The organism is Microbacterium sp. VKM Ac-2870 (assembly GCF_015350795.1).
In the GTDB taxonomy this organism is placed as follows: domain Bacteria; phylum Actinomycetota; class Actinomycetes; order Actinomycetales; family Microbacteriaceae; genus Microbacterium.
Map to the genome: position 1 here is coordinate 1 of NZ_JADKSH010000006.1, position 114,069 is coordinate 114,069.

General features: G+C 67.9%; 107 protein-coding genes, 1 tRNA gene, 2 pseudogenes and 1 other annotated feature (1 of these 111 only partly in view). Of the genes and pseudogenes, 57 read left to right on the forward strand and 53 right to left on the reverse strand.

What is annotated here, in order from left to right; genetic code table 11:
- The first annotated feature begins 118 nt into the window (after positions 1-118).
- From ITJ43_RS13330 to ITJ43_RS13360, 7 genes are all read left to right on the forward strand, one after another.
- Complete coding sequence (locus ITJ43_RS13330; RefSeq protein ID WP_194584345.1) at positions 119-1,045, forward strand: IS3 family transposase; 927 nt, start codon at positions 119-121, stop codon at positions 1,043-1,045.
- Between the two features lie 179 nt (positions 1,046-1,224).
- Positions 1,225-2,292, forward strand: a complete 1,068-nt coding sequence (locus ITJ43_RS13335; protein ID WP_194584346.1) for a hypothetical protein — start codon at positions 1,225-1,227, stop codon at positions 2,290-2,292.
- Positions 2,289-4,997: an ATP-dependent DNA helicase gene (locus ITJ43_RS15370; RefSeq protein ID WP_194584347.1), complete on the forward strand. Its 2,709-nt coding sequence runs from the start codon at positions 2,289-2,291 to the stop codon at positions 4,995-4,997. Before ITJ43_RS13335 ends, ITJ43_RS15370 begins: the two co-directional genes overlap by 4 nt.
- Before the next feature lie 332 nt (positions 4,998-5,329).
- The gene (locus tag ITJ43_RS13345; RefSeq protein ID WP_194584348.1) at positions 5,330-5,914 is read left to right on the forward strand and encodes a TIR domain-containing protein; all 585 of its coding nucleotides are present in this window, start codon (positions 5,330-5,332) and stop codon (positions 5,912-5,914) included.
- Between the two features lie 29 nt (positions 5,915-5,943).
- Positions 5,944-6,798: a DUF4231 domain-containing protein gene (locus tag ITJ43_RS13350; protein ID WP_194584349.1), complete on the forward strand. Its 855-nt coding sequence runs from the start codon at positions 5,944-5,946 to the stop codon at positions 6,796-6,798.
- A gap of 639 nt (positions 6,799-7,437) precedes the next feature.
- On the forward strand, positions 7,438-8,778 hold the full coding sequence (locus ITJ43_RS13355; protein WP_194584350.1) for a hypothetical protein: 1,341 nt from the start codon (positions 7,438-7,440) through the stop codon (positions 8,776-8,778).
- 542 nt (positions 8,779-9,320) lie between these two features.
- Complete coding sequence (locus ITJ43_RS13360) at positions 9,321-10,394, forward strand: hypothetical protein (RefSeq protein WP_194584351.1); 1,074 nt, start codon at positions 9,321-9,323, stop codon at positions 10,392-10,394.
- Positions 10,395-11,159: 765 nt separating this feature from the next.
- On the opposite strand, the gene ITJ43_RS13370 is transcribed toward ITJ43_RS13360, so the two are convergent.
- From ITJ43_RS13370 to ITJ43_RS13405, 9 genes and pseudogenes are all read right to left on the reverse strand, one after another.
- A protein-coding gene (locus ITJ43_RS13370; protein ID WP_228495912.1) for an IS3 family transposase occupies positions 11,160-12,424 on the reverse strand; the annotation gives its coding sequence in 2 pieces (ribosomal slippage) (positions 11,160-12,133 and positions 12,133-12,424; 1,266 coding nt in all).
- Positions 12,012-12,140 (reverse strand) — a sequence feature (AL1L pseudoknot). It overlaps the preceding gene by 129 nt.
- Before the next feature lie 49 nt (positions 12,425-12,473).
- Complete coding sequence (locus ITJ43_RS13375; protein ID WP_194584353.1) at positions 12,474-12,794, reverse strand: hypothetical protein; 321 nt, start codon at positions 12,792-12,794, stop codon at positions 12,474-12,476.
- Complete coding sequence (locus tag ITJ43_RS15445) at positions 12,745-13,281, reverse strand: nuclease-related domain-containing protein (protein ID WP_194584354.1); 537 nt, start codon at positions 13,279-13,281, stop codon at positions 12,745-12,747. Before ITJ43_RS15445 ends, ITJ43_RS13375 begins: the two co-directional genes overlap by 50 nt.
- Before the next feature lie 219 nt (positions 13,282-13,500).
- A complete protein-coding gene (locus ITJ43_RS13385) occupies positions 13,501-14,562 on the reverse strand; it encodes a hypothetical protein (RefSeq protein WP_194584355.1) in 1,062 nt (353 codons plus the stop codon).
- A gap of 651 nt (positions 14,563-15,213) precedes the next feature.
- Positions 15,214-15,510, reverse strand: a pseudogene (locus tag ITJ43_RS15450) (hypothetical protein); the annotation flags it as partial.
- Complete coding sequence (locus ITJ43_RS13390) at positions 15,503-16,342, reverse strand: hypothetical protein (RefSeq protein WP_194584356.1); 840 nt, start codon at positions 16,340-16,342, stop codon at positions 15,503-15,505. The pseudogene ITJ43_RS15450 and the gene ITJ43_RS13390, both read right to left, overlap by 8 nt.
- Positions 16,339-17,391, reverse strand: a complete 1,053-nt coding sequence (locus tag ITJ43_RS13395; RefSeq protein WP_194584357.1) for a TRAFAC clade GTPase domain-containing protein — start codon at positions 17,389-17,391, stop codon at positions 16,339-16,341. Before ITJ43_RS13395 ends, ITJ43_RS13390 begins: the two co-directional genes overlap by 4 nt.
- Positions 17,388-18,368 (reverse strand): GTPase-associated system all-helical protein GASH, encoded by a 981-nt coding sequence (locus ITJ43_RS13400; RefSeq protein ID WP_194584358.1) that lies wholly within the window; start codon positions 18,366-18,368, stop codon positions 17,388-17,390. The genes ITJ43_RS13395 and ITJ43_RS13400 overlap by 4 nt, the downstream gene beginning before the upstream one ends.
- Positions 18,365-19,666 (reverse strand): metallophosphoesterase, encoded by a 1,302-nt coding sequence (locus ITJ43_RS13405; RefSeq protein ID WP_228495913.1) that lies wholly within the window; start codon positions 19,664-19,666, stop codon positions 18,365-18,367. Before ITJ43_RS13405 ends, ITJ43_RS13400 begins: the two co-directional genes overlap by 4 nt.
- A gap of 485 nt (positions 19,667-20,151) precedes the next feature.
- On the opposite strand from ITJ43_RS13405, the gene ITJ43_RS13410 reads away from it, so the two are divergent.
- Positions 20,152-20,418, forward strand: a complete 267-nt coding sequence (locus tag ITJ43_RS13410) for a hypothetical protein (RefSeq protein ID WP_194584360.1) — start codon at positions 20,152-20,154, stop codon at positions 20,416-20,418.
- A 344-nt stretch (positions 20,419-20,762) separates the two neighbouring features.
- Here ITJ43_RS13410 and ITJ43_RS13415 read toward each other — a convergent pair whose 3' ends face one another.
- A complete protein-coding gene (locus tag ITJ43_RS13415) occupies positions 20,763-21,203 on the reverse strand; it encodes a hypothetical protein (protein WP_194584361.1) in 441 nt (146 codons plus the stop codon).
- Between the two features lie 285 nt (positions 21,204-21,488).
- The gene (locus ITJ43_RS13420; RefSeq protein ID WP_194584362.1) at positions 21,489-21,977 is read right to left on the reverse strand and encodes a hypothetical protein; all 489 of its coding nucleotides are present in this window, start codon (positions 21,975-21,977) and stop codon (positions 21,489-21,491) included.
- 42 nt (positions 21,978-22,019) lie between these two features.
- Here ITJ43_RS13420 and ITJ43_RS13425 point away from each other — a divergent pair, with 42 nt between their 5' ends.
- Together ITJ43_RS13425 and ITJ43_RS13430 are read left to right on the forward strand one after the other, a co-directional pair.
- Positions 22,020-22,412, forward strand: a complete 393-nt coding sequence (locus ITJ43_RS13425) for a VOC family protein (protein ID WP_194584363.1) — start codon at positions 22,020-22,022, stop codon at positions 22,410-22,412.
- Positions 22,413-22,442: 30 nt separating this feature from the next.
- Positions 22,443-22,889 (forward strand): SRPBCC family protein, encoded by a 447-nt coding sequence (locus tag ITJ43_RS13430; protein WP_194584364.1) that lies wholly within the window; start codon positions 22,443-22,445, stop codon positions 22,887-22,889.
- A 76-nt stretch (positions 22,890-22,965) separates the two neighbouring features.
- On the opposite strand, the gene ITJ43_RS13435 is transcribed toward ITJ43_RS13430, so the two are convergent.
- From ITJ43_RS13435 to ITJ43_RS13445, 3 genes are all read right to left on the reverse strand, one after another.
- Positions 22,966-23,793, reverse strand: a complete 828-nt coding sequence (locus ITJ43_RS13435) for a MerR family transcriptional regulator (RefSeq protein WP_194584365.1) — start codon at positions 23,791-23,793, stop codon at positions 22,966-22,968.
- A gap of 40 nt (positions 23,794-23,833) precedes the next feature.
- Positions 23,834-24,481 carry a hypothetical protein gene (locus tag ITJ43_RS13440; RefSeq protein WP_194584366.1) on the reverse strand — a complete coding sequence of 216 codons (648 nt, stop codon included), beginning with the start codon at positions 24,479-24,481 and terminating at the stop codon, positions 23,834-23,836.
- Between the two features lie 90 nt (positions 24,482-24,571).
- A complete protein-coding gene (locus tag ITJ43_RS13445; RefSeq protein ID WP_194584498.1) occupies positions 24,572-24,775 on the reverse strand; it encodes a cold-shock protein in 204 nt (67 codons plus the stop codon).
- Positions 24,776-25,305: 530 nt separating this feature from the next.
- Here ITJ43_RS13445 and ITJ43_RS13450 point away from each other — a divergent pair.
- Positions 25,306-26,106, forward strand: a complete 801-nt coding sequence (locus ITJ43_RS13450; protein ID WP_194584367.1) for a hypothetical protein — start codon at positions 25,306-25,308, stop codon at positions 26,104-26,106.
- Between the two features lie 48 nt (positions 26,107-26,154).
- On the opposite strand, the gene ITJ43_RS13455 is transcribed toward ITJ43_RS13450, so the two are convergent.
- Complete coding sequence (locus ITJ43_RS13455) at positions 26,155-27,417, reverse strand: APC family permease (protein ID WP_194584368.1); 1,263 nt, start codon at positions 27,415-27,417, stop codon at positions 26,155-26,157.
- A gap of 115 nt (positions 27,418-27,532) precedes the next feature.
- On the opposite strand from ITJ43_RS13455, the gene ITJ43_RS13460 reads away from it, so the two are divergent.
- Complete coding sequence (locus tag ITJ43_RS13460; RefSeq protein WP_194584369.1) at positions 27,533-27,817, forward strand: hypothetical protein; 285 nt, start codon at positions 27,533-27,535, stop codon at positions 27,815-27,817.
- An 86-nt stretch (positions 27,818-27,903) separates the two neighbouring features.
- Complete coding sequence (locus ITJ43_RS13465) at positions 27,904-28,650, forward strand: YidC/Oxa1 family membrane protein insertase (protein WP_194584370.1); 747 nt, start codon at positions 27,904-27,906, stop codon at positions 28,648-28,650.
- A 64-nt stretch (positions 28,651-28,714) separates the two neighbouring features.
- Here ITJ43_RS13465 and ITJ43_RS13470 read toward each other — a convergent pair.
- Positions 28,715-28,834, reverse strand: a pseudogene (locus ITJ43_RS13470) (Lsr2 dimerization domain-containing protein); the annotation flags it as partial.
- Between the two features lie 43 nt (positions 28,835-28,877).
- Complete coding sequence (locus ITJ43_RS13475; RefSeq protein WP_194584371.1) at positions 28,878-29,726, reverse strand: LuxR C-terminal-related transcriptional regulator; 849 nt, start codon at positions 29,724-29,726, stop codon at positions 28,878-28,880.
- Between the two features lie 128 nt (positions 29,727-29,854).
- Here ITJ43_RS13475 and ITJ43_RS13480 point away from each other — a divergent pair, with 128 nt between their 5' ends.
- Positions 29,855-30,208, forward strand: a complete 354-nt coding sequence (locus tag ITJ43_RS13480; protein WP_194584372.1) for a DUF485 domain-containing protein — start codon at positions 29,855-29,857, stop codon at positions 30,206-30,208.
- Positions 30,208-31,827 carry a cation acetate symporter gene (locus ITJ43_RS13485; protein WP_194584499.1) on the forward strand — a complete coding sequence of 540 codons (1,620 nt, stop codon included), beginning with the start codon at positions 30,208-30,210 and terminating at the stop codon, positions 31,825-31,827. The genes ITJ43_RS13480 and ITJ43_RS13485 overlap by 1 nt, the downstream gene beginning before the upstream one ends.
- Positions 31,828-31,894: 67 nt before the next feature.
- Here ITJ43_RS13485 and ITJ43_RS13490 read toward each other — a convergent pair whose 3' ends face one another.
- Positions 31,895-32,455 (reverse strand): methylated-DNA--[protein]-cysteine S-methyltransferase, encoded by a 561-nt coding sequence (locus ITJ43_RS13490; protein ID WP_194584373.1) that lies wholly within the window; start codon positions 32,453-32,455, stop codon positions 31,895-31,897.
- A gap of 208 nt (positions 32,456-32,663) precedes the next feature.
- Between ITJ43_RS13490 and ITJ43_RS13495 the strand changes: the two genes are divergently transcribed.
- On the forward strand, positions 32,664-36,356 hold the full coding sequence (locus ITJ43_RS13495) for an AAA family ATPase (RefSeq protein WP_416361079.1): 3,693 nt from the start codon (positions 32,664-32,666) through the stop codon (positions 36,354-36,356).
- A gap of 216 nt (positions 36,357-36,572) precedes the next feature.
- On the opposite strand, the gene mscL is transcribed toward ITJ43_RS13495, so the two are convergent.
- The 3 genes from mscL to ITJ43_RS13510 are packed head-to-tail and all read right to left on the reverse strand — an operon-like array spanning position 36,573 to position 37,906.
- A complete protein-coding gene (gene mscL, locus ITJ43_RS13500; protein WP_194584375.1) occupies positions 36,573-36,989 on the reverse strand; it encodes a large conductance mechanosensitive channel protein MscL in 417 nt (138 codons plus the stop codon).
- Positions 36,990-37,020: 31 nt separating this feature from the next.
- On the reverse strand, positions 37,021-37,290 hold the full coding sequence (locus tag ITJ43_RS13505) for an FmdB family zinc ribbon protein (RefSeq protein ID WP_194584376.1): 270 nt from the start codon (positions 37,288-37,290) through the stop codon (positions 37,021-37,023).
- 19 nt (positions 37,291-37,309) lie between these two features.
- Positions 37,310-37,906, reverse strand: a complete 597-nt coding sequence (locus tag ITJ43_RS13510; RefSeq protein WP_194584377.1) for a 5-formyltetrahydrofolate cyclo-ligase — start codon at positions 37,904-37,906, stop codon at positions 37,310-37,312.
- Positions 37,907-37,987: 81 nt separating this feature from the next.
- On the opposite strand from ITJ43_RS13510, the gene galU reads away from it, so the two are divergent.
- From galU to ITJ43_RS13525, 3 genes are all read left to right on the forward strand, one after another.
- Entirely contained in the window at positions 37,988-38,866 is an 879-nt protein-coding gene (galU, locus tag ITJ43_RS13515) for a UTP--glucose-1-phosphate uridylyltransferase GalU (protein WP_194584378.1), read from the forward strand.
- Positions 38,867-38,902: 36 nt separating this feature from the next.
- Complete coding sequence (locus tag ITJ43_RS13520; RefSeq protein WP_194584379.1) at positions 38,903-39,532, forward strand: GNAT family N-acetyltransferase; 630 nt, start codon at positions 38,903-38,905, stop codon at positions 39,530-39,532.
- A 118-nt stretch (positions 39,533-39,650) separates the two neighbouring features.
- On the forward strand, positions 39,651-40,571 hold the full coding sequence (locus tag ITJ43_RS13525) for a large exoprotein (RefSeq protein WP_194584380.1): 921 nt from the start codon (positions 39,651-39,653) through the stop codon (positions 40,569-40,571).
- A 35-nt stretch (positions 40,572-40,606) separates the two neighbouring features.
- Here ITJ43_RS13525 and ITJ43_RS13530 read toward each other — a convergent pair whose 3' ends face one another.
- Entirely contained in the window at positions 40,607-41,809 is a 1,203-nt protein-coding gene (locus ITJ43_RS13530; RefSeq protein WP_194584381.1) for an amidohydrolase family protein, read from the reverse strand.
- 60 nt (positions 41,810-41,869) lie between these two features.
- Between ITJ43_RS13530 and ITJ43_RS13535 the strand changes: the two genes are divergently transcribed.
- Positions 41,870-41,945, forward strand: a tRNA-Ala gene (locus ITJ43_RS13535).
- 389 nt (positions 41,946-42,334) lie between these two features.
- On the opposite strand, the gene ITJ43_RS13540 is transcribed toward ITJ43_RS13535, so the two are convergent.
- Positions 42,335-42,688 carry a histone-like nucleoid-structuring protein Lsr2 gene (locus ITJ43_RS13540; RefSeq protein WP_194584382.1) on the reverse strand — a complete coding sequence of 118 codons (354 nt, stop codon included), beginning with the start codon at positions 42,686-42,688 and terminating at the stop codon, positions 42,335-42,337.
- A 338-nt stretch (positions 42,689-43,026) separates the two neighbouring features.
- On the opposite strand from ITJ43_RS13540, the gene ITJ43_RS13545 reads away from it, so the two are divergent.
- Positions 43,027-43,593 (forward strand): NADPH-dependent FMN reductase, encoded by a 567-nt coding sequence (locus tag ITJ43_RS13545; RefSeq protein ID WP_194584383.1) that lies wholly within the window; start codon positions 43,027-43,029, stop codon positions 43,591-43,593.
- 82 nt (positions 43,594-43,675) lie between these two features.
- Here ITJ43_RS13545 and ITJ43_RS13550 read toward each other — a convergent pair whose 3' ends face one another.
- Entirely contained in the window at positions 43,676-44,056 is a 381-nt protein-coding gene (locus ITJ43_RS13550; RefSeq protein WP_194584384.1) for a UBP-type zinc finger domain-containing protein, read from the reverse strand.
- 227 nt (positions 44,057-44,283) lie between these two features.
- Here ITJ43_RS13550 and ITJ43_RS13555 point away from each other — a divergent pair, with 227 nt between their 5' ends.
- Positions 44,284-45,261 carry a GlxA family transcriptional regulator gene (locus tag ITJ43_RS13555; protein WP_194584385.1) on the forward strand — a complete coding sequence of 326 codons (978 nt, stop codon included), beginning with the start codon at positions 44,284-44,286 and terminating at the stop codon, positions 45,259-45,261.
- On the opposite strand, the gene ITJ43_RS13560 is transcribed toward ITJ43_RS13555, so the two are convergent.
- Complete coding sequence (locus ITJ43_RS13560; protein ID WP_194584386.1) at positions 45,258-46,163, reverse strand: helix-turn-helix transcriptional regulator; 906 nt, start codon at positions 46,161-46,163, stop codon at positions 45,258-45,260. The genes ITJ43_RS13555 and ITJ43_RS13560 overlap by 4 nt on opposite strands.
- Positions 46,164-46,311: 148 nt before the next feature.
- Here ITJ43_RS13560 and ITJ43_RS13565 point away from each other — a divergent pair, with 148 nt between their 5' ends.
- The 4 genes from ITJ43_RS13565 to ITJ43_RS13580 all read left to right on the forward strand — a co-directional run bounded on the left by ITJ43_RS13565 (position 46,312) and on the right by ITJ43_RS13580 (position 48,589).
- Complete coding sequence (locus tag ITJ43_RS13565; protein WP_194584387.1) at positions 46,312-46,893, forward strand: TetR/AcrR family transcriptional regulator; 582 nt, start codon at positions 46,312-46,314, stop codon at positions 46,891-46,893.
- A gap of 63 nt (positions 46,894-46,956) precedes the next feature.
- On the forward strand, positions 46,957-47,550 hold the full coding sequence (locus ITJ43_RS13570; protein ID WP_194584388.1) for a sulfite oxidase-like oxidoreductase: 594 nt from the start codon (positions 46,957-46,959) through the stop codon (positions 47,548-47,550).
- Positions 47,547-48,272 carry an FAD-binding oxidoreductase gene (locus ITJ43_RS13575; protein WP_194584389.1) on the forward strand — a complete coding sequence of 242 codons (726 nt, stop codon included), beginning with the start codon at positions 47,547-47,549 and terminating at the stop codon, positions 48,270-48,272. The genes ITJ43_RS13570 and ITJ43_RS13575 overlap by 4 nt, the downstream gene beginning before the upstream one ends.
- The gene (locus ITJ43_RS13580; RefSeq protein ID WP_194584390.1) at positions 48,269-48,589 is read left to right on the forward strand and encodes a DUF6510 family protein; all 321 of its coding nucleotides are present in this window, start codon (positions 48,269-48,271) and stop codon (positions 48,587-48,589) included. The genes ITJ43_RS13575 and ITJ43_RS13580 overlap by 4 nt, the downstream gene beginning before the upstream one ends.
- A 4-nt stretch (positions 48,590-48,593) precedes the next feature.
- Here the strand turns inward: ITJ43_RS13580 and ITJ43_RS13585 are convergent, their stop codons facing one another.
- From ITJ43_RS13585 to ITJ43_RS13605, 5 genes are all read right to left on the reverse strand, one after another.
- Positions 48,594-49,658: a helix-turn-helix domain-containing protein gene (locus tag ITJ43_RS13585; protein ID WP_194584391.1), complete on the reverse strand. Its 1,065-nt coding sequence runs from the start codon at positions 49,656-49,658 to the stop codon at positions 48,594-48,596.
- Between the two features lie 114 nt (positions 49,659-49,772).
- The gene (locus ITJ43_RS13590) at positions 49,773-50,489 is read right to left on the reverse strand and encodes an alpha/beta fold hydrolase (RefSeq protein WP_194584392.1); all 717 of its coding nucleotides are present in this window, start codon (positions 50,487-50,489) and stop codon (positions 49,773-49,775) included.
- Positions 50,490-50,597: 108 nt separating this feature from the next.
- Positions 50,598-52,187, reverse strand: coding sequence for an AMP-binding protein (locus ITJ43_RS13595; RefSeq protein ID WP_194584393.1), 1,590 nt, complete (start codon positions 52,185-52,187; stop codon positions 50,598-50,600).
- 146 nt (positions 52,188-52,333) lie between these two features.
- Entirely contained in the window at positions 52,334-53,416 is a 1,083-nt protein-coding gene (locus ITJ43_RS13600) for a Glu/Leu/Phe/Val dehydrogenase family protein (protein WP_194584394.1), read from the reverse strand.
- A gap of 68 nt (positions 53,417-53,484) precedes the next feature.
- Positions 53,485-55,410, reverse strand: coding sequence for a heavy metal translocating P-type ATPase (locus tag ITJ43_RS13605; protein ID WP_228495914.1), 1,926 nt, complete (start codon positions 55,408-55,410; stop codon positions 53,485-53,487).
- A gap of 101 nt (positions 55,411-55,511) precedes the next feature.
- On the opposite strand from ITJ43_RS13605, the gene ITJ43_RS13610 reads away from it, so the two are divergent.
- Positions 55,512-55,988, forward strand: a complete 477-nt coding sequence (locus tag ITJ43_RS13610; RefSeq protein ID WP_194584395.1) for a YbaK/EbsC family protein — start codon at positions 55,512-55,514, stop codon at positions 55,986-55,988.
- Positions 55,989-56,018: 30 nt separating this feature from the next.
- On the opposite strand, the gene ITJ43_RS13615 is transcribed toward ITJ43_RS13610, so the two are convergent.
- Positions 56,019-56,810, reverse strand: coding sequence for an IclR family transcriptional regulator (locus tag ITJ43_RS13615; protein ID WP_416361080.1), 792 nt, complete (start codon positions 56,808-56,810; stop codon positions 56,019-56,021).
- Positions 56,811-56,862: 52 nt separating this feature from the next.
- On the opposite strand from ITJ43_RS13615, the gene hutH reads away from it, so the two are divergent.
- Positions 56,863-58,500: a histidine ammonia-lyase gene (gene hutH / locus ITJ43_RS13620; RefSeq protein ID WP_194584397.1), complete on the forward strand. Its 1,638-nt coding sequence runs from the start codon at positions 56,863-56,865 to the stop codon at positions 58,498-58,500.
- A gap of 50 nt (positions 58,501-58,550) precedes the next feature.
- Here hutH and ITJ43_RS13625 read toward each other — a convergent pair whose 3' ends face one another.
- From ITJ43_RS13625 to ITJ43_RS13635, 3 genes are all read right to left on the reverse strand, one after another.
- Positions 58,551-59,018 carry a SixA phosphatase family protein gene (locus ITJ43_RS13625; protein WP_194584398.1) on the reverse strand — a complete coding sequence of 156 codons (468 nt, stop codon included), beginning with the start codon at positions 59,016-59,018 and terminating at the stop codon, positions 58,551-58,553.
- Positions 59,019-59,149: 131 nt separating this feature from the next.
- Positions 59,150-59,494, reverse strand: coding sequence for a gamma-glutamylcyclotransferase family protein (locus ITJ43_RS13630; RefSeq protein WP_194584399.1), 345 nt, complete (start codon positions 59,492-59,494; stop codon positions 59,150-59,152).
- A gap of 97 nt (positions 59,495-59,591) precedes the next feature.
- A complete protein-coding gene (locus tag ITJ43_RS13635) occupies positions 59,592-60,863 on the reverse strand; it encodes a DUF445 domain-containing protein (protein ID WP_194584400.1) in 1,272 nt (423 codons plus the stop codon).
- A 32-nt stretch (positions 60,864-60,895) separates the two neighbouring features.
- Between ITJ43_RS13635 and ITJ43_RS13640 the strand changes: the two genes are divergently transcribed.
- A complete protein-coding gene (locus tag ITJ43_RS13640) occupies positions 60,896-61,168 on the forward strand; it encodes a metal-sensitive transcriptional regulator (protein WP_194584401.1) in 273 nt (90 codons plus the stop codon).
- Between the two features lie 15 nt (positions 61,169-61,183).
- Here the strand turns inward: ITJ43_RS13640 and ITJ43_RS13645 are convergent, their stop codons facing one another.
- Complete coding sequence (locus ITJ43_RS13645; protein WP_194584402.1) at positions 61,184-62,344, reverse strand: acyl-CoA dehydrogenase family protein; 1,161 nt, start codon at positions 62,342-62,344, stop codon at positions 61,184-61,186.
- An 89-nt stretch (positions 62,345-62,433) separates the two neighbouring features.
- Between ITJ43_RS13645 and ITJ43_RS13650 the strand changes: the two genes are divergently transcribed.
- A complete protein-coding gene (locus ITJ43_RS13650; protein WP_194584403.1) occupies positions 62,434-62,838 on the forward strand; it encodes a pilus assembly protein CpaE in 405 nt (134 codons plus the stop codon).
- Between the two features lie 28 nt (positions 62,839-62,866).
- On the opposite strand, the gene ITJ43_RS13655 is transcribed toward ITJ43_RS13650, so the two are convergent.
- A complete protein-coding gene (locus ITJ43_RS13655; protein WP_194584404.1) occupies positions 62,867-63,622 on the reverse strand; it encodes an alpha/beta fold hydrolase in 756 nt (251 codons plus the stop codon).
- Between the two features lie 25 nt (positions 63,623-63,647).
- On the reverse strand, positions 63,648-64,868 hold the full coding sequence (locus tag ITJ43_RS13660; RefSeq protein WP_194584405.1) for an MFS transporter: 1,221 nt from the start codon (positions 64,866-64,868) through the stop codon (positions 63,648-63,650).
- Positions 64,869-65,258: 390 nt separating this feature from the next.
- Here ITJ43_RS13660 and nrdH point away from each other — a divergent pair, with 390 nt between their 5' ends.
- The 6 genes from nrdH (at position 65,259) to ITJ43_RS13690 (ending at position 70,332) form a co-directional block, all read left to right on the forward strand.
- The gene (nrdH, locus tag ITJ43_RS13665) at positions 65,259-65,492 is read left to right on the forward strand and encodes a glutaredoxin-like protein NrdH (protein WP_005052310.1); all 234 of its coding nucleotides are present in this window, start codon (positions 65,259-65,261) and stop codon (positions 65,490-65,492) included.
- A 1-nt stretch (position 65,493) separates the two neighbouring features.
- On the forward strand, positions 65,494-65,925 hold the full coding sequence (nrdI, locus tag ITJ43_RS13670; protein ID WP_194584406.1) for a class Ib ribonucleoside-diphosphate reductase assembly flavoprotein NrdI: 432 nt from the start codon (positions 65,494-65,496) through the stop codon (positions 65,923-65,925).
- On the forward strand, positions 65,907-68,063 hold the full coding sequence (gene nrdE, locus ITJ43_RS13675) for a class 1b ribonucleoside-diphosphate reductase subunit alpha (RefSeq protein ID WP_194584407.1): 2,157 nt from the start codon (positions 65,907-65,909) through the stop codon (positions 68,061-68,063). The genes nrdI and nrdE overlap by 19 nt, the downstream gene beginning before the upstream one ends.
- Positions 68,064-68,093: 30 nt before the next feature.
- On the forward strand, positions 68,094-69,071 hold the full coding sequence (gene nrdF, locus ITJ43_RS13680; protein ID WP_194584408.1) for a class 1b ribonucleoside-diphosphate reductase subunit beta: 978 nt from the start codon (positions 68,094-68,096) through the stop codon (positions 69,069-69,071).
- A gap of 302 nt (positions 69,072-69,373) precedes the next feature.
- A complete protein-coding gene (locus tag ITJ43_RS13685; RefSeq protein ID WP_194584409.1) occupies positions 69,374-69,841 on the forward strand; it encodes a DUF3817 domain-containing protein in 468 nt (155 codons plus the stop codon).
- An 80-nt stretch (positions 69,842-69,921) separates the two neighbouring features.
- Entirely contained in the window at positions 69,922-70,332 is a 411-nt protein-coding gene (locus tag ITJ43_RS13690; RefSeq protein ID WP_194584410.1) for a MarR family winged helix-turn-helix transcriptional regulator, read from the forward strand.
- Between the two features lie 6 nt (positions 70,333-70,338).
- Here the strand turns inward: ITJ43_RS13690 and ITJ43_RS13695 are convergent, their stop codons facing one another.
- Positions 70,339-71,478: a class I SAM-dependent methyltransferase gene (locus tag ITJ43_RS13695; RefSeq protein WP_194584411.1), complete on the reverse strand. Its 1,140-nt coding sequence runs from the start codon at positions 71,476-71,478 to the stop codon at positions 70,339-70,341.
- Entirely contained in the window at positions 71,475-72,770 is a 1,296-nt protein-coding gene (locus ITJ43_RS13700) for a DUF4921 family protein (protein WP_194584412.1), read from the reverse strand. The genes ITJ43_RS13695 and ITJ43_RS13700 overlap by 4 nt, the downstream gene beginning before the upstream one ends.
- Before the next feature lie 69 nt (positions 72,771-72,839).
- Here ITJ43_RS13700 and ITJ43_RS13705 point away from each other — a divergent pair, with 69 nt between their 5' ends.
- Positions 72,840-73,220, forward strand: coding sequence for a hypothetical protein (locus ITJ43_RS13705; protein WP_194584413.1), 381 nt, complete (start codon positions 72,840-72,842; stop codon positions 73,218-73,220).
- Between the two features lie 22 nt (positions 73,221-73,242).
- Here the strand turns inward: ITJ43_RS13705 and ITJ43_RS13710 are convergent, their stop codons facing one another.
- Both ITJ43_RS13710 and ITJ43_RS13715 read right to left on the reverse strand, forming a co-directional pair.
- Positions 73,243-73,899 carry a response regulator gene (locus tag ITJ43_RS13710; RefSeq protein ID WP_194584414.1) on the reverse strand — a complete coding sequence of 219 codons (657 nt, stop codon included), beginning with the start codon at positions 73,897-73,899 and terminating at the stop codon, positions 73,243-73,245.
- Entirely contained in the window at positions 73,896-75,566 is a 1,671-nt protein-coding gene (locus tag ITJ43_RS13715) for a sensor histidine kinase (RefSeq protein ID WP_194584415.1), read from the reverse strand. Before ITJ43_RS13715 ends, ITJ43_RS13710 begins: the two co-directional genes overlap by 4 nt.
- 150 nt (positions 75,567-75,716) lie before the next feature.
- Here ITJ43_RS13715 and ITJ43_RS13720 point away from each other — a divergent pair, with 150 nt between their 5' ends.
- Positions 75,717-77,255, forward strand: a complete 1,539-nt coding sequence (locus ITJ43_RS13720; RefSeq protein ID WP_194584416.1) for a CitMHS family transporter — start codon at positions 75,717-75,719, stop codon at positions 77,253-77,255.
- Positions 77,256-77,297: 42 nt separating this feature from the next.
- Here the strand turns inward: ITJ43_RS13720 and ITJ43_RS13725 are convergent, their stop codons facing one another.
- The gene (locus ITJ43_RS13725) at positions 77,298-78,182 is read right to left on the reverse strand and encodes an NYN domain-containing protein (protein WP_194584417.1); all 885 of its coding nucleotides are present in this window, start codon (positions 78,180-78,182) and stop codon (positions 77,298-77,300) included.
- A gap of 1 nt (position 78,183) precedes the next feature.
- The gene (locus ITJ43_RS13730) at positions 78,184-79,200 is read right to left on the reverse strand and encodes a Gfo/Idh/MocA family protein (protein ID WP_194584418.1); all 1,017 of its coding nucleotides are present in this window, start codon (positions 79,198-79,200) and stop codon (positions 78,184-78,186) included.
- Between the two features lie 36 nt (positions 79,201-79,236).
- Between ITJ43_RS13730 and ITJ43_RS13735 the strand changes: the two genes are divergently transcribed.
- Positions 79,237-80,580 carry a M20/M25/M40 family metallo-hydrolase gene (locus ITJ43_RS13735; protein ID WP_194584419.1) on the forward strand — a complete coding sequence of 448 codons (1,344 nt, stop codon included), beginning with the start codon at positions 79,237-79,239 and terminating at the stop codon, positions 80,578-80,580.
- Between the two features lie 9 nt (positions 80,581-80,589).
- On the opposite strand, the gene ITJ43_RS13740 is transcribed toward ITJ43_RS13735, so the two are convergent.
- On the reverse strand, positions 80,590-80,751 hold the full coding sequence (locus tag ITJ43_RS13740; protein WP_228495915.1) for a hypothetical protein: 162 nt from the start codon (positions 80,749-80,751) through the stop codon (positions 80,590-80,592).
- A 166-nt stretch (positions 80,752-80,917) separates the two neighbouring features.
- Positions 80,918-84,907, reverse strand: a complete 3,990-nt coding sequence (gene hrpA / locus ITJ43_RS13745) for an ATP-dependent RNA helicase HrpA (protein ID WP_194584420.1) — start codon at positions 84,905-84,907, stop codon at positions 80,918-80,920.
- A gap of 55 nt (positions 84,908-84,962) precedes the next feature.
- On the opposite strand from hrpA, the gene ITJ43_RS13750 reads away from it, so the two are divergent.
- The gene (locus tag ITJ43_RS13750) at positions 84,963-85,790 is read left to right on the forward strand and encodes an aldo/keto reductase (protein WP_194584421.1); all 828 of its coding nucleotides are present in this window, start codon (positions 84,963-84,965) and stop codon (positions 85,788-85,790) included.
- Between the two features lie 9 nt (positions 85,791-85,799).
- Here the strand turns inward: ITJ43_RS13750 and ITJ43_RS13755 are convergent, their stop codons facing one another.
- Positions 85,800-86,885 carry a CobW family GTP-binding protein gene (locus ITJ43_RS13755; protein WP_194584422.1) on the reverse strand — a complete coding sequence of 362 codons (1,086 nt, stop codon included), beginning with the start codon at positions 86,883-86,885 and terminating at the stop codon, positions 85,800-85,802.
- Positions 86,886-86,962: 77 nt separating this feature from the next.
- Positions 86,963-88,561 (reverse strand): dolichyl-phosphate-mannose--protein mannosyltransferase, encoded by a 1,599-nt coding sequence (locus ITJ43_RS13760; RefSeq protein ID WP_194584423.1) that lies wholly within the window; start codon positions 88,559-88,561, stop codon positions 86,963-86,965.
- A gap of 23 nt (positions 88,562-88,584) precedes the next feature.
- Here ITJ43_RS13760 and rsmI point away from each other — a divergent pair, with 23 nt between their 5' ends.
- The 3 genes from rsmI (at position 88,585) to ITJ43_RS13775 (ending at position 91,976) form a co-directional block, all read left to right on the forward strand.
- Positions 88,585-89,400, forward strand: coding sequence for a 16S rRNA (cytidine(1402)-2'-O)-methyltransferase (gene rsmI / locus ITJ43_RS13765; RefSeq protein WP_194584424.1), 816 nt, complete (start codon positions 88,585-88,587; stop codon positions 89,398-89,400).
- 71 nt (positions 89,401-89,471) lie between these two features.
- Positions 89,472-91,034, forward strand: a complete 1,563-nt coding sequence (gene metG, locus ITJ43_RS13770; RefSeq protein ID WP_194584425.1) for a methionine--tRNA ligase — start codon at positions 89,472-89,474, stop codon at positions 91,032-91,034.
- Positions 91,035-91,097: 63 nt separating this feature from the next.
- The gene (locus ITJ43_RS13775) at positions 91,098-91,976 is read left to right on the forward strand and encodes a TatD family hydrolase (protein WP_194584426.1); all 879 of its coding nucleotides are present in this window, start codon (positions 91,098-91,100) and stop codon (positions 91,974-91,976) included.
- An 83-nt stretch (positions 91,977-92,059) separates the two neighbouring features.
- On the opposite strand, the gene ITJ43_RS13780 is transcribed toward ITJ43_RS13775, so the two are convergent.
- The 4 genes from ITJ43_RS13780 to ITJ43_RS13795 all read right to left on the reverse strand — a co-directional run bounded on the left by ITJ43_RS13780 (position 92,060) and on the right by ITJ43_RS13795 (position 97,370).
- Positions 92,060-93,604, reverse strand: a complete 1,545-nt coding sequence (locus ITJ43_RS13780) for an HNH endonuclease signature motif containing protein (protein WP_194584427.1) — start codon at positions 93,602-93,604, stop codon at positions 92,060-92,062.
- Positions 93,605-93,666: 62 nt separating this feature from the next.
- Positions 93,667-94,944, reverse strand: coding sequence for an MFS transporter (locus ITJ43_RS13785; RefSeq protein WP_194584428.1), 1,278 nt, complete (start codon positions 94,942-94,944; stop codon positions 93,667-93,669).
- Positions 94,945-95,103: 159 nt separating this feature from the next.
- A complete protein-coding gene (locus ITJ43_RS13790) occupies positions 95,104-96,060 on the reverse strand; it encodes a LacI family DNA-binding transcriptional regulator (RefSeq protein WP_194584429.1) in 957 nt (318 codons plus the stop codon).
- Positions 96,057-97,370, reverse strand: coding sequence for a glutamyl-tRNA reductase (locus tag ITJ43_RS13795; RefSeq protein WP_194584430.1), 1,314 nt, complete (start codon positions 97,368-97,370; stop codon positions 96,057-96,059). Before ITJ43_RS13795 ends, ITJ43_RS13790 begins: the two co-directional genes overlap by 4 nt.
- Positions 97,371-97,531: 161 nt before the next feature.
- Between ITJ43_RS13795 and hemE the strand changes: the two genes are divergently transcribed.
- From hemE to ITJ43_RS13850, 11 genes are all read left to right on the forward strand, one after another.
- Positions 97,532-98,593, forward strand: a complete 1,062-nt coding sequence (gene hemE, locus ITJ43_RS13800) for a uroporphyrinogen decarboxylase (protein ID WP_228495916.1) — start codon at positions 97,532-97,534, stop codon at positions 98,591-98,593.
- Positions 98,590-100,023, forward strand: a complete 1,434-nt coding sequence (locus tag ITJ43_RS13805) for a protoporphyrinogen/coproporphyrinogen oxidase (RefSeq protein WP_323741237.1) — start codon at positions 98,590-98,592, stop codon at positions 100,021-100,023. Before hemE ends, ITJ43_RS13805 begins: the two co-directional genes overlap by 4 nt.
- 9 nt (positions 100,024-100,032) lie before the next feature.
- Positions 100,033-100,722, forward strand: coding sequence for a hydrogen peroxide-dependent heme synthase (gene hemQ / locus ITJ43_RS13810; protein ID WP_194584431.1), 690 nt, complete (start codon positions 100,033-100,035; stop codon positions 100,720-100,722).
- Positions 100,722-101,954 (forward strand): ferrochelatase, encoded by a 1,233-nt coding sequence (locus tag ITJ43_RS13815; protein ID WP_194584432.1) that lies wholly within the window; start codon positions 100,722-100,724, stop codon positions 101,952-101,954. Before hemQ ends, ITJ43_RS13815 begins: the two co-directional genes overlap by 1 nt.
- Entirely contained in the window at positions 101,951-102,943 is a 993-nt protein-coding gene (hemC, locus tag ITJ43_RS13820; protein ID WP_194584433.1) for a hydroxymethylbilane synthase, read from the forward strand. Before ITJ43_RS13815 ends, hemC begins: the two co-directional genes overlap by 4 nt.
- Entirely contained in the window at positions 102,940-103,776 is an 837-nt protein-coding gene (locus ITJ43_RS13825; protein WP_323741238.1) for a uroporphyrinogen-III synthase, read from the forward strand. Before hemC ends, ITJ43_RS13825 begins: the two co-directional genes overlap by 4 nt.
- Entirely contained in the window at positions 103,773-104,768 is a 996-nt protein-coding gene (gene hemB / locus ITJ43_RS13830) for a porphobilinogen synthase (RefSeq protein WP_194584434.1), read from the forward strand. The genes ITJ43_RS13825 and hemB overlap by 4 nt, the downstream gene beginning before the upstream one ends.
- The gene (gene hemL / locus ITJ43_RS13835; protein ID WP_194584435.1) at positions 104,765-106,081 is read left to right on the forward strand and encodes a glutamate-1-semialdehyde 2,1-aminomutase; all 1,317 of its coding nucleotides are present in this window, start codon (positions 104,765-104,767) and stop codon (positions 106,079-106,081) included. Before hemB ends, hemL begins: the two co-directional genes overlap by 4 nt.
- Positions 106,082-106,115: 34 nt before the next feature.
- Positions 106,116-106,694, forward strand: coding sequence for a hypothetical protein (locus ITJ43_RS13840; RefSeq protein WP_194584436.1), 579 nt, complete (start codon positions 106,116-106,118; stop codon positions 106,692-106,694).
- Between the two features lie 75 nt (positions 106,695-106,769).
- Positions 106,770-107,642, forward strand: coding sequence for a 16S rRNA (adenine(1518)-N(6)/adenine(1519)-N(6))-dimethyltransferase RsmA (rsmA, locus tag ITJ43_RS13845; protein ID WP_194584437.1), 873 nt, complete (start codon positions 106,770-106,772; stop codon positions 107,640-107,642).
- Between the two features lie 83 nt (positions 107,643-107,725).
- Positions 107,726-108,649, forward strand: coding sequence for a phosphodiesterase (locus tag ITJ43_RS13850; protein WP_194584438.1), 924 nt, complete (start codon positions 107,726-107,728; stop codon positions 108,647-108,649).
- Here ITJ43_RS13850 and ITJ43_RS13855 read toward each other — a convergent pair.
- Positions 108,585-110,183 carry a stealth conserved region 3 domain-containing protein gene (locus tag ITJ43_RS13855; RefSeq protein WP_194584439.1) on the reverse strand — a complete coding sequence of 533 codons (1,599 nt, stop codon included), beginning with the start codon at positions 110,181-110,183 and terminating at the stop codon, positions 108,585-108,587. The genes ITJ43_RS13850 and ITJ43_RS13855 overlap by 65 nt on opposite strands.
- A gap of 109 nt (positions 110,184-110,292) precedes the next feature.
- Between ITJ43_RS13855 and ITJ43_RS13860 the strand changes: the two genes are divergently transcribed.
- From ITJ43_RS13860 to ITJ43_RS13870, 3 genes are read left to right on the forward strand one after another with little or no spacing between them, the layout of a single operon-like run.
- Entirely contained in the window at positions 110,293-111,357 is a 1,065-nt protein-coding gene (locus ITJ43_RS13860) for an aldo/keto reductase (protein WP_323741239.1), read from the forward strand.
- The gene (locus tag ITJ43_RS13865; protein WP_194584440.1) at positions 111,354-112,295 is read left to right on the forward strand and encodes a 4-(cytidine 5'-diphospho)-2-C-methyl-D-erythritol kinase; all 942 of its coding nucleotides are present in this window, start codon (positions 111,354-111,356) and stop codon (positions 112,293-112,295) included. Before ITJ43_RS13860 ends, ITJ43_RS13865 begins: the two co-directional genes overlap by 4 nt.
- Before the next feature lie 41 nt (positions 112,296-112,336).
- On the forward strand, positions 112,337-113,647 hold the full coding sequence (locus ITJ43_RS13870) for a GNAT family N-acetyltransferase (RefSeq protein ID WP_228495917.1): 1,311 nt from the start codon (positions 112,337-112,339) through the stop codon (positions 113,645-113,647).
- A 59-nt stretch (positions 113,648-113,706) separates the two neighbouring features.
- Here the strand turns inward: ITJ43_RS13870 and ITJ43_RS13875 are convergent, their stop codons facing one another.
- Positions 113,707-114,069, reverse strand: partial view of a hypothetical protein gene (locus ITJ43_RS13875; protein WP_194584441.1) — the 3' portion only. It continues 135 nt past the right edge of the window; the window shows 363 of its 498 coding nt (coding positions 136-498); its start codon lies beyond the right edge, outside the window — the gene reads right to left on this strand; the stop codon is at positions 113,707-113,709.

Consider the following 114,069-nt stretch of genomic DNA (forward strand, 5'->3'; position numbering starts at 1 on the left):
CCCGGTCTCCCGATCTTCGCCACGCCACACCTCCGAGATGATCATCGATGGTGTTGCGCTGACGGGTTGAGTTCACCAGCGTGTTTTTCGCGAAGGAGCTCGACCGCCCCTGACCGTGATGATCCGGTTCATCAACGAACATCGGGATCGTTTCGGGGTCGAGCTCATCTGCCGGGTGTTGCGACCGGCAGTCCAGGGGTTCCTCACCTCCCGCGGCTACCACGCCGCGGTTCGTCGTTCCCCGTCGGCGCGGAAGCTTCGTGACGAGCTGCTCGTGCCGGAGGTCGCGCGATTGCATGCGGAGAACTACGGCGTCTACGGGCGCCGGAAGATGCATGCGCTGATGCGCAGGCAGGGGTGGGAGGTCGGTCGTGACCAAACCGAGAGGCTCATGCGACTCGCTGGGGTGCGAGGCGTCCGTAAGTCGAAGCGGGTGTTCACCACGCGCTCCGACAAGACAACGGCGCTACCCGCCGATCTCGTGAACCGCCGCTTCACGGCGCCCGCACCCCAGCGGCTCTGGGTGTGCGAAGTGACCTACGTCGCGACTTGGTCCGGGTTCGCGTACGTCGCGTTCGTGACCGACGTGTACTCCCGCCGCATCGTCGGCTGGAACGTCGCATCGACGCTGCGATCGGAGATCCTGCCGATGCAGGCGCTCGACATGGCAGCGTGGGGCGCCGGCGGTGATCTCACCGGGCTGATCCATCACGCGGACCACGGGTCGAACTACACCGCGATGGTCTACACCGACCGGATCGTCGAACTCGGCGCCGTGCCCTCCACAGGGACGGCCGGCGACTCGTTCGACAACGCGATGGCCGAGGCGGTCAACAACCTCTACAAGACCGCGCTCATCCGTCAGCGCGGGCCCTGGCGGACCGTGGAGCAAGTCGAACTCGCGACCCTCGAGTGGGTGTGGTGGTGGAACAACTCCCGCCTCCACGGCGAGCTCGACATGCGCACCCCGATCGAGGTCGAAACGGCGTACTACGCTGACCACGAATCGGCCAACCCGGCACCTGACGGGCAAGGCTCCCGATAGGAACGAAAGTCAGGCCGATTCAGTCCAGTGCTCGAGCGGGTAATTGAGCGCGCTAAAAAAGCGGCGCCGAGAGGCCAGCGGTGGTCGTCTGATTCGTCTTAAGTTGTACCGATGCTTCATCGGCGATGAGTATGGCGCGACTAGCTGCGCGACCTTGACCCGGGCGGTAATCTTCGAAGGTGTCCGATATCGACCGCGCCTCAGCTCTCGTCCAGGAGACGATGGACCAGTTTGATGCTCGCGGCTCGACAGTTGCCGCAATTGCGCGACGGTGTCAGCGCATCGCGTCGCTGCGGGGCGATGCTGTGGCGCTCGCCTGGCTATCGCTTGAATCAACGGATATCGCGAACGAATACGAGAATAAGTCGGGAACTATGCGCGAGACCCTCGCGGCTCGCTTGCTCAAGACCTTGCCAAGTCATGAGGCTAACGCGAAGTGGGAGACAGCGTACGGCGATTACATTAGGCGACGTCGGACCCAGCCCGATAAGCAGGAGGCGAACCTTCGCAGCGTTCAGCAGATCGAGGAGCTGGTGCAGATGCTGCGGGAGCAGGAGGCGGCAATGCTCGTTCCGCCCCCACCCCAAATGCATAGTTACGATCTCGGCAAGCATGTATCCGAACAGATGCAGGCTCGTGTGCGTCTGGTCGAATCTCGCGTCGCGTTGGAGTCAGTGCTTGCCCGTATCAGGGACCGCCTGTGGGAGTTCCTGACTGAAACCGAGTACGAGCTCACGTTCGGAGAGGCGACGGCGGAGACGTTCGACCGTCTGCGGACATACGTCGACAGGCAACTGACGACGATCGCGCCTCCGGCCCTCGAACAGTTTCAAGCAGCGTATCGCAGGCTGAAGGACGGGGGCGACGAGGACCGGGCTCATGCGTTGACGTCTTGTCGGCGGGTACTGAAGACTCTCGCGGACCAGCTCTACCCGGCCAGCCAAGAACCCGTCACGGGTCTCGACGGAAGAGCGCGAGTGCTTGACGAGTCGAAGTTCGTGAACCGACTCGTGCAGTACGTCGCGGAGACGGTCGGCAAGCACGAGAACGGCGCCGTCGTTCAGGCCTCGCTCGAAGATGTCGGAGCACGCCTCGGCGCGCTCAACGACCTTGCCAGCAAGGGCGTGCACGCCGAGGTGACGACGTACGAAGTCGACACCTGCGTCGTCCAGACCTACTTGGTGGTCGCGGATGTGTTGCGCATCCGTGAGCGTTCCACCCTTACGGGACGACGGGGCACAGCGTGAGCAGCGTCGAGACACATATACGCAGCATTGACGGCGTGATCTGCAACAACATCACGGCGCTCTCAGCCGATCGAGCGTTGCTGTCGCAGAACATGTTGTCCCAGCTGCGAAACCTGGTCGAAGGTGTCGCCGTGCTATTTCACACGAAGGACGGCTCCACAGAACACGACTACGCCGCGATCGAGGCTGGTCTCGCGTTTCTTAAGACGCAGGGCAAGCTCAGTTTCCTCAGCCGATTTTACCGGCAGCTGCAGCCAAGTACTTCTCACTACACCTTCGACGGTGACGGATCCGAGCGGTTGATGCTCAAGTACTACGAGTACCTCCACCGCGTCCGCGAGCTCCTCGCCGGAACCTTTGGGCTCGACGTATTGCACAACTTGGAGGACTTTCCGGTCGATCTCGACCCTTCGCTCCGGGAATACCACCAGAAGATCGCCGAACGTGTTCAGGACGCGAGTGACGCGCCATCACCGCGCGACCGCTCATCTCGCTACTACGTCCTCAAGACACGGCCATTTTTCACTGGTGGACGGATCTACTACGAGGTCACCTTCGCTACCCCCTCGGACCGACCCAGCATTAGCAAATTCGACCACGTCATCGCGTTCACGGAGCACGACATCTCCGACAAGCACGCCGCAAGCTTGACTCTACGCAATGACGAGATCGAAGTGCTCGGCCAGACCATGCCGATCATTCTCGTCACGGCGTGGGAGGTGTCCATCCGCGGTTGCGAGTTCGAGAACTTCTCCCGCTTCTTCGGACCACGCTCGCGCGTGAGCACGACCAGCAACGAGTACAAGAACCTCATGCGCTACCTCACTCGGACTGGGTCGACGTTGCTCGACGTCATTGACCTCCCGAATGCCGACTACGAACGCATCAAGGCATGGGTATTGACAGACACGAAGACACCGAGCATCTACCCGACGCTCGACGACGCACGCTGCATCATCCAGAACACGCGACCCGGCTACCTGCTCCTGCGCTACTTACTGCTGTCCATGCGCAACGTCGTCATCCGCAAGCAGTACAACCCGAACGTTTGCGGCAAACTATCCAACCTCCATCTCCAATGGGGCTGCATCCCATTCGAACAGATGCCGTTCTGCACCTACCCGATGGGCCATCGAGCACGCTTCTGGGACCTCTTAGAAGCGATCGACCCGACCGACCGCACCCACGAGATGCTCGCCCGGCGCATCAACAACAACGTCGATCGCCGCGGCATGCTCTACACGCCTCTATCCGAACTCGATGACTTCGGTGATGACGTTATCTCGCTCATTGACCAGCACAACGCGCTTCTCTATAACAATCCGCGACATCAGGCCCGCTGGCTGGAAGTCCAGAACGGGCACGTCTTCATCCGAGGCTACGAGAACGACGTCGTCCAGATCGTCGAGAAGCTGCAAAGCCACGCCACCAGCGGCGTGGGGGGATGGGAATCAGCGCTCTCGAAATGGATGAAGGAGCTTCAAACCCCGCTTGATGATCCAACGAAAGCCGCCGCGCTGAAGTCGCTCTACACAGAGTCGCGCGTCGCGCTGGTCTACGGCGCCGCCGGGACAGGCAAGTCGACGATGATCAACTACATCGCCAACTACTTCAACGGCAAGCCATTGTTGTTCCTCGCGAACACGCATCCGGCGGTCGACAACCTTCGCCGACGAGTACAGACCCAACACGCCGAGTTCCGCACTATCGCAAGCCACAACTGGAACTCAGGATCCGCGACCGAGTATGAAGTCCTCGTCATCGACGAATGCAGCACCGTCAGTAATGAGGATCTCCTCGAGGTGCTCGGCAACACCAAATTCAAGCTGTTGCTGCTCGTCGGTGACGTTTACCAGATCGAGTCGATCCAGTTCGGCAACTGGTTCAGCATCATGCGCTCGTTCGTGCCGCCCTCGGCGGTCTCAGAACTCGACAAGCCATGGCGTTCCGACAACCCCCAACTCCTCGCCCTCTGGCAGAAGGTCCGAGGACTCGGCGACGACATCACCGAAACGATGATGCGCGGCCACTACTCAATCCCGCTCAGTCCTGAGCTCTTTGGGCGGCGGCGGGACGACGAAATTATCCTCTGTCTGAACTACGACGGGCTCTACGGCATCAACAACGTCAACCGGTTCCTCCAGAGCAGTAATCCGAACCCGCCGGTGGACTGGGGTCCGGCTACCTTCAAAGTGGGCGACCCCATCGTCTTCAACGACAGCGAGCGCTTCAAAGGACTGATCTACAACAATCTCAAAGGCACCATCCTGGGCATCGACCGGCAACTCGGGTGGATCCGTTTCGAGGTCGAGCTTGCACGCACCGTCACTGAACTCGACGCCTGGGGGCTGGACCTCACCTGGCTGCGCGACTCGGTTGTTGCCTTCGACGTGTACGAACTAGCCAACAGCGACAATGACGATGCCGCCCCGAACACCTCGGTACCGTTCCAGGTCGCCTACGCGGTCTCGATTCACCGCGCTCAAGGTCTCGAGTATGAGTCTGTAAAGATCGTCATCACCGACGCGAACGAAGACTCGATTACTCACAACATCTTCTACACGGCAATCACCCGCGCTCGCGAGTACCTGCAGGTCTTCTGGACGCCGGAGACAGAGAAGGCGATCATCGCGAAGATGGAGCCGAAATCGACAGCCAAAGACGTGAATCTCCTGACCACACGCCGCGGCCTGGTTCGGGCCTAGCGCATTCCGCTGCATTCTCGATTTGCAGGCACACCCCAGCCTGCCTGCAGGCTCTGAATCCTTGGAGGCCGCGTGTCGTGACGGCTGAGGCCCGTGACGCCTCAGCGGTTGCAAGGCCACCCCAGCATCGTTAAGGCAGGTCCGAACAGCCGGATGCTAGCTCCGACCACCAGCGCTGCTGCTCTGGGTCAGTGATCGAGGATCAACGAGTTCGACGTCGTTCGCGCACGCGTGCCACACGCGTTGGAATGGATCGTTCCAGAGGTCGACGGAACCGCCAGGTTTGTGTCATTGTTCTCTCAAGGAGTACACACAGACGTTAGGGATCAGTCATGGGGCATAAGGTCTACATCTCATTCAAGACTGAGGACGCGGCCTATAAGGATGCGATTCAGGCGATGCCGCACCTAGATTATGTGGACAAGTCGCTTAATGAACCGATCAACTCCCAAGACCCTGATTATGTGCTTAGCAGAATCCGCGCTGATTACCTGAATGACTCGACTGTCACGATTTTCTTGATTGGGTCATACTCGGCAGAGAACCTCGGCGCAGCCGAGCAATACTACATAAAGAAGGAGCTTCAAGCGTCCTTGTACAACTCGGCGCAGAGCACGAAAAACGGGATCCTTGGAGTCGTGCTTCCCTCGGCAGAGGAGGCAATATACGGCGGCACGTACACATGTGTCACGTGTGGCGGCAGTCACAATCTCGTGCGCGTGAACGACAGTACCTGCATACGTGAGTTCAGCTACAACTATTACATCCCAAACAGTAAGTGTTCACATGCGGAAGAAGACCGTTACTGCGTGTTGGTGCGATGGGCGGACTTTGCGAAGGAACCAAACTTGTGGATAGAAAAGGCCTTCGACAAGCGAACGGAACCTATCTCTTCGAAGACGAAAGTGCGACCATAGCAGTGTCTGGAATAAATTCAGAACCAGATATGCCAGCACTCTGGAAAGCGGCGGACGATGCCTCCGCCGCGAATCAGAGATTGTTCTTCAATGTCAAAAGATGGGAACTTGTGGGTCTTGTCACGGGAGCTCTCGCCGCCCTGCTACCCACCTCCTGGCTATGGGGCTTCGGTCCGGGTCTTTCCGTTCTTGCGTTTTTGCTTGTAGTTGCGCTACAGGTGGCCAGCATCGGTCCGCGCGCCGAGGCGCGATGGTACGACGCGCGAGCTGCGGCCGAGTCGATCAAGTCCGCATCGTGGCAGTACGCGGTCGGAGGGGAAGCATTCCGGCTAAAGGACGCCGATTCAGACGCGCGTTTCTTCGAGCGGTTGAGGGAGATTCTCAACGCAGTGCCTAAGCTCGATATCGGTCCGGCGTCCGGCGCCACCGCTGGAGTAACATCTGGCATGAGAGCGATACGGGGGAGGCCTAGAGCTGAGCGCATGTCGATTTATCGCGATTTCCGAGTTCAGGACCAGGTGCAATGGTATGCCCGGAAGGCGGACGAAAATCGGGCGAGGGGGCGTCTCTTCAAAGTCATCATCATTGTGGTTGAAAGTGCCGCAGTGATTTACGGCTTGATTCGGTACAAGTTCGAACTTGACACCGATATTCTCGGGGTTCTCGCAGCAACTGGCGCTGGACTGATTGCCTGGGCTCAGGCAAAGAAGTACGCTTTTCTGGCCGAGTCTTATTCGGTCACGAGTCATGAGATTGAGTTGGTTGCTGCGACTCTCGAGTCGGTTGCGTCCGAGGACCAGTGGGCTCAATTGGTCCACGACTCGGAAGCAGCTTTCAGTCGTGAACACACTATGTGGCAGGCCCGTCGTCAAGGTCCGGCGTGATTGTCGATGCTCCCGAGCCTTGCTCAACTCGGAGCGTGATCAGGAGGGTGAATTCGTTCTGTCAGTGTTAGTCCCGAACTGGGCACATGCGCGCGTACAGCGCCGACACTCACCTCTGCGATTGCGATCGTCGGCCCCGGCGAGTCTCCCGAGGTGTGTAGAGCAACCCCGCCCGGATCCGCCGCTGTTTGTCAAGGAGATGTCGCCTTGGAGGTTCTTACTTCGACTCCGACTCTCCACGCGTCGGCCGCTCGACGTCGAAGCATTCGAAGTTCTTGCGGACCTTGTTTTAGCTGGTGTCAACGTAGTTGGCACTGTCTGGTTCACTCCAAGCGCCAAGTTCGCGGAACGTATGGGGACTCATCAACGTGAAGAAGCTCGACAGTGGCGAGTAGCGCACTCTGCTCCCGGGTCGCGCGGAGAGGTGCGACCGCTAAGCGCCCACACGGCAAAGTCGTTGCTGGGGAGTAGGTCGTGACTTCTGTGGATAGGACGATTGGGAGATTCGCGCCGGTATCAGTTCAGATGCCGCGATGGATTTACGGGGGTGACCCTCGCGGCCTAGCCGACTTTTGCGGTTGGAGAGTCGATCTAGAAGATGAGTCAACGTGGCGGTGGAAAGTCCAGACACTTGAAACCGTGGATGGAGAGCGACCAACGCTCATCCGAGCGAGGCACCTGTCCGCTGCCGGAGCGCCGCAGTCCGGTTCGCTTTACGAACCGCTGCTTGATCTTTCATCAAGGGATGCGCTGCAAGTTTCGGAGGTGTGGGAGATTGCCCTGGAGCGGGACGCTCGGTTCGCCGAACACGACGGACGCACGTTCGCGCTGGCCGCCCAGAACATCCGGAGCTTGATCATGGCTGCCCCGGATGCAAGGGCGCTGCGCGACTTCATGCCGCAGCTCTCGCGGGAGCGAGTACAACTAGCCTTCCCGCGCTCGTCGGTATGGCTCATCGACACGCCAAACGACTGGCTCGGCATGCGGTTCAGCTTCGCCAGAGCGCTTCTTCGAGGGGAGGATGTTCTTACCGCAAATGAGCCGATGGGAACGTACTTCCAGAGTTCTCAGGCGCTGTTTAACGATACGACGCTCGGACTCGGGGCCTACCTCACCCCGCTTTTTGCCAGCCTGACGCCGTACGTCTGGGGTTTCACCGCGCTCAGGGCGGGTGGCCTAATCGCTGTCGACTTCGGGCAGCTCCTACACGGGGACCCGCGAGCTACCGATCGCCTCCTTCGGGCGATCTCCACGCGAGTCCGCGAGGGTCACAGTGCAGACGATTCTCCTGTCGTGCGACAGAACGCGTATGGAGCCGCACTCCGATGGTGGTGCGGACGTCTCAATCTGCTATTTGCAGAAGCGACCAATCTTGCGAACTACGCCGACAAGTCGGGCCTGCTTTCGCCCGAGATGCTCGTAGAGAAGTTGCTCAGTCTCGAACAGCTCTTTCGGCACTGCGAGTCACTGGCAGTCGCTCGTGATGATCTCCACTCGAAGCGAGTGATGCTGTTCATGGCTTTGGAGACGCTAGGAGGACTGGCTCCTAGACTCACGTGGCAGGTCACATACGACTACCTCAAGGTGGAAGAGCTGCTGGACAACCTGAAAGCGACGATGCCAGAGGGAGTGCAGACGGTGCTACTTCCGCGAGCCGAGCGTGCAGTGGCCGCCCTTCGTGTCGTCGGCAACGGCTTCTTCATCGCTGATCGCCGCGACCAGTCGGGCCACATCCTGCTGCGGGGTGACGATGGCAATCTGCGGCCCGTAGAGATGAACGTCGCTATCCGTTTGTGGCTACGAGTCCTGCGCAACAGCCAGCACGGATTTGACCGTGACCAGTCTCGCCAGACTCGAGATCTACTCGCGATTCACGACGGCCACTTCCCTGAAGCATTGGCAGATCTGGCCTGGTTCTTCTTGCTGTACCTCTTGGCCTTCCCCGAGTCCATTCGCCGCGCGCGGCCGCTATCGACATGACGCGTGTTCTCAAGTTGGTGTCCTAGCTGGACTCGGAACGTCGGAGGCGAGCGCTCACCAGGGCGAATATCCCGTAGCCTGCTCATATCTGCACGCGTCGAAGGGCGAACTGTGAAAATACCGAATCACCAAGCGACGATCGCCGGCATTCGGTTTGGCGCTTCAGGCGCAGTTCCCGCTTATGTCTCGATGAATCAACATCGCGGTGGAGCGACGGGCACCAGAAACAAGTGGGCCGTTCCGCCGACGCACGAGTACGAGATCTTTCGCACGTCGTATGAAGCGCATTGGGTATGTGGCAACGAACACAACTGGGGGGTCCGCGAAGGGCTCGAGAAACTGGGGGCCAACGACGAGAAGGTTGCGAAGTTCCCACGTCCCTCGAACGATTCTGATGATCGTCACGGGTACCCCGTGTCGGCAGCGGATCCGAAACGCCGCTACGAGCATCGCCCACCCGCGAACGTGACGTCGCAGTGGGTGGCCGCTGGGCTGATAACAGCACTACAGAAGAACCGTATTGACAAGGGCAAGGTCTAGCCGTGCACCACGTGACAGTGCGAATTGAGGATCCGCAGGTAGCGGACGTTTTTGCTTACCGTAGCTGGCTCTTTGCCTTAACCTTCGACGGCCAGGTTCTTGCGTACACAGTTGGCGAGCTCGCGGCCCAGCTGTCGTCGCGCCACGGGGCGGACGGCAGGATTGCAAGCTATGCCCTCTTCTCGTCTAAGGGGATTGGAGCTGACGAAGCACTCAAAAGCGAGTGGCGTCAGTACGACCATGCCCGGAGCATTTCGCTGAGGCTCGGCCCGGGTTCTCATCTGGATCTTGGATTCCGCGCCGAGTCGCTTGCCGTGCTTGACATGCATGTCTACTACAACAAGATCTACGTTGCTACGGACCAAGGCACTTGGATGGCCCTTCTGCAGAAAAGCGGACGTGACGAGGCGGTTATCGGGGAGCCGCACAGAATAACCAACGATGCGACGGAGTCACTCAGCGCGGGAATGGGCGCTGTGGCCGCGTCGCTCGGCCGCAACGGGCTAGCGGTTTTCCTCGACGCCTGGGTAGGTGGTAGCGGCAGACAGCAGCGGATCGAGCGTGAGTCCCTTCGCAGCACGCTTGGATGGGGGAGAGCCATCAACTACCCAACGGACAGTTCCTACCAAACGCTCGACGTAGAACGCCGTCAACACAAGGGCCGACCGGTCTTGGACACGGTGAAGGCTCCCGAAGGTGACCCCGTCGAGCTGTCTGACGGCTCCTATGCACTGTGGGAATCCGGTCGTTTACTTGTCGGGGACGCAGCAGGCACCTCGTCATTGGGGCAGGATCGAGAGTCAAGTCGCTCGAAGGTCATTGCGGAGAGAGCGGACAGAACTGTGACGCGGAGGCCGCTCTGGATCGGTCCGACTGGGAACGGGCTGATCGTCACCGAGACGGCCGAAGCTCTCGAGGCGGGCCGAGGTAGTCGTTTAATGACGATCTATCGGGGCGAGATTGGCTCGGTTCGAACCTTCCCTGGTTCCCAGCGGTATAGGCGGCTTATCGCGGCGACCGTTGAAGGCGGACTGTTGCTAAGCGCGGTGTTTCGCGACGACGATGACAATGACTAAGGTCATTCGCCCGTGCAACGGTCTCATCATTCGTTAGCAAGAGCGGCCTATGTGGGTGGTTCACCTATGTCATGCTCGGACAAGCTGACTGAGAGCGACGTGGCAGACTTCGTGATGCTGCCTAGCGGGCTCCACTTCGTTGTGGGGGAGTGATGCCGGCGGACACAAGTGTGGCGCGGACCGTTTTCGGGTCTCGTCCCACACGCCTGCCGATCTGGTTCATTGACAAGCCCTCGCTGAACAGCTCGAGCATCCGCTGCCGTTCGTTCGGTCGCACCTCGGATCGGAGCACGACGCCGGTATCTGCAAGACGCGCAGACACCGTAGTGTCGTGCATCCCGAACTGATGAGCAACTTCCTCGACCGTTGCACCGGCATGGTACGCCGCGATCAACTGTGCTGTCTCCTCAGTACTGACGCGGCGCGCTCGTCCTGGCACCCGCGCCTCGGGTCTTACATCCCGGGCCAACGCCTTCGCCACCTCGCCCATCTGCGATGCTCGAAGCAGTGCTCCAACGGGGGTCGAATTAAGTGCAAGCACCTCTGTTAGGCGCACCATGTGTGATGAGTCGCCACGTAGGAGACATCTGAGTCGCGTCATAGGAGACATCAAGTGAAGGAGCCCGGCCATCGGCCGGGCTCCTTGTGCGTGTTGCGCCAGTAGGTTTTGTCGGGCTCGATGGTGTTGGTGGCGATGATTTCTCCGGTGTCGGTGTGGACGACGGTGGTGGTGCTGTCGTCGATGAGGATTGAATCGTTCCGGGTTTAGTGGAGGGCGAGTTCTCCCAGGGCCGGCTGGCTCCGGGGGTTGATCTCACGGTAGTACTCGTTCTCCTTCTCGATGGGTGTGCGGTATCCGATCGATGAGTGCAAGCGGTTCTCGTTGAACCAGTGCACCCAGGAGAGCGTCGCGAGCTCGAGCTCATCGACGATCCGGAACGGGCCATCGGTCTTCACGCACTCGGTCTTGTAGAGCCCCACGACCGTCTCCGCGAGGGCGTTATAGTAACGGTCGCCGACGGTTCCGGTGGAGGCGATCGCGCCGACGTCGGCGAGCCGTTCGGCGTAGCGAATCGCGGTGTATTGAGCTCCCGCGTCGGAATGTTGAATGACGCCGGTGTCGTCTTTCCCCGCGCGGTCGAGGACCCAGAGCGCTATCTCGAGCGCGTCCAACGGCAGCTCGGTCGGCATCCGGTTCATCGTTCGCCAGCCCACGATGCGGCGCGAGTACACGTCGGTGACGAACGCGGTGAACGCCATCCCCGACCACGTCGGAACACAGGTGAAGTCGACCACCCAGAGCTCGTTTGGCCGGTCGGCGCGGAAGCAGCGTTGCACGTGATCCGGCGGCCGTGTCGACGAGGAATCGGGACGAGTCGTGACGAACTGCTTGCCGCGGCGGATCCCGCGCAACCCCTGCTGCCGCATGAGCCGCTCGACCGTGCACCGGGCCACGACGATCCCCTCGCGCCTGAGCAGTCGCCAGACTTTCCGGACGCCGCTGATGCCTCGACCCAGCTTCTGATCCCAGAACACCCGCTCGATCTGCACGACCAGATCCGCGTCGGACTCGGCACGCGCGGAGGCGGGGCGGGTCTTGAAGGCGTAGTAACCGGACGGGGCGATCGGCACGGCATGCTCGGTGAGCGCCCGGCAGATCGGCTCGACCCGGAACCGGTCACGATGATCGTCGATGAACTGAACTACCACGGCAGTCGCGGGTCGAGCTCCCGCGCGAAGAACGAGGACGCCGCCAAGAGGATCTCGTTGGCACGCTTGAGCTCCCGGTTCTCCGCCTCGAGCTGCTTGATCCGGGCCGCGTCGCTCGTGGTCGTCCCGGCCCGTTCGCCCGCATCGATCGCGGCCTGCTTGCACCAGCCGCGCAGCGTGTCCGGATTGACTCCGACACGCTGCCCGATCCGGACCACCGCCGCGTTCAGCGACAGCTCCGGATCCTCCTTACGGGCCTCGGCAACCAGTCGCATCGCACGCTCACGAAGCTCCGGCGGATACTTCCTCGGTGCTGGCATAGTCATCATCCTCTCGGGGAATCAGACCCTCCACTAAACCCTGGGCGATTCAGTAAGCCAGCGGGATCGTGACGCCAAACGAGGTGATCAGCACGGCGACCCCCCATGCCATCCGGACTCGCCGGGCGCCCTCAACTTCCCGACGCAAGGCGTCGAACGCGGCCGCATCGGGGATCGAAACCGAATCGTTCGACCAGGTCGATCCGTCGCGAACTGCCCATACGACTGCCGCAATCTGTGTCGGATCGAGGCGAGGCGGCTGTTTTTTCAGCCACCGGAGAAGCTGGGGCGCAGCCAGCACCGTCACGTCCTCGGGTTGCTCACGAATCTTGATTTCCTTGGCGTCGACGATGACGATCGCGCCGTGCACAGGGACGTCCGTGCCACAGGCGGCGGACAACACTTTGTGCGTTCTCGTCGCCTCGTAGCGGGTGTTCCGGAGGTAGTCGGTCTTCTAACCGTTCACGAGTAGGCGCCGACCCCCCCACCCAGACGCGTGCGCGCTCGTGGAACTTGGTGTTTACGGTGAACACGCCGGCCGCGCTCACGATCACATGGTCGATATCGCTTCCGCGAGTGCCGACAGGGACCGAGTGGAGGACCGTCCAGCTGTCGTCCTCGAGTGCCGCGAGCCGTGTTGCGACGTCAAGCTCGCCGAGGGTGCCCAGATACCACGAACGTGAGTCTTCGGATAGCGGCGAACGGCCGATTCCCCGCGCAAAGCTCGAGCGGGGCATCCCTTCGGCCTGAAGACGAAGGCACTCGGACATGACGGACGCGGCCGCGATCGATCCGAATTCGGCGGCAGCGTCCGCACCTAGACCTGCAGGCTGCTGAAACAGCGGGGCGGATGACATCGTGCTGATTCTAGGGACACGCTGCGCCGTCGGCGTTATCTGACCAGCACGTAGTTCGCACGCTCACCGGGCCTTACCTCGTGCTTGGCTGAACGAGCGCGCGGACCCCACTGCGCGACCATGCCGAGCGGGACGTACCCGGTGGCGCGGAGAGGGATCGCTCTGCGAACGATCATGGATGACCGGCGCCGCGGTGGGCGTTCGTGCCGCGGCGCCGCCCTAAGAGAAGAGATGCTCGATGAATTCCTGCAGAATGCTCTTTCTCTTTGTCGGTTCAGGCGGAGCGAGTTGAGTCAGTATGTCGACCCCCGACGCGCCGGCGGCGATGACGACTGCGTCGATGCTCTGTCTCGACCACTTGTCACGACGAATCTCCGCGACGAGACCCCTGCGCAGGCGCTGGCAACGATCCCAGTCGGCACCGCCGGAGGGAAGCGCATTCGCGAGCACGCGCCAGGCTTCGCCATCAAAGGAAGCGTGCTTCAACCGCTCGTGAAGGTATCCGAAGCTCTGCTTCCAACCCGACGTTCGCTCGACCGCCGAAGCCGTCCCGCCGGCGGTCAGCAACGCCACCGCGTGCACCCTGTCGCGTGCATACTGAGGCATTCGACTCAGGGCTGGATCCGAATCGACGGCTGATACGAGCCGGGCCCAAGTAGAGGGCGGGCAACGCCGCCAGAGTCCCGCGGACAGGTCCGCAGCAAGCATGACAAGGACGACCTCGAAAGGTGACGTAGGCGGCCGTGGCGGCAAACCGATGGCCGCCGAGCCCACCCGATCCAATACGGCACGTAGTGTGCGTGCCCGATCCATCAGACCCTGCCCGGCAGACGTCTGTTCGGCCGCGGCGAAGAGCAAGCGCCACCAAACGTCCGGCGTCCGCTCGCAGATCTGTAGCAGAGGGTGGACAGCGCTTTGCGCGAGGAGTTGGTCAAGGATCGAAGCCTGCTGTTCATCGGCCAACCCGGAGAACACCGTGACGGCCAGTTCGTTGTCGAGTGCGTCCCATACTTGAGGACGAACGAGTATCTGTGGCTTGCGCGCGGCGATGAGCAATCCGAGGTCGGGGTGGGCCGACGCCATCGCTACGGCGCCCTCGACGGTGACGCCCTCCGCTACGGCGCCCACCAACTGCTCGGCCTGGCCCGGGGTGAGGTGGTTGAGCGGGATCTCTCGTACCCGCGCATCGTGGGGGGATTCAAGGATCAGTCGAACCAGGCGACGGCCCAGGTCGAGGTCTGTAAAGTCGGCTGCAGAGCCGAGGTCGAATGCGAGCGTCAATCGATCAGCTTCTCCATCCGGCCACCCGGGCGGGGACCAAACGCTCGACTGTCCCACGAGGTCTCGTTTGAGAAGGCGCATTTGCTTGGGATGCGGATACTGCTGCCGTATGGTCTCCACGAACGGAGCTGGCTGAATCACCCCGCGGGCCAGTGTCCGGTAGAGAGTCACCAGCGGTGGCATCGCGAGACGACCCGTGCGGCTCTCGGCTCCATAGCGCCCGAGAAAGTCGCGGAAGTCCGCAGATGGCAGCTGCATGTCTTGGGCTAAAAAGCGCGCCCACGAAGGCGCAGGGGGGAGTTCCCTCGACGCCGGACGATCGACGATCTCTAGTTCCACTTGCCACGAGCTCTCAGACGGACGCGACCGAGTGCGGGCGGAGAAGCTGCGACGCAAACCGGGCCATTGCTGGGAAAGGAGCGCGAGGATTAGTTCGTCGATGCCGTCTCGTGTACCGACCCCCACACCGACCCTTGCGTCTGCAGTGTAGAACTCTGCCGCCACAGCAGACGCCAGCTCCATGTCGAATGCCGCAACGGGTGGACGTGCACCACGAGACGTTTCAGGATACGGAAGCGACGTCTCGTATCTCGCGAGCTCGCGCGAAAGATCTGAGGTCGAAGTCGACTGCGGCTGGCGGAACAACTTTGCGATCGACGTGAAGTCGTTGGTCCGACTTAGCTGGATGGGGTTCAGAAAGATCGCGTGGGACCACACAGAGCCAGCGCGTTGCCAGCTCGGGCCGGGCCAAGTTCGAACAAACGCGTGCAGATCAGCGTCGGGCAGTGGGAAGACCGACAGATATGAGCGAGCGCGACCGTCGAACGCCATATCTGTGGCGGTCCTTAACAGTCGCGCTGTCCCGCTTTCAAACTCGGTCGAGCTAGCCAGGAGTTGGTGGCCCTTCGCGTATCCCAGCAGAGCTTGCTCGACGCGCTGACTAGTCAATTCCGAGTGCCCAAACGATCGGAGCGTCCAGTTCTAGACGGGCTCCGTCATGGCCGAGGACAAAGGCTCGTTCGAGGGGATCCCGCTTTCGAAGCGCCTTCAGTTCATCCTTGTCGTCGAAACGTCCGCCTTGTGCGCTCAAGCCGAACACCCTAATCGCCGTTGAGTCGAGGTTGGAGCGAAGGTACTGTTCCGCGAACGGGGCATTCTGTTCGAGCCACTCCACTGGGCTCTGCCCGTTGGCGACGTCGAAGGCTGAGATTACCAGCGCTACTCGCTTGGGTCTTGGAGCAAACTGGCTGCCCAGTATCTGAAGGAGATCCACCAGGTCGATTTGGCTGGTGCGAGCGTCCCCGAGGTAGCCCTGATGAGCGTCCGCAGTGTACTCATCCGCGGACTCCCCGAGCGCATTGGCGGCGCGGTGCACTTCCGCGATGGTCGGGTCCGTAGTGAAGTCCGAGGCATGCACGAACACGCAGATGCCGAGTGCGTCTTCGATCTGATCGATCAGAGTGTCTGCGCACACGCGCTCAGCCAGAACGTCCGCCCAAGTCTCCCCAGAAAGATCCGGAATGCTCAACGAGATATCTTGCGATGTCGCCGTTCGCAGCGAGAGGCTCAGTCCGTCTGATTGGCTGAGTAGCGTTCGGTCGGCAGGCTCGCAACTCATCAACCGCGCGGTGAGTCCATTTAGGTACTCGCGGTCATCCTGGAAATGTCCCAACGACAGTGAAACGCGCGCACCAGACGTGATGGCGAGATTGAGCAAGGCCAGGAAGGTGGACTTGCCAGTGTGCGGAACCCCAGCGAACAAGAGCCTTGCATCGGTCATTTCGCGCTCGTCCTCCAGAAGTACCGCCCGGTTGCCGGAGCGGGGAGTGAGTCCGATTCGAGTTCGCGTCGGCGATCGCGCGTCGCCCACTCAAGGACGGACTCCAGGCCTCTAGGCGCGTCTTGAGCGTCATCTGGACGTGCACTTATAAACGCGATCTCGGGAACCAAGTTCCGATCCGACGCAAAGCGGCGTAGCGGCTCGACGGCAGCCTCAACCTCGTCTCTGGCGGAGCGCGAGAGTAGATCACTCTTGCTTATGGTGATGAGAAGAGGGGTGCCTGGCAGAAGGCCCCCGGCTTCCGTTAGCGCACCCAGCATGAGGCGACTCCTCCACAAACTCCCCGCTCGATCTGCAGGCTGCTTTAGATGCTCCCCATCGATCACCAGCACACACAAGTCAGCGCGTTTGGCGAGCGGTACGGATTCGGCGACGGGCTGCCCGTCCACGAGGTCGCCGAAGAACTCCCCCTTCACGTCCGAGAAGAGAAGGCTTGCGCGACGGCTCGGACCAGCGGCGAGCTCGAGGTGGAGCAGGCGCATGTCGTCGTCTTGGGTGCGCTCGGTGGTTGCCTCCGTACGCCCGGACGAAAGGCGAGCGGGGAGATGCCGGCGATCGAACGCCGAGAGCGTCCGCGATCCGGCGAAGTCCCAGCCATTGAAGGAGCCATCGAGAAACTGCGCCCAAAGCTCGACGACCAGCGTGGTCTTTCCCGACGCATAGTCGCCAGCGACCAGTATGACCGCCGATGGCCTGCTCGCAGTTACATCGCCAGCCTCCGACATCGACAAGGCTTCATCACCGCCAATGTAGGAAGTCGGGGCGGCCGCGGCGTCCCCCGGCTCGAAGTCGTTTTCGAGTCCCTCGTCGAGGCTGAAGTCCAGGCTCGTCAAGTCCTCGTCGATCCCCGAGGAGTCACCCGCCACGTCATCGCTCGCGTGGAGGATGTTCGGACATTCCGTCGGGTCGGTGAAGCCGTCGAGGCACGTTCCATCGTCCCGCAGTGGACAGGCAGTCTGCGAACAGGCAAGTGGAGTGACGATTGTCATTTGCGCTCCGAGAGGTATCGTTCACGCAGGAGTTGCTCGCCGACGGCTCGTACCGGAACTTCGTGCTTAGGGTCGAACCCCGCCTTCCTAAGCAGCACAGCGACAGTCTTCGGCTCCTCTCGATACTCGTTCCAGAGGTGCGCCGCCGACGTGAGCGGCATCAGCTGTCCGCCGTCGTCCGCGGCAACCGCGGTGCTGCGCAAGGCCTTGCCGAGTTCGGACAACGTGCTCGTGCCGTTCGCGTCGCCTCCAACGTCTCGAAGAAGCGACAACTGGGCGGCCGTTGGCGGCTGGAACGAGATTAGTTCGTGCAGTTCCAATGATGCCGTGATCACCCGATTGATCGACTCCATGGAGTCCCAGCGGTCGCCCGTGGATGTGCTTACCTCAGAGCGTGCCCACCAGAGGGCGTTGATCTCCTCGTCCATCAGAGCCAAGCGCTTGTGCATCTCGCTGAAGGTGTCGTTCGCCTGCTTGAGCAGGGAGTTCATAAGCGTCACCGCTTGGTCCATGTCCGCGTCGGGCGCCAATAGCTTTCGGGTGACTCGCACGGGCGAGGGGCGTTGACGAGCATTCCGGCTTGCAGTCTGAACCAAGTCGTCGGCGACGGCTGAGAGTTCTTCGAGGCTAGGACGCAGCCCAATAAATCTCGCTGACTGGACAAGAAGCCCCGTGGCGACTGCGTCGGAGCCAGCGCGTTCTAGCTGCGTAATCACCACCGCTCCTGCCAGTCGGGCGAGCAACTCGTCGCTATCACGGGCCACGAACAACGGGTCGTGCTCGATAACGGCGGCTGCTAACGCCGACCGCCCCGACTCCGAGACAACCCCGTGTGCGGCTTCGACTAGGTCGGCGTTACCGGGCGCTTCAGCAAGAGCGTCGACCGCCAGCCGATACGCCTCCAGTCGCTCAGCGGTCAGCTCAATCGATGCAGGTGTCAGCCAGACGGCTAGCTGGTGAAGATTGTCCTCGTTCATCGTTCCATCTCCGAGATCAGGTTCTCAATAAGGCCGCGCTCTCGGACACGCTCGAGTATTAGCGGGTACAGCTCGCGCGGGGGCATCCGTGTCTCCTCGTCATCGACCACTCCCAGGGCTCGCGCGATATCAAGGCGTCGAAACATTGGCAGACCGAGAAAGTCGACGCCGATACCGCGCAACGAGCGACGGGTTTCAGGTGACTGGGGTCGCTCGGGCACCCGTGTTTCGCCGATTGGCGATATGAGCGGTGACGCCGCCGAGACCTCATCCTGCCCGCCGAGCTCCGCGTCGGCGGGAGCGACAACGGCCGTGGGCAACGCCGGGTCAACGTCCACGAGGTACGTCCGCGCCCCGTGAGGATGCTCGTCGAAGCGAGTCGCGTGCTTGCTCCAGTAGCGCGGGTGGATATCAACCTGGAGCTGCGCCCCGTCTCGCGAGAGCGTGAGCACGTTGTACGTCGGCACGTAGGGCTCGATCTCCCCGTGACCGTCGCGTTCGGGCGCAACCGCTCCCGCCGACACGCGCACAGTACTCCCTGCGACGAGCTGCTCCGCTTCGAAGGCGTGCTCGTGCCCGAACAGAACCAGGTGGGCGCGGTTCAGGTACGGCTCAATACTTTCCCAGTCCCGGATCCAGTGTGGAGGGTGGTGGAGCATCGCGACGTGGATCGTGTCGTCGGCTCGTGGCAACCGACACTGCTGGGTCCCTACGACAAGCGTCTGATGGTCGTCACCGGGACCGCTATTCATCACCGAGTTGATTCCGGTAAGACGGACTGTCCAGCCGTCTACAGTCAGGCTATTGTCCTGCCAGGCGAGCGAGTTCGGCTGGGTGGTGCAGAGGAATTTCTCGGCGAAGCGGTTGTACTCCGCGAGCGGCATCATCAGCCCGTCCGCGGTCGGGTCTTCGGCGATTCGCTTTCGGAAAACTGCATCGATACCGCCGACGGCGTCACAATCTGCCATCTCACGTCGAAAATCCTGAACATCCTTGCTAGATGCGATGATGGCCCGGTCGACGTCATGATTGCCCGGAACGGTCCACACCTGGCTCCGCTCAATCCCGCCGGCAGCCACCAAGACCCCATCAATCCACTCCAGCGCGATCGCATACTCCTCCTCCTTCGCGCTGAAGGCAATGTCGCCACCCACTAGTACCGCGTCAATCGGGCCCGACCCCGCGACCAGCGACCGAAGGTCCCGGATGAGTTCAGCCCGAAGGTCACTATCCTCATCCCACCCAGGGGAACTTGCATGAAAGTGGATGTCGCTCAAGTGCAGCAATCGAAGCGGCATCGATCCTCCAGTCTGGTCGCCCTTCCAGAAACGATAGTGACTGTGGGCGACATGGGCGCATGTTTAGGGCAACCGCCGTCGAAACATCTCGAGCCGCGAGCTGCTCCGTAACCCGCGCTAGGCGTGAGGACGCCTCGGGCGACGCAGCACGTAGTTGGAACCTCAGTCCCCTGGCGCGATCGCTTTGCGTTGCGCTCCCAAGCGGCGGCAGAGATTGTTGCGCTGATTGGAAGCGGGTCTCCAGGAGCATCTGGCCCGTAGAGGTGCCCGCCTCGCGCGCATTCACCGTGGATCTCGGCGAGGGACGGCTGCCGGGGGTCCTAGACGGGTGCGTCGAGGGACGGCTGCGGGTGGGACCTGGACGGGTGAAGCATCGACTGCACAGCGAGGGTGCGAGTTTCGTTCATCGCTCGTTCGGGGATGCCGCCTACGCTCTCTCACCCGCGACACCATGCTGTGTGGTCACGATCCGCAGATTGGTCGCCATGCTTGGTCCGAGCCTCGTGCTCGGCGCCGCACTTTGGCTCACGTCGACGAAAGCGGCGCAGTCCGCGGTCGCCGCGGCATCCCGAGTGAACTCCTTCGTGGAAAACAGCGGCGTCGCCGTCCAGGGGATGCCGTCGTCCACCGTCACCGCGATAGAGGGTTGGGTCTTTGCATCCACCGGCCACGCGAGCGTCGCCGGCGCGCCGCACGTTCCGCTGATCGGGGACGTGTTCTCCGCCATCGCATCGCCGAACTCGACGGTGTAGTGCCCGACGCCCTCGCACGTGAAGTCGATCGACACCGAGCGGGCGCCCTCGGGAAGAGGCAAGTCCGGCCCTGGCCATCCCGTCGCCCCCTCCCTGTCACGGTGGCGCCGGCCATGTCCGAAGCTGGACTCGCAGTGCCCGCCGACGTGGTCGCCCCCGAAGATCCGCTCGTCACCGTCGCGCACCCGACAGTCACGACAGCAACGGCTGCGAGCACGATGACGGACAACGCTGCCTGGGGCCTCACGTGGAGAGAGATCACTGCTGATGTCTATCAGCCGCCGCCGGTTGGAACCAACAGCCATATGGCGATATTCACGACGGACCGGACGCTCGTTTCAGGTTTAAGGGCAGGCCTCGGCGGTCATGGCCGGCTGATTCATAGAGTGGTTCACCTGGAGCCATCCGCTTCCGACAGCAGTCCAGTCGGCGGCCTTCCAGTACACCGTCACCTCGGGGTCGCCGGTGAGAAAGAGACTGTACTCCTGGCCGTCCTTGGCGAGCGTGTCTGCCGACTGGGTGAGGTGCATTCCAGAGACGGGGGTGCCGAGGTCGATCGCCTCTCTGCGCGCGAAATGGTGGTGCCCCTCATATTCGGCGACGACGACCCAGTCATTGTCCACTGCGAGGTCTCGGACGCTGAAGCTCAGCTTTGTGGCGTCGATCGGGGTGCAGATCGTGAGCCGCATGGTGTTCTCGCTCGTGTGGCTCAGGGAAGCGATGCCGTAGTCTGCTCCCGTTTCGCAGGCCGTCAGAACCATGATCGCCGCGATCGCGATCGTCATCACCTGCCCCCACCGTCTCAACATTGATGGTCTCCCTGTGAAAGTAGCCCCCGAAGGCGAGAGTAGCGAACGCCGGTACCGCCCCCGGCGAGGTTGGCTACAGTCTGACGCTTGCAACGACCACAACCGGCACGTGATGGGTCTTCGAGTGCGGTGGGGGCGTGTTCTTGAGCGTCTCGGCGATGATCCTGATGGTCTTTCTCGCGTTGTGGTTCCCCGTCTACGGAGGTTCCTGACCTCGTACTCCGTGTGAGAATCGTCCGGACAGCGCCCCGGTGCGTCCGCTCAGCCGCCCATGACCGCAAGTGAACCGATGATGACAGGGGCACGGTTCGCCTCGCAGGCGTCCGTAATGGCGGCGGCGGCGTGGCGGAACGCGTCGCTCGAGGGCAGCTCCCCGGCATCCGCCAGTGACTCGGCGGCGCGGATCGTCGGCGTCACCGGAGAGGATCCGCGGGGGATGACCGACCATGCCTGTTGCAGTGCGACCTGACGCGCGTCGTAGGCTGCACGGTCGATCGTCCCCTTGCTCAGCAGCGACGACGCGTGGAAGTTCGCGGTCTCGAGAGCGCTGACGTAGCCGCACTCCCACGCGGCATCAGGCTGGTAGGCCATGGTGTCGAAACTGCCGGTCGGAGAGGGGGATGCCGCGGGCACCGGCACCGTCGCCACATCCGGCTCCGCAGGAGCGCTGCTCGCGCACCCGGCGAGCCCGATGAGCGCGATAGCGGAGACGGCGAGGGCGAAGATGGAGTTATGGCGCGTGGTCGTCATCACTCCACTCTGGCATGACCGGCAGCCTGGAAGACTGTCCCCATGCCGGGCTTTCATCACGTCGAACTGTGGGTTACAGACCTTCCCCAGAGCCGTCTCGAATGGGGCTGGTTGCTCAGCGAACTCGGCTTCGAGCGCGGCAGCGAGTGGGTCGAGGGGGAGTCATGGAGCGCGGGCGGCGCGTATTTGACGCTCACCACCTCGCCGAACCTCTCGCGCGAGACCCATGACCGCCGTGCGCCCGGCGTGAACCATCTCGCATTCCTCGGCGGAACCACCGACCAGGTCGACGCCATCATGGTCGCGGCTCCCGCGCACGGATGGGTGCCGCTCTACCACGACCGCTATCCGCATGCGGGCGGACCTGACCACTACGCCGGTTGGTTGGAGAACTCGGCGGGAGCCAAAGCCGAGATCGTCGCCGACGAACGCTGATCGACCTGCTGCCGCTGCGAGGATCGAGATATGGCGAGCTCCTTCACGGTCATCACGCGCGCGAAAGTGCCTCGCGAGCGCCTCTTCGACCTGTCGCTCGACATTGATGCGCACCTGGCATCCATGTCGGAATCGGATGAGCGGGCGATCGATGGCGTGACGGCGGGCACGATCGGGCTGGGGGAGGAGGTCACCTGGCGAGCGCGCCACTTCGGCGTCTGGTTCACGATGACCTCCCGCATCACGGCGCTCGACCGGCCGCACCGCTTCGTCGACGAGCAGACCCGCGGACCGTTTCGCTCCTTCCGGCACGAGCACCTGTTCGAGGAAGACGGCGCCGAGACGGTCATGACCGACACGATCACCCTGGCGTCGCCGGTGTTCGGCGCGTTCGCAGAGCGGCTCGTGCTCGTGCCTTACCTCCGGCGCCTGATCCGCGCGCGCAACCGGCACCTGGTCGGTGTCTTCGAGTGTTGAAGTCACAGGGTGCCGGTGATCTCCCGGTGGGCCACCGACCCGACGAATGTCGGTGACCCATCGAGGGCAGTCGTGCTCAGGCGAGTGGTTCGTAGACCTCGGTGACCAGCTCCTCGGCGCTGACCTCGGCGGGCGTGGTCAGGTAGATGTTGAACGCACGCGCGGCGAGAGATTCGTCGCTGCGTATGCGCAGGCCCTCGGCCGCGATCGTCGCATTGATCTGATCGTGCGCCGCCGTGATCTGGTCGTACGGACCGACGACGCGTGCCACCAGGCAGTCGCGGGCGGGCATCTCGACGAGCTCGAGCGGCGCCTCGACGGTGGTTCCCGCAGCGACGGGGACGAAGATCGAGAGATCGACGTCGCGCTCGGTGTACTGGTCGTCGTGTTCGATGACGCCGCACGGCCCGACTGGCGCAATCGACTGGGCGCCCAGGGCGGGCATCATGCGCTCCCAGAGTTGACCCTCGTCGGAGTACGTCGGCACGATGCCGCGCAGGCATGCGAGCGTCATCGTCGGAACGGTGGTGCGGCTGACAGTGATGGACATGAGGTGTTCTCCTTGATCGAGCAATCTGTTGATGAGAGAGACACGTCCCTGGGCCGCGCGCTGCTCCTCGATCAGGCTCTCGCGCTGCACGCGCAGCGCGTTCGTCCAGGCGGGTGTGTGGCGGGCGGCGAGGAGAATGCCGATGGCGGAGACGCCGAACCCGACATCACGGAGGTTGCGGATGTCGGCGGCATCCTGCAACTGCTGCGACGAGTAGCGCCGGTAGCCGCTGAGGCTATCGACGTGCTCGGGCATCAGCACTGCGTGCAGGTCGTAGTGACGCAGCATGCGCACCGACAGCCGGCTCAGCGAGCTGAACTGTCCGATCGTCATGAGATCCGTGGTCTCGGCCATGTACGTCATCGTGGCCTCTCACACGGTGTGAGAGTCAACCTCACAGCCGGGTGAGGATCAACCACCCGACGAGGATGCCGATGAACAGCGATCCCACCCAGGCCAACGCCGCCGACGAATACCAGTTCTGACGGAGCTGAAGCCTGAGGTAGACGGGGTCGTCGGGGGAGGCGCGCCGGAGCGCGCGTCCGGTGATCAGCAGTGCCGGTGTCATGAGGACAGCGACGAGCACGAGGCCTGCCAGTTGCAGGAGTGCGCCCGACGATCTGCGCCCGGGAGAGACGGCACCCCAGAAGACGGAGAGCGTCGACACGATGTCCTGGGGGCCGCAGATCGCGATGAGCGCGACCGCCCCCGCGATCATCACGAGGGCGCGAACGGCGGCATCCGCCTTCGTGGCAGCGACCTTCGGGGGCGTGCCGCCGTGCTCAGAACGCCAGAACTCGACCTGCGCGCGGCGGCGCAGCACGGGCCACAGTACGAGTCCGACGAACGCCGACATCAGCCATGCGAACACCTGGTTGACCGACATGTCGATACCCGCAGCCTGCGTGAGCAGGATGCCGCCGATCCACGCGGCCAACCCGACCGGAACCGCGACGACGATCGCGCCGATGAGGATGAGCGCGTTCAGCCCGGGGCTTCTGCGCCGCGGAGCGGAAACGTCGGGAGTCGGCTCGGCTGCCACGCCGTCAGCCTAGTCGGGCGTCGTGACCCCGGCATCCACGAAAAGAGCCCGCCTCGACAGCAGTCGGGACGGGCTCTTTCGTGATCGAGATCAGAGGGGGCGAATGTTCGCAGCCTGCATGCCCTTGGGGCCACGCTCAGCGTCGAATTCGACCTTCTGGTCTTCGCGCAGCTCCTTGAAGCCGTCGCTGACGATTGCGGAGAAGTGCGCGAACAGGTCGGCGGAGCCGTCGTCCGGCGCGATGAAGCCGTAGCCCTTCTCGGAGTTGAACCATTTCACGGTGCCAGTGGCCATCGTGTCTTTCCTTCTGTTTTTCGGGCCGCCGGAGCAGCCGGGTGTGCCGAGTCGACGAATGCGACGCGGACGTGTGTGAATCCTACTCGGGATCGTAAGCGATCCGGTGACCGCTGCGCGAGCCAGCGGTGCAGTTGAGTGCAGTCCGAGATCTTCGCCGCGAGCGCCGAAGGCCTGCATGCCGCCGAATGTCTCGTGGACGTAGCCGGCGTACTCGTTGGAGACCGTCGCGACGTGCACGTCGGCATCGGCCTGTCGCCAGACGATCTCTGGCGAGGTACTAGGGATAATCATGAATCGTTTCTGTGCACGCAGTGAGAGTGGCGCGCAAGCGGCGAGAGATGCCGCGGTTGTAAGTTTGGCGGTCCGACGAGCAGCTCTCGGCATCGAGAGGGAAGGGGACGGACGCGTGCCCGAGATACGGGACACTCCACTATAGCACCCAAGAAGGTGCGACCGCATCGGCGCCATCTTCGGGCCCCGGCGTCGTCGCTATGCCCGTGGGAACGTGGTTGTCGTACAGTCGGACGATGCGTCGAACTCTGCCTGTTCTGCTCAGCATCGCCGCCATCGCCGCAGCGCTCACCCTCACCGCGTGTGCTGCGGGAAGCAACGTTGCGCCCTCGCCCACGTCGACCAGTGCGTCCGCTGCTGCGGCTGCGACCCCGACGGCCGTCGCCGGAGCACCGGCCATCGCCGCGCCCATGGCGTGCGACGCCGTCGACCTGAAGCCAGACGTGAAGGTCACCGGCACGGATCTCGCAGCGTGCGTCGTCGCTTACTCCACGGTTGCGGGAAGCGGTCACGAGACGTTCACCTCGTCCGACGGCAGCACCGGCACCGCCGACGTCGTCTTCGGCGACGCCCCGGCCATGTCGGGCACGATCGCCGGCCCCGACGGCACCACGTCGTTCGTGCTCACCCCCGATGCCGCCTGGGTGACGATCGACGGGGTCTGGGTCGAAGGTGACGGCAACAGCACCGAGACCAAGAAGATGCTCGCCGGAACCATCGGACAGGCGTACCGGGCCGCCGCCGATCCGACGGTGGCGGCGTCGTTCATCTCCTCCGCCCCGAGCTGGACGGTGCAGAAGGACCAGGACCTCGTCACCCTTCCCGACAACAGCCAGGTGAGCGCGTGGCGACTGCAGGCCGACGCGCCCTTCACGATGCTCGGCGCCGACGTCCAGGAGATGGTCGTGTGGCTTTCGTCCGCGCACGTACCCGTCGGCAACCAGGCGACCGTCAGCGTGGGCGGCATCCAGACCACGACCTCCCAGCACTACTCCGGGTGGGGGATGCCGGTGAGCATCGCCACACCTCAGCCGTGAGTGCTGCCGGTCTCACCCTCGAGCGGCGCCACGCCGCAGACGTGCACTTCAGCGGACTCGATGACCCGCGGCCCCCCGTCGCAGCGCGCGGTAGGCGACACCGGCAACGACGACGATGACGCCTCCGACGATCGACGGCCACGGCAGCGTCGCGACCAGCACGACGCATCCGACCGCGCCGATGACCTGCAGCGCACGTGGAAAACGGCGACGCCCGGCATCCTGTCGGAAGGCTGCGATGTTCGCGATCAGGTAATACAGCAGCACGCCGAACGACGAGAACCCGATCGCGGAACGCAGGTCGGTCGCCACGATCAGCACGCTCACGATCACGGCGAGGGTCAGTTCGGCGCGGTGCGGCACCGCATAGCGCGGGTGAACCGCCGACAGCCAGCGCGGCAGATCGCCGCCGCGCGCCATCGCCAGGCTCGTGCGCCCGATGCCGGCGACGAGGGCGAGAAGCGCACCGAGGGATGCCGCCGCGGCGCCGATCCGCACGACGGGCGCGGTCCAGTCCCACCCGCCGGCCGCCGCGACCTCCGCCAGCGGAGCAGACGAGGTGGCCAGTCGTTCCGGACCGAGGGTTGCGAGCGCCGACACCGCGACGGCGACGTAGACGACGAGTGCCAGAGCGAGCGCGACGACGATCGCGCGCGGAATGGTGCGCTGCGGGTCGCGCACCTCTTCGCCCATGGTGGCGATGCGCGCATACCCGGCGAAGGCGAAGAACAGCAGCCCGGCCGACTGCAGGATGCCGCACCAGCCGTTCTCGCCGAGTCCGATGGCCAGGTGCGCGGCGGTGCCGGTTCCGGATGCCGCGGCCGCAACGACCACGAGCGCGAGCACCGACAGCACGATCACCACGATCGCCTTGGTCAGCGCGGCGGTGCGGGTCACCCCGAGAGAGTTGACGACCGCGAGGGCGAGCACCGCGGCGACCGCGACCGGCTTCTCCCACCCGGCGGGCGCCGCATACGACGCGAAGGTCAGCGCCATGGCCGCGCAGCTGGCGGTCTTGCCGATGACGAACGACCACCCCGCGAAGAACCCCGACCAGGGACCGATCATCTCGCGGCCGTAGACGTAGGTGCCGCCGGAGGTCGGAAACTGCGTGGCGAGCTGCGCCGACGAGGTGGCGTTCGCGTACGCGACGATCGCCGCGATCGCCAGGCCGATCAGCAACCCCGAGCCGGCGGCTGCGGCGGCGGGGGCGAAGGCGGCGAAGACACCCGCGCCGATCATCGACCCCAGGCCGATCGCGATCGCATCCACGAGGCCGAGCCGGCGCGACAGGGCGCCGGTCGCGGTCATTCGGCGGCCCGTCGGGAGGTCGTTTCGATCACGCCCGGATTGTAGTCGCGCGCAGCCACCCGCCGGTGAACGCGCCAGACGCTATCCTGAGAACCTCGACAGCCGAGGAGGAACGATGATCGACGCGTTCCTCACCGTGCTGCACGCGATCGCCGTCGCCGTCGGCCTCATGGGCCCGGACATCACGCAGGCGGGCTCCTGGATCGCCATGGCTGTGGCCGTGGCATCCCTCGCCGTTGTCGTGGTCTCGGCGGCGACGGCATCTGCCGGCTCCAGCAGATCGTCGCGGGTGCATCCCACACGCACGGATGTGCGGCACGCGTCGGTGTCGCAGAGCGATCCCGACGCTCCCGGGCACATTCTCCGTCGAGGCCCGGGCGGGCCGGTCACGGCCGCCTAGCCCTTCGCCGGCGAATACTCTTCGTTCCCGGCATCTCTTCGCGGCCGACCAGCTCACCCTGATCGCCTCGATGAAACGGATGCCCCGTGGACCTCCTCTCTCTGCCGCCGGTGGCGGCCATGCTCGACCTCACCGCCTCCGGGCTGATGACCTTGATCACCTTCTTGACGCCCGTCGCGGGGCCGCTGTCGGCCGCGCTCGCCGTCGTCCTGCTGACCCTCGTCGTGCGTGCCGCGCTCGTCCCGGTGGGTATCGCTCAAGCGAAAGCCGAACAGACGCGCGCACGCCTGGCACCGCGACTGCGCACGTTGCAGACGCGCCACCGCAACGATCGTGAGCGCCTGCAGCGCGAAACGATGAAGCTCTATCGCGACGAGGGGGCGTCACCGTTCGCGGGCTGTCTGCCGCTTCTGCTGCAGGCACCGGTGGTCGGCCTCGTGTACGCGGTGTTTCTGCACACGTCCATCGCCGGACACGACAACCCACTGCTCGGACAGACTCTGTTCGGGGTTCCCCTCGGGCGCGGATTCGTCTCCGCGGTCGCGGAGCAGAGTCTCGACCCGGCGACCGTGGCGGTGACCGGCGCGATCGTCGTTGCGCTCGCCGTCATCGCCGAACTGACTCGGCGTCTGCTGCGGCCACCCGCGCCGGCGAGCGATCAGACAGCCGTCGGCGTGCCGCCCGCGTTCGTGGGGGCGCTCCCGTTCGTCACCGCCGTCATCGCCCTGTTCGTGCCGACCGCCGCCGCCCTCTACCTGCTGACCACCAGCGCATGGACGCTCGGTCAGCGGCTCATTCTGCGACGCGTCTACCCGCCCGAGCCGGTCACCTGACCTCACGTCGTCGTTGTCGCGGCGGCTGCCGGCGCCGTGGGGGCGCGTGTCAGCGGGCCGCGTCCGTCAGGTCGATCTCGTACGCGGTGCCGTCGATCAAGAAGAGCACGGTCTCGCCTTCTCCCGGCGCGAGGACGGTGCCGTCGAGGTCGTCGACGAGCTGATGCACGATTCTGCGGGCCATGCGCCGAGCCTACTGACCGGCGCCTCTCGGCCGGTGACACCGCTCAGGGCAGCAGGCCCGCGCGCCGCGCACGCGCCACGGCGGCGTGGCGTGTGCCCGCGTCGAGCTTGGCCATCGCCGACTGCAGATACGACTTCACGGTTCCTTCGCGAAGCCCGAGGGCGGCGGCGATCTCCGCGTTGGTCTGTCCGAGCGCGGCGCAGGAGAGCACGTCGATCTCGCGCGGCGAGAGCTTGGCGTCGATCGGCTCGATGAGGCCGGCGTCGTCGCTTGACAGGACGGCAAGGCGGCGCTCGATGTCAGACAGGCGACGTCGGATGCCGGCATCCGACACATCCGCGGCGACGCGGCGCAGCTGAGCGTACGTCTCGCGGAGCTCTTCCCGTGCCGCCACATCGATGCCCGGTGCTGCGGGGGAGACGAGTGCGAGGCGGCGACCGACCTCTTCGCGCACGCGCAGCTCGGTGGCGAGGTCGGCGGCCACCTGAAGCGCGGTGCGCGCCGTCGACTCCCCGAACGGCGAGGTCGACCATGAACCGCAGTACAGGATGCCGCGGGCGCGGCCCGACACGAGCACGGGAACCGCGAACAGGGTGGAGATGCCCTCGCCGAGGATCGCGCGGTCGTAGTCGTGCGTGATGTTGCGCGACGACCGATAGTCCAGCGCCAGCCGCGGGCGACGCTCGACGAGCGCGCGACCGCCGAGTCCGCGTGAGGCATGGACCACCAGGCCGGACAGATGCGGCGTGCGATTGCCGACGATGGATGTCACCTCGACGGCGTTGGCCTGTTCGAAGCCACCGAAGGCAACGGGCAGACCGGTGCGCGAGGCGAGGTCACCGACCGCGTGAGTCAGAAGCTCATCGTCGGTAGCGAGAGCTCCGGCTGCCATAGCGGATACCTACTTCCGGGGGTGACCGCTGCGTCACGCGTTTTCGTAGGGTCGACGATACCACGGAGCCGATCGACGAGGATCGGCCGAGGGGGCGCGTGCGCCCCCGCATGAGGCAGGGAGGCCACATGTCCATACCGTCCGCCGATCCGTCGCCGCCCACCGGTGGTGGCATCGACTACGTCGCCGTCGAGCAATCACCGCGATTCGTCGAGCTCAAGCAGAGGCACCGGAGTTTCGTCTGGCCGCTGGCCGTCGTGTTCCTCGTGTGGTACTTCGTCTACGTGCTGCTGTCGTCGTTCGCATCCGACTTCATGTCGACGCGGGTGACGGGCGACATCACCATCGGACTTCTCCTCGGTCTCGGCCAGTTCGTGACGACGTTTGCGATCACGATGGGCTACGTCGCCTACGCGAACCGGCGCCTCGACCCGGTGTCGTCCGAGATCCGCACCGATCTCGAGCGGAGGGACGTCGCATGATGCTGTCGATCTCGACCGTGACCGCCGCGGGAGCCACTGCGGAGAACAACCCGGTGCTGAACATCGCGATCTTCGGCGCTTTCGTCGCCGTGACGCTCTTCATCGTCATCCGCGCCAGTCGCAACAACAAGACAGCGGCTGACTACTACGCGGCGGGTCGGTCGTTCACCGGGCCGCAGAACGGGTTCGCCATCGCGGGCGACTACCTGTCGGCGGCATCGTTCCTCGGCATCGTCGGCGCCATCGCGATCAACGGTTACGACGGCTTCCTCTATTCGATCGGCTTCCTCGTCGCCTGGCTGGTGGCGCTGCTGCTGGTCGCGGAGCTTATGCGCAACACCGGCAAGTTCACGATGGCCGACGTGCTCTCGTTCCGGTTGAAGCAGGGGCCTGTGCGGATGGCGGCCGCGCTCACCACGCTCGCGGTCTGTTTCTTCTATCTGCTCGCGCAGATGGCCGGCGCGGGCGGGCTCGTTTCGCTGCTGCTGGGCATCAATGACAGGGTCGGTCAGTCGATCGTCGTCGCGGTGGTCGGTGTGCTGATGATCGTCTACGTCCTCATCGGCGGGATGAAGGGCACGACCTGGGTGCAGATCGTCAAGGCCTTCCTGCTCATCGGCGGGGCGATCGTCATGACCATCTGGGTGCTGGCGATCAACGGGTTCAACTTCAACACGCTGCTGGAGTCCGCCGTCGCGGCATCCACCTCGACCCCTCAGGACGCCATCCTCGGACCGGGCCTGCAGTACGGCAAGAACCCGTGGGACTTCATCTCGCTGGCTGTCGCACTGGTGCTCGGCACGGCCGGTCTGCCGCACGTGCTGATGCGCTTCTACACGGTGCCCACGGCGAAGGAAGCCCGCCGTTCTGTGGTCTGGGCGATCTGGCTGATCGGCCTGTTCTACCTGCTGACGCTGGTGCTCGGCTATGGTGCGGGCGCCCTGGTGGGACCTGCCACCATCAAGGCCGCACCCGGCGGCGTCAACTCCGCGGCGCCGCTGTTGGCGCAAGCGTTGGGCGGCCCCCTGCTGCTCGGGTTCATCTCCGCCGTCGCCTTTGCCACGATCCTCGCGGTCGTCGCCGGTCTGACGATCACGGCGGCGGCATCGTTCGCCCACGACATCTACGCCAACGTGGTGAAGAAGGGCAACGTGCCGCCCGACGGAGAGGTCAAGGTAGCCCGTCGCACGGTGATCGTGATCGGTGTGCTGGCGATTGTCGGCGGAATCGGCGTGCAGGGCCAGAACGTGGCGTTCCTCGTCGCGCTCGCCTTCGCGGTGGCGGCATCGGCGAACCTGCCGACCATCCTCTACTCGCTGTTCTGGCGTCGGTTCACGACGCGCGGTGCGGTGTGGAGCATGTACGGCGGATTGGCGGCGGCGATCATCCTGATCGCGCTCTCCCCGGTGTTCTGGGGCACGGAGACGAGCGTCTTCAAGAACGTGGGGGTGGCCATCTGGCCGCTGAACAACCCCGGCATCGTGTCGATCCCGCTCGGGTTCTTCCTGGGCTGGCTGGGATCGGTCACGTCCCGCCGTGCGGAAGATCCGCGTAAGGCCGCCGAGATGGAGGTGCGTTCGCTCACCGGCTACGGGGCCGAGAAGGCGGTGGATCACTGACTGCCCCACCCGTCACAGCGGCGGCCCCGGGGGTTCGGCCCCGGGGCCGCCGCCGTGTGCGACCGGCCTACACGGTCGCGCCCGGGCGTCGAGGCGCCCGGGTCGATTCGGCGCCGACGCGGGCTTCGAGGTCGAGCAGAAAGCGCTTGCGTTCGGGATGCCCGCCGTATTCACCGATCGATCCGTCGCTGCGGACCACCCGGTGCGCGGGAATGACGATCGAGATCGGTGTGCGGGCGCAGGCAGATCCCGCGGCGCGGTGTGCACCCGGCGAGCCCGCCAAGATCGCGACTTCGCCGTACGACGCGGTCTCGCCGTAGGGGATCGTGCAGATCGCCTCCAGCGCGCGTCGTGCGAACCCGTCGACCGAGCCGAGATCCAACGCCAGGTCGAAGTCGCGTCTGTCGCCCGCGAAGTACTCGTCGAGTTGAGCGGTGATCGCGGCGGTGGCTGCGGCATCCGGCACCGAAGCCGCATGCAGGTCAGTGCTGATGCGCTCGAGGTGACGCTCCGCGGCGCCCAGCGCCACCTCGAGCACATCCAGTGCGACGAGACCCCCATCGGCGACGACGATGAGGGCCTCGCCGATCGGTGTCGGGTGCACCGAGTACAGAAGAGATGAGGCCATGGCTCCATGATGGCCGGGGATGCCGACGCGATCGCCCGCGGCAAAGAAACTGTGCACTGTGCCACCGACGAGGCTGCGGGGGAGGAAGCGACGGCCCCGTCTCATGCGTCACACGCGCCCCAATCCCGCGACAACCCGCCGCGTTGACAGGGAACCCCGTGATCGGGACTTTAAGGTGTCGAGTGTGTGGAGAGCAGACGATGGCGCCGTGCGAGGCGTGAACGACGCCGACCACGGGCATGCAGTGACCCCGGCGGACCTCGAGTTGTCTGAGCCGGGTGTCGTCGTGGCTCACGTGGCCGCCGGTGAGCGTGCGCGCCTGCGGGAGGAGTCGACCTGGCTCGGCGGACGTTCGACGCTGCTGCACTACGTCGACGCCGGTGAGGCGGGCATCGACATCACCAAGGCCCACCCCGGCAGCCTTCCCCAGTTCATCACCGGGCGCTCGACTCTGTTGTCCAACCTCTTCCGTGACGAGGTGGCCCTGCGCACGGCGCGTCTCGCTGCCGAGCGCATCGCCGCGAAAGACGTCGAACTGCGGACCACCCGTGGCCTCGACACCGTCAACCTCGCCGTCGGCATCGCCGGCTGGCGCATCGGCGGTGTGGCGTATGCCGCACCCGTGCTGCTGCGTCCGCTCGCCATCCGACGCCATCACGCCGACTTCGATCTCAAGCTCCACGGCACTTTCACGATCAACCCCGAACTCGTCGTGGCGGCGCGCACCCATTTCGGCATCGTCATAGACGGGCGCGCGCTCGCCGAGCTCGCCTACGACGCCGGCGTGTTCAAACCCCAGCCGGTGATCGACCACTTGCGTGCCCTCACCGCCCACGTCGATACCTTCACCGTGCAGCCGCGGCTCGTCGTCTCGACCTTCGCCGACGTGTCGTCGCCGATGGGCCGGGATGCCGAAACGCTCGACCACCCGATCCTCAACGCGCTCGCCGGCCATGAATCCGACCGTGAAGATCTCACGATCGTCCGCACTCCGCCGCCCAACGTGAGCTCCGACGAGCGCCCGCCCGCTGCCGACCGGCTTCTGCTGGACGCGGATGCGGAGCAGGAAGCCGTGCTCGCGCGCATCGTCGCCGGGCAGTCGCTCGCGGTGCACACGCTGCCGGGCACCGGAGGCACGCAGACGGTCATCAACGCCGTCGGCGAGCTCGTCCGTGCGGGAAAGCGCGTGCTCGTGGTCAGTGCGCGCCGTTCGACGCTCGAGGGCGTGCGTCACCGCTTGGCCGGCATCGGACTGCCGGGTCTCGCCGTCTCGCCGCGTCACCTGCACCGCGACCTGATCCGTGCGATCACCCGCAACGAGAAGGCCGCCCAGCCCAAGGTCGCCGATGTCGACGACGCGCTGGTGCGCCTTCGTACCGTGTTGCGCGACTATCGCGATGCGCTCACCCAGCGGCATCCGCGGGTAGAGGTCTCGCCGCTGGAGGCCCTGCGCACGTTGACGAGCATCGCGGTCATGACGCCGCAGCCGTCGGCGGCCACGCGATTCGACATCGCCACGCTCCAGGCGCTCGGCACCCGTCGCGCCGAGGCCGCGAAGGCGCTCGCCACGGCGGCACGGCTCGGGGAGTTCCGCTTCGGCCCGGATGACTCGCCGTGGTACGGCGTCGCCTTCTCCTCCACGCAAGAAGCTCGCGATGCGCACGCTCTCGCCGAGCGCCTCCACCGCACCGAGGTGCCCGCGATGCTCGAGCGCGGCTACGAACTCATCGCTCAGACGCGCATGCGTCCGTTCTCGACCCTCGCCGAACTCGGCGCGTACGTCCAGCTGCTGCAGGGCATTCGCGCGTCGCTCGACCGCTTCAGCATGACGGTCTTCGAGCGTCCGCTCGCCGAGCTCATCCAGGCGCATGCGCCGCGCCGCGATGCCCCGACGATGTCGTCGCCGCAGCGCCGGCGACTCAAGAACCTCTCGCGTGAATACGTGAGGCCCGGCATGCACATCACCGACATGCACGAGTCGCTGGTGCGGGTGCAGCAGCAGCGCACCCAGTGGCAGCAGCTGGTCGATCCCGGGGTCATGCCCGAGATCCCGCTCGGCCTGGACGATGTGGCCACCGCCTGGCAGCGTGTGGCTGCTGATCTGGGTGCGCTCGATCGCGCTCTCGGGCGCACCGAGCCGCTCGCCTCGCTGCCGATTCCCTACCTCCTGCGCACCCTGGCGGGTCTCGCCGCGAAGTCCGACGTCTTCGACAACCTCGTCGAGCGCGCCACGCTGCGCGGCGAACTGGCCGAGATGGGGCTCGAGGAACTGCTCACCGAGCTATCGGTGCGCCACGTTCCCGAAGAGCACGTCGCGGCCGAGTTCGAGTTCGCCTGGTGGCAGTCGGCTCTCGAGGCGATGCTGCGCTCCGACCGTGCGCTGCTGGGCGCCAACACATCGGTCGTCGACCGCCTGGAGCGCGACTATCGGCTCGTCGACGAGGCTCACGCCGCATCGGCAGGACCGCTTCTTGCCGCGGAACTCGCCACGACCTGGAAGATCGCCGTCGTCGACGAGGCGCGCGAGGCCCAGGCGCTGAAGCAGGTCTTGCGGGGAGCCGGAGCGACGGCGAATGAGCTGGTCGCCGCGGCGCCGACGCTCGTGCGCACGCTCGCGCCCGTCTGGCTGGCGTCGCCCTACGAGGTGCCGGCGATTCCGGAGACCCCGCTGTTCGATGTCGTGATCATCGCGGATGCCGCGGCGCTCTGCCTCGCCGAAGCGGCGCCGGCCCTGCGCCGCGCGCGTCAGGTCGTCGTGTTCGGCGATCCCGTCACGCAGCGCCCCACACCGTTCCGCGTCGGTGCTGGTCATGCCTCCACCGACGACGAGCCCGAGGTGCCCTTCGACGCGGTGAGCGTCTTCGAGCGGCTCTCCGAGCTGGTGCCCGTCGAGACCCTCACCCGCAGCTATCGCGCGGGTGGCGAAGACCTCGCCGAGCTCGTGAACGGCGCCTTCTACGGCGGACGGCTGGTGTCGTTCCCCTGGGCGGGTTCGTACCTCGGCCGGGGCAGCCTCAGCGTCGACTACGTCGAGGGCGGCACGGGCACCCCCGATCCGCTCACGGGCGCGGTTGAGAGCCCCGACGCCGAGGTGGCGCGTGTGGTCACCCTGGTCGTCGAGCACGCCGTCAACCGTCCCACCGAGACCCTCATGGTCGTGACCGCTTCGGTGCGCCACGCCGAGCGCGTGCGGGCCGCCGTGGCTGCCGCGTTCGCCGGGCGTTCCGATGTCGCCGAGTTCGTCAGCCGCGACACCGCCGAGCCGTTCGCCGTGCTGGGGCTCGAGGAGTCGGTCGCCGAAAGCCGCGACCGCGTGGTGTTCTCCCTCGGCTTCGGTCTCACCAAGCACGGTCGGGTACTCAGCGACTTCGGCGATCTGTCCGGCCCCGACGGGGAGCGCCTGCTCACGGTCGGCATGACCCGGGCGCGGCGATCGATGGTCATCGTGTCGTCGATCCGCCCGTCCGCGTTCGACGAAGGACGCCTGGAGTCGGGCGCAGCGACGCTCATGTCGATCCTCGGCGGCATCGCCGCCCGGGCGCGCGAGTCGCGACTGGAAGACCTGGCCGATCCGCTCACGCTGACACTGGCGGGACACCTCCGCGCTCTGGGCATCGCCGTCGACGTCGACTACCGCGGACTGCTGCCGCTGGTCGCGCAGCACCGCGGCAAAGCCGTCGTCGTCGAGAGCGACTCCGACAGCATCGGCGAGACGCTGCGCGAGAGCCTGCGCCTGCGGCCCCAGGTGCTGCGCCGGCTCGGCTGGCACTACGTGCGGGTGCACGCGTTCGACCTGTACAGCGACCCGGCGGGTGTCGCGGCCCGCATCGCCGCGATCCTCGGCGCCTCGCCCGAGACGCCCAAGGCCGAGACCGTCACGCAGCCGCTCGATCTGCGCTGAGAGTTCATGTCCGCCGATAAGCGCCAGCACGTGGAGCGCGTGCGCGGGTCACGACGCGCGCGCCTCACGCCGGCGCCCGGCACCGACCCTTCGCCCGAGTGGCCGGCGGATGCGAGCGATGACGCCCCGCCGCCTTTGGGTGAAGGGGCGTCGGGACCGAATGACGACCGGATGCGGCGCGACGTGCCGCCGCACTACTGACTGCGCGGCTTCCGCTCAGCGGGCCGTGGCGTTCTTCTCCAGCAGGTCGCGGATCTGGATCAGCAGTTCCTGCTCGGTCGGCAGTTTCTCCTCGGCATCCTCGGGAACGCCGAGCTTGGCAGCCTGGCGCTCCTTCCAGACGTTCATGGGGAACACGAACACGAAGTAGACGACGATGGCAACCGCGAGAAAGCTGATGATCGCGCTGATGAGCCCGGCGATGGGGAACGTGACCGTTCCGCCCCAGACCGCAGGAACGGGGATGCCGGGCACGCCGTCCTCACTCGGTTTCCAGAACACCTCGATGAGCGGTGTGATGATCGATGCCACGATGGCGTTGACCACCGCGGTGAACGCAGCGCCGATGACCACAGCGACGGCGAGGTCGATGACGTTGCCCCGCATGATGAAGTCTTTGAAGCCCTTGATCACGTTTCTCCTCCGATTCTCCGGCGCGCGCCGGTCACGACCCCGACGGTGCGGGCGAGGGCTTCGCCTCGAACTTCGATGATGTCGAAGTCGACGCGGCTGCGCCAGTCCCGGCGCCGCCGCTCGACGCCCGCGAATCGGTGCGGTAGAAGCCCGAACCATTGAACGTCACGCCGACCGACCCGTACTGCTTGCGCAGCGCGCCGCCGCACTCGGGACATTCGGTCAATGTCGCGTCGGAGAACGACTGGACGGCGTCGAAGCGGTGACCGCACTGGGTGCAGGCATAGGCGTAGGTGGGCATGGTGTCCTCCGGGAGAGGCTCAGCGTCGCGGCGACGCGAGCTCGACGGTGCGGGTGGGGGTGATGACGCCGGTGACCGCTTGATCGTGCAGGTCGCGCGGCACCTCGTCGAGGAGTTCTGAATCGAAAACGACCGCGTAGACCGGCGGGCAATGCTGCATCGACCCGATGGTCTTGTCGAAGTAGCCGCGTCCCCAACCGAGTCGCATACCGGTGCGATCGACTGCCGCGGCAGGGATGATCAGCAGGTCGACATCGTTGACGGCGAGCGGACTGAGCACGTCACCCACCGGTTCGGGCATGCCGAACAGACCCTCGGCGATGTCGGCGCCCGGCTCGGCGACCACCCAATCGAGCAGGCCGTCCGTGCGGGTGACAGGAAGCAGCACCCGGATGCCGCGACTGACGGCATCCTGAACGAACTCGTGCGTGCCTGGCTCGGTCGGTGCCGAAAGGAAGCAGGAGATCGATCGGGCGCCGACCTGCGCGATCAGCGCATCGAGCTGATGCTTGATGCCCGCGGCGTCGGCGGTGCGCATCGCTTCGGTTCGCTGTTGACGGCGTTCGCGAAGATCGGCGCGCAGCGCGCGCTTCGCGTCGTCGATCCCGTCGGTCATGGTCCGATTCTAGGCGGCTCGGCGCGTCGCCGGCCTCGCAGGGGAGACGGATACCGGCGCCCGCGCCGGTAGGGTATGGACATGTCTCCCTCACGCATCAAGGCCGTCATTCCTGCCGCGGGCCTGGGCACGCGATTCCTGCCCGCCACGAAGGCGATGCCGAAGGAGATGCTGCCCGTCGTCGACAAGCCGGCGATCCAGTACGTGGTCGAAGAAGCCGTCAAGGCGGGCATCGACGACGTCTTGATCATCCTGGGACGCAACAAGAACAACATCTCGAATCACTTCGACTCCGTCCCCGAGCTCGAATCCAACCTGCTCACCAAAGGCGCCCACGACAAGCTGCGCAGTGTGCAGCAGTCGACCGAGCTGGCCGATATCCACTTCGTGCGTCAGGGAGAGCCCAAGGGTCTGGGCCACGCGGTGCTGCGCGCGCGCCATCATGTCGGTGACTCGACGTTCGCGGTCATGCTCGGCGACGACCTCATCGACGAGCGCGACGAGCTGCTGACGAAGATGATCGCCGAGAACGAGGCATCCGGGCTGACGGTCATCGCCTTGATGGAGGTCGACCCCGACAGCATCCACCTCTACGGCGCGGCGGCGGTGGAGGTCACCGACGACCCCGATGTGGTCCGCGTCACGGGGCTGGTCGAGAAGCCGAAGAAGGAGGATGCACCCTCCAACTACGCCGTCATCGGGCGCTACGTTCTCACGGCAGGCGTGTTCGACATCCTCGAGCGGACCGAACCGGGCAAGGGCGGCGAGATCCAGTTGACCGATGCGCTCCAGGAGCTTGCCGTCACCGACGGTGTTCTCGGCGTCGTGTTCCGCGGTCGCCGCTACGACACCGGCGATAGGGTGGACTACATCAAGGCCATCGTGCAGCTGGCCACCGATCGTGAGGACCTCGGACCCGAGCTGCGGCCGTGGTTGAAGGAGTTCGCGAAGTCGCTCTGACGCCTGTCGCGACGCGTCGCCGGTGAGGGGGACCCGATGGAGTTGACGGTGCCCCGTGAGCACGGACCGGTTTCGATCCGGCTCATCAAGCAACGGGATGCGCGCGTTCTGCAGTCCGAGCTGATGAGCAACCGTGCCTGGCTGAGACCGTGGGAAGCGACCAGTCCCGACGGCCCCGTCTCGTTCGACATGCGCCTCGGCATCCGGCGTCTGCTGCAGCAGTATCGGGACGGTGGCGGGGTACCGTTCGTGATGGAGTACGACGGCGAGGTCGCCGGTCAGCTCAACGTCTGGGGAATCGCGCGCGGGTCGCTCTCGTCGGCGACCATCGGCTACTGGGTGAGTGAACGCTTCGCCGGGCGAGGTGTCACGCCGACGGCCGTGGCTCTCGCGACGGACGTCGCCTTCGGCGAGCTGGGTCTGCATCGCATGGAGATCTGCATCCGTCCGGAGAACAGCGCAAGCCTGCGCGTGGTCGAGAAGCTCGGATTCCGCTACGAAGGCCTGCGCCGGCGGTTCATCCATATCGCGGGCGACTGGCGAGACCACTTCGCGTTCGCGCTCGTGCGCGAAGACGTGCCGGAGGGCGTGCTGCAGCGGTGGCTGCGAGGACATGTGCCCGCGGATGCCGCCGCGATCCCCGAGGCGGATCGCGGCGCGCAGTGACCGCTCAGTGAGCGTCGGGCCGCGATCGGCGCCTCGGTAACCTTCACGTTGCACATCAACGTCAGACACGCGGTCGGATGTCGCGGCGCAGGCGCGCGCCGGCCCTACCGTGGTGAGCATGGGCGGACAGGTATTCGGTGGCGGCGTGGTCGTCCTCGTCGCCGTCACGCTGTGGATGGTGTATCTGTTGCCGTCGTGGCACGGTCGGCATCAGTTCAACGCCGCGGAGCGCAACGCGGTGCGGCTCAATCAGGCGCTCCGCGTGCTCGCCGAGACCAGCGAGACACCGCAGGAAGTGCGGCTCGAATTGAACGCCCGCACCGCCCTCGCACAGCAGCGCCTGGCGCGACAGGCTCAGGTTGAGCGCGAGCAGGTTGAGCTCGAGCGCGTCCGCGCCGAACTCGAGATTGCAAAGCTCCAGGCACGCGCCGAGGCAGCCGCCGCTCGCGAGGCCGCAGCGATCGCCTCCGCTCGGGAGCGGGCTCGCCCCGAGATACGCCGCGCTCAGGCACGACGCCGTGCCCGCCTCGTCATCACCGTGCTTGCGGTGGCGGCCGTTGCGCTCGGCGCCTGGGGCGGCGTGCAGCTGGCGTCCGCGGGATCCTCGCTGCTCGTGTGGCCCGCCGCAGCGCTGCTTATTTCTTGTGCGCTGCTGCTGCAGCGTATGTCGCATGTCCAACGTCGCGCGGTGGTTCGCGAGAGCGTCGTCTCCGTCGAACGGGTCGCCCGCGATGTGCAGGACGTGATGCTCGGCACCGAGCGCACCTCCTGGGTGCCGCGCGAGTTGCCCCGACCCCTGACGGCATCCGCGGGTTCGCGGGCGTCGGCGGTGCTCGACGAGGCCGAGGCGCGTGAGGCGTTGCGTCGCGGCGTTGCCGAAGAGGCCATGCGCGTGCGTGCCGAGCGTCAGCGGCCCGTCGCACTGCAACCGCGTCCGCGCGTTCGTGAGGACGAGTTCGCGGGCGGCGTGGCCGCAGGCGATGCCGCCATCGAAGAGCACGTGCGTCGCCTTCTTGAGCGGCGTGCCTCGGGCCAGTAGGCCTCCGTTTCGCCCTGACGGTCGTGGCCGTGTGCTCAGCCGAGGAGTAGGCGACCGTTCGCGATGACCGCCTCGCGCGGGGGTGTGCGAACGAGGACGTCCATCGTGTTCTCGGCATCCACGAGCACGATGTCGGCGCGGTCGCCCACGTGCAGCCGGTTGGTCGGCAGTCCAACGAAACCGGCCGAGGCCCCCGAGGCGATTTCCATGACGCGGCGAAGGTCGTCGTCGTGCACGAGGCTCGAGGCGCGCGCGAACTGCCATGCAATGCCGAGCACGTCCCCCGTTCCGTACGGGCTCCACAGGTCTCGGATGCCGTCGGTGCCGAAGGCGAAGGCGACGCCGGCCTCGTCGAGCTCGTGAAGAGGCAGCTGCGGCAGGCGCAGAGGGGCGACCGTTGTCATCGACACGTCCAGTGCGGCCATTCGCGCGAGCAGCTCGCGACGGTGGCCTGCGTCGATCTGCGCGACCGCGAACCCGTGCGCGATGTTGACGCGATTCTGCAGACCGAGCCGCTCCACGCGGTCGAGGATCAGTTCGATCTGGAAAACGCCGAGTTCCGCAGGATCGTGCAGATGGATGTCGACGCCGACGCCGTGCTCCGCCGACAGTCCGAGAATCGCGTCGATCTGGCCGACGGGGTCGCGGTCGATGGTGGCGGGGTCGAGCCCGCCGATGTGCTCGACCCCGTCGCGGGCGGCGCGTTCGAGAAGCGCCAGCACTCCGGGCCTGCGCAGCACGCCATCCTGGGGGAAGGCGACGATCTGCACGGCAAGTGCGTCACCGAAGCTGGATGCCGCTTCACGCACGGCGTCGATGCCGCGCAGCTCGATGCCGAGGTCGACGTCGACGTGCGTGCGGATCGCCGTCGTCCCGTGTCCGACGAGCTGGTCGAGCACGCGCGTCGTGATCTCCACCGACGGCATCCCGATCTCACCCCGGCGAGCACGTTCGTGCCGGATGCGTCCCTCGGTTGTACCCTCTCCGCCGTACGACTGCCACGGCAGCCCCCACCACGACTTGTCGATGTGGGCGTGCGCGTTGACCAGCCCGGGGAGGGCCAGCAGGCCTCGGCCGTCGTACTCGTCTGGCAGGGGCTTCGTGGCAATCTCGTGAGAAGACGGTGTCACCGCCGTGATGACGCCGTCTTCGATGGCGATGTCGACGGCATTCGTGCCCGTTGCCGACCAGGGTCGCACGTTGCGAACTCGGGACGGTGACAGGTGGGAGGAGCTCATCACTCCATCCTGCCGGTGCATTGACCGCCTGACGTGCGTGATAACCTATCGGAGGTACATGGGCCTATGGCGCAGTTGGTAGCGCGCCTCGTTCGCATCGAGGAGGTCAGGAGTTCGAATCTCCTTAGGTCCACCACATCGGTCTCTTCTGAGGCCACACTCACACGGCGCCTCTCCTTCGGGAGAGGCGCCGTTCGTCGCGACGGCGGAGACAGGATTCGCGGTCCCTCTTGAGCGCTGAGCGCGGCGTCGCAAATCCATCGGTGTTTGCGATTCTCATCCAGGCGCTTTTCTTCGGGTGATTCCGTCAGACGACTATTCCGATGACCCGGTCTGTTGCGTCGAGGAGGACTTAGTCATTGTCGTCATCGCAGCGCCGGTGAGGATGATCGTCATCGTGGATGGGGAGTTCGCGGCGCTTACGTCGCGCACAATGTCGCACGCTGTGCAACAAACACCGCGGGGCACTCCCGTGCGACCGTGAGGCCGTATGCACGGGAAGTGCCCCCGTTGAAGCGATTGTGCCTACTGCGCTGCGGCGTACGCCTCGAGGATCGAGGCGGAGACTCGCCCGCGTTCGCTCACCGTGTGCCCGTTCGCACGCGCCCACGCGCGAACCGCCGCGAGGTCCACGCTCGACGACTTGCGAGGGGTGCGTGCGCCTGCGCGGCGCGGGCCGCCGGTGCCGGAAACCGATGAGACTCGGGCCGCCGCGATGAAAGGCGCGAGCGCCTCTTCGAGCGTGGCGAGATTGTCATCGGTGAGATCGATGTCATAAGACTTGTTGCCGAGCGCGAATCGCACTGTTCCACCGGCTCCGTCGGCGATGGGGGTGCCATCGAGATCGTCGACGAGTTCGACAATGACTTTTTGTGCCACGAATGTGCCTCTTTCGGGTGTATTCAGCGTGGATGCAGCGGGTGGCTCACCCGCGGCATTTGCCACCTTAATCATCTTCCCGATGAAATTCCTGGTTCCGCGCGCATTCGTGGATTTGCGTCGCAATATTCACCGCGTTGATCGGTGGTTCTCGCGCGGCGACATCGCCGGTGGCGAGCGGTGCTGACGCCGACGCCCGATGGGTAGCGGCGCCCGAGTTCGTGCCCGGCGGGATTACCCGCACCGTCGCTCGACGTTCACCCTGACGGCGCCTCCGCCGCACGCGGGATCGCTAGTATGTATTCAACTGAATCCAATCTTGGAAGGGCACTCTCGCCATGACCACGTACAACGTCGGCCTCATCATCGGAAGCATCTCGTCGACCTCGATCAACCGTCGCCTCGCGAACGCGCTCGTGCGCCTCGCGCCCCAGGCCGACCTGACCCTCACCGAACTGCCCATCGCTGCGCTGCCGTTCTACTCCGCTGACCACGACGCCGCCATCCCGGCAGAGGCTGCCGAGTTCAAGTCGTCGATCGAGGCTTCGGATGCCGTCATCATCGTGACCCCCGAGTACAACCGATCCGTCCCCGGCGTGCTGAAGAACGCCCTCGACACGGCGAGCCGTCCGTGGGGTCAGAACAGCTTCGCCGGAAAGCCCTCCGCCGTCATCGGCGCATCGGTCGGCGCCATCGGCACTGCCGTGGCGCAGCAGCACCTGCGCTCGATCCTGTCGTTCCTCGCTTCGCCCGAGCTCTCGCAGCCCGAGGCGTACATCCACCTGCGCGACGGCCTGATCACCGAAAACGGCGAGGTCACCGACGAGTCCACCGCCGAGTTCCTCGTGTCGTGGCTCAAGGCCGTGCACACGCACGTCGCGAAGTCGCTCAGCCCTGTCGAGTGACGCACGAGAGGGGCGCTCGTCTGCGGACGAGCGCCCCTCTCTTCGTTCCGGCGAGGCCGATCGGCGGCGGCATCCGCCCCGCTCACCCCAACGCGTCGCGGGCTGCGTCGAGTTGGCTCTCCCAATCGGGCGGCAATCGATCCGCCGGGCCCGGCACCGACTGCGACACCGGGTGGCTCGTCGGCGGCGCGAGGGAGGGCCCGAGCACGGCGCGCCCCTCGGTGAAGTCCCACCACCAGCTCTCGCCGGGTTCGTAGCTCTGGATGTAGCGGTGACCGGTGGATGCCGAGTGTCTGGAGGCGTGACGGTTCAGGGAGGAATCGCAGCAGCCGATGTGTCCGCAGGCGGCGCAGCGTCGCAGGTGCACCCACCAGCTGCCCATCGCATCGCACTCCACGCACCCGTCGCCGCTGGGCGCGGCATCCACATCGATCTGTTCCACCTGGTCGTTCGATCCGCTCATCGTGGCGATTCCCCTCCGGCCCGATCAGCGGACGCCGGTGGCCCCGGCTGCTGCGTGGTGCCCTGGTGTGCAACGCTAGGCCGGTCGGTAGCCCACCGCGTTGGGCAGGTGTCGAGAGCGTCTTTCGACAGAAGTCGAACGCGCAGCATCCCAGCGCCCGCGCGAGCTCCGTAGCGTCAGGGCAGAATGGAGGGCGACGCCGTGCCGCGGCGAGCAGGAGGACAGCCATGGCCGGGAAACGTCGTCGCATCGGATTCCTCGTCTTCGACGGGGTCAAGGCGCTCGACGTGATCGGCCCCGCCGAAGTGTTCTCCGAGGCGAACCTGACCACCGACGCGTACGAGCTGGTCTTCATCTCGCCGACGGGCGACGACGTGATGACGACCATGGGCGTCCGTTTCGGCGTGCACGTGTCGGCCGCCGATGCGGGGGTGTTCGACACCGTCATCGTCCCGGGCAGCGAGCGTGCCCCGGGCGTCTTCGACGACCGCGAGCTGCGTACGGCGATCGTGACGCTGGCTCAGCGCTCACGCCGGGTGGCGTCGATCTGCAGCGGCGCGTTCGGATTGGCTGCGACCGGCCTGCTCGACGGTCGGCCGGCGACGACCCACTGGAAGTTCGCCGACGAGCTCGCTCGACGGTATCCATCCGTGCAGGTGGATGCCGAACGGATCTTCACTCGGCAAGGCAACGTCTTCACGTCCGCGGGTGTGGCAGCGGGTATCGACCTCGCGCTGTGTCTGGTGGAGGACGACCTCGGCGCCGAGGTGGCGCGCACCGTCGCCCAGTACCTCTTGGTCTACATGCGGCGTGCCGGTGGTCAGGCGCAGTTCTCCGCGCCGCTGAAGACGCGCGCGCCACGCACCTCGCTCGGCAAAGAAGTGGCCGCGTACATCGCGGAGAATCCGACCCGTCCGCTGACGGTCACCGAGCTCGCCGCGCACGTGAACGTGAGCCCGCGTCACGTGACGCGGGTCATCCGAGAAGAACTGGGCGTCACCGCCGCCGACTACATCTCATCGGTGCGTGTCGAGATCGCGGTCGGGCTGCTCGAGTCGGGGATGTCGGTGGCCGAAGCAGCAACGGCGGCTGGTTTTCCCTCGATCACGGCGCTGCGTCGCACGTTCACGCGCCGCTACGGGATGGCCCCCTCTGAATACCAGCGCCGCTTCCGCAGCACAGCGGCAGTGGAAGGGGCTGCCTAGGACGCCAGCTCGCCGACAGGGGTGGCGATCGTGTCGAGGCGGTCGGCGGTGACCACCGGCAGCGGAGCGGGCCCCTTGCCCGGCTCGCCGCGCGCCGCGCGGACGAGGCCGGCCAGCGCGGCGACGCCGGGGGTGTTCGGTTCGGCGAAGAACAGCGTCATCGTCCACCCGAAGCCACTCGTCAGTGCGAGCGTTTCCGAACGAAGTCCCACCCACCCGTGCGACTCCACGTGCACCATGGGCCAGGCGCTGGAATGGGGGCGTACCTCGCACTCGGCCCAGATGCGTCGGAAGCGTGCGTCCGACGCGCTCAGCGTCGATACGATCGCCCGCAGGCGTGGATCGCGCGGATCGGCGTGATAGCGCAGTGAGGCGGCGAGCGCGCGCGCCGTGCGTTCCCAGTGTGCTTCGGAGGGCGGATCGGGGTAGTGGTCGAAGACGGACATCACCAGGTTCAGCCCCGGCCGCAGCCCTCCCGGCGCCACGAGCAGCCCAGGGGCGTTGACGGCGACGACGTCCATGGTCGCGTTAGAGATGTAGGCGGGAGTGTCGGGATGCAGGCCCAGCACGTCCAAGGCCCCGCCCGGCAGCGCGGAGGTGGCGCCGAGGCTCGCGTGGCCGGCGGACAGTGCTGCAACGCGTCGCAGATGCTCATCGCCGTACTGGTCGAGTTGCAGCGCGCGACCGAGCGCCGACAGCACCTGCTGAGACGGTTGGTGACCGCGGCCCTGCTCGAGACGCAAGTAGTAGTCCGCGCTGATTCCGGCCAGCTGAGCCACTTCGCTGCGCCGCAGACCGCGGACCCGGCGCCCTGGTTCCTCGGGCAGCCCGACGACTCTTGGCGGCAGCGCCTCGCGGCGATCGCGCAGAAAGTCGGCCAGAGGTCCACGTGATGCATTCACCGGTCCTCCTCGTGGCCGTGTTTTGGAGAGGGTGCTCCAATTGTGCGATGCCGAGCGCACCTCGCGGGCGGCGCGAAGGGACACGTATGCGACGGATCGAGACACGGGGATTGAGGGCCCACCGCCAGCACCGGGTATTTTCGACACCGTGGGTCGACCCCGGCGATACGACGAGAATGAGCTCCTGGATGCCGCACAGGAGCTCTTCTGGGTGCGCGGATACGACCGCACCACCGTCGAGGACATCGCCGCGGCATCCGGGGTGGCAACGAGCAGCCTCTACGCCGCCTACGGGAACAAAGCCGCCCTCTTCTTGCGGGTCTTCCGTCGCTATTGCGACGCCCGCGCGCGGCTCGTCGCCGAGGCGGTGGCGCCCGACAGTCGCGACATCGACGAGGCCCTGAACGAGTTTCTCGCTCGCATCGTCGATGACTGCCTCTCGTATCCGGATCGCCGTGGTTGCCTCATGCTGACGAGCATCGCGGACCTGCAAGAGCGGATTCCGGAGGTCGTCGAGGTCACGACCGCGACGGTGGCGACGATGAAGGAGATCGTCACCGACAAGCTGGTGCGCACAGCCCACGCCCGTGGACGCCGACTCACGCGCCGTGACGCCTACGACCGCGCGGCACGGGCGGTGGTCGCTTCGCAGGCCGTCATCCATCTCAGCCGGCTGCCCCTGCCACGCGAGCGCCTCGTGGCGATGGGCATCGCACTGCTGCCTGCGTGAGATCCGTCAGACGTCGAACTCGCGAGCGCACGGCGGAGAGTAGATTCTGACCGGGAGGCCGCCATGGCAGAGTTCAGCAGAGGCTTCGGAGCGCGTCGTCGGGAGTCAGACCCCCATCTACCGCCCGGGCAGTACCTCACGAGTGACTTCCCCGTGCTCTCGGCGGGGCCCACGCCCCGGGTGGCCATCGAGGATTGGGAATTCTCCGTCGTGACCGAGACCGCGGTGCGCACGAGCTGGTCGTGGGACGAGCTGATGGCGCTGCCCATCGAAGACATCGACACCGACATCCACTGCGTCACCCGCTGGTCGAAGCTCGGTACGCACTGGCGCGGTGTCTCGCTCGACGTGCTGCTCGCGGACGTCGTCACGTCGGCGCCGTCGGCGATGGCGCATTCCGACGGCGGGTACACCACCAACGTCCCGCTCGCTGACCTCCGCGGCGGCAAGGCCTGGGTCGCGTTCGAGTTCGACGGTGCTCCTCTCGCGCCCGAACATGGGGGTCCCGCGCGTCTTCTCGTGCCGCATCTGTACTTCTGGAAGAGCGCCAAGTGGGTGCGCGGTCTCGTGCTGCAAGAGCACGACGACCCCGGATTCTGGGAGCAGAACGGCTACAACCTGCACGGCGACCCGTGGCGGGAGGAGCGGTACTGGTGAGTGCGCCGGCCTGGCATCCGGCGCACGTGGCATCGGCCACGCCGCTGACCGCCCACTCCCGTGCACTGCTGCTCGACGTCGACGGCTGGCCGGGAAACCTGCCGGGTCAGCATCTTGACGTGCGGCTCACGGCGGAGGACGGCTACCAGGCCGAACGCTCGTACTCGATCGCCAGTTTCGGTACCGGATCGAGGGTCGAACTCGCGGTCGATGAGATCGTCGACGGCGAGGTGTCACCGTACCTCGTCCGCGACGTGCAACCGGGGGACTTCCTCGAGGTGAAGGGGCCGCTCGGCGAGTATTTCGTCTGGCGCGCCGAAGACCCCTCGCCGGTGCAGCTGATCGCCGGAGGGTCGGGCGTCGTGCCCCTGCTGGCGATGGCGAGGGCCCGGCGCGCCTCGCAGAGCGCGGCTCCGTTTCGCCTGCTCTACTCGACGCGGTCTCCGGACGATGCGATGTACGCCGAGGAGATCGGTGGCTTCCGCGACGACGTGAGCGTCGACTGGATCTACACCCGCGCGACACCCCCGGGGTGGGCGCGCCCTGCGGGCAGGCTCGACGTCACGGAGCTGGCGCAGCGGTGCTGGCCGCCCGAGCGGCATCCCCTCGTCTACGTGTGCGGACCCACGGCGTTCGTCGAGTCGGTCGCCGACGCCCTCGTTCACCTCGGTCATGCCCCCGAGCGGGTGCGAACAGAGCGTTTCGGAGGAGGAGCTTCATGACCACGGATGCCTCACCAGATGCGCCGTCGGACATGGCGTCCACAGCCCGGCGGACGATCGTCGACGGCAACGCGCTCGCCGGCATGCTGACCGGCGTGTTCGCGGATGACGCCACGCGCCTCACGCTGCGGTGCGGCCACTGCGATCGTTCGGGTCTGCTCGCCGAGGCGGTCGTCGAGCGCGACGACACCTGTGCGATCGTGCGCTGTCGAGCCTGTACTCGTACGCTCTTCACCGTGACGGCGGCGCCGGGTGGCGCGGTCACCGTCCGCATCGCGGCCGTCGCTGAGGTGCGCACCCCGCCCGACGGCCGCTAGCGCCTCACGCGCGCAGGCGCTCGCCGTCGGTAGGCGGCTGCGCGGGCGCGGATGTGTCGGACGGGCTCTGTTCCCACAGTCGGATCGTCTTCAGCGCCAGGTGCAGGGTGCTGCGCTGCAGGCCGTCGGCCAGTGCGGCGCGCACCGTCTCGGGCAGGTGCTCCAGGCGGTAGTAGAGGGTCGTGCGATGGATGTGCAGCCGCGCGCACGCGACGGGCGCACGCCCGGCGGCATCCAGATAGGCCTCGACCGTCTCGCGCTGCACCGCATCGCCGTCGACCAGCAGATCATGGGCCGCGGGGCACGCTAGCCGCAGCAGAGAGGCGGACCGCGGCAGCGACTGCACCAGCATCCATCCGCCGAGCTCTTCGGCGCGAGCTGCGAGGGGCTGCGAGAGAGCCGCGCGCAGGCGTGCAGCGTCGATCGCGCGGGCGGCCGTCTCATCGAGGTCGTCGATGTCGGCGCCACCGTCGGCGGTAGCGACTGCGAGAACGTCGACGCCCCGTGATCGTGCTTCTGCCTCCAGCTCCGCCGACAGCGCCGGAAGGGTGTCGTCGGCGGGGGAGACGAGGATCACTGCGCCGCCCCGCACCGTGACGAACTCCGCCCGCGTGGGGAGAGTCGCCGCGAGGTGGCGTCCGATCGCGACATGCTCCAGCGGACTCGCGTCGTCGAGCAGCACCGCCCACAGTCGCAGCGACTCGCCCGGCGCGGCGAGCCATCGGCGCGAGCGCACCTCCCACAGCGCATCACCGCGCACCGTCTCGGCGGCATCGAGCAGACGCGCATAGACGCCGTCGCGGTGACCCGCGGCCTCGCCGCCGAGCTCCCGGCCCACCAGAAGCGCGGCGGCGTCGATGAGTCCCCACACGCGCGGTTCGAGGTCGGAGCGCGAACGTCCCGAGATTCGCAGAGCGAGTGAGCCGATCCCCAACGGAACGTCGATCCCGCGATCGTCGGAGGCGCTGTCGGGTACGGCGTGCAGCGCGCGCCCGCCGGGACTGCCGACGAGCTCTACCTCTGTGCGCAGTGCCTGCGACAACTGTTCGATGACATCGGTCGTATCCATGCTCGTCTCCTCGCGCCGCCTGCTCACACGCTAGGACGGCTCCCGCCGCCGGCGCGTGGCCCTCTCGTGACTACGAGGCGGACGCGTCGGCGGCAGGTGGAGACGGGCAGGCGCTCAGTCGCGCAGCTCGCCGAGGGCGCGGAGGATGACATCGGCGACCTCGTCGGCGCGCGAGACCAGCGCGGAGTGCGATGCTCCTTCGATGACGTGCGTGTGGCGGGATCCGGCCCGGTCGGCCATGAACTGCATCCCCTCCGCCGGGATGTTCTTGTCCGCCGTTCCGAAGACGAACCACGAGGGCAGCGTCTTCCAGGCGGGGCTCGTCGTCGGCAGACCCTCGCCGAGAGCGACGTCGCGAATCGGACGCTGCGTCAACGCCGACACCCGCGCCTGCTCCAGTGGCACGTCCGCCGCGAACTGCTGCGGGAACAGCTCGCGGTCGACGACGATGTCGTTGCTGCCATCGCCGAGCGGGTAGGGCCGCACGGTGTCGCCCAGCGTGCTGCCGGGGAACTGGCCGGTCAGGTCGAGTGCGTTCTCCCCGTGGTCGGGAGCGAAGGCCGAGACGTAGACCAGTCCGCGCACACTCGGTGCGTCGGCCGCGGCCTGTGTGATGACGCAGCCGCCGTACGAGTGCCCGACAAGCAGCACGGGCGTGCCGAGCGCGTCGACGGCGCGGCGCACGTTCTCGGCGTCCGTTGTGACGCTCCGCAGTGCGTTGGGGGTCGCGACGACGTCGACGTCGGCCGCGCGCAGACGCCCGATCACGCCTGTCCAGCTCGCGGACTCAGCGAATGCTCCGTGGACGAGGACGACGGTGACATCAGACATGGGGTTCCTTCCGGAGGATGAGACCGGCCGCGGGCGTGCGGGGTCGCCTCGATCACACCAATGGACGGCGCTCGGCGCATCGGACGTTTGTCGTGACTCGCGCCCCGCTCAGCCGACCTGCTCGCGCGTCCGCAGGTCTTTGCGGAGGATCTTGCCCGAGGTCGACTTCGGGATCACGTCGATGAACTCCACACGGCGCACCTTCTTGTGCGGGGCGACGTTCTCGGCAACGAACGACATCACGTCCGCCTCGGAAACGGCCGAGCCGGGCGCGCGCACGATGAACGCCTTCGGGATCTCCTGCTTGTCATCGTCGAGCACGCCGATGACCGCGGCATCCATCACCTCGGGGTGGCCCAGCAGCAGCGCCTCCAGCTCGGCCGGGGCGATCTGATAGCCCTTGTACTTGATGAGCTCCTTCACGCGGTCGACGATCGAGAAGTAGCCGCCGTCGTGGTAGACCGCGATGTCACCGGTGTGCAGGAACCCCTCGCCGTCGAGGGTCTCGGCGGTCGCCTCCGGCTTGTCGAGGTACCCGAGCATGACGTTCGGCCCCGCGATCCACAGCTCGCCCGGGCGCGTGCGACCGTCGGCCTCGACCTCCGTGATCTCTTCACCCGTCTCGGTGTCGATCAGCTTGCAGATCGTGTTGGGAAGCAGGGTTCCCACCGAGCTGACCGGGATATCGGTGCGCGAGAAGGGCATCGCGTGCGAAACGGGGCTCAGTTCGGTCATGCCGTAGCCCTGCATCATCCGAGCGTTGATGCGGCGCGCGGCGATCTCGGCTGTCTCCCCGTCGAGCGGCGCGGCGCCGGAGAACACCGTGTGCACGGAAGAGATGTCGAACTGGTCGACGACGGGATGCTTGGCGAGTGCCACCGCGATCGGCGGAGCGATGTACAGGTATGTGCAGCTGTACGTCTGGATGTTCTCGAGGAACGGAATCAGGTCGAACTTCGGCATGGTGACGAGCGCCGCTCGCTGCTTCAGCGCGAGGTTGAGCAGCACCGTCATGCCGTAGATGTGGAAGAACGGCAGAACAGCGAGCACCCGGTCGGTGTTCTTGAGGTCGATGTTGATGCGGCACTGAGCGACGTTGGCGACGAGGTTCCGATGGCTGAGCATCACGCCCTTGGGGATGCCCGTCGTCCCCGACGAGTACGGGAGCACCGCGACATGCGTCGCCGGATCGAAGCTCACTTCGGGGGCCTCCCGTCGCTCGCCGAGCAGGGTGCGCAGGTCGGGGTGGTCCTGTGCGCCGTCGAGCACGACGACCTGTGCGGCCGGGATGCCGACGGCATCCGCCGCCTGCTGCGCGTGCGGCAGCAGGGGGCTGACGGTGAGGAGCCAGGTGGCGCTGGCATCGCGCAGCTGCTTCTCGATCTCACCCGCCGTATAGAGCGAGTTGATTGTCGTGACGGTCGCGCCAGCGCGCAGGATGCCATGGAAAACCGTCGCGAACGCCGGGATGTTCGGACACAGCAGCCCGACCACGGTCTCGGTGCCGACGCCGCGAGCGGCCAGCGCGCCGGCGAAGGCGTCGATCTGCGCCTTCAACGCCCCGTACGTCGTCTCGGCGCCCGTGGCGGGGTCGATCAGGGCGATGCGCGCCGCGTCGTCGGGGCTGAGATCTGCGAACAGATCGTCGTAGATGCTGACGTGCGGGATCTCGACATCGGGGAACGGGCTGGTGAACACGGCGGTCTCCTTCGACGGCACGATCTCTCACCCCGGCGGCGCTGCCGGGGTGCGTCCATCATGCCACCGCGGAGCCCAGCCTGAGACGAAGTTCCTTGGCGAGAGAAACCGCGTCCCAGGCTGGGGGTCTGTGTGTGCGCCGGCGCCTAGACGAGAGTTGCTACCGATCGAGACGTGCTGCCGGCCGCGAGGCGCCCGGCGGCGCGCTCCTCCGCGGCATCCAGCGGGGTGATGCCGCGCGTCTGGGCGTCGGCGAACACCGCGCGGACGGTGTCGCCGATGGCGCTGACCCGATCCATGATCTCGGCGCGTGAGCCCAGCCGCTTGGCTTCGAGGTCGAGGTACACGACGCCGCCCGCGTTCACGACGAAGTCGGGGGCGTAGAGAATGCCGCGTGCCGCGAGCCGGTCGGCGCCCGAGCGGTGGGCGAGCGGGTTGTTCGCGGGACCGCACACGGCGCTCGCAGCGAGCCGGTCGATCACGTCGTCATCGAGCAGACCGCCGATACCGGCCGGAACGAAGACATCGGCCTCGACCAGGTGCTCGGTGCCCGGTTCCGCCCACCGGGCGCCGAGTTCCGCGGCCAAGGCGCGCTTGGCGGGGTTGACGTCGGTCACCGTCAGCTGGGCGCCCTCGGCGCTGAGGCGCACCGCGAGGCGGCTTCCGACCTGGCCGAGTCCCGAGATGGTGATGCGTCGGCCGACGACCTCCGGCGAGCCGGCTACCCGCTCGAGGGTGGCCCGCAACGATTCGTAGACGCCGAGGCTGGTGGGACCGGCGGGCTCCCCGGAGCCGCCGACGGCGTCGGGCAGTCCGACGACGTGAGCGGTGCGCTCGCTGACGACGAGCATGTCGTCGGTCGTCGAGCCGACGTCTTCCGCCGTCCGGTACAGGCCGTCGAAACGCTCGACGGCGTCGCCGAGGTCGAGGTAGGCCGCGCGGCGGCGCTCGGCGTCGAGGATGGTCCCGACCGGAAGGCAGATGACCGACTTGCCGCCCCCGGCATCCAATCCCGCCGCCGCATTCTTCAGCGTCATCGCGGCCGACAGCCGCAGGGCGTCGCCGACGGCGTCGCTCCAGTGCGGGTAACTCCACATTCGCGCTCCGCCGAGGGCGGAGCCCAAAACCGAGGAGTGCAGCGCGACGGTGATCACGAGACCGCTGCGCGCGCCCGTCGTCACCTCCACGCGCTCGTGGGAGAAATCGGGCAGGGGCAGGGTGTGCGTCATCGCATTCTCTTTCGGCTGGCCTTATGGGCTGTGCTCTGCGGACGTCGCGGCGTTGCGGCATCCGGTGTCTATTGTGCCTCGGTCGCCACCGATCGGGTGGGTGACCGCCCGAATGCGGCGTCGTCCGCAGGCGGGAGACCGGTGTGGGACAGATCGAACGGGCGACCGCGGAGGGCGCGCAGCGCGTACAGGATGGTCGCGAGGTCGATGACCTCCTGGGCGAGCGCGCCGACGACGGCCGGGATGAGGCCGGTGGTCGCGAGCAGCATCGCGGCCACACTCAGCGCGATGCCGATCCAGATGGCGACGTAGGCGACGCGCAGGGTGTCGCGGCCGATCGCGACCGCCTCGGCGACCTTGATCAGAGAGTCCTTGAGCACCACGGCGTCGGCCGCGTCGCCAGCGGCGGTGGCCCCCTTTGCACCCATCGCGATGCCGATGTCGGCGGCGGCGAGCACCGGCGCGTCGTTCACTCCGTCGCCGACCATGAGCACGGGGCGCGGTCTCATCAGCGCCGCGAGGTGGACCTTCTCGGCCGGAAGCAGATCTGCGTGCACCTCGTCGACGCCGACCAGCGCGGCCACCGCCTCCGCCGTGGGTCGGGCGTCGCCGGTGAGCATCGTCACGCGCTCGATGCCGTGGGTGCGCAGCCACCGCACGACGGCGTGCGACTCCGGTCGGGCGCCGTCGGCGAGCACGAGCACGCCCGCGAAGCGGCCGTCGACGGCGACGTACGCCGCGGCATGACCGGCCTCCAGTAGCGTCGGTGTCGTATCGGGGGCGAGAGCAGTGACATACGCGGGCTTTCCCACCACGACGCGTCGACCTCCGATGAGCGCGGTGACGCCGTTGGTCGCTTCCTCGTGTGCCTCGTCGGCGGGCTCCACGTCGATTCCGCGCTCGGTCGCCGCGCGACGGATACCGTCGGCCAGTACATGGGCGGAGTACTGCTCCGCCGAGGCCGCCCACGCGAGGAGACGGTCGGGTTCGATACCGGGCGCCGGGCGAACGTCCACGAGCACGGGCTGGCCTCGGGTGAGAGTGCCCGTCTTGTCGAATGCGACGGAGCGGGCGCGCGCGAGTTGCTCGATGACGGCGCCTCCCTTCACGATGATCCCCGCCTTCGCCGCGCGCGAGATGCCGCCGAGGAAGGCGACCGGGGCCGCTATCAGCAGCGGGCACGGTGTGGCGAGCACGAGCACCTCGGCGAATCGGACCGAGTCGCCCGACAGGCCCCATGCCGCTCCGGCGATCGCGAGCGACACAGCGGTGAAGGGGATCGCGAACCTGTCGGCCAGGCGCACCATCGGGGCGCGCGATTCCTGCGCGGCCTGCACGAGCGCGATGATCTGCTGGTACTGGCTGTCGGCGCTGAGCCGAAGAGCGCGCACGCGGATCGCGCGTGATCCGTTCACCGCTCCCGAGAGCACGGTGTCGCCGGCGGCGCGGGTGACGGGCATGCTCTCGCCCGTGAGCGACGATTCATCGAAGCTCGCCTCTGCCGACAGGAGCACGCCATCGACCGGGACGACCTCGGCGGGGCGGATCAGCAGGTCATCGCCGACGGCCACCTCGTCGGCGGGGATATCGCGGGTCTCGTCGCCGACGGAGCCCGGACGGTGCACGTGTGCGATCTGCGGCGCGCGATCCAGTAGTGCGGTCAGCTCGCGCGCCGCCCGGCGGCCCGCATAGTCTTCGAGAGCTTCGCCGCCCGAGAGCATGAGCACGATGATGAGGGCGGCGACGTTCTCACCCACAGCCAGGGTTGCGACCATGGCGACGACGGCGAGGACATCGAGCCCGACATGACCTCGCAGTACATCACGAATCATGCCGATGATGGTCCAGACGACGATCGCCGAGACGTAGCCGACAGTGATCCACCTCGCCCCCGCCTCCTGTCCCGACCCGGCCAGGATCGCCGCGGTGAGCCCGACGAGGACAGTCGCGGTGATGACGGGATACCGCCGGAGGGCGGCGAGGATGCGGCGCATGGCCCTAGCATCCGCCTCCGGGCAGAGGACCGCCAGTAAGGCTGGATTGCCTTCCTCGCTCCGCAATCTCTTCTCCCATGCGTGGACTCTAGGCTGGCGATATGACCGAGAACCTCTCTGCGCGTAGTCGTATCGTGCACGAGGCCCTTCGCTCCGCCGGGCTTTCGGGCGAGATCATCACCCTGCCGGATGCCGCATCCACCGCGGCCCTGGCCGCCGCCGCTCTCGGTGTCGAGGTCGGCGCCATCGCCAACAGCCTGGTGTTCTGGTCGGACGGTGCGCCGCTCCTGGTGATGACCAGCGGTGCGCATCGCGTCGACACCGCAGGGCTCGCCTCCCGGCTCGGACGGGAGAGCATCATTCGTGCGACGCCGGAGCAGGTGCGCGAGGCGACCGGTCAGGCCATCGGCGGCGTCGCGCCCACCGGCCACCCGGCCCCGCTTCCGACCGTGATCGATGAGGCGCTCGCCGCGTTCGAGGAGATCTGGGCCGCCGGTGGCACGCCCCACACCGTCTTCCCGCTGACCTTCGACGAGCTGGTCCGCCTCACCGGCGGTACGGTCACCGCCGTCGACTGAGCGCGCTCACCCGGCTCGCCTCGCGCCGGATCAGCCATAGAGCCGGCGGCGCAGTTCAGCGGCGGTCGCGCCGACGGCCGAGGCCAAGGCGGCCGGGGTGCGACCGACGTCGGTGTCTGCCGGCCAGGTCACCGCGATCGCAGCGACAGGCCAGTCGGCGTGGTCGCAGACAACCGCCGCGACCGACCGGAATCCGAGCGTGACCTCGCCGTCCTCGCTCGCATACCCATCGTGGCGCGCCTGTTGCAGCACCTCGCGCAGCTCACGAGGGTTTCGTGGACCGCGCCCGGTGCGGTCGGCGAAGGCCGCGGCATCCGGATAGAGCGCTCGCACCTGCTCGCGGGGGAGTGCGGCGAGCATCGCGCGCCCCGTCGCGGTGAGATGAGCAGGGAGGCGGACGCCGACGTCACTGACCAGTGCGGGTCGGCGCGGCGCCCGCTCCTCGACGATGTAGAGCACGTCGCGCCCGGTCATGACCGCGAGCTGCGCACTCTCGCCGAGTCGATCGGCGAGACGCGCGATGAGCGGGTGGCCGAGCCGGGCGAGCGGCTGCTGCCGGGCGTAGCCGCCGGCGAGCTCGAAGGCCGCGGTGCCGAGCCCCCACCGCCTGTCTCCCGGAAGATGTACGACGAACCCGTGGGCGGCCATCGCGGCAAGCAGGTGGTACACGCTCGAACGCGGGATGCCGAGGCCCTCCGAGAGCGTGCGGGCCGCGACCGGTCCCCGCTGGCGTGCGAGGTAGGCGAGGATCCGCAGCGTCTGGTCCGCAGCGGGGACCTGCGGTCCGCCACCGTCTCGTGCACCGTCTGAGATCACAGACACAGGATGCCACGGCGCACTGGCTACCGGAGACGGGGCGCGGTGGAATCGGACCATGACCTCGACTTCCGCCGTGCCGCCGCTCGCTCCGACCCCCCTCGTCGCACCCGTCATCGTCGGCGCACGGCCGTTGAGTCCGGCCGAGGTCGTCGCGGTCGCCCGCGACGACGCCCGCGTGCAGATCGCGCCCGCGGCCGGGGCGCGGGTAAATGCCACCCGCGAGCTCATCGAGCGCCTCGCCGACGACCCGGAGCCGCACTACGGCATCTCCACGGGCTTCGGCGCGCTCGCGACCACCTTCATCGCGCCCGACCGGCGCCGACAGCTGCAGGCCAGCCTGATCCGCTCGCACGCGGCCGGAACCGGCGCCGAGGTCGAGCGCGAAGTCGTCCGCGCGCTTCACCTTCTGCGCTTGCAGACCCTGGCCACCGGGCGCACCGGGGTGCGGCCCGTCGTCGTCGCGACGTATGCCGCGATGCTCAACGCGGGCATCACCCCGATCGTGCGGGAGTACGGCTCTCTCGGCTGCTCGGGCGATCTCGCACCGCTGTCGCACATCGCGCTCGCGGCGCTGGGTGAGGGCGAGGTCCGCGACGCGTCGGGCGCGCTGGTCGCGGCATCCGATGCTCTGGCGGTGGCCGGCATCGCTCCCCTCGTGCTGGAGGAGAAGGAGGGGCTCGCGCTCATCAACGGCACCGACGGCATGCTCGGGATGCTGTCGCTCGCCCTCGCCGACCTCGACAACCTCCTCACCGTCGCCGACGTGACCGCCGCCATCTCGGTCGAAAGCCAGCTGGGCACCGACGCCGTCTTCGCCGCCGACCTCATGGCGCTGCGGCCGCAGACCGGGCAGGCGGCTTCGGCCGCGAACCTTCGCGCGTTCCTCGCCGATTCGCCGATCGTCGCCAGCCACCGCGACCCGGCGGTCTGCACCCGCGTGCAGGATGCGTACTCGCTGCGCTGCTCGCCCCAGGTGCACGGCGCGGCGCGAGACACTCTCGACCACGCACGGATGGTCGCGTCGCGGGAGCTCGCTGCGGCCGTCGACAATCCCGTCGTCACCGTCGACGGTCGGGTCGAATCCAACGGCAACTTCCACGGTGCCCCCGTCGCGTACGTGCTCGATTTCCTCGCGATCGCCGTCGCCGATCTCGCGTCGATCGCGGAACGCCGCACGGACCGGGCGCTCGATCGCACCCGCAGCAACGGACTGCCGCCCTTCCTCGCCGACGAGGTCGGCGTCGACTCGGGGCTCATGATCGCGCAGTACGCGGCGGCGGGCATCGTCTCTGAGCTGAAACGGCTCGCCGTGCCGGCATCCGTCGATTCCATCCCCTCGTCTGCGATGCAGGAGGACCATGTGTCGATGGGTTGGGCCGCGGCGCGCAAGCTCCGCCGCGGCATCGACGGGCTCGCCCGCGTGCTCGCGATCGAGCTGGTCACCGGATGCCGCGCCCTCGACCTGCGCGCGCCACTGCAGCCGGGGCCGGCAACGGCCGCCGTCCGCGATGCGGTGCGCGCGGCGGGCATCGCGGGCCCCGGACCCGACCGTTTCGTGAGCCCCGACCTCGAATCCGCCACCGCTCTGGTGCTGTCGGGGGCGGTCGCCGCTGCGGCTGTCTCCGCGGCGTCGTTCACAACTCCGGAGAACCGTCCCGCGTTCGAGGAAGATGACGATCACATCGCCCGGTGAGACGGTTTCTTCCGGAGTTGTGAACCGGGCGCTCGGCGCACGCCGTGGCGTCAGGGGCGGTCGAAGCTCCAGCTGTCGGGGTCGACGGCGGTGGCGACCTCCCAGTCGTCGGTGTCCCAGGTGAAGGTCGCGACGGCGCACGTGGGCATGTGACCGATACGGCCGCCGGACAACCGCTCCGCCAGAGTCGTCATCCCCGGATCGTGTGCGACGACCATGACGGCGCCGGCGCCGCGTGCCACCGCCGTCCTCAGCAATGTCGCCGCCGGGGCGCCGTACAGCTCGGGATCGAGCTCTGGTTCGAGCCCTAAGGCCGTGCCGAAGAAGGCCGCCGTCGTGCGTGCCCGCAGGGCCGTCGACGACAGGAGGGCGTCGAGGCGAAGACCCGTGGCCGCACATCGTGCGGCGAGGATGGGAGCGTCGCGGAGACCGCGATCGTTCAGCGGCCGATCGTGATCGTCCAGCCCGGGGTCGCCCCAATCGCTCTTGGCATGGCGGACCAGGACGAGTGTCGTCATGGGAGACCCTTCGTATGTCGACGTCGGTGATGATTCCCGCTCGTGCCGGGCGGTCAGTGCGGGAGGCTGGGCATCGGCTTCGACGATATCCGGCTGCGGCCGACACCGGGGCCAATGCGCCGACACTGTCGTCAGCCGACGTACACCCAGGCTGTGCGTCCGCTGTCGAGCGTGACGCGTACGCGGCGGTACAACGACACCTCGTACTCGTCGGCGGCGTCGATCTCGTCGGCGCTGAGGTGCAGGACGCGTCCGACGACCTTGTCGCGCGCGCTTCCGGTCGCCCTCAGTACTGGGTGCACCGAGGCGCCGGACAGATCGACGACGCGTTGGTCTTCGACGTCGACGTAGTCGATCGTGTAGCCGGGCAGCACGTCCGCCTCGCCGCTGACCAGGCGACCGAACGTATCGAGCTGCACTTCGGCGTATTGGAGCGTGCCGTAGGTGAACAGCAGCTCGTGCGCCGGCTCGGTCATGCCGTCAGGGTACTGCGCACGGTCGGCGGCATCCAGATCATCCGTCGTGCGGGACCGCGTCGGCGCCGATCACGCGGGCCGGGAAATGTCCCCGGAATCAGCCCAGGAAGGCGTGGGCGATCGCGAAGATCACGAGGCCCGCCAGCGCGCCGACGATCGTGCCGTTGAGGCGGATGTACTGCAGGTCGCGCCCGACCATCAGCTCGATCTTCTCCGTGGTCTCGGCGGGGTCCCACTTCTCGACGGTGTCGGTGATGATCGAGGCGATGTCGTGGCGGTAGCGCTCGACGACGAAGACAGCGGCTCCGGCGATGCGGTCATCGACACGGTGCTGCAAGGCGGCGTCCGCCGAGAGGCGCTCGCCGATCTCGACGAGCGCGGCCGTCACGCGGCGACGGAGGCCGCTCGCGGGGTCGGCCAGCGCACTCAGCAGCCCGGTCTTGGCGGTGTTCCACGCCTCGCCGGCCAGCTCGCGCACGCGCGGGCTGTCGAACACGGCCGTCTTGGCCTCTTCGAGGCGCGCGATCGTGTTCGGGTCGCTCTGCAGATTGTCGGCCAGGCGCGCGAGGTAGCCGTCGACGGCGCGACGCGCGGGGTGATCGGGGTCTGCCTGGATCGCGGCGACGAACTTGACGGCCTCGTTGTAGACCGTGTCGTCGACCAGGCGCATCGCGACCGAGGGCACCCACGACGGCAGGCGACGCGAGACGAGGCCGCTGAAGGCCTCGTGGTTGGCGCGCAGCCACGTCGCGATGCTGTCGACTCCGAGATCGACGGCGCCGCGGTGCGCATCGGCATCCACCACGCGACCAAGCCACGCGCCGACCGTCGGCCCCCACTCGGGGCTCAGCAGGTGCTCGCGCGCGAGGTCGCTGATGAGATCTTGCACCTCGTCGTCGCTGAGCGCGCGGAGGATGCCGGATGCCACCGCCGAGGCCTCGGCGGCGACGGTCTCCGCGTGGACGGGCTCACGCAGCCAGGCACCCGCCGTGCGTGCGATGGGCGTCGATTCGAGCTTGGCGCGGACGACCTCGGCTTCGAGGAAGTTGGTCTCGACGAACTCGCCGAGGGTGCGGCCGATCTCATCCTTGCGCTGGGGGATGATCGCCGTGTGCGGGATCGGGATGCCGAGGGGGTGGCGGAACAGCGCGGTCACGGCGAACCAGTCGGCGAGAGCGCCGACCATGCCGCCCTCGGCCGCGGCCCGCACATATTCCAGCCACGGGTAGCGCTCCTGCAGCACGAACGCGACGACGAAGACGACCGCCATGAGCACGAGCGCGCTGAGAGCGACGCCTTTCATCACCCGGAGAGCGCGCCGGCGTTCCTGATCGGCCGGGCTCAGCAGTTCGGTGGGAGTGCGCGCCATCCCGGTAGTCTCGCACGGCGTATCCTGGCCGCGTGATCGAAGACATCCAGAAGCGCGCCCTGCACCGCACCAGCATCCTCGAGGGGCAGGTACGCGGGCTTGCGCGGATGATCGAGAACGAGGACTACTGCATGGACATCATCGCCCAGTCCCGGGCGATCCAGAAGGCGCTCGCATCGCTCGACAAGCTGCTCATCGAGAACCATCTGCGCACCCACGTCGCGCACATGTTCGCCGAGGGCGGCGACCAGCGCGACGTCGCGGTCGCCGAGCTGCTGAAGGCCTACGACCTCGAGACGCGCTGACCGCGGCCGCGAACTCTACGCACTGACCGGACCCACCCACGCAGCGGCGACGGTCGCGTGCGCCGACTCGGGGTCGGACGGGTGGAACATGCCCGCCAGCACGTCGCGGTAGAGCCGGCTCAGCTCGTTGCGCGTGAAGTACGACGAACCGCCGGCGACGAGCATCGCCTCATCGACGACCTGCTTCGCCGCGACGACGGTGCGGTGTTTGAGTCCCGAGAGCTTCGGGAACCACAGACCGCCGTGGTCGACGAGGGCGTCGACGTCGTGCGCGATGCTCGCGACCTGGGGGAGCAGCCCGTCGTAGGTGAGCGCCATCTCGGCGATGCGCCAGCGGATGTCGGCATCGTCGCTGTAGGGCCGGCCCGTCTTCTTGGAGGTCCGCGTCTTCGCCGCCGCGATCGCCAGATCGAGCGCGCGCCGGGCGACGCCCGTGTAGACGGATGCCAGGAGCACCTCGAACACGCTGAAGATGCCGAAGACGATCGGGTCGGGGTTCGGGCCCGGGTCGACGCGGCGCACGACGCGGTCGGCCGGCGCCGCCGCGGCGTGCAGAACGGTTGTGCGGGACTGGGTTCCGCGCATGCCGACGGTGTCCCAGTCGTCTCGGGTCTCGACCGCCTCCGATCGAGGCACGAACGCGTAGACCATCTTCGGCGCGGCCGGATCGGTGGTGTCGAGCCCGTGGAGGCCCAGCTGGGTCCACACCGGACCGAGCGACGTGAAGATCTTCGTGCCCGAGAACGTGTAGCCGCCGTCGGCGTCGGGGGTCGCGACCGTGTCGCTGCCGAACAGCACCAGATCGTTGCCCGCTTCGCTGATGCCGAACGCGAACACCTCCCCGGCTACCGCCCCGGTCTGCACGAAACTCAGGTCGTCGATGCCACGGTCGGCCATCACCTTTGCGACGCCGGTCCAGACCAGGTGCATGTTGATAGCCAGCGCCGTGGCCGGTGCGGCGGTGGCGAGCCGCTGCTGCAGCACGGCGGCTTCGGCGAGGCCCAACCCCGCGCCCCCGAGGGCGGTGGGTACGAGGATCGAGAGGTAGCCGGCATCCCTCAGCTCGGCGAGATCTTCGTCGGGAAACCGGTTCTCGGCGTCCACCGCCGCAGCACGCGAGCGGATGCGCTCGAGCAGGTCGTCGGGGAGGTAGACGGTCGGGTCGAAGTCACTCACCCTTCTATCCTGCCGCTCGCCGGGGGCGGTGGGCGCAGTTCGCTGCGATCGCCGGTGCCCACGGCCGTCAGACGGGGCAGGATGGAAAGGTGATCTCTACCGAGCTGGCGCTTGCCCTTCGCGATGCGGGGCTGGTGTGGCGCCCGGCATCCGGTGATCGGTTCCAACTGAACGAGCCCGAGTTCGAGGCCGATGTGTTCACCGTGAGCGAGATGACGATCGAGCCGCGGCAGTATGCGACCGGGGCGATTCTCGCGTTCAACGGCACGACCGAGTGGGCGCTGGATTCGGTGGCGCAGGCGGACGCCCTGTGGCTGCCGCGGGAGGACCAGTTGCGCGAACTGTTGCGCGGCGGCTTCCGCAGGCTGGAGCGACTCAACGACACCCACCGCGTGGTGATCGAGTTCGCCGGCGAACGACACACCTTCGAACACCCACAGCCCGAGGACGCCTATGCACTCGCGCTGCTGCACGTGCTGGGCCGCATCGCCTGAGCGCGGGTGCGGTGGCGGATGTCGCGCGTCAGCCCAGGGCGTCGAGCAGGTGTCGCATCGTGTCGTCAGGCAGGTCGCGGTGCGGTGAGTGGCCGGCGCCGGTCACGACCGACATCGTCACGACCGGGTTCTGCAGCACCTCGTCCGCCAGCGCACCGTGGAAGATAGAGAAGACCTGTGGGTCGGCGGCGATCACATGGGTGGGAATGCTCAGGCGGGCGGCGGCATCGCGGACGTCCCACGGCGAGTTCTGCAGGCTCGTCTGCTCCACAGCCCACCGGCTGGCCTGCTGCGCGGCGTGCGCCTTGAGCTCGATGTCGTGCGGATGCCACGTCGGATGCTCGGCGCGGACCGCCTCGATCGAGGGGTCGGCGAACGAGCGTTCCTGGCCGGCCCGGACGACATCGCGGTCGCGTTCGGACAGGAACAGCCCCGGGTCGATGAGGATCAGCCGGCTGGTCCAGTCCGGATCGGCGGCGCTGGCCACGGTGGCCGCCGCGCCGCCCAGCGAATGGCCGATCGCGAGATCCCAGGGGTGCCCGTCGTCGGCGCGGGTGTGCGCGACGTCGGCGGCGTATGCCGCGATCGTGTAGTCGAGGGCGCGCGGAGCGGTACCGTGGCCGCGGAGATCGACCGCGGTGGCAAGCCACCCGGCATCCGCCAGCGTCGTGCCGTAGCGCCACATGAGCGCTCCGGTGGAGCCCAGACCGTGTACGAGCAGCGCGCGACGCGGGGCGTTCGGGTTTCCCCAGGACAGGCGCGGGAGGATCACCGGTGCGGGCATGCTGCCAGCCTAAGCCGGGCCGTGTTCACGTGATGATCGGGACGGGCTCGGTGTCGGGGATGGGGCTGACGTCGCGGCCCCGCAGATCGGGGAAGCCGCGTACGCAGGCCGCTGCCACGATGGCGCCGACGATCGCGAAACCGGCTGCCGCCGCGTAGGCGCCGGCATATCCTCTGCCGTCGATGACGAACCCGGCGATGGCCGAGCCCAGGGCGGCGCCGATGAGCTGGCCGGTGCCGATCCACCCGTAGGCCTCGGCGGTCTCGCTGAACTTGACGGATGCCGAGGTCATCGCGAACATGACGGCCAGTGCCGGAGCGATCCCGACGCCCGCGAGTACGAGGCACGCCCCGACCCACCAGGGAGTCGCGCCGAGGCCGCCCACGACGATGGTGGCGGCCACCAGGCCGCTGGCGACGACGACCATCCGACGGGCCATGGCCCACGGACCCATGGGGATGTGTCCGAAGGCGAGGCCGCCGGCCAGGCTGCCCACGGAGAACACGGCGAGGACGAGCCCGGCTTCGAGGCCGCCGTGGCCGAAGGTGGCGACGACCGCGGCTTCGACGGCCGCGCACGCGCCGATGAGGAGGAAGCCGGTCACGGTGGCAAGGAGAACGACCGGCTTACCCAACACCTTGCCGAACGCGCGGCGGCTGCGCGGAATGCGTACCCTGCCGACTTCGGGGGAGAGGATGAACCACGCTCCACCGGCGGCGAGGATCGTCACGATCAGCAGAAGCGCCGGAACGGTGCCGACCTGCGTGGCGACGAGGGTGATCACCACGGGCGCGAGGATCCAGATGATCTCCTGCAGGCTGGCGTCGAGGGAGAACAGCGCCGTCAGCTGACGTGCGTTGACCATCTTGGGGTAGATCGTGCGCACGGCCGACTGCACGGGCGGCGTCGACAGGCCCGCGACGAGACCGAACGCCATGTACCCGGCGATGCCCATCGGAATCAGCGCGAGCGCGAGCAGGGCGGTCGCACAGACGGCGGTGGTGAGGGTGAGCACGCGCCGCATGCCCCAGCGACCCATCCAGCGGCTCGTCACCGGGCCCGCGGTAGCCTGCCCCACGGATGCCGCGGCCAGTACGAGTCCGGCGGCGCCGTACGACCCGGTCATCTGCTCGACGTGCAGCAGTATCGCGAGGCTGGTCATCCCGTTGGGAAAGCGCGCCGTCAGCTGTGCGGCGATGATGCGCGCCACGCCCGCCGTGCGCAGCAACTCCCGGTATCCAGCCACCCCACCACGCTACCGGCCGCGGGCGACATCGCGACACGCCCGGAGCAGGCCGCGACACGCCGGGGAGCGCATTCCACAGGTCTGGGGATGTCGGAGCCCCTCCCTAGCGTCGAGGCTGTGGAGGACCTGGCTGCGCCGCCGGAAATTGCACGTGATTCAGGCTTTTTCCAGGCTTCGCAACACTCGGCATCCTGTGGATGAAACGGTGGACAAGCTGTGTTGTACATGTGGAGAGCGGTGCAAAACTACACGGATGTAACTACTACCCCTTGTGGTGCTATCCAACGTCGGTACCCATATGTAGTATTGGACTCCCGGCGGGGGTGCGACCGGGAACACAGCTGAGAACACGATGAGATCCGATGAGATCACAGGGAGAAGAAGAGCGACATGGCAATCACGGTGTACACGAAGCCCTCTTGCGTGCAGTGCAACGCGACCTACCGGGCGCTGGACTCCAAGGGCATCGATTACGAAGTTCTCGACCTGTCGGAAGACCCCGCGGCCCTCGAGCACGTCAAGTCGCTCGGCTACCTGCAGGCGCCGGTCGTGGTTACCGATGAAGACCACTGGTCGGGCTTCCGTCCGGACAAGATCGACGAGCTCGCGAGCCGTTTGGCCTGACATGCCGACGCTGACGAGCGTCCCCCTGCTCGTCTACTTCTCGAGCGTCTCGGGCAACACAGCGCGTTTCATCGAGAAGCTCGGCCTACCGGCCGTCCGCATCCCGCTCGGCCCCGGCGATCTCCCGATCGAGGTCGATGAGCCTTTTGTGCTCGTCACCCCGACCTACGGCGGAGGCCAGGGTCGTGGCGAGGAAAAGGGTGCCGTTCCCAAACAGGTGATCCGGTTTCTCAACGACGAGCGCCACCGTCACCTCATCCGCGGAGTGATCTCCGCGGGAAACACCAACTTCGGCGCGTCTTTCTGTCGCGCCGGTGACATCATCAGCCGCAAGTGCACCGTGCCGCACTTGTATCGGCTCGAACTTTTCGGCACGCCCGACGACGTCGCTCGTGTCAGCGACGGATTGGAACGATGGTGGAAGCTGCAGTGAGCCAGACGACATTCAAGACCGAAGCGCGCTTCGAGGGCATGGATTACCACGCGCTCAACGCGATGCTGAATCTGTACGGCGAAGACGGGAAGATCCAGTTCGACGCCGACAAGCGCGCCGCACGGGAGTACTTCCTGCAGCACGTGAATCAGAACACCGTGTTCTTCCACTCCCTGAAGGAGAAGCTCGACTACCTGGTCGAGAAGGAGTATTACGAGGGCGCCGTCATCGAGGCGTACCCGTTCGAGTTCATCCAGCAGATCCACGACCGCGCCTACGCCCGGAAGTTCCGCTTCGACACGTTCCTCGGCGCGTTCAAGTACTACACGAGCTACACGCTCAAGACGTTCGACGGCAAGCGTTACCTCGAGCGCTTCGAGGACCGCGTCGTCATGACCGCCCTTGCTCTCGCCGCCGGTGACCAGGACCTCGCGAACAAGCTCGTCGACGAGATCCTCTCGGGCCGCTTCCAGCCCGCCACGCCGACGTTCCTCAACGCGGGCAAGGCGCAGCGCGGCGAGCTCGTCTCCTGCTTCCTGCTCCGCATCGAGGACAACATGGAGTCGATCGCTCGCGGCATCAACTCCGCCCTCCAGCTGTCCAAGCGCGGCGGCGGTGTCGCCCTCCTCCTCTCGAACATCCGCGAGGCGGGCGCCCCGATCAAGCAGATCGAAAACCAGTCGTCGGGCATCATCCCCGTCATGAAGCTCCTCGAAGACAGCTTCAGCTACGCCAACCAGCTCGGTGCGCGTCAGGGCGCCGGGGCGGTGTACCTCTCGGCACACCACCCCGACATCATGAAGTTCCTCGACACCAAGCGTGAGAACGCGGACGAGAAGATCCGTATCAAGACCCTGTCGCTGGGCGTCGTCGTTCCCGACATCACCTTCGAGCTCGCCAAGAACGATGAGGACATGTACCTGTTCTCGCCGTACGACGTCGAAAAGGTCTACGGCGTGCCCTTCGGCGACATCTCCGTCACCGACAAGTACCGCGAGATGGTCGACGACGCCCGCATCAAGAAGACGAAGATCAAGGCGCGCGAGTTCTTCCAGACCCTCGCCGAGATCCAGTTCGAGTCGGGCTACCCGTACATCATGTTCGAGGACACGGTGAACAAGGCCAACCCGATCAAGGGTCGGATCAACATGTCCAACCTGTGCTCGGAGATCCTGCAGGTCAACACACCGACGACGTTCAACGAGGACCTCTCGTACGATCAGATCGGCAAGGACATCTCCTGCAACCTGGGCTCGATGAACATCGCGCTCGCGATGGACGGTCGCGACCTCGCCGGCACGGTGGAGACCAGCATCCGCGCCCTCAGCGCCGTCAGCGACCAGAGCCACATCCGCTCGGTCCGCTCGATCGAGGACGGCAACGACAAGTCGCACGCCATCGGCCTCGGCCAGATGAACCTGCATGGCTACCTCGCCCGCGAGCACGTCCACTACGGGTCGGAAGAGGGTGTCGACTTCACGAACATCTACTTCTACACGGTGCTGTTCCACGCGCTGCAGGCCTCGAACAAGATCGCCATCGAGCGGGGCAAGGTCTTCGACGGATTCTGGGACTCGAAGTACGCCAGCGGCGAGTTCTTCGACAAGTACACCGAGCAGGAGTGGAAGCCGGCCACGGCCCGCGTCGAGGAGCTCTTCGAGGGCATCCACGTCCCGACGCAGCAGGACTGGCTCGAGCTGAAGGCATCCATCCAGCAGTTCGGCATCTACAACCAGAACCTGCAGGCCGTACCGCCGACCGGTTCGATCTCGTACATCAACAACTCGACGAGCTCGATCCACCCGATCGCGTCGAAGATCGAGATCCGCAAGGAAGGCAAGATCGGCCGCGTCTACTACCCGGCTCCGTTCATGACGAACGAGAACCTCGAGTACTACGAAGACGCGTACGAGATCGGCTACGAGAAGGTCATCGACACGTATGCCGCCGCGACCCAGCACGTCGACCAGGGTCTGTCGCTGACGCTGTTCTTCAAGGACACCGCCACCACGCGCGACATCAACCGCGCCCAGATCTACGCCTGGCGCAAGGGCATCAAGACGATCTACTACATCCGTTTGCGTCAGATGGCGCTCGAAGGCACCGACATGGCCGAGTGCGTCTCGTGCATGCTCTGACCCGGTCCGAGATTCGATAGAGGAAAAGACATGACTCCCGAACCCCTGAAGCTCCTCGGGTCGGTCCAGGCCATCAACTGGAACCGCATCCAGGACGACAAGGACCTCGAGGTGTGGAACCGCCTCGTGAACAACTTCTGGCTGCCCGAGAAGGTGCCGCTGTCCAACGACATCCAGTCGTGGGCGACGCTCACCCCCGAGGAACGCCAGACGACGATGCGCGTGTTCACCGGATTGACGCTCCTGGACACCATCCAGGGCACCGTCGGCGCCGTATCGCTCATCCCCGATGCGATCACCCCGCACGAGGAAGCCGTGTACACGAACATCGCATTCATGGAGTCGGTGCACGCGAAGAGCTACTCGTCGATCTTCTCGACGCTCGCTTCGACGCCTGAGATCGACGATGCGTTCCGGTGGTCGACGGAGAACGAGAACCTTCAGAAGAAGGCTCACATCGTCATGGACTACTACCGTGGCGACGAGCCCCTCAAGCGCAAGGTCGCCTCGACCCTGCTGGAGTCGTTCCTGTTCTACTCCGGGTTCTACCTGCCGCTGTACTGGTCGAGCAAGGCGAAGCTGACGAACACCGCCGACATCATCCGCCTCATCATCCGCGACGAAGCTGTGCACGGCTACTACATCGGCTACAAGTTCCAAAAGGGCCTCGAAAAGCTCACGCAGCCCGAGCGCGACGAGCTCAAGGACTACACGTTCTCGCTGCTGTACGAGCTGTACGACAACGAGGTGCAGTACACGCAGGACCTCTACGACGAAATCGGTCTCACCGAGGACGTCAAGAAGTTCCTGCACTACAACGCCAACAAGGCGCTGATGAACCTCGGCTACGAGGCGATGTTCCCGTCGCAGCTGACGAACGTGAACCCGGCGATCCTGTCGGCGCTGTCACCGAACGCCGACGAGAACCACGACTTCTTCAGCGGTTCGGGCTCGTCGTACGTCATCGGCAAGGCGGTCGCGACCGAGGACGACGACTGGGACTTCTGACGTTCTGATCGCGGCCTGTGTCGAACGCACGAGGGCTCGAGCTCGCACCACGGTGCGGGTTCGAGCCCTCGTGCATTGTTGTGTGCACCGGGCCTTTCCAGCGCGGCCGTCGCCGCGTGGCGTACGGGCAGAGAGCTGGCGTGGGTGCCGCTCGTCGCGTCGGTCGGAATCGTCTTCGGGCTGTGGGGTGGGCTCACTCTCTTGCGCGTCGCGGTGGCCTGACGCGTCGCGCGCCGCAGGGAGAGCCTCACCTTCACAGGCGGCATTCAGCCGTGGACATGGCCTTCAGTTATGCTGAAGGAATGCTCCGCACCCCACTGTCTCTGTTCCGCACGCTCGCCTTCGCCGAAGCGGTGTCGTGGACGCTGCTCATCGCGGGGCTCATCGTCCGCGCGATCACCGGCTGGGCGCCGGCCGTCTCGATCGCCGGCGGCATCCACGGCTTCGTCTTCCTCTCCTACGGCGCCACCGTCGTGCTCGTCGCCCTCAACAACCGTTGGCGCGCGGCCCCCACGGCCGTCGCCCTCATCTGCGCGATCGTGCCCTACGCGACCATCCCCGCTGAGATTTGGGTCCACCGCCGCGGGATGCTCGCCGGGCAATGGCGCGTCGCCCCGGAGGCGGACGTCGCGGATGCGCGCTGGTACGACGCTCCGCTGGCATGGCTTCTGCGCAGACCGTGGCTGCTGTTCGCCGGCATCCTCATCGCCGTCATCGCGATCTTCGCCGTGCTCCTGCTGATCGGGCCGCCGGGCGGCGCGAAGAGCTGAGCGCAACCAGGGGCACCATCCCGCAGAACTCACGGTACGTCGACCCACCGACATCACAGCGCGTCGATAGCATGGAGCGCATGAGTCAGGACGGTCCCCGCTTCAGCCCGGTCATTGCGCTGCTCGCGGTCTCGGCGATGTGGGAGGAGCAACTGGCGGCGATCCTCAAGGATCTCGGCATCAGCACCCGCAAGTTCGGCCTCCTCGGACACATCTACGCCGAACCGGGTATCTCGTTCTCCGAGCTCGCCCGCCGCTCGCACATCACCGTGCAGTCCGCTCATACCGCGGTGCGCACCCTCGTCGACGATGGCCTCGTGCAGGACGCCACCGCCCACGCCGGCGCTGCCAGCGACCTCCATGTCACCGCGAAGGGCGGCCGTGTGTTGCAGGACGCCCGTGAGCGCCTGTTCGAACTCGACGATGTCCTTGCCCAGCGCCTGCCCAAGGTCGCCCACTCGCTCGACGGCATCCGCGCCGGCATCGTCTGAGCGGGCTCAGCGCTTCGTCGACACCGTCACGGTGAACTTCGCGTCGCGGCTGGCCTGCCGCGTGGGACCGATGAACCGCTCCAATGCCGGGCGATACCGCAGCGGCGAATTCCAGACGCACCACAGTTCGCCACCCGTGCGCAGTGCCCGACCGGCGTCGATGAACAACCCTTCGGCGACCGCCGTCGTCACGGCGGCACCGGAATGGAACGGCGGGTTGAGCGCGATGAACGATGCGCTCGCGTCCGCGCGCTCTTCGAGACCGTCCGCCCGCGCGACATGCACGCGCTCGGCGACGCCGTTCGCTGCGGCGGTCGCCTTGGTCGACGCCGTGGCCACGGCCGACTGATCGCTCGCATACACGTACGCCGTCGGATGCCGCAGCGCGAGCCACGTCGCGACGATGCCGGTGCCGCAGGCCAGATCGACCCAGGGATCGTCGACGGTGCCTCCCGCGGCGGGAGTGCCCGTGGCATCCATCGCCGCCAGCAGCGCCCGGGTGCCGACATCGAGGCGTGCCCCCGCGAACGCGCCGCCGTACGCCCGCACCTCGAGCCCGCCCCCCAGGTCGGCGATGCGCGCCGAGGCCGGGACCGGCTCGCTGCCGCCGTGCGGACCCCGTGCCACGAGCACCCGCGACTTCTGGCGGGCGTGAGTGACGTCGACGGTGTCGAAGAACTCACCGAGCACCGTGTTCATCGCGACGCTCATGTACTTGAGGCGGCCACCGGCGTACACGACCACATCCGTTCGCGCGTGCGCGGCGATCAGCCCGGCGATGTCACGCAACGCGTCGAGCGATCGCGGCAGTCGCAGCAGCACGACGCGCGCGCCTCTCAGCAACTGGGCGTCGAGAGGAAACGACGAGACCCGGTCGGTGAGCCTCAGCGCGGCCGCATTGAGCGCCAGCGCACGCTCGCCGGAGAGAGCATCCTGGTGCACGCGGACGTCGCTCGCACCGTGGAACGCAGCCGCGAGGGCGAGCGCGCCGTGGGTGTCGCCGATGACGACGATCTCGCCGTCGCCAGCGGCCTGTCGCGCGGTGGCCGACTCATCGAGGATCAGGCGATCGGCCGCATCGGCGGCGACCAGGTCTTCGCCTTCGGAGTCGGGGCGGCGGCGCAGCGCGTCGAAGGGAAAGCTCATGATGAGGCGTCCGCATAGTGGAGGACGGCGTCGTCACTCGTGCATTCGTCTCCGATACGGATGCCATCGGCGATGGTGCCGGCATCCCGAAGCTCTGTCAGGGCGGCCACGGCGCGCCGGCGCAGCTCCCACGGATCGATCGTGTTCACGTAGATCTTCGTGCCGCCCTCGAAGCCGGCCGGGGTGGAGATGCGCCACTTCAGCACGACCCGCCACGGCATGGGCCACGGGGCGCCGGGAGGGCGGTAGTGCCACTCCTCGTTCGTCGGCACATGCACCCCGGTGGCGGCGTGCACAGCATGCAAGAGGTCGGACACAGCGCGGATGCCGGCGTCCGAGTGCTCCTGCGGCAGATTCGCCGCCGAGGTCGAGAAGATCTCGAAAGCGGGGTAGCGGTGCCCGACTCCGGCGAACGCGACCGCGCCGTCGTTCGCCGCCACGACCAATCGCTCGGCGACCGCGAGGTCGGCGATCTCGTGCTGGTACAGGTGGCGGTCGCGCGAGAGCAACCGCAACTCGTGGTCGACCTGAGGGCCGTGCTCGTCGATGGCCACGAGCTGCTTGTGCAGATGCTCGAACGACGCTCCGGCGGGCCGGAGCCAGTTCTGGAACACCGCGACGTACGCCGCGAACGGCTGCGCGGCCTGGATCTCGCCGAGCGCTTCGACGGTGAACGCCACGTATGCGGCGTGCTCCTCGGGGGTCAGGGTGCCGGCTGAGGCGAGCTCGGCGTCGGTGGTCGCGCCGTCGACGACGTGACGGCGAGCGACGACGACATCGTGGGAGCCGCCGAGCAGGTCCAGCGCGGCTTCTTCCAGGCTGGCCCGGCTGCCCGTCGCGGCGGCACGGATCTCGGCGAGCTTCTCAAGATGCACGCGGCCGACGGGATCGGACAGGTACTCCTCCGCCCACCGGAACAACTGCGCGGGCTGGCGGAAACCGTGGTCCTCCCGCCAGTACTCGGCCGAGACGATCTCGAAGAGATTGCCGAAGCGGCGGAATTCGGCGACGCTGTCGTTCAGTTCGTCTGCGGGCACGCGTCGCACCTCGTCGAAGCCGGACCCGACGAGGCGGGCCTTCTCGGGTGTCGTCTCGAAGTAGCGGTCGACGCAGAAGGCGCAGAGCCGCCGATCTTCGCCCGGCGCCAGTGTGCGCACGCTGTCGCGCGGCGCGTCGAGCGGCCGATGCGCGCGCCCGGGCACCGTCCAGACGCGGGTGCCGGTGAGCGGGCCGATCTGTTTGACGGTGCCGTCGGGGAGCCGTCGGATCGCCTGCTGTGCACCTTCGCTCACCCCTCCAGCCTATCGGCGCCCGGCAGAGGCACCCGGACCGTTCAGGGGATGCCGGGGGATACTGGCGGAATGAAGACGTTCGCACGATGGCTGCTCGCCGCCGGCATGGTGTTCGCCGGTCTGTCCCACCTGTTCTGGGCGCGCACGGAGTTCCAGGCCCAGGTCCCCGACGTGGTCACCGACCTCACGCACATCGACAAGGATGCCGTCGTGGTCGCCTCGGGCGCGGTGGAGATCATGCTCGGTGCCGCCCTCGTCGTGTTGCCGAAGGAACGTCGCAGGGTCGGAGCGATCCTCGCCGCGTTCTTCGTCGCCATCTTCCCCGGCAACATCGCCCAGGCGATGCAGCGCCGGCCGGCCTTCGGCCTCGACAGCGATCGCGCCCGCGCGACGCGGCTGGTGTTCCAGCCTCTGCTCGTGGCGTGGGCGCTCTGGTCGACGCGCGACTGACTCTCGCGTCGCCGGCACGCGATCAGCTGCGCGCCCGCAGGTAGCGGTGCTCCGGGCGGCCGGTCGTGCCGTACCGCAGTCGCACGTCGACCACGCCGCGCCCGGCCATCGCCGAGAGGTGGCGCTGCGCGGTGGCTCGCGAGACGCCGGCCCGGTCGGCGATCTCCGACGCCGATGACTCGGCGTCGCCCAGCGCTTCGAGGATGACCTGCTCGGTCGCCGAGCGCGACACCGACGGCGCCTCGCCGCCCGCGCGGAGAATCGCCAGGGCGCGGTCGACGTCATCCTGGGAGACGGCACGCTCCTCGTCGAGAATGTTGCGAAAACGCAGATAGCGATCCAGCAAGTCGGTGAGCGTCCGCCGCTCGAACGGCTTCACGAGATAGCTCAACGCCCCGGAGCGCAGCCCCCGCCGCACGGTGCGGGCGTCGGTCGCGGCAGAGAGGACGAACGCGTCGACGCCCATGTCACGTACGAAGGCGATGCCATCGCCGTCGGGCAGGAACGCATCGACGAGCAGAAGGTCCGGCCGTTCGGCCCGGACGGCCGCCGTCGCCTCGGCCAGGGTGCGTGCGGGCTCGAGCGCACGGTAGCCGGGGCGCTCCGCGACGATGTCGCGGTGCAGTCCGGCCACGCGGAAGTCGTCATCGACGACGAGAACCCGAACATGTGCGGTCATGGTGCATCATCTCTTCCGGTGGTCGGGGGCGCGAGTACGCCGCACAGTCGGGCTCCGAACACGGCGCCCGAGCCGGGGCCTTCGGTATCGGCTCCGCCGGCCTCGATGAGCCAGACATCGCCCCCGCGGCGCCGCGCGAGCTCGCGTGACAGGGGGAGCCCGACGCCGAGGCCGTGTACGGCGGCGTCGTCGGCGGCGCTGCCCGGGCGTTCGCGGCGGCGGAAGAGGTCGTCGCCGACCGAGACTCCCTGTCCCGAGTCCGACACCGTCAGGACGAGGTCGTCGCCGTCGCCGTAACAGCCGATGATCACGGTGCGCGGCTCGCTGCCGGCGACCGCTGCCCGCACGGCATTGTCGACGAGGTTGCCGAGCACGGCGGCGACATCCTCGACGTCGCCCAGGGGCGACAGCAGCAGCGAGTCGTGGGCGATCGACAACCGTACGCCGCGCTCGCCGGCCTCGATGGCGTGCGCGCCGATGAGCGCGTGCAGGAGGACGTCGCCGATGAGGTCGAGATTCTCGACGGGGTAGTCCACCGGGCCGCGCTGCAGCTGCTCGCCGAGGAACTCCCGCGCTTCGCGCTCGCGTCCGGCGTCGATCAGGCCGGCCGCCACATGCAGACGGTTGGCGAACTCGTGCCGCTGCACCCGCAGAGCGCCGGTCATCGCCCGCACCGTCTCGAGCCGTTCGGTGAGGGCGACGAGGTCGGTGCGGTCCCGAACGATCAGCACGGTGCCGAGGTTCTGCCCCTCACGCTGCACGGGTTGGGCGTCGACGAACAGTACGCGGTCGCCCGACACGATCCCGTCGCCGGCGGTGCCGTCGCGGACGGTGGCGAGAATCGCCGGGGTGATGCCGAGAGCGTCGAGTGTCTGCCCCTCCGGATCGGTGACGCCGAGCAACTCGCGTGCGGTTTCGTTGCAGAGGCGCACTCGCCCGTCGGGGCCGAGCGCCACGACACCGTCGCCCACACCATCGAGCACCGCGGCCTGATTCTGTACCAGCGCGACGAGTTCCTCGGGCTGCAGACCCAGCGTCATCCGCTCCCAGCGGCGCCGCAGCAGCATGCCGGACAGCACGGCGAGAATCAGCGCGATGCCCGCCGCCGCTGCGATTCCGCCGATGAGCGCCGGCAGGTCGTCGAAGACGTTGGACGGCTCGAAGCCCACGCTCACTTCACCCACCGGTGCACCCGCCCCACCCGCCGTGCCATCGGGGGGCAGCACCGGGACCTTCGCACGCGCCGAGACCCCGAGCGTTCCCTGCTCCCAGGTCACCACCTCTTTGCCGGCGAGAACTTCCCGGTAGTCGGTGCTGACGGGCTGGCCGAGCAGGTCGGCGTCGGGGTGCGCCAGACGGATGCCGTGGTCATCGGTGATCACGACGAACAGCGTGCCGGTGCGCGCAGTGACTGCGCCGGCGAGGCGTTGCAGCTCTCCGCCGCGCAGTTCCGCCGCCGTCGGTGTGCCCGGGTCGGCGCTCAGCTCAGCCACCTCGGCGCGCACCTGTGGATCGACGGCGATCGTTCGTGCGATGTTGAGGGCCGAGGCCTCTGCTTCGGCGCGCAGCTGCTGGATGCCGAGGAGCAGGAACACTGCCGCACAGACCGCGACGACCGCGACGACCGTAGCCGTCTGCAGCAGCACCACCCGCGTCGCGAATCTCATCGCCCCTCCTCCCCGTGAGCATAATGCGCTGAACCCGCGCATCGCGCAGAAGTCGCGGCAATGAGACATAGCGCGCACTCGGGACGCGAACTCCCTAGATTCACGGAATCCGGTCGACGATGCGCGTCGGCCGCAGACGAAGGAGTCGAGATGCCCCCTGTTCTCACCGGCCTCGCGGTCGCTGCCGCCGACGAGGGTTACGACCTGGCATTCACACCGTCGGACGGCGTACTCGTCGTGCTGGGGTTCACGATGGTGCTGACCTTCATGGCGCTCATCATGACGCGGCGGCTCACCCCGATGGTCGCGCTCATCGTCGTGCCGACGATCTTCGGCCTCTTCGCGGGCGCGGGCCTGGGCCTGGGCGACATGGTGATCGATGCGATCAAGTCCATGGCGCCCACGGCGGCCCTGCTCATGTTCGCCATCATGTACTTCGGAATCATGATCGACGTGGGCCTGTTCGACCCGCTCATCCGCCTCATCACCCGTCTGCTCGGCGATGATCCCGCCAAGGTGGTGATCGGCACGGCGTTGCTCGCCGGTGCGGTCTCGCTCGACGGTGATGGTTCGACGACCTTCATCATCACGACCTCGGCCATGCTGCCCATCTACCTGCGTCTCGGCATGAGCCCGGTGGTGCTGACGTGCGTGGCGGGTCTGATGAACGGCACGCTCAATATCGTCCCCTGGGGCGGTCCGACGGTACGGGCGGCATCCGCGCTGGGCCTGCAGCCCACGGACATCTTCGTGCCCATGCTGCCGTCGCTCGCCACGGGGCTCGTCATCACGCTTGCCTTCGCGTGGTTCCTCGGTCTCAGCGAGCGCCGCCGCCTCGCCGGGTCGATCGACACGACGCGCATCGAGTCGACGCGCGGCGACGGCATCTTCGGAGCGCCGCGCCTGTTCCGTGGCGCCGAGCCCAAGCCGGGTGCGGCCGCGACGCTGCGCACCGGCAACATCGTGACCGTGCGCGGTGCGCGCGATGCGATCGCTGCCGCATCACTCGTGGATGCTGCCGACACCGCCATGGCCGACACGATGCTCGATCCGAACCGGGCCACCCTGCGCCCCAAGCTCATCTGGTTCAACCTCGCGCTGACGGTGGCCGTCATGGTGCTGCTGATCCTCGATCTGTTCCCGCTGGCGTTCGTGTTCATGGTGGGCGCGGCCATCGCGCTGATCGTCAACTTCCCCAAGCTCAAGGGCCAGGCCGATGAGATCGTCGCGCACGCACCGTCGATCGTCGGCGTCGTCTCGATGGTGCTGGCGGCGGGCGTGCTGGTCGGTGTCTTGAACGGCACCGGAATGGTGACGGCGATGGCGTCGTGGATCACCCAGGTGATCCCCGCCGAGATGGGACCGTACCTCGCGGTCATCACCGGTGTGCTGTCGATCCCGTTCACGTTCTTCATGTCGAACGATGCGTTCTACTTCGGCATCCTGCCCGTGCTCGCCGAGAGCGCCTCGCACTTCGGGATCGCTCCGGTCGAGATGGCCCGGGCATCCATCACCGGTCAGCCGGTGCACCTGCAGAGTCCGCTGGTGCCGGCGATTCTCCTGCTGGTCTCGCTTGCCAACGTCAACCTCGGCGACCACCACAAGAAGGTGCTGTGGCGAGCGGCGATCGTGTCGCTCGCGATGCTCGCCGTGGGTGTACTGGTGGGAGTGATTCCACTGCACGCCTGAGCCGTGCGCGGTACGCGGCGCCCGGCGGGGCAGCGAGCAGCGTCAGCTCTCGTCTGCTCCGTGCGGGCGCACGCGCACGATGTTGGTCGATTCGTCGATGTCGGCCACCGTCGGGTGAGCCTTCACGAAGTCGGAGAACGAGCGGTGGCCGAGGGCCTTCTCGCTGAACGAAGGGTCCATGCGCTTGAGCAGGTTCTTCACCGCCGACAGGTGCACCCACTCGTCGTCGGTGCGCTCCTGCTCGAGGCGCAGCGCGCGACCGAGCAGCTCGGCGGTGGGATCCTCGGTCTTCTTGCGTCGGCGCGAAGAGGTCGTGGCCGCGGCATCCGTCTTCTTCTGCGTCGCCGTCGCCGGTGCGGGCGGAACCACGCCGGGCAGCGAGTCGTAGGAGTCGAACTGGTCGCACGCCGCGGCGAGGGACTTGGCCGTCGATCCCGCGACGCCGACGCCGACGACCACGCGCCCCAGCCGCTTGCAGCGCTGCGCCAGCGGCACGTAGTCGCTGTCGCCGGCGACGATCACGACGTGGGTCAGATCCGGCAGACGGAACATGTCTTCGACGGTGTCGACGGCCAGTCGGATGTCGGCGCCGTTCTTCGCGTAGGCGGCCGCGGGAAACAGCTGCACCAGGTCGACGGCGCGGGCGACGAGCTGCGAGCGGTAGAGCGCGTTCACGGGAGAGGACCAGTCGGCGTAGGCGCGGGTGAGCACGAGTGTGCCGAAGGATGCCGCGTAGTCGATGATCGCCCCGACGTCGATCGTCGCGTCCTTGAGTCGCTGCGCGATCTCGGGGGCGTCGGGGTCGGCGATGATCTTCTGGCGGTCTGCGGCGTACGCGTTGCGCCCGTGAACCCGGTCGTACCAACTCATGACGATGTTGTCGAAGTCGAGGTAGACGGCGACGCGGGCGTTCTGGATGTCGGCCATCTCACCGCTCCTTCGGGTAGGTCACGCCCAGCTGGGCTCGGATGTCGTCGAGGGCGGCCATGATCGCAACCGACTGCTCCATGGGCAGCAGGTCGCTGTCGCGCCGACCTTCCCGCAGCAGCTGTTCGGCACAGAGGGCCTGGAACTGCATGCCGCGCCCGTCGACGACCGAGACGTGCTCCTCGAGGAGAGTGCCGTCGGTGGCGGTGACCCGGAAAGAGGTCGGTTCGTACCAGACGCGGTCGATGTCGATGCGGGCGTCGGTTCCGACGATGTGGGCGGTGTTCGGGCCTGCCGCGCGCGAACTGGTCGCAATCGATGACACCGCGCCGCTTTCGTGCACGGCGGCGATGGCGACCTCCGTGTCGGCGCCCGTCTCACCGAGTCGCCCGAGGGCTCGCACCTCGGTCATCGGGCCGAGGATGTCCCACGCGAACGACACCGGGTAGATGCCCAGATCGAGCAGTGAACCGCCGCCCAGTTCGAGCGCGTTCAGGCGGTGGGCGGGGTCGACGGGCAGTGACTGCGTGTGATCGGCGACGACGGCGCGCACCTCGCCGAGCACACCCGCGGCGATGAGCTCGCGGATGCGGACCATGTGCGGGAGGTAGCGCGTCCACATCGCCTCCATCGCGAGCAGTTCGCGGCCCGCAGCGATGTCGCGGATCGCGACGGCTTCGTCGGCGTCGAGGGTCAGCGGCTTCTCGACGAGCACGTGTTTCCCGGCCTCGAGGGCGAGGACCGCGTGCGCGCGGTGGTGGCTGTGAGGGGAGGCGATGTACACGATGTCGACGTCGGGATCGGCGACGAGCTCCTCGTACGAGCCGTGCGCGTGGGGGATGCCGTACTCGGCGGCGAAAGCGGCGGCGGTCTCCTGTCGACGCGAACCGACCGCGGTGACGGTGAGCCCGGCGGTCTGCAGGTCTCTCGTGAACGCGTGGGCGATGCCGCCCGGGGCCAGGATTCCCCAGCGGATGGGAGACGGGGTGCCGGGCGCGGCGGCGGCGGTGTCGGTCATGCCACGAGCCTATCGGCGGCCGCGTAGGCTCGAGCCGTGAGTGAGGACAACGCCGCAGCGCTCGGCCGCTTCCGCGAGCTGCTGCAGGTACCCACGGTCTCGCACGTCGATGAGAGCCTCACCGACTGGGCGGCCTTCGATGCACTGCTCGCTGCCATCGAGCGTCTGTATCCGCGGATGCACGAGACGCTCGAACGCGAGGTCGTCGACGGCCACTCGCTCCTCTACCGCTGGCCGGGATCGGGCGGTGACGCGGACGCGGCGGTGCTGATGGCCCACCTCGACGTCGTCCCGGTCGTCGAGGCGGAGTGGGAGCATCCGCCGTTCGGTGCCGACGTTGTGGGCGAGGGGGCGGATGCCGCGATCCATGCGCGCGGAGCGATCGACGACAAAGGCGCGCTCGTCGCGATCCTCGAGGCGGTCGAGCAGCTCGTCGCCGACGGCTTCGTCCCCGCACATGATGTGTATCTCGCCTTCGGGCACAACGAGGAGACCGCGGGTGGTGGGGCGCGCGCCATCGTCTCCCTGCTCAGCGATCGGGGCGTCGAACCTGCCCTCGTGCTCGACGAGGGCGGCGCCGTCGTCGACGGCGCCGTGCCGGGCATCGCCGTGCCCACCGCGATGGTCGGTGTCGCCGAACGCGGGGTCATGACGCTCGACCTCATTGCCCGAGAAGGCGGTGGACACGCCTCGACGCCGCCGCCCCTTCCTGCAACGGCGCGGCTGGCGCGGGCCATCGACCGCATCCGGCGCCATCCCTTCCCCGCGCGCATCGCCCCGCCCGTGCGTGCGCTGTTCGCGACGCTCGCCCCGCACGCGCCACGCGCACTCGGTGTCGTCTTCGGCAATCTCGGTCTGCTGGGTCCGCTTTTCGCACGGATCCTCACGCGGCTGGGACCTGAGATGAACGCGATGGTACGCACGACCGCCGTGGCGACGGAACTGTCGGGAGCGCCCAGCGAGAACGTGCTGGCGACCAGCGCCAGGGCGGCGGTCAACATCCGGCTGCTGACCGGCGACACCGTCGCATCGGCGACCGCACGCATCCGACGTGTCATCGCCGATCCCGAGATCGAGGTGGTGCTGCGCCACGGCTCCGACCCGTCTCCTGTGTCGCCCTGGCGTGGCGAGCCCTGGCAACGCCTCGCCGCCGCGGTGCGCGACACCCTGGGCCACGAGGTGATTACGACCCCGTACATTCAGCTCGGGGCCAGCGACAGCCGCTGGTTCACCGGGCTCAGCCCGCATGTGTACCGGTTCACGCCATTTCACCTCACGCGCGCCGAGCGCGATGCGTTGCACTCGCACAACGAGCGCATTCGCACGGATTCCTGGCTGCGCGGCATCGCCTTCTACCGGGCGCTCCTCCGCGCCAGTTGAACGGCGCCGTCAGGGAACCAGGACGATCTTCCCGTCGGTACCGGCCGCCGAGAGGGCGACCGTCACGGGGATCGCTTCGCCACGCCACGCCTGCTCCTGCGCCGTCAACGGCTGGGGGCTGCCGCCGCTGAAGGCGCGGATGCCGAGCGCGGCGGCATCCTTTCCTCGCACGAGCGTCGCGATACGGCGACGATCGGCGACGAGCTCGACCGACCGCCACCGAGCGGATCGACAACGGTGAGAACGTCCGGGTCGCCCAACCGGGTGTACACGATCGCTGTGCTCATGAGGGGTGCAACGGCGCCGGTGGGTCGATACTCCGGGTGAACGCCGTCGATCACGCGGTGAGCGCCTTGGAGATGCGCGGCAAAGACACCTGCTCAGCGGTCCCCAGCGACTGCGCGAAGAGGCTCACCCGATACTCCTCGAGCAGCCACCGGGCGTGCACGAGGTGCGGGGGAGCGTCGAGGGCGAGGGGTGCGGTGCCGCCGGCGTCGGCGTAGAGCGCCGCCGCCCGTTCGAACTCGGTCATGCGCTGCCGATCGCGGCCGGGGTTGTCGGCGAGCGTGCGTACCCGATCCAGGGCGGCCTGCAGGTAGCGGGGGAGATGGCGGAGGCGCTCGAGGCCGGTGCGCGAGACGAAGTCGGGGAAGATCAATCCCGTGAGCTGGGACTTCACGTCGCCCAGAGCGGCCAGCAGCGTCATCGAGTTCTGGTTCTTGATCGCACGATCGACGTCGCGCTGCAGCGTGAGGATGCGGGCGGTCAGCGATACGGCTTGGAAGAGCTCGTCGACGACCCCGGCGGAGAACGCGTCGCGCACGGCGGCGAACTCTTCGGGGGAGCGCACACCTGCGAGCGTGAGCCGGGCCATCACGGCATCGGCGACGGCCGTGCGGGCGTCTTCGATGAGAGCCTTCGCCGACGGATACGGCGACGCGGCGAGCGAGAGCTTCTCGGCAGCCGTCAGATGATCGAGCACGTACGCGCTCGGCGAGGGCACCGCGAGCAGGAGTAGACGGCGCACGCCCGCGTGCGTGAGGCGGGCGGCGCGCTCGGGGGTCGACTCGATGCGCAGCGCCACGCTCGTCTTCTCATCGACGAGGGCGGGGTAGCCGCGTACGACGCCGCCGGCCACCTTGGTGTCCACGACCTCGGGGAGGGTGCCGACGTCCCACGTGACGATCCCCGTGCGCTCTGCCGGCACCGCGGCGCCTGCCGCCGCATCCGTAACGGCGGGCCGACCAGCGGCGTGTGCGATGCGCGCGGCGGGGGAGGCCTCCCGCGTCAAGGTGCGCGCCACTTGTTCTCGGGCGCGTCCGGCGAGCTGTTGCTGCAACTCGACGAGGTCGCGTGAGGTGCCGACGGTGCGTCCGCGGTGGTCGACAGCGCGGAAGGTCATCATCAGGTGCCCCGGCACGCGATCGAGCTCGAAATCGTCGGGCGTGACGGGCTGGTTGGCCACCCGTTGGATGCGCGCGGCGAGAGCGGTCCGCAGGAGCTGAGGCGGCAGCCCGTCGTGGTGCTCGGGGGCGGCGTCCGCGAGCTCGGCCGACAGAGTCGCCGCCCAATCGGCGGCGGGCACGACGTGGCGGCGGATGGCCTTAGGCAGCGCCTTGAGCAGCGCGGTCACCAGCTCGGTGCGCAGGCCCGGTACCTGCCAGTCGAACCCATCGGGCCGAAGCGATGCCAACAGCGGCAGTGGGACGATCACGCTGACGCCGTCTTCGGGGTTGCCGGGCTCGAAGCGGTACGACAGCGACAGCACCTGATCGTCCTGCTGCCAGCGGCCGGGGAAGGCGCGTTCGTCGGAGCGTGCGGAGTCGTCGAGGAGGTCGGCTTCGCTCATGTCGAGCAGCCGCGGCGTCGTAGCGGATGCCTCCCGCCACCACGACTCGAAGGAGCGCACGTCGACGACGTCGGCGGGCAGTCGCGCGTCATAGAACGCGAAGACCGCTTCGTCGCCGACGAGGATATCGCGGCGGCGCTCGCGCTCTTCGACCTTTTCCAAGCGGCGACGCAATTCGAGGTTGCGTCGCTCGAACGCCGTCAGGCGCTTGTCGAGGTGCTGGCTGTTCCATTCCCCGTCGACCAAGGCGTGGCGGACGAACAGCTCCCGTGCCAGAGGGCGGTCGATCCGCGCCAACTGCACGCGCCGACGCGGGATGATCTCGACGCCGAACAGAGTGACCTTCTCGGCGGCGACGGCGGCGCCGGCATCCTTCGACCAGTGCGGATCACTGAGCTGGCGATTCGCCAGATCCCCTGCCAACTCCTCCGCCCAGGCAGGGTCGATCGCCGCCACGGTGCGCGCGAACAGGCGCGACGTCTCGACGAGCTCGGCGGCCATCACCGCGTCGGGTGCGGCCTTGCGCAGCCCCGATCCCGGAAAGATCGCGAACGCCGCGCCGCGCGCGCCGCGATAGCTCGCGAGCGGCTTGCGTTTGTCGCCCGACGGGCCGGCGGGCTTCTTCGGCGCGATCGAACGTGTATCGAGGATGCCGATGTGCGAGAGCAGTCCCGACAAGATCGCCCGGTGCACCCGTGCCGGGTCAGCGGCGCTTCCCGTCGCCGGCTCATCGCGGTCCGGTGCCGTTTCATCGTCGTGGCGGGGGCGCTTCGCCCCCATCAGCTGGCGCAGCTGGCGGTGCACGTCGGCCCATTCGCGCACGCGCACGTAATTGAGGAATTCCGTGCGACAGAGGCGCCGGAACGCGCTCGAGCCGAGCTCACGCTGCTGCTCCTGCAGGTAGTTCCAGAGGTTCAGCAGGGTGAGGAAGTCGCTCGTCGGATCGGTGAAGCGCGCGTGCAGCCGATCTGCCTGCTCGCGCGCGGCGGGCTGGTCGGCAGACGGCCGTTCGCGGACATCTTGGATAGACAGTCCCGCGACGATCGCGAGCACATCCGGCAGCACCTGCAGTCGGCGTCCCTCGATGAGCATGCGCGCGAACCGCGGATCGATCGGCAGGCGGGAGACCTCTCGACCGAGCGCCGTGAGTCGCCGCGACGGGGTCACCGCGCGCAGCTCGGTGAGCAGATCGAACGCCGCTTTGACGCCACGGCTGTCGGGCATGGTGAGGAACGGGAAGTCCTCGATGTCGCCGAAGCCGAGCGACAGCATCTGCAGGATGACCGAGGCGAGCGAGGTGCGCAGGATCTCGGGCTCGGTGTACTCCGGCCGCGCCAGGAAGTCGTCTTCGCCGTAGAGGCGGATCGCGATGCCGTTGGAGGTACGTCCGGCGCGCCCAGACCGCTGCTGCGCGGACGCCTGCGAGATCGCTTCGATGGGCAGGCGCTGCACTTTCGACCGCACGCTGTAGCGCGAGATACGTGCCGTGCCGGCGTCTACGACGTAGCGGATGCCGGGCACCGTCAGGCTCGTTTCGGCGACGTTGGTCGAGAGGATCACCCGGCGGCGTACGCCGGCGACCCGCGACGGTTCGAACACGCGGTGCTGCTCAGCGGCCGAAAGTCGGCCGAAGAGAGGAAGCACCTCGGTCGGCCTCGCGTCGTGGGCGTACATGCCACGCACGGCATCCATCGCATCACGAATCTCCGCCTCGCCGGGCAGGAACACCAGAACGTCGCCGTCTGCCTCGCGGTCGAGCTCTCGGAGGGCCTCGACGAGCGCGTCGACATCGTCGGTCTCGGGCGTTTCGGCGCCACTCTTGCCGCTTCGCAGGGCGGTCGAGCTCGCGCTTTGCGGGACGGCGTCGGCAGTGGCGGGACGGTAGCGGATCTCGACGGGATACGTGCGCCCGGAGACCTCGACGATCGGGGCGGGGGTGCCCGCGGCATCCGCGAAATGCGCGGCGAAACTCTGCGGGTCGATGGTGGCCGAGGTGATGATCACCTTGAGGTCGGCGCGTTCCGGCAGGATGCGGGCGAGATAGCCCAGCAGGAAGTCGATGTTGAGCGATCGTTCGTGCGCCTCATCGATGATGATCGTGTCATATCGGCGGAGCAGCCGGTCACGATGGATCTCGTTGAGCAGGATGCCGTCGGTCACCAGCGCGATCTGCGTGTCGGCCGAGACCTGGTCGGTGAAGCGGACCTTGTAGCCGACCGCTCCGCCCAGGGGCACCTGCAGCTCTTCGGCGATGCGCTCGGCGATCGTGCGCGCGGCCAGACGCCGCGGCTGCGTGTGGGCGATGCGCGTGCGCCCGAGCTCGAGACAGATCTTGGGAAGCTGGGTGGTCTTTCCCGATCCGGTCGCGCCGGCGACGATCACCACCTGGTGGCCGGCGATCGCGCGCGCGATCTCGTCCCGGGCAGCGCTGACGGGCAGCTCCGGCGGGTAGGAGATCACGGGGACGACGGCGGGCATAGCCCTCCATCGTATTCCGACCCGGCCGCCACCGGCCGCGCCTACGCTGGAACGCATGACGATTCCCCTCCTCACCCTCAACGACGGTCACACCATTCCCCAGCTCGGCTTCGGCGTCTTCAAGGTCGATCCCGCACAGACCGAGAAGATCGTCGCCGACGCCCTCGAGGCCGGTTACCGCCACATCGACACCGCGGCCATCTACGGCAACGAAGAGGGTGTCGGTCGCGCCATCGCGGCCAGCGGTCTCGCCCGCGACGAGCTCTTCATCACCACGAAGCTCTGGAACGATCGCCAGGTCGGCGAGCAGCCCTTTGCGGCGATCGACGAGAGTCTCGAGAAGCTCGGCCTGGAGTCGGTCGACCTCTACCTCGTGCACTGGCCCGCACCCGCGAACGGCAACTACGTCAACGCGTGGCAGAAGATGGTGCAGATCCGCGACGCGGGCAAGGCCCGCAGCATCGGTGTCTCGAACCACCTGCCCGCGCATCTGTCGGAGATCATCTCGGCGACCGGTGTGACGCCCGCCGTCGACCAGATCGAGCTGCACCCGGCCTACCAGCAGGGTGATGTCACCGCGTTCGCGAAGGACCACGGGATCCTCATCGAAGCGTGGGGGCCGCTCGGACAGGGAAAGTACCCGCTGTTCGACGAGGCGCCGGTCGCTGCTGCCGCGGCGGCGCACGGCAAGACCCCGGCGCAGGTGGTGCTGCGCTGGCACGTGCAGCAGGGGCACATCATCTTCCCGAAGTCGAACAACCCCGCGCGTATTCGCGAGAACCTCGACCTGTTCGATTTCGAGCTCACCGCCGACGAGCAGGCGGCGATCACCGGGCTGGAGCGGGGCGGTCGCGTGTCGGCGCACCCCGACGAGGTCAACTGATCGCGGGACTCACTCGCTGAGTCGGCGGTAGCGCTGCAGGCGCCGCAGGCCTGCGGCATCCGCGCGCTCCGCCGGCACAGACGAGACCGCCGCCAGGCGCGCGTGCGCCGCCTGCTCATCGAGGTGGATGCCGATCGCTACCAGCTCCCCGGGTGACGGCGGAGAGGGCAACGGTGCGACGTGAATCGCCCCGGCGACCACGTTGACCACATATCCGCGGTCGCTGCGCGTGCCGCGCACCCGCACGCGACCTTTCATCCGGTAGGCGCCCTCCGGAGGCTGCTCGAGCAGGTCGACGAGCGCCGTCGGCGACACCGGCGCGGCCAGCGCGACCGCGGCGGAACATGCGTGTTCATGCGAATGGTGGCCGTGGCCGGGTCGGTGTTCCGGCGTCGGGTCGACGTCGTGGCGGAGCAGCTGTGCGATCGGCAGTTCGTCGGCAGGATCGTCGTGGTCGGCGACGTCGAAGACAAGCCTCGGATCGACCGCGCCGGCGCGAGCGGCGACGATCTGCGCTCTACGGTTGCGTGCGCGCACGCGATCGGTGATCCGCTCGAGGGTGCTCGCGCGTTCACGGGGAGCGAGCAGATCGGTCTTGCCGATCACGACGAGCGAAGCAGCCGCGTATCGCGGTGGCGGTTCGTCGTGGGAATCGATGGTGGTGAAGTGGTTCACCGCATCGATCACCTCGATGACGCCGCCGGGACGGACGCGTTCCACTCCGCTGAAGCGGATGAGGCGAGCGAGCACGGTCGGCTCGGCGAACCCGCTGGCTTCGACGATGATCGCGTCGAGCCGCAGGCGGGGGTCGGCGAGCCGGGCGAGCGCGTCATCGAGCCCACCTGCGTCGGGCAGGCAGCACACGCACCCACCGGAGATCGCGGAGGCTTCGTCGACCTGCCCGGTGACGAGGCCCGCGTCGACGTTGAGGGCGCCGAAGTCGTTCACGACCACCCCGATGCGCGCTCCCGGTGCGCGCAGGAGGTGGTTCACGAGGCTTGTCTTTCCCGCCCCGAGGTGCCCGGTGACCGCGATGACCGGCACGCGGGATGCCGCGGCGTGCGGCGGTGATGATTCGTCCTGGCGCTGCGACATGGGTGACCCTCGTTCCCGACGCCACCCATATTAATGAGAAGAGTTCTCAGCGAAGGATGTCAAGAACGGAGCTGCGGCTAGACCCAGCCCTGCATCCAGTTGTGCAAGCGGTAGAAGTCGTACGGAACCTGCGTCGCCGACCAGAGCGGATACCAGAAGGCCGAGAGGGCGATCACGGCGACGAGGAAGACGATGACGACGCGCTGACCCGCGGTGCGTCGGTCGGCCATCGCGTGAGCCGCGCCGGCGACGTCGCGCAGGACGAAGGTGAGCGCAAGCAGCAGGAACGGCCAGATCGCGATCGTGTAGAACTGGAAGACCGTGCGCTCGGGGTAGATGAGCCAGGGCAGCCACGTCGCCGCGATGCCCGTCAGAACCACGGCGTGACGCCAATTGCGTTCGACGGCGAACCGGTACACCAGGTAGAGCGCGGCCAGCACCGACGCGTACCAGAGCAGAGGGTTGGGCATGCTGTAGAGCACCTGCAGGCATCCGTTGTCGCCCACGCAGCCGCCCTGACCGTCAGCCGTGGAGAAGGCATACATCGACGTGGGACGCCAGAGGAACGGCCACGCCCACGCCGCACTCGAGTAGCTGTGCGGAGAGGTCATCCCGGTCATGGACGTGTAGATCGTCTGGTGGTAGGTCCACAGGCTCTGCAGCGGGAGCGGCACCCACGAGAACAGTCCCGTCGCCGGACTCGCGTCCGCGACGTGCCGGTCGTAGCCGCCGTCGCTCATCAGCCATCCGCTCCACGAGCCGAGGTAGACGACGAACGCCACCGGCACCAGCAGCACGAACGCGGCGAAGCCTTGGCGCGCGGCATCCATCGGCCAGAACGTCACGCCGAGGCGTCGACGCTCCAGCGCATCGGTCACGACGAGGTAGATCCCGATCGCGGCGAGCACCCAGACGCCCGACCACTTGACGGCGGTGGCCGCTCCGGCGGCGGCGCCCGCAGCGATGATCCACGGCCTGTTCCACAGCACGGGCCCCCACGCCGGTGCCGTCTCGCCGCGCGTGCGCGCCACCACGCCGGCCGCCAGCCGATCGAGGTGTCGCCGTCGATCGAGCAGTGCGAACCAGAACGCCAGCAGCACGAAGAACGCGAGGAAGATGTCGAGCAGCCCGACTCTGCTCATCACGACGCCGAGGCCGTCGATCGCGAGCAGGAACGAGGCGATCGTGGCGAATACCGTCGAGTCGGACAGCGTCTTGGCCACGAAGAACAGCAGCAGCACCAGCGCGGTGCCGAACAACGCTGTCATCGCCCGCCAGCCGAACGAGTTGTCCGCTCCGAACAGCCACATCCCGACGCCGATCAGGTATTTGCCGAGCGGCGGATGCACCACGAAGCTCGGGTCGGTCGTGAAGATGTTCGTCTCGCCGGCCGCGAAGCGCGAGTCGGCGCTGTTCGGCCAGCTCGCCGCGTACCCCAGCGTCCACTGGCTCCAGGCATCCTTGACGTAGTACGTCTCGTCGAAGACGAGCGCATGCGGCTGGCCCAGGTTCCAGAACCGGAGGATGCCGGCGAGCAGCGTCACCAGCAGGGGAGCGAGCCAGCTGTACAGACGCTGCAACCGCGGTTCGGCCCCGACGCGGCCGCGCCACCGGTCGTACACGGACAGTCGAGTCGGCGGCAGCAGCGGCGGGATCGGCTCGGCGGTGATCGACACGGCCCCCAGCCTAAGCTGAAGCAGTGATCATCCTCGGCGCGACGCCCATCGGCAACCTGGGCGACGCGTCCGCGCGGCTGATCGCGGCACTCGAGCAGGCGACCGTCATCGCCGCCGAAGACACGCGCACCGCGCAGCGGCTGCTGCAGGCGCTGCACATCGCCAATCGTCCCCGCCTGATCGCGCTGCACGATCACAACGAGAAGCAGCGCGCCGCCGAACTCGTCGCCCGCGCGCGCGAAGAAGACCTGCTGGTCCTCAGCGATGCGGGCATGCCGACTGTCAGTGACCCCGGCTTCGCTCTGGTCGCGGAGGCGGTCGCGCAGGGGGTGACCGTCACGGCGCTTCCCGGTCCGAGCGCGGTCGTGACGGCGCTCGCCGTCGCGGGACTTCCCACCGACCGCTTCACCTTCGAGGGATTCCTGCCGCGAAAGGCGGGAGAGCGGGCCCGCGCGCTCTCTCTGCTGGCGACCGAGCCCCGCACGATGGTGTTCTTCGAGGCTCCGTCGCGTCTGGCTGAGACGCTCGAGGCGATGGCTGCTGCATTCGGCGCCGAGCGCCCCGCGGCGGTGTGTCGCGAGCTGACCAAATTGCACGAGGAAGTCGTCCGCGATGGTGTCGGCGCGCTCGCCGCCTGGGCGGCGGGTGGCGTGCGCGGAGAGATCGTCGTGGTCGTCGGGGGAGCGGCCGCCCGCGAGGTGTCGGCCGACGACGCCGTCGCGCAGGTGCAGGCGCTCGTGGCCGGCGGCATCCGCCTGAAGGATGCCGCCGCCGAAGTGGCTGCGGCGACCGGGCTGTCCAGCCGCGACCTGTATCAGGCCGTGCTCGCCGCGCGTTGAACCCTCGCGTCGTCACGTGCGGCGCCGTCACACGCGGAGGCGGTGGTGATGGCCCCAACTAGAATCGACGGGTGACATCTGGCCAGTCTTTCTACATCACGACGCCGATCTATTACCCGAGCGATTTGCCGCACATCGGACACGGGTACACCACGGTCGCCGTCGACACCCTCGCGCGCTGGCATCGGCAGGCCGGAGATGACACCTGGATGCTCACCGGCACCGACGAGCACGGGCAGAAGATGCTGCGCGCCGCCGCGGCCAACGGCGTGACGCCGCAGGAGTGGGTCGACAAGCTCGTGACCGAGTCGTGGTTCCCGCTGCTGAAGACCCTCGACGTCGCCAACGACGACTTCATCCGCACGACGCAGCCGCGCCACGAGGAGCGCGTGCAGCAGTTCGTGAAGGCGCTCTACGAACGCGGCTACATCTACGCGGGGGAGTACGAGGCCCTCTACTGCGTCGGGTGCGAGGAGTTCAAGCCCGAGGCCGAGATCGTCGATGGCACCGGGGCGTTCGAGGGGCTCAAGGTCTGCGCCATCCACTCCAAGCCGCTGGAGCTGCTGCAGGAGAAGAACTACTTCTTCAAGCTCAGCGAGTTCCAGGACAAGCTGCTCGATCTCTACAAGACCGAGCCCGACTTCGTGCGCCCCGAGTCGGCCCGCAATGAGGTCATCTCGTTCGTGCGCAGCGGCCTCAAGGATCTCTCGATCTCGCGTTCGGCGTTCGACTGGGGTATCACCGTGCCGTGGGACCCATCGCATGTCATCTACGTGTGGGTCGACGCGCTGCTCAACTACGCGACGGCGGTCGGGTACGGCACCGATCCCGCGCAGTTCGAGCGCCGCTGGCCGGCCTACCACGTGGTCGGCAAGGACATCCTGCGCTTCCACGCGGTGATCTGGCCGGCGATGCTGATGGCTGCCGGTCTCGACGTGCCGCGAGGCGTGTTCGCGCACGGCTGGCTGCTCGTGGGTGGCGAGAAGATGAGCAAGTCGAAGCTCACCGGCATCGCTCCGACGGAGATCACCGACGTGTTCGGCTCGGATGCCTACCGGTTCTACTTCCTGTCGGCGATCGCGTTCGGCCAAGACGGCTCGTTCTCGTGGGAGGACCTGTCGGCGCGTTATCAGGCAGAGCTGGCCAACGGGTTCGGCAACCTCGCGTCGCGGACGACCGCGATGATCGAGAAGTACTTCGAGGGCGTCGTGCCGCCGCCGGCCGCGTACACGGAGAGCGATCTCGGCATCCAGAAGATCGTGGCGGATGCCGCGGTGGCTGCCGACGCCGCGATCGAGCGGTTCCGGCCAGACGAGGCGATCGCCGCGATCTGGACGATCGTCGATGCGCTCAACGGCTACATCACCGAGAACGCCCCGTGGGCTCTCGCGAAGGACGACGCGCAGCGGGGCCGCCTCGGGACGGTGCTGTACACGGCCGCCGAGGGGCTGCGTGCGCTCGCCGTGCTGCTGAGTCCGGTGATGCCGGTGGCGACCGAGAAACTGTGGGTCGCGCTCGGTCACGCCGGGCGTCTGCAGGACCAGCCGCTGCGCGAGGCCGGGAGCTGGGGCGTGCTCGTTCCCGGTTCGAGCGTGAACGGGTTGGCTCCGCTGTTCCCGCGGATCGAGCAGTAGGCGGTCGATTCGGTGGCCAGTGCCGGTCGTTGAACGGCGAGCGAAGCGAGGAGTCGAAACGTCATGACCGACCCGTCGACGTACGTGCGCGTGCGCGAGAAGAGCGCGCGCGACGTGTCGTATCCGCCGGCACCGGATCCGCTACCGGTGGCGGTGTACGACAACCACACCCACCTGGAGATCGAGGACGGCGAGGGTCTTCCGCTCGAGGAGCAGATGCGCCGCGCTGCCGAGGCGAATGTGATCGGCGCCGTGCAGGCCGGTGGTGACATCGAATCGAGCAGATGGTCGGCGTGGGCGGCGGCCACTCATCCGCGTGTGCTTGCCGCGGTTGCGATCCACCCGAACGAGGCTCCTGTGTACGCGGAGCAGGGCATGCTCGCCGAGGCGATCGCCGTGATCGATGAACTGGCCGCGCAGCCGCGCGTGCGGGCGATCGGTGAGACCGGCCTGGACTTCTTCCGCACCGACGAGGCCGGACGTCCCGCGCAGTTCGAGAGTTTCGAGGCACATATCGCGTTGGCGAAAAAGCACGCGATTGCGATGCAGATTCATGACCGCGATGCGCACGACGCCGTGCTCGACACGCTCGAGCGGGTGGGTGCGCCCGAGCGGACCGTGTTCCACTGCTTCTCCGGCGATGCCGACATGGCACGGATCGCGGCCGATCGCGGGTACTGGCTGAGCTTCGCGGGGAACATCACTTTCAAGAATGCGCAGAACCTGCGTGATGCGCTGGCGGTCACGCCTCGCGAGCGCATTCTCGTAGAGACGGACGCGCCGTTTCTCACGCCCGCGCCGTTGCGTGGCCGGCCCAACGCGCCGTATCTGGTGCCGGTGACGGTGCGCTTCATGGCGGAGGAGCTGGGGATCGCGCTGGACGAGCTGTGCGCGCAGCTGGCCGCCAACACGCTCGAGGTGTATGGCGCGTTCGAGGACTGATCGCTTTCTGCTCTTTCTGGGTATCCCTCGCACCGCTCACGCGGCGTGCATGAGACTTCGTGTCGCTTCAATCCGCGTTCCGCTCACGCGGCCGGCAGCAACCTTCGCGGGGGCGGGCGCAGATCGCCCCAGGCGTAACGGAGCGCCAGGCGGGGTCGCAGCGGCGTCGGCGGACCGCCGTCGGGAGGATGCAGCTCGAAGTCGCTGCGGCCGTCGCGCGTCACACGCCAACCGCCGTGGTGAAGCTGCATGTGGTGGAACCGGCAGAGCAGGATGCCGCGGTCGAGATCCGTACGGCCTTCGTCGCGCTGCCACTGATCGATGTGATGCGCTTCGCAGTACGAAGGTGGTCGGTCGCAGCCGTGCCAGCGGCATCCGCCGTCGCGGATCGCCAGCGCGATGCGCTGCCGCGGCGTGAACAGCCGCGATTCGCGACCCACATCGAGGGGACCGCCGCCCGTGTCGAGGGTGCAGGGCACACCGCCCGTATCGCAGGCGTGTTGCGCGACGAGCCACGCGGGCAGAGCGGCGTGTCCGTCCTCGATGACGCCCACCGCGGGTCGTTCGTCGTCGGCGGCGGAGGCCGCGTCTGCGGTGATCACGAGGCGCACGCCGGCCTGCCGCGTGCCGAACACGGCATCGGCGTCGGCGAGTGTGCCCGCGCGCAGGACGTCGATCATCAGGTCGTAGCACAGCTGATCATTCGTGCGCGGGCCGGCGACGAGTTCGTCCGCGAGAGCGCGCTCCGCCTCGTCGACGAATCGCGGACCGCCGCGCCGCGGGCGCAGAGCCGCATCGATGATCGACGACACCCACGCGGCCGCTTCGTCGTCGAAGGTGAACGATCCGCGGCGGAGTCCGTCGTGATCGGTCCACATTCGAAAGCTGCGCGCCTGGAACCGCTCGTCGAATCGCCGCTCCGCACCGGCGGGATCGAGTAGATCCCGAATGGTCCGAGCCGCCTGCGCCAGCTCCTCGACCGTACGATGTGGTGCCTCATCGCGCAGCCGACATGCCGCAGCTGCCCACGCAGCGGCGATGGCCGCGGTCTCGGCATCTGGGCCGCAGGCGGTGTCAGCATCCTGCGCATCGCCCTCGAACTCCGGGCCGACGCGCCGCGGCTGGCCCAGTCCGCGCAGTATCGCGTCGTGTTGGGCGGAGGTCAAAGTTCCTGCCAACAGCGCATCGGCGAGAGCCGCATGCCAGGGTCGCGGTGCGCAGTCCTGCTCGCGGCCGGACGCGCCGGTCTCGTCGGGGGAGCTCCCGTCACCGCCCGATGCGTCGGGACGGGCCGCCGTCAGCGTCTCGCCCAACCTGACATGCTTGGCGGCATCGGCGCGGGTTGCTCCGGTCAGCTCTTGGATGAAGGAAAGCGGGGAACGGTGCCCGCGCGTCTGCGCGAGTCCGCCGTGGCCGTGTTCTCGCGTCGACCGTGACGCGACAACTCCCGCGCCGGCGATCCGCAACGACTCGCCGCCACGCACGAGCGCGGACGCACATGCGATGAGCGACACCACCGCGGCGTCGCTCAAGCTCGCGACGGAGGCGGGGATCTCCGCGGCATCCACATCGCCGACGAGCGTCTGCAGCGTGTCGATCGCTGCGCGCAAGTCGGTGAAAGTGGACATGCTTCATTTTCTCGCCCACCTCCGAAATTCGAACAAAGATACGATCAGTGCGATTGCCCAGCTCACGCCACATCGGCCTCGTCGGACAGCACCGGCTTCGCCGCGGCGATGGCGGTGATCGAACGCCACATGACGAGCAGAGTGAGCGCGGAACCGGCGAACGCGAACCACCAGGGCGCGGTGAGCCCCCACTGCTGGGCGATCAGACCGCCCAGCAGCTGGCCGATCACCAGGCCGCCGAAGACGCCGACCATGTTGACGGAAGCGATGCGGCCCTGCAGCTCGCGGGGGACCAGCCGCTGGCGGACCGTGGTTGAGATCGTCGCCCAGACGAACGCGTAGACGCCGAAGCCGAACATGATGACGAACGCCACCCAGGGCACCGTCGTCAGCGCGAACGCCAGGTGCATCACGACCTCCAGCGACAGGCACACGCGCATGAGGGTCGCGAACGAGACGTGCTTCTCGAGCCATCCGAAGATCGCGATACCGACGAGTCCACCGAGCGCCGACGCGGTCGTCAGTGTGCCGTAGCCGACCGCGCCCATCCCGAGATGATCGGTCGCATAGAGCACCAGGATGCCCCAGGGGGCCGCCCACGTCACGTTGAAGACGAGGATGATCACGACGAGCGTGCGCACCGGGGGAGTGCTCCGCAGCCATCGCAGGCCTTCCCGGATCGGCTGCGCGCGTCGCTGCGGATCGCCCACCTGTTGCGGCGCCACGGTGACCGTGCGCGCGATCCGTGAGATCAGCACGACTCCGAGGCTCACGCACACGATCTGCACCAGGAAAGGCCAGAAGGTTCCGACGGCGAACAGGAACGCGCCCAGGGGCGGCCCGGCCAGCTGGTTGGCGACCAGGTAGCCCGCTTGCAATCGCGCGTTGCCGACGCCGAGGTCTACCGGGCGAACCAGCATCGGCAACAGCGTGCTGCTCGCCGAGTCGGCGAACACCTCGGCCGTCCCGTAGAGGAATGCCGCGAGGAGCACGATCCACACCGTCGCGTGCCCGGTGACGAGAAACGCGATGAGTCCCGCCACCAGGACTGCGCGCAGGCCATCGGCGACCATCACGAGCCGTCGACGGTCGTGGTGGTCGGCGACTGATCCGGCGAACAGTCCGAACAACAACCACGGAAGGTACTGCATCATCGCGCCGGAGGCGACGAGCAGCGGCGAGTCCGTCAGCGACGCGATGAGCAGCGGCGACGCCGACAGCGCGATCCCGTCACCGAGGTTGCTCGTCCACGACGACGCCAGCAACGACCGGAAGTCACGACCCAGACGGCGCGGCGCGACGATCTCGCCGACGGAGCGGCGGTTTCCGAGCGGGGGCATCCTGACATCGTAGGTGCGGCCACCGACGTGCCGAACTCCTCCAGAATCACGACCGCCGCGCGGCGGACACCGCGAAACCGGGGCTCTCCGGTCGCGGTCGGCGTCGTTGGAGGAGTTCGGGACGAGTCGGCGGGCGGCAGGCCGCGCCGGCGGTCGGGCTCAGCGCGTGGTCGAGCCGCGAACGATCTCGAACGGAAGCTCGATCGAGCGAGGCACCTCGCCGCTGTCCAGCGCCGCGAACATGACCTCGGGTGCCCGTTCGGGGTGCAGGCAGAGGTGCGTGACCCCGAGCCGCTCGTTCATCTCGCAGTCGATCGTGCACAGCACAAGCAGCTGCAGGTCGCGCGGCATCACGGTGCCGACCTGCTCGAGGTGCAGATAGATCTCCGGACCCTCCTCGCAGTACGCGAACACGGCATCCGCTCCGGCATCGAGCAGCTCGTGCAGGGCCGGGACGAGGCGGCGACGCCCGGCATCCACCCGCGCCACCAGGGGCGTTCTGCCGCCGACGGCGCTCCACGCGAGATACGCGCTCTCGCCGAGCTGATCCCGCGGCACCTCGCTCTCGTCGACGAGGAAGCCGATGCGCTCGGCGCCGCCTGCTGCCAGATGAGCGAGGCCCGCGCGCACGGCGGCGGCGAACCCGGTGCGGATCGTGAGCACGCCGCCGGGGACCGTGAGGTCGTTGGCCGCCACCGGGATGCCGGCGGCCACCGCGTCGCGCAGAATCGTGCGGTCATCGGCGGGATCGGGGAAGTACAGGGCATCGATCTGCGCACCCGCGAGCAGATCGGGGCGGCTGTCGGGAAGCACCGTCACGGTGAATCCCCGCACGGCCCCCGCCTCGACGAGCGCGTCGAGCTGCCGCGCGCGTTGCAGGGCGCGCCGTCCGTCCTGCAGGGAGTTCGCCGCCATCACGAAACCGATCGACATCGTCCGGCCGCTGCGCAGCGCCGACGCGTGCTTGTTCGGGGCGTATCCCAGTTCGGCCGCCACGGCTTTGATGCGCTCGCGCGTCTCCGCGCTCAGGTTGCCGCGGTCGTTGAGCGCCTGACTGATCGCCGCCGTCGACACCCCCGCCCTGGCGGCGACATCGCGGAGCGTGACGCGTGTCATCCGCGGCCGCCGGCGGGTTCAACAGACATTCGCTCGGCATCCACACCGGCGGCAGTGTCGTCGCTCGACGCATCGTCCGTGGGGAACACGGTGTCGATGGCGCGCGTCCAGGCGGTGCCCGCACCGGCGGCGGCGAGGGTGTGGCCCTGCGAGATCAGTCCGTGCAGGAGCGCGCCGGAGAAGTGACGCAGGGCCGCTTCGGTCTCGGTATCGGCTCCGCGAGAACGGGCGCGGGCGATTTCACGATCGAGCACCTTCTGCACGTGGGTGCGCATCTGCACCACGGCGGGTGCGACTTCGTGCACGCGCCGGGCCATGGCGTGGCGCTGGGCCGCAGTCTGCACGATGAGGCGGGCCTCGCCGATCGTGGCGAACTCGTCGATGGGTGCGTGCACCCGGATCGTGTCGAGATCGAGGAGGTCGATGTCGGGAAGCGAGCGCAGACCCGGGTCGACATTGCGCGGCATGCCCAAGTCGATGATCAGCTGGGGGCTCGTGACGCCGGCGCGCGCGGCCCCGTGGCTCTCGGTGTCGAGCGCGTAGGTGTCGGTCGTCGTGGTGCAGGTGACGATCACGTCAGCGAGCGCCGCTTCGGCGGGGAAATCCGTGGCCGACACCGGGGTGAGGTGCTCACGCTTCGCGAAGCGGTCGCGACCCGAGCGAGAGTGCACGCGGATGTCGACGGCCCCCACGGCGCGCAGAGCGGCGAGGGATGCCGCGGCATAGCGGCCCGTGCCCACGAGAAGGACGCGGGCGGCTTCCCACGAGCCGATGCGGCTGCCGGCCAGTTCCACGGCGAGACGCACGAGGGAGCGCCCCGACTCGCCGAGCTGCGTCGAGTTCTTGACCGCGCGGGAAGTCTCGGTGGCGCGCTGGAAAAGGTGTTCCAGTGACGCGGTCGTCACGCCCTCGCGCCGGGCCGCATCGAGCGCGCGGCGCACCTGACCTGCGATCTCGTCTTCGCCGACCGCGACCGAATCGAGCCCCGACGCCACGGAGAACAGGTGCTCGGCGACCCGGTTGCCGTGTGCGAAGTCGACGGTCTCCCGCACGTCGCGAAACGGGAGAGCGGACAGCTCGGCGAGGCGCTCCATCGCGGCATCCATCGCCGGCACGGGCGAGGTTTCGTCCGGGGCGTCGACGAGGTCGAAATACGCCTCGAACCGATTGCAGGTCGCCAGCACGACGGCGCCGCGGATCGCTTCGTGCGAGGCCGCGAGGTCGGTGGCCACGGTGTCGCCCACGACCGAAAGACGCTCGAGCGCCTCGAGGGGCGTCGTTCGCTGATGAGCGGAGAGGCAGACGAGCACGCGGCTCCAGAGATGATTCGGGACGGAAGGGATCGAGGTTAGTATAACGATTAACGCCCACCCGAGCCCGTCACCCCCGGAGCATCATCATCACTTCTTCTGCCGCCGCAGCCCATCCCCTCACTGCGCACGCGACGTCATCGTCGCGCCTCGTCCGCGCTTTGCGTGGCGATCGCCCCGACGTCACCCCCGTCTGGTTCATGCGACAGGCCGGTCGCTCTCTGCCCGAGTACCGGGCGCTGCGTCAGACCGGAACGATGCTGGATGCGTGCCTGACGCCCGCTCTGGCCAGCGAGATCACGCTGCAGCCGGTGCGTCGGCACGGCGTGGACGCCGCGGTCTTCTTCAGCGACATCATCGTTCCGCTGCATCTCGTCGGCGTCGAGGTCGAGATCGCCGCCGGTCGCGGGCCCGTCTTCAAGAACCCGGTGCGGACGGCGGCGGAGATCAGCGAGCTGGTCCGCATCGATCCGGCGCTCGTCGAGGAACGCGGTGAGGCCGTCGTCGAGGCCGTGCAGCAGACCGTCGCGATGCTGGCCGAGGAAAGCGATCGCCGCGGTGAGAGCCTGCCGCTCATCGGGTTCGCCGGCGCGCCCTTCACGCTCGCGGCCTACCTCGTCGAGGGTGGTCCGTCGAAGGACCACCTGGGGGCGCGCAGCCTGATCCACTCCGATCCGGCCGCGTGGGCGGATCTGACGGCGTGGCTGGCCGAGGTCACCGGACGCTTCCTGGCCCTTCAGGTGCGTGCCGGTGCCAGCGCAGCCCAGCTGTTCGACTCGTGGGCCGGGGCGCTGGCACCGCGCGACTACCGCCGGGCGGTGCTTCCGGCGTCGGCCGCCGCGCTCGAACCCGTCCGCGCCCTGCAGCGCGGGGGCATCGAGGTGCCGCTCATCCACTTCGGCGTGGGCACTGGCGAGATCCTCGCCGACATGGCGTCGATCGGCGTCGACGCGCTCGGCGTCGACTACCGCGTCGACCTCGACGATGCGATCACGCGGATCGGGAGGGACCTCACTCTTCAGGGCAATCTCGACCCTGCGCTGCTGTTCGCCCCGGAAGCCGTGCGCCGTGCTGCGGCGCATGCGGCCCTCGCATCGGGCCTCGCGGCGCGTGCCCACGTCTTCAACCTCGGGCACGGCGTGCCGATGAACACCGATCCGGCCGTTCTCACCGATCTCGTCCAGACCGTGCACGACTGGACTCCCGTGGAGAGCGTGCGGTGACGATTCCGGGCTCGGGCCGGCAGACGGTCGCCACGACGGATGCCGACGTGATTGTCGTCGGCGCCGGAATGGCGGGCCTGGTGCTCGCGCACGATCTGGCCCGGGCGGGCCGCCGCGTGATCGTTATCGAGTCGGCACCGGAGGTCGGCGGATTGCTGCGCCGCGGCACCCTCGCCGGCGTCGACATCGACCTGGGTGCGGAATCGTTCGCGACGCGCACCGACGCCGTCGCCGCCCTCGTCGCCGACGCCCGCCTCGACCTGCAGTTGGTGTCGCCGCGTCCCCAGGGCGCCTGGCTCGCGATCGCGGGCGACGATGCCGTCATGCGGGCGAGGCTGCCACGACGCACGGTGCTCGGCATCCCCGCCGATCCCGACGCCGAGGACGTGGTCGCCATCATCGGCGCCGACGGTGCCGCCCGCGCCCGGGCGGAAGAGCAGACCCCGGTCGATCCTGACGCGGAGCCGTCGCTCTACGACCTCGTCGCCGGACGGCTGGGGGAGCGCGTCGCCGATCGCCTGGTCGACACCTTGTGCCGCAGCGTCTATTCACGCCCCGCCGCCGAGGCGCAGTTGTCGCATCTGCACCCCGGAATGTGGCGCGAGTTCGTCGCCCGCGGCTCGCTGCTGGCTGCCGCCGACGCGATCGCCACCGCCCAGCGCGCCGGCGCTGCGGTCGGCGGTATCGAAGGCGGAATGTGGCGGCTGCCGGCCGCTCTCGCGCAGGCGGCCACCCGATACGCCGCCGACATTCGCACCGGCGTCGACGTGCATGAGGTGCGGGTCGACGGGGATGCGGTGGCGGTCGATACGGCGAGCGGATCGCTGTCGGCGCCGCACGTCGTGCTCGCCACCGGCCCTGCGGAGAGCGCGCGGTTGCTCGCGGGGGACGGTGCGGGCGTTTCGACTCGCTCCGCTCGCTCAACGACCGGTGGAGCGGGTGTCCGCCTCGTCGCGGCCGCCATCGCGCATCCGGGCCTGGCCGACGAGCCCGTCGGATCCGGCGTGATCGTCGGCGCGACGCTGCCGACGGCAGCGAAAGCCCTCACGCACATCACCGCGAAATGGGACTGGGCGCGCGCTGCGACACCCGACGGCATCCACCTCGTTCGCCTGTCGGCTCGCGACGCCGGCGCCGACACTCTGCGCACCGCCGACGACGTCGCCCGCGAGGTCTCCGTGCTCACCGGACTCGACATCACCTCCGACCAGGTCGCCGACGTGGTCGCCCAGGAGTGGCCGGATGCCGTCGCGGGCCGCCCCACGGCCGATGCGCTGCCCGCCGGCATCCATCTCGCGGGGGCGACCGCGGCCGGCACCGGCCTCGCATCGGTGATTCCGCACGCACGAGAACTCGCCGCCCGGCTCGACGGCATGCTCGCCGCGCCGTCCACCTCCGTCTCCTCCCTCCACACCCACCCGGTTTCTTAGGAGCACCGCATGACCGACCTCACCCCGCTCGGCTATACCCTGTTCGCCGTTCTCGCCGGACCCCGTCCGCGCGTTGCCGCTCCCGATGCCGCCGCGATCGACGAGCTATCCGCCGCCATCGAGACGGTCACCGCAGACGGCGTCAGCGTTCGCGGTCTGTACGACGTGACGGGCATGCGTGCCGAAGCCGACCTCATGGTCTGGCTGCACACGGCCCCCGGTGCGGTGGACGACCCGGCGGCGCTGCAGAAGGCGCTGCGGACGCTGCGCCGAACGGCCGCGCTTCAGGGCTTCTCGGCCACGTGGACCGCCATGGGCGTGCACCGCGAGGCGGAGTTCAACAAGCGCCACATTCCCGGCTACCTCCGCGGCGAGACCGCGCGCGGCTGGTTGTGCCTGTACCCCTTCGTCCGCAGCTACGAGTGGTACCTGCTGCCCGACGAGGAGCGCGCGGCGATGCTGGCCGAGCACGGTCGCAAGGGCGCCCGCTTCACCGATGTCGTCGCCAACACGGTGTCGACGTTCGGTCTGAGCGACTACGAATGGCTGCTGCCGCTGGAAAGCGATGACCCCATCCACCTCGTCGACATGATGCGCGACCTGCGCGCCACCGACGCCCGCCGCCACGTGCGCGAGGAGGTGCCGTTCTACACCGGACGGCGCCTGCAGCTCGACGAGCTCGCGGAGGTGCTGAGCTGATGGCCGAGAACATCGCTGCGGCGACGCCCGAGTTCCGTCCGAAGCCCCCGCGTGCCAGCGCGGCGCCGGTGTGCGGTGAGGGATGCCGCGTGCCGGCCGCCACGCCGGCCACGTGCGCCGGCGACCCCCACGTGAGCGTCCCCACCGCCTACCAGGGTGTGCTGCTGCTCGGCTTCGGCGGACCCGAAGGCCAGGATGACGTCATCCCGTTCCTGCGCAACGTGACCGCCGGACGCGGCATCCCCGATGAACGTCTCGAGGAAGTGGCGCACCACTACCGGCACTTCGGCGGAGTGTCGCCGATCAACGAGCACAATCGCGAGCTGAAAGCCGCTCTCGATGCCGAACTCGCCGCCCGCGGACTCGATCTGCCGGTCTACTGGGGCAACCGCAACTGGATGCCCTACGTCGCCGACGCGCTCGCCGACGCGCACGCGGCCGGCCACACGCGCCTGCTCGCGATAGCGACGAGCGCGTACAGCTCGTACTCCTCGTGTCGTCAGTACCGGGAAGACCTTGCGGATGCCGTGGAGGCGACCGGGCTGTCGGGCGCCATCGAGATCGACAAGGTGCGTCAGTTCTTCGACCACCCCGGCTTCGTGACGCCGTTCGCCGAGGGGGTGGCTGACGGGCTCGCCGCCCTCCACGCGCAGGGCTTCGGCGATGACGAGATCGAGATCCTGTTCTCGACCCACTCCATCCCCACCAGCGACGCCGATCGCTCGGGTCCGCCCGAGCGCGGATTCGGCGCCGGCGGCGCCTACGTCGCGCAGCACACCGCCGTGGCCGAGACCATCATGGGGCGCCTCGGGTCGTCGTGTGCCTGGCAGCTCGTGTTCCAGAGCCGGTCGGGCCCGCCGCAGGTGCCGTGGCTCGAGCCCGACATCAACGACGCCATGGCCGAGCTGCCCGCACGCGGTCGCGCGGCGGTGCTGATCGTGCCGTTGGGGTTCGTCAGCGACCACATGGAGGTGCTCTGGGACCTCGACACCGAGGCGATGGAGACCGCCGGAGAGCTCGGCCTGACGGCGATCCGCACCCCGACTCCGGGCACGCATCCCGCGTACGTCTCGGGTCTGGTCGACCTCATGGTCGAGCGCCTGAACGGCACGGCGGCCACAGACCGTCCGCACGAGACCGACCTCGGTCCGTGGTACGACGTCTGCCGGCCCGGATGCTGTGAGAACAAGCGCCTCGGCTTCCAGCCGGCGCTTGCCGGGATCGCTCCGTGACGCCCGCCTCCCTCTCCGATACCGCGCCCCCGCTCCGGCTCGGAACGCGCGCCAGCTTGCTGGCGACGACCCAGTCCGGCCATGTCGCCGACGCCCTGCGCGCCGCGACGGGCCGCGAGGTCGAACTCGTTCCGATCACCACCGCGGGTGACGTGCTCACCGGCCCGCTCGCGCAACTCGGCGGCACGGGCGTGTTCGTCGCCGCGCTGCGCGAAGCACTTCTGCGCGGGGAGTGCGACCTGGTCGTGCATTCGATGAAGGATCTTCCGACCGCCGACGTGGAGGGGCTGCGTATCGGTGCCGTGCCTCCGCGCGCGCCCGTGCGGGATGTGCTGTGCGCGCGCGACGGCCGCGCGCTCGACGACCTGCCCGAGGGTGCGGTCATCGGCAGTGGTTCGCCGCGCCGGGTCGCGCAGTTGCTGCGGCGCCGTCCGGATCTGCAGGTCCGCGGCATCCGCGGCAACGTCGATACGCGCCTGCGCAAGGTCGACGAGGGCGAATACGACGCCGTCGTGCTCGCCGAAGCGGGTCTCACCCGCATCGGACGCACCGCGCGCATCACCGACCGCTTCGAGGTCGACGACTGGCCGACGTCGGCCGGTCAGGGGGCGCTCGCCGTGGAGGTGCAGACCGGCTCCGCCGTCGCCGAGGCGGTGGCGATGATCACCGATCCGGATGCCGAGGTCACCTCGCTCTGGGAGCGCGCGGTGCTGCGTCGTCTCGAGGCCGGCTGCGCCGCCCCGGTGGGGATCTCGGCAGTGCGGGGGTCAACCCACGGGGGCCTCCACGCTCAGGTTGCGCTGATCGCCGAGGTCTACGCACTCGATGGTGCGCGCTGCGTCCGCATCGAGCACAGCGTCGCCCACGCCGATCTGGCCGATGCCGCCGGCCGCGACGCCGCGGCGGCCGAGGTCGTCACCGCGCTGATGGATGCCGGCGCCGGCGCCCTCGCCGATCTGGGTCCGCGTGCCGCGGGTGACGGACGGTGAGTGCCACGGCATCCGCGCCCAGCAGCAGCCGGGGGACACCGGGCGAGCCGATCTACGCCCTGCGCGGCGCCCGCGTGCTGGTTCCGCGCGCCGGGTCGTGGGGTGACCGTGTCGCGCGCGAGCTGGAGACGCGCGGCGCGACCCCGGCGATCGCGCCCCTCATCCAGACGGTGCCCCCGCGCGACACCGCGGCTCGCGACACCGCCTTCGCCGCTCTCGTCGACGGGCGCTACGAGTGGCTGTTCGTCACCAGCGCCGCGAGCGTCGAGCAGCTGGCGACCTATCTGGCCGCGCACGGGCTCACGCTTCCTGAAGCCCTGAAGATCGCCGTCGTCGGTCGCGCCACCGCACGCGCCGTCATCGATCTCGGCGCCCAGGTCTCGTTCGTGCCGCTCGGGCGTTCCTCGGCGCAGACGATGATCGCGCAGTGGTGCGCCGCCCACGCCGCGGCATCCACGGGGCGCTGCCTGGTCGTCCGTTCCGACCTGGCCGCAGCCGTGGTCAGCGACGAGCTCGAACTGCAGGGCTTCGCCGTCGACGTCTGCATCGGCTACCGCACCGTGGGCCTCGACCTCGCACCCGAGGTCGCGGCCGATCTCGCGGGCGGGCGCTTCCACGTCGTGCTGCTCACCTCGCTCAGCGTCGGCCGTGAGCTGCGCCGCCAGGTGGGCACCCTGCCGCTATCCACGCTCGTGGCGTCGATCGGACCCGCGACGACCCGCGATGCCGAGCGCCTGGGTTTCACCGTCGGGCACACGGCGCACACGCAGAGCATCGACGCCCTGATCGCCGAGCTCGACTACTCCCCACGACTTCTGGAGGTCACCTCATGACCGCGTTCCCCGTCCAGCGCCTGCGTCGCCTGCGCGGTACCCCGGCTCTGCGGCGCCTCGTCGCCGAGCACGACCTTTCGCCCCGGCGCCTAGTGCTGCCGCTCTTCGTCAAGGAGGCCATCACGGCGGCGCAGCCGATCGCCAGTATGCCGGGCGTGATGCAGTACCCGATCGAGCAGCTCGCCGAGGTCGTCGAGCAGGCCGCCGCGGCGGGCATCGGCGGCATCATGCTGTTCGGCGTTCCCACCGTGCGCGATGCGGTCGGAAGCGGTGCCACCGATCCGGACGGCATCCTGAACCGGGCGATCGCCGTGGCCGCGCGCGCGGCGTCCGGCCGCCTGACGGTGCAGGCCGACCTCTGCCTCGACGAGTTCACCGACCACGGCCACTGCGGCGTGCTCGCCAACGACGGGTCGGTCGACAACGACGCCAGCCTCGAGATCTACGCGCGCGTGGCCGTCGCCCAGGCCGAGGCCGGTGCCGACATCCTCGGTCTGTCGGGGATGATGGACGGCCAGGTGGCCGCGTGCCGCGCCGCGCTGGATGCGGTCGGACGCAGCGACGTCGCCCTGCTCGCCTACTCCGCCAAGTACGCGTCGGCGTTCTACGGTCCCTTCCGCGACGCCGTCGAGTCCACCCTCACCGGCGACCGCCGCACCTACCAGCTCGACCCCGCCAACGGCCGCGAGGGGGTGCGCGAAGCCCGTGCCGACATCGACGAGGGCGCCGACATCGTCATGGTGAAACCGGCCGGCCCCTACCTCGACGTGCTCGCCGAGGTGGTCGCGGCATCGGAGGTCCCCGTGTGGGCGTATCAAGTGTCGGGCGAGTACGCGATGGTCGAGCACGCGGCCGCGGCCGGCGTCATCGACCGCGAGAGGGCCATCGGCGAGGCTCTCCTCGGCATCCGCCGGGCCGGGGCCGAGGCGATCCTCACGTACTGGGCGATCGAAGTGGCCGGCTGGCTGCGCGACGGACGGAGCCTCGCATGACGACCAATGACGCCCTGTTCGAGCGGGCCCGCGCCGTGATCCCCGGTGGGGTGGACTCACCGGTGCGCGCCTACGGCTCGGTGGGCGGAACGCCGCGTTTCATCGTCGAGGCCGCGGGCGCCTACGTCACGGATGCCGAGGGTCGCCGCTACGTCGACCTCGTGGCCAGCTGGGGCCCGGCCCTTCTCGGCCACGCGCACCCGGAGGTGGTCGCGGCCGTGCAGACCGCCGCCGCTCGCGGACTGTCCTTCGGGGCGCCGACGCCGGCCGAAGCCGAGCTCGTCGAGGAGATCGTGCGCCGCGTACCCGCCGTCGAGAAGGCGCGCCTCGTGTCCACCGGCACCGAGGCCACCATGACGGCGATCCGCCTCGCGCGCGGGGCGACGGGACGCGACCTGTTGGTGAAGTTCGCAGGCCACTACCACGGCCATTCCGACGGACTGCTGGCCGCGGCCGGCTCGGGCCTCGCGACGTTCGCGCTGCCCGGCTCGGCGGGTGTTCCCGACGCCGTGGCCGCCCAGACTCTCGTCGTGCCCTACAACGACCGCGCCACGCTCGAGGCCGTGTTCGCTGCGCATCCCGGCTGCATCGCCGCCGTCATCACCGAGGCCGCCGCCGCCAACATGGGCGTCGTCGCACCGGCATCCGGATTCTCGAGCTACCTCGCCGATCTCTGTCACCGCGAGGGCGCGCTGCTGATCAGCGACGAGGTGCTCACCGGCTTCCGCGCGGCACCGGGCGGCTACGCCCAGGTGCTCGCCGAGGCAGGGGAGACCGTGCTCCCCGACCTCGTCACCTTCGGCAAGGTCATCGGGGGCGGGCTGCCGGTCGCCGCGGTGGGCGGCCGCGCCGACATCATGGACCTGCTGGCGCCGCTCGGTCCGGTGTACCAGGCGGGCACCCTGAGCGGGAACCCCGTCGCTGTCGCGGCAGGCCTGGCGACGCTGCGCCTGGCCGACGCTGCCGTGTACGAGCGGATCGGGTTCGCCGCGACCGCTGTCGCCGACGCTGCGACGGCGGCGCTTTCCGCCGCGGGTGTGCCGCACGTCGTGCAACGGGCGGGCACCCTGTTCAGCGTCTTCTTCGGCGCGGACGTCACCGGCGGTGTCCCCGACTACGCGACCGCGCAGCGGCAGGACTCGGCCGCCTACGGCCGGTTCTTCCACGCAATGCTGGATGCCGGTGTCTCACTGCCGCCGTCGGCCTTCGAAGCATGGTTCCTGACCGCGGCGCACGACGATGACGCCCTCGCGCAGATCGTCGACGCGCTGCCGGCCGCCGCGCTCGCCGCTTCCGGGGAGGTCCGGGGCTAGAGCCGTGTCGGACGCACGGTCTAGCGTGTGCGCCATGGACACCGACGAGCTGTTTCTGCGTTCCGACGCCGCCCTGCGCGACGTGATCGACCGGATCGACCCGGCCGATCTCACCCGTTCGGCGCCCGCCGAATGGACCTCCACACCCGATCCCACCTTTCGCGACATCTTGCAGGCCCACACCTACGACGAGGCATGGGTGCCCGACGTGCTGCGCGGGCGCGCGGTCGCCGACGGCGACGAGCTGCGCGGCGTCGATCTGCTCGGCGACGATCCGATCTCCGCCTACGACGCGCGCAACGACGACGCGGCGGCGGCGGTGCGCGCCGGCGGGTATGTCGACACGTTCCGGTTCAGCTACGGCGACTACCCGGCCGCTGAGGGCCTCGCGCACCTCGCGACCTACCGCGCCTTCCAGGCCTGGCTCATCGCGAAGCATCTCGGCATCCCGTTCCACTTCACGCCCGAGCTCATCGCCGGGCTCGAGGAGCACGTCGTCTCGTTCGCCGACGAGTGGCGCCAGTGGGGTGTCTTCCCGCCCGCGATCGACCCGCCCGCGGATGCCGACGACGAAACGCGGCTGCTCTGCGCTGTGGGGTACTGGATCCCGTAGGCCTCGACGCCCCGACGGCCCCGCATCGCTCCCGCCGCACGGGCGGTGGCGCGCACCACGGATAGGCTGGAGTGCATGCCCGTGACACTGCTCGGCGCGGCCGAGATCCGCGCGCTCGCCGCCGACCTCGACGTCACGCCGACCAAGAAGCTCGGTCAGAACTTCGTCGTCGACGCGAACACGGTGCGAAAGATCGTGAACGTCGCCGGTGTCACCGATGCCGACCGCGTGGTCGAGGTCGGTCCGGGGCTCGGCTCGCTCACCCTCGCGATCCTCGAGACGGGTGCGCCCGTCACCGCGGTCGAGATCGACCATCGACTCGCCGCGCATCTGCCCGTCACAGCCGCCGCCCACGGGGTCGCGGACGGTGCCTTGACGGTGGTGGATGCCGATGCGCTCCGCGTCACCGAACTGCCCGGTGAGCCGAACGTGCTCGTCGCCAACCTGCCGTACAACGTCAGCGTGCCCGTGCTCCTGCACTTCATGGAGAACTTCTCGTACCTCGAGCGCGGCGTCGTGATGGTGCAGGCCGAGGTGGGGGAGCGCCTTGCCGCGCCGCCCGGGTCGAAGGTCTACGGCGCCCCCAGTGTGAAGGCCGCCTGGTACGGGCCGTGGCGGCTGGCGGGCACGGTGTCTCGCCAGGTGTTCTGGCCGGTGCCGAACGTCGACAGCGTGCTGGTCGGATTCCGCCGCGATCCCGCGCCGCGCGGCGACGAGACGCTCCGCCGGGCGACGTTCCGCATCGTGGATGCCGCCTTCCAGCAGCGCCGCAAGATGCTGCGCCAGGCACTCACCGGAGTATTCGGCGGCTCTTCGGGCCTCGCCTCCGCCGTGCTGGAATCGGCCGGCGTCGAGCCCACGGCCCGGGGTGAGCAGCTCACGATCGACGACTTCGTCGCCATCGCCCGCGCAAGCGACGGGACACCTCAGGCGGTCACTGCGGTGTGACGATCGCCGCGTCGACGACACGTCACGCAATGTTCGCCCCCTTTTCACCGGCGATCATGAAACATGTCGGTAACATTGCGCGCATGCGTATGGCCGAGCATCCTGCTCCCGAACGGGTCCTGCTGCACCTCAGCGACACCCATCTGCGCGCGGCGGGGTCGCGCATCTGGGAAGAGGTGTCGGGCGAAGAGCACCTGGCACGAGCACTGGCGGGGATCGAGGCATCGGGCGTGCGTCCCGACGCGATCGTCGTGACGGGTGATCTCGTCGACCTCGGCGAACGCGCCGCCTATGCCACGCTCCGTGCAATGGTCGAGCCCGTGGCCGCACGACTCCAGGCACCCGTCGTGTGGGTGATGGGCAACCACGACGATCGTGCGGCGTTCCGCGCCGAGCTGTGCGACGCCGATACGGCCGACGCCCGCCCCGTCGACGGCGTCGACGAGTTCGATGGCCTGCGCATCATCACGCTCGACACCTCGGTGCCCGGTCACCACTACGGCGAGCTCAGCGACGCGCAACTGGCGTGGCTGGCCGCCGTGCTCGAAACCCCGGCGCCGCTCGGCACGATCCTCGCCATGCACCACCCTCCGGTGCCGAGTGTGTTGGCGCTCGCGGCGAGCGTGGAGCTGCGCGATCAGGCGCGGCTCGCTCGTGTCGTCCGCGGCACCGACATCCGTGCGATCATCGCCGGACACCTGCACTACTCGACGTTCGCGACGTTCGCCGGCATTCCCGTCTCGGTGGCGTCATCGACCTGCTACGCGCAGGATCTCACCGTTCCGGTCGGTGGAACGCGCCCGCAGGACGGAGCGCAGTCGTACAACCTCGTCCACATCTACGACGACACCGTGGTGCACTCGGTGGTTCCGGTCGATGTGCCGCGCGTCATGGAATACACCGATCCCGCGGCGGCGCAGCGCCTCCTCGCGGAGGCGGGCGTCACGGGTGTCGGAGTCCAGCGACCGAGCGCTCCGCCGACCCGGCCGCTGTCCGTATTGCGCTGACCGGCACCTCCCACGGCGCGCGGACGGGGAACAGGCGCTCCAGCGTCTCGCGGAGCACACGTACGCGCAGCTCCTCCGGTACCTCGGTTTCGCCGCCGTCGTTGAGACAGAACATATCCGCGTCGCGACGCTCCTCGAGCCGCCGCATCTTGCGCAGCCCCGAGACCATCGTCGTCTGCACGTAGCGCACGCGTGGCTCGCTCGTCGCGATCGCCCGCCCGGTCATCAGCGCGTAGTAGTGGTAGAGGCTGTTGGTGACCGAGACATCGGTGGCGCTGCGAAAACGGGAGGCGGCGGTGCGTGCGATGTCGTCGGCGAACTCGAGCTCCAACTCCGCGGCGATGCTGCGGCGCATCGGTGTCGCACAGTGCTCGAGATCGCGCACGATCGAGCGGCCGAACCGCTCGAGGAGCAGGGTGCGATTGACGCGCAAGGCGTTATCGTGCCCCGAACGTTCGGCGCGCGTCGGACCTGATCCGATGCGCACGTCGCACTCGACGAACCTCGTCAGGCCGCCGGCAGTGAAGAACATCTCCGGCGTGACGGGACGACCGAAGAACATGTCATCGTTCGAGTACAGGAAGTGCTCGGCGAGCCCGTCGATGCGATGCAACTGCGCTTCGACGGCGTGGGAGTTGTGCGTCGGCAGCACGGACGGATCGGCGAAGAACTCCTCGCTGGGCACGATCGTGACCCGCGGGTGCTCGGCCAGCCACGCCGGCTGGGGCGAGTCTGTCGCGATGAAGATGCGTCGCACCCACGGCGCGTACATGTGCACGCTGCGCAGCGCGTAGCGCAGCTCGTCGACATGGCGGTAGCGAGCCGGCCCGTCATCGCCCTCGCCGACCACGTACTCCTCCAGCTGCGCGGCGCGCTGTCGCTGGAACTCGCTCGCCGAGCCGTCGACCCAGGAGAACACCATGTCGATATCGGCCGTCACCTGGTGCGGACGCGCGTCGAACATGCCGACCACGGTCTTCCAGCGTCGTCCCCACCGCCACACCGTCGTCGTGACGAGGTCGGATGCGGGGAAGACGCGCCGCGTCAGTGCGTTGGCCCGGGGCGCATGGATCGTCTCGCCGGTCATGCGCCACGTCTCCAGTCGCACCGCCTCCGCGCTGCCGTACCGGAGCGATCCGTTCTCGGTGATCCGCGGCCGGAAGAGCCGCATCGACCAGACCGCGTCGGGCTCGGGGAGGGCAAGGTCCACCGCGAGTTGTGCGTCGGCGCCCGCCGTCTTCGCGTAGAGAGGATCCTGGGTTCCCGCGTCGGCGAGCGCGCGCACGGCCGCCGGTCCGTCGGCGGCATCCACCACGATGATCGCGCCGCCGCGGTCGTCCTGTGCGAGCAGGGGATCCAGTCCTGCAGCGGCGAGGGCGTCGGCGACCAGGCCGATGTCGGCGATGCGCGCCATCTCCGGCGTGAGATCGTCGTGAACCACATGGAGGATGCCGTCCACCCACCGCAGATCGTGGCGGGCGAGCAGGCCCGACCAGGGATGTGGGTGCGGTGAGAGTGCCTCCAGTGGTGCCACGCGGTATTTCCTTGTCTGTCGGGGGAGCCTCATCGTACGCCCCTCGGTGTTTCTCTGGCGTTTCGGTGAACACGCTCCGCCGCCCCCGCGCGGTCGATAGCCTGGACGGGTGACCGACATCTCCGACCGTTTCTCCCCGTCGCGCGGCGGCGATCTGCACCGACCCTTCGCTGCGGCATCCGACCGATACGCCGCCGGCACCTACCGCCAGGTGGGATCGAGCGGCCTCTACCTGCCTGCCGTCTCGCTCGGTCTGTGGTGGAACTTCGGCGACAACGTGCCCTTCGACAATCAGCGCGCACTGCTGCGTCATGCGTTCGATCGCGGGATCACCCACTTCGACCTCGCGAACAACTACGGACCGCCCTACGGCAGTGCCGAGACGAACTTCGGGCGCATGATGCGCGAGGACTTCAGAGCGTACCGCGACGAGCTGATCATCTCCTCGAAGGCCGGCTACGACATGTGGGACGGCCCCTACGGGCAGTGGGGTTCGCGAAAGTACCTGCTCGCCAGCGCCGAGCAGTCGCTGGGCCGCATGTCGCTCGACTACGTCGACATCTTCTACTCGCATCGCTTCGACCCGGTCACCCCGATCGAGGAGACGGTGGCGGCCCTGGACACTCTGGTGCGCCAGGGCAAGGCGCTCTACGTCGGCATTTCGTCCTACGAGCCCGAGCAGACGGCGATCGCCGCCGCGGTCGCCCGATCGCTCGGCACGCCGCTGATCATCCACCAGCCGGCGTACTCGATCCTGAATCGCGGTATCGAAGACGGCCTCACCGGCGTGCTGCGGCAGGAGGGCATGGGGGCGATCGCCTTCGTGCCGCTCGCGCAAGGCCTCTTGACCGATCGGTATCTGAGCGATGGCACGGCCATGCGGTCGCAGGACCGCTCGTCGCTGCCGGGTCGCCGCCTGAGCGAATCGGCTCTCGCCGGGCTCCGGGCACTCGATGTGATCGCTCGCGATCGCGGCCAGAGCCTCGCGCAACTCGCTCTGCAATGGGTGCTGCGCGACGGTGTCGTCGCATCGGCGCTCATCGGTGCCTCGCGCACCTCGCAGCTCGATGAAAACCTCGCCGCGTTGGACGGGCCCGCCTTCGATGCCGAGGAGCTCGAGCGCATCGATGTGATCGCCGCCGATATCGGTGAGATCTGGGCGGACGCTTCGTGACGATCGCCGGTACCGCCGGACGCCGGGTGCACGTGCGCGCCCCCGGCAAGATCAACATCGCATTCGACGTCGGCGACGTTCAGCCAGACGGCTACCACGACGTCGCGTCGGTGTATCAGGCGGTCTCGGTGTACGAAGACGTGTGGGCTCGGATCTCCGACGAATTCTCGATCACGGTCACCGGCGACATCGACGTGTCGGGGGTTCCCCTCGACGAGTCGAACCTCGCGATCCGTGCCGCCCGGCGGGTCGCTGAGCGGTTGGGGTGGCGCGGCGGCATCCATCTCGACATCCACAAGGGCGTTCCGGTCGCCGGCGGCATGGGCGGCGGATCGGCGGATGCCGCGGCCGCCCTCGTCGCCGTGAACGAGGTGCTCGGTGGCGGGTTGACCACGCTCGAGCTGCAAGAACTCGGAGCTCCCCTCGGCGCGGATGTGCCCTTCGCGGTGCTCGGGGGAACGGCGATCGGCACCGGGCGTGGCGACGAGCTCGCTCCCGCGCTGGCGCGCGGCCGCTTCGACTGGGTGCTGGTCACGAGCGCCGAGGGGCTGTCGACGCCCGCCGTCTACCGCGAACTCGACCGTCTGCGCGAGCTGCCCGACATCGCTCCCGAGCGCGGTGTGCCCTCGGCCGATCCCATCGTGCTGCATGCGCTGCGCGCGGGCGATCCCATGGCGCTTGCCGGCGCTGTCCGCAACGATCTGCAGGAAGCGGCCGTGTCCCTGCGTCCCCGGTTGGTCGACACGCTGCGCGCCGGCCGCCGCGCCGGGGCTCTCGCCGGACTCGTTTCCGGGTCGGGCCCGACCGTCGCCTTTCTCGCCGCCGATGAACGCGCGGCTGACGAACTCGCCGCCGACCTCGCTGCGTCAGGGAGGGCCGGTTCCGACATTCTTCATGTCCACGGGCCCGTTGCCGGCGCACGGGTCGTCTCGGCGTGACCCCGGCGCCGCCCGCGCCCACCCTTCGAACGGAGAGCACCATGACCGATCGCCATCACCATCACGACGCCTCGCTCGATCGCACGATGATCGACGAACTGGCCGCCCGCGACCTCGTGGTTCGTCGCATCGACGACGCCGTGCGCGCTGACGTCGACCCGTGGCTCGAGGCGGTATCGCGCGGATTCCTCGACGGGGAGCGCAACGAGACCCAGCGCGAAGCGTTCTTCGCCGGTTCCGCCTACCGTCGTAAGATCGGCGTGTTCGATGAGACGGCGCCGCTGGCGGAAATCCCCGCCGCCACCTTCGCGTCGTGGGCGACCGAGCTCACTCTTCCCGGCGGCGAGGTGCCCGCCTGCGCGATCAGTTCGGTCACGGTCGCGCCGACGCATCGCCGTCGCGGCATCCTTCGCTCGGTGATGGCGGGAGAGCTGCGCACGGCGATCCAACGGGGACTTCCGGTCGCCATCCTCACGGTGAGCGAGTCGACGATCTACGGCCGGTTCGGCTTCGCGCCCGCCGCGGTCGCCGCGCAGTGGAGCATCGATGCGCGCCGCGCGCGATGGATCGGTCCCGACGCTCCGGGACGAATCGACTTCATCAGCCGTGCTCAGGGGCGCGAGCTCGCCGTCGCACTGCACGAACGCGCGCGCCGGCAGACGCCGGGCGAGATCGCGCTTCCTGGCGGCCACGACGAACGGTTCTTCGGTACCCGGGCCGACTCGGAGAAGCCCGAACAGCTCCGTGTCATCCAGTACCGCTCGCCGGCCGGCGATGTCGAGGGCGTCGCGGTGTATCGCGTGACGGAGAATGAGGATGACTTCACGGCGTCCACCGTCGACGTCGGGTTCTTCGTGGCCGTCACCGATGAGGCTTACGCGGCGCTCTGGCGCTTCCTGCTGAGCATGGACCTCATCGGCACGGTGCGCGCGAGCGAGCTGTCGGTCGACGAGCCGCTCTGGTGGATGATCGCCGATCAACGGGCGGCCACGATCACGCTGCGCGATCATCACTACGCACGGGTGCTCGATGTGCCGGCCGCACTGTCGGCGCGCCGTTACGACGTCGCCGACACGGTTGTGCTCGACGTGACCGACCCGCTCGGCATCGCCGCCGGCACGTTCGTGCTGACGACGGATGCCGAGGGTCTCGCGTCCGTCGACATCGTCGATGACCCGCCGCTCGGGGTGCCGGCGACCCGACTGGGGGTGGCGGAGCTATCCGCACTGCTGCTCGGCGGGGTGTCGCCCGTCACCCTGGCCCGCGCGGGTCGGCTCGCCTCCGACGATGCGGCCCGCCTTGCCCGGCTGTTCGCCTCCACCGTGCCGCCGCAGCTGAGCTTCTGGTACTGACGAACGACCGAGGCCCCGGATCGCAGCGGATCCGGGGCCTCGATCGTCGGTGCGAAGCCTCAGCTGCCGCAGACGTCCTGCAGCTTCTTCGCCTGATCCTGGAGCTTGGAGCTCGACTCCTGACCCTTGGTGGAGATCTCTTCCGCCTTGGTCTGCGCGTCCTGCAGCTGCTGCATGGCGCTCGGGTCGCTCGGGTCGATCTTCGTCAGGTCGGGCATCTCGAAGCCGGCGAAGATCGTCGCGAAGTTGCGGTACTCGTCGGCGAATGCGGTCAGCGGCGCCTTCACCTGCTCGTTGGTGACCTTCGACTCGGCGGACGACAAGCCGTCCAGCACGGGCTGGAACAGCGAGGAGAAGTCGACCTTCTCGCCCGAGCTCGCCTTGCTCATCGACGAGCTCAGGTCCTTCTGGATGCTCGACGT

Coding starts and splice junctions, on each gene's coding strand:
- ITJ43_RS13330 (WP_194584345.1), top strand. CDS start 119: ATGATCCGGTTCATCAACGAACATCGGGATCGTTTCGGGGTCGAGCTC.
- ITJ43_RS13345 (WP_194584348.1), top strand. CDS start 5,330: ATGGGGCATAAGGTCTACATCTCATTCAAGACTGAGGACGCGGCCTAT.
- ITJ43_RS13350 (WP_194584349.1), top strand. CDS start 5,944: ATGCCAGCACTCTGGAAAGCGGCGGACGATGCCTCCGCCGCGAATCAG.
- ITJ43_RS15445 (WP_194584354.1), bottom strand. CDS start 13,281: ATGTCATCCGCCCCGCTGTTTCAGCAGCCTGCAGGTCTAGGTGCGGAC.
- ITJ43_RS13390 (WP_194584356.1), bottom strand. CDS start 16,342: ATGACCGATGCAAGGCTCTTGTTCGCTGGGGTTCCGCACACTGGCAAG.
- ITJ43_RS13395 (WP_194584357.1), bottom strand. CDS start 17,391: ATGACAATCGTCACTCCACTTGCCTGTTCGCAGACTGCCTGTCCACTG.
- ITJ43_RS13400 (WP_194584358.1), bottom strand. CDS start 18,368: ATGAACGAGGACAATCTTCACCAGCTAGCCGTCTGGCTGACACCTGCA.
- ITJ43_RS13405 (WP_228495913.1), bottom strand. CDS start 19,666: ATGCCGCTTCGATTGCTGCACTTGAGCGACATCCACTTTCATGCAAGT.
- ITJ43_RS13410 (WP_194584360.1), top strand. CDS start 20,152: ATGCTTGGTCCGAGCCTCGTGCTCGGCGCCGCACTTTGGCTCACGTCG.
- ITJ43_RS13415 (WP_194584361.1), bottom strand. CDS start 21,203: ATGACGATCGCGATCGCGGCGATCATGGTTCTGACGGCCTGCGAAACG.
- ITJ43_RS13420 (WP_194584362.1), bottom strand. CDS start 21,977: ATGACGACCACGCGCCATAACTCCATCTTCGCCCTCGCCGTCTCCGCT.
- ITJ43_RS13425 (WP_194584363.1), top strand. CDS start 22,020: ATGCCGGGCTTTCATCACGTCGAACTGTGGGTTACAGACCTTCCCCAG.
- ITJ43_RS13430 (WP_194584364.1), top strand. CDS start 22,443: ATGGCGAGCTCCTTCACGGTCATCACGCGCGCGAAAGTGCCTCGCGAG.
- ITJ43_RS13435 (WP_194584365.1), bottom strand. CDS start 23,793: ATGGCCGAGACCACGGATCTCATGACGATCGGACAGTTCAGCTCGCTG.
- ITJ43_RS13445 (WP_194584498.1), bottom strand. CDS start 24,775: ATGGCCACTGGCACCGTGAAATGGTTCAACTCCGAGAAGGGCTACGGC.
- ITJ43_RS13450 (WP_194584367.1), top strand. CDS start 25,306: ATGCGTCGAACTCTGCCTGTTCTGCTCAGCATCGCCGCCATCGCCGCA.
- ITJ43_RS13455 (WP_194584368.1), bottom strand. CDS start 27,417: ATGACCGCGACCGGCGCCCTGTCGCGCCGGCTCGGCCTCGTGGATGCG.
- ITJ43_RS13460 (WP_194584369.1), top strand. CDS start 27,533: ATGATCGACGCGTTCCTCACCGTGCTGCACGCGATCGCCGTCGCCGTC.
- ITJ43_RS13475 (WP_194584371.1), bottom strand. CDS start 29,726: ATGGCAGCCGGAGCTCTCGCTACCGACGATGAGCTTCTGACTCACGCG.
- ITJ43_RS13480 (WP_194584372.1), top strand. CDS start 29,855: ATGTCCATACCGTCCGCCGATCCGTCGCCGCCCACCGGTGGTGGCATC.
- ITJ43_RS13485 (WP_194584499.1), top strand. CDS start 30,208: ATGCTGTCGATCTCGACCGTGACCGCCGCGGGAGCCACTGCGGAGAAC.
- ITJ43_RS13490 (WP_194584373.1), bottom strand. CDS start 32,455: ATGGCCTCATCTCTTCTGTACTCGGTGCACCCGACACCGATCGGCGAG.
- ITJ43_RS13505 (WP_194584376.1), bottom strand. CDS start 37,290: ATGCCCACCTACGCCTATGCCTGCACCCAGTGCGGTCACCGCTTCGAC.
- ITJ43_RS13510 (WP_194584377.1), bottom strand. CDS start 37,906: ATGACCGACGGGATCGACGACGCGAAGCGCGCGCTGCGCGCCGATCTT.
- galU (WP_194584378.1), top strand. CDS start 37,988: ATGTCTCCCTCACGCATCAAGGCCGTCATTCCTGCCGCGGGCCTGGGC.
- ITJ43_RS13520 (WP_194584379.1), top strand. CDS start 38,903: ATGGAGTTGACGGTGCCCCGTGAGCACGGACCGGTTTCGATCCGGCTC.
- ITJ43_RS13525 (WP_194584380.1), top strand. CDS start 39,651: ATGGGCGGACAGGTATTCGGTGGCGGCGTGGTCGTCCTCGTCGCCGTC.
- ITJ43_RS13530 (WP_194584381.1), bottom strand. CDS start 41,809: ATGAGCTCCTCCCACCTGTCACCGTCCCGAGTTCGCAACGTGCGACCC.
- ITJ43_RS13545 (WP_194584383.1), top strand. CDS start 43,027: ATGACCACGTACAACGTCGGCCTCATCATCGGAAGCATCTCGTCGACC.
- ITJ43_RS13550 (WP_194584384.1), bottom strand. CDS start 44,056: ATGAGCGGATCGAACGACCAGGTGGAACAGATCGATGTGGATGCCGCG.
- ITJ43_RS13555 (WP_194584385.1), top strand. CDS start 44,284: ATGGCCGGGAAACGTCGTCGCATCGGATTCCTCGTCTTCGACGGGGTC.
- ITJ43_RS13570 (WP_194584388.1), top strand. CDS start 46,957: ATGGCAGAGTTCAGCAGAGGCTTCGGAGCGCGTCGTCGGGAGTCAGAC.
- ITJ43_RS13580 (WP_194584390.1), top strand. CDS start 48,269: ATGACCACGGATGCCTCACCAGATGCGCCGTCGGACATGGCGTCCACA.
- ITJ43_RS13585 (WP_194584391.1), bottom strand. CDS start 49,658: ATGGATACGACCGATGTCATCGAACAGTTGTCGCAGGCACTGCGCACA.
- ITJ43_RS13590 (WP_194584392.1), bottom strand. CDS start 50,489: ATGTCTGATGTCACCGTCGTCCTCGTCCACGGAGCATTCGCTGAGTCC.
- ITJ43_RS13600 (WP_194584394.1), bottom strand. CDS start 53,416: ATGACGCACACCCTGCCCCTGCCCGATTTCTCCCACGAGCGCGTGGAG.
- ITJ43_RS13605 (WP_228495914.1), bottom strand. CDS start 55,410: ATGCGCCGCATCCTCGCCGCCCTCCGGCGGTATCCCGTCATCACCGCG.
- ITJ43_RS13610 (WP_194584395.1), top strand. CDS start 55,512: ATGACCGAGAACCTCTCTGCGCGTAGTCGTATCGTGCACGAGGCCCTT.
- hutH (WP_194584397.1), top strand. CDS start 56,863: ATGACCTCGACTTCCGCCGTGCCGCCGCTCGCTCCGACCCCCCTCGTC.
- ITJ43_RS13625 (WP_194584398.1), bottom strand. CDS start 59,018: ATGACGACACTCGTCCTGGTCCGCCATGCCAAGAGCGATTGGGGCGAC.
- ITJ43_RS13630 (WP_194584399.1), bottom strand. CDS start 59,494: ATGACCGAGCCGGCGCACGAGCTGCTGTTCACCTACGGCACGCTCCAA.
- ITJ43_RS13635 (WP_194584400.1), bottom strand. CDS start 60,863: ATGGCGCGCACTCCCACCGAACTGCTGAGCCCGGCCGATCAGGAACGC.
- ITJ43_RS13655 (WP_194584404.1), bottom strand. CDS start 63,622: ATGCCCGCACCGGTGATCCTCCCGCGCCTGTCCTGGGGAAACCCGAAC.
- nrdH (WP_005052310.1), top strand. CDS start 65,259: ATGGCAATCACGGTGTACACGAAGCCCTCTTGCGTGCAGTGCAACGCG.
- nrdI (WP_194584406.1), top strand. CDS start 65,494: ATGCCGACGCTGACGAGCGTCCCCCTGCTCGTCTACTTCTCGAGCGTC.
- nrdE (WP_194584407.1), top strand. CDS start 65,907: ATGGTGGAAGCTGCAGTGAGCCAGACGACATTCAAGACCGAAGCGCGC.
- nrdF (WP_194584408.1), top strand. CDS start 68,094: ATGACTCCCGAACCCCTGAAGCTCCTCGGGTCGGTCCAGGCCATCAAC.
- ITJ43_RS13685 (WP_194584409.1), top strand. CDS start 69,374: ATGCTCCGCACCCCACTGTCTCTGTTCCGCACGCTCGCCTTCGCCGAA.
- ITJ43_RS13690 (WP_194584410.1), top strand. CDS start 69,922: ATGAGTCAGGACGGTCCCCGCTTCAGCCCGGTCATTGCGCTGCTCGCG.
- ITJ43_RS13695 (WP_194584411.1), bottom strand. CDS start 71,478: ATGAGCTTTCCCTTCGACGCGCTGCGCCGCCGCCCCGACTCCGAAGGC.
- ITJ43_RS13705 (WP_194584413.1), top strand. CDS start 72,840: ATGAAGACGTTCGCACGATGGCTGCTCGCCGCCGGCATGGTGTTCGCC.
- ITJ43_RS13710 (WP_194584414.1), bottom strand. CDS start 73,899: ATGACCGCACATGTTCGGGTTCTCGTCGTCGATGACGACTTCCGCGTG.
- ITJ43_RS13715 (WP_194584415.1), bottom strand. CDS start 75,566: ATGAGATTCGCGACGCGGGTGGTGCTGCTGCAGACGGCTACGGTCGTC.
- ITJ43_RS13720 (WP_194584416.1), top strand. CDS start 75,717: ATGCCCCCTGTTCTCACCGGCCTCGCGGTCGCTGCCGCCGACGAGGGT.
- ITJ43_RS13725 (WP_194584417.1), bottom strand. CDS start 78,182: ATGGCCGACATCCAGAACGCCCGCGTCGCCGTCTACCTCGACTTCGAC.
- ITJ43_RS13730 (WP_194584418.1), bottom strand. CDS start 79,200: ATGACCGACACCGCCGCCGCCGCGCCCGGCACCCCGTCTCCCATCCGC.
- hrpA (WP_194584420.1), bottom strand. CDS start 84,907: ATGCCCGCCGTCGTCCCCGTGATCTCCTACCCGCCGGAGCTGCCCGTC.
- ITJ43_RS13750 (WP_194584421.1), top strand. CDS start 84,963: ATGACGATTCCCCTCCTCACCCTCAACGACGGTCACACCATTCCCCAG.
- ITJ43_RS13755 (WP_194584422.1), bottom strand. CDS start 86,885: ATGTCGCAGCGCCAGGACGAATCATCACCGCCGCACGCCGCGGCATCC.
- ITJ43_RS13775 (WP_194584426.1), top strand. CDS start 91,098: ATGACCGACCCGTCGACGTACGTGCGCGTGCGCGAGAAGAGCGCGCGC.
- ITJ43_RS13780 (WP_194584427.1), bottom strand. CDS start 93,604: ATGTCCACTTTCACCGACTTGCGCGCAGCGATCGACACGCTGCAGACG.
- ITJ43_RS13785 (WP_194584428.1), bottom strand. CDS start 94,944: ATGCCCCCGCTCGGAAACCGCCGCTCCGTCGGCGAGATCGTCGCGCCG.
- ITJ43_RS13790 (WP_194584429.1), bottom strand. CDS start 96,060: ATGACACGCGTCACGCTCCGCGATGTCGCCGCCAGGGCGGGGGTGTCG.
- hemQ (WP_194584431.1), top strand. CDS start 100,033: ATGACCGACCTCACCCCGCTCGGCTATACCCTGTTCGCCGTTCTCGCC.
- ITJ43_RS13815 (WP_194584432.1), top strand. CDS start 100,722: ATGGCCGAGAACATCGCTGCGGCGACGCCCGAGTTCCGTCCGAAGCCC.
- hemB (WP_194584434.1), top strand. CDS start 103,773: ATGACCGCGTTCCCCGTCCAGCGCCTGCGTCGCCTGCGCGGTACCCCG.
- hemL (WP_194584435.1), top strand. CDS start 104,765: ATGACGACCAATGACGCCCTGTTCGAGCGGGCCCGCGCCGTGATCCCC.
- ITJ43_RS13840 (WP_194584436.1), top strand. CDS start 106,116: ATGGACACCGACGAGCTGTTTCTGCGTTCCGACGCCGCCCTGCGCGAC.
- rsmA (WP_194584437.1), top strand. CDS start 106,770: ATGCCCGTGACACTGCTCGGCGCGGCCGAGATCCGCGCGCTCGCCGCC.
- ITJ43_RS13850 (WP_194584438.1), top strand. CDS start 107,726: ATGCGTATGGCCGAGCATCCTGCTCCCGAACGGGTCCTGCTGCACCTC.
- ITJ43_RS13870 (WP_228495917.1), top strand. CDS start 112,337: ATGACCGATCGCCATCACCATCACGACGCCTCGCTCGATCGCACGATG.